101 protein-coding genes, 2 tRNA genes and 1 riboswitch (2 of these 104 running past the window's edge) are annotated in these 115,343 nt (G+C 44.9%); of the genes, 43 read left to right on the top strand and 60 right to left on the bottom strand.

The annotated features are described in order from the left end of the window. The 9 genes from pabC to yceD form a co-directional block, all read right to left on the bottom strand. A protein-coding gene (pabC, locus tag RXX31_RS10355) for an aminodeoxychorismate lyase (protein ID WP_317589179.1) crosses the window boundary here: on the bottom strand, positions 1-120 show its 5' end (the start). Its footprint begins 696 nt before the window's first position; only the first 120 of its 816 coding nucleotides appear in the window; the start codon lies at positions 118-120; its stop codon lies beyond the left edge, outside the window. A gap of 124 nt (positions 121-244) precedes the next feature. Then, positions 245-1,495, bottom strand: a complete 1,251-nt coding sequence (fabF, locus tag RXX31_RS10350; RefSeq protein WP_317589177.1) for a beta-ketoacyl-ACP synthase II — start codon at positions 1,493-1,495, stop codon at positions 245-247. Between the two features lie 93 nt (positions 1,496-1,588). After that, positions 1,589-1,822, bottom strand: coding sequence for an acyl carrier protein (gene acpP / locus RXX31_RS10345; RefSeq protein ID WP_004406112.1), 234 nt, complete (start codon positions 1,820-1,822; stop codon positions 1,589-1,591). Positions 1,823-2,069: 247 nt separating this feature from the next. After that, a complete protein-coding gene (gene fabG / locus RXX31_RS10340; RefSeq protein WP_317589342.1) occupies positions 2,070-2,804 on the bottom strand; it encodes a 3-oxoacyl-ACP reductase FabG in 735 nt (244 codons plus the stop codon). A 39-nt stretch (positions 2,805-2,843) separates the two neighbouring features. Beyond that, entirely contained in the window at positions 2,844-3,767 is a 924-nt protein-coding gene (gene fabD, locus RXX31_RS10335; protein WP_264905297.1) for an ACP S-malonyltransferase, read from the bottom strand. 75 nt (positions 3,768-3,842) lie between these two features. Beyond that, the gene (locus RXX31_RS10330; protein ID WP_317589175.1) at positions 3,843-4,793 is read right to left on the bottom strand and encodes a beta-ketoacyl-ACP synthase III; all 951 of its coding nucleotides are present in this window, start codon (positions 4,791-4,793) and stop codon (positions 3,843-3,845) included. A 5-nt stretch (positions 4,794-4,798) separates the two neighbouring features. Continuing rightward, positions 4,799-5,824, bottom strand: coding sequence for a phosphate acyltransferase PlsX (plsX, locus tag RXX31_RS10325; RefSeq protein WP_317589173.1), 1,026 nt, complete (start codon positions 5,822-5,824; stop codon positions 4,799-4,801). A gap of 10 nt (positions 5,825-5,834) precedes the next feature. Further along, positions 5,835-6,005 carry a 50S ribosomal protein L32 gene (gene rpmF, locus RXX31_RS10320; protein ID WP_021707869.1) on the bottom strand — a complete coding sequence of 57 codons (171 nt, stop codon included), beginning with the start codon at positions 6,003-6,005 and terminating at the stop codon, positions 5,835-5,837. 59 nt (positions 6,006-6,064) lie between these two features. After that, a complete protein-coding gene (gene yceD, locus RXX31_RS10315; protein WP_317589172.1) occupies positions 6,065-6,589 on the bottom strand; it encodes a 23S rRNA accumulation protein YceD in 525 nt (174 codons plus the stop codon). 149 nt (positions 6,590-6,738) lie between these two features. Here yceD and RXX31_RS10310 point away from each other — a divergent pair, with 149 nt between their 5' ends. After that, positions 6,739-7,320, top strand: coding sequence for a nucleoside triphosphate pyrophosphatase (locus RXX31_RS10310; RefSeq protein WP_317589170.1), 582 nt, complete (start codon positions 6,739-6,741; stop codon positions 7,318-7,320). Between the two features lie 213 nt (positions 7,321-7,533). On the opposite strand, the gene rluC is transcribed toward RXX31_RS10310, so the two are convergent. Next, positions 7,534-8,478: a 23S rRNA pseudouridine(955/2504/2580) synthase RluC gene (gene rluC / locus RXX31_RS10305; RefSeq protein WP_317589169.1), complete on the bottom strand. Its 945-nt coding sequence runs from the start codon at positions 8,476-8,478 to the stop codon at positions 7,534-7,536. Positions 8,479-9,117: 639 nt separating this feature from the next. On the opposite strand from rluC, the gene rne reads away from it, so the two are divergent. Both rne and RXX31_RS10295 read left to right on the top strand, forming a co-directional pair. After that, positions 9,118-12,204: a ribonuclease E gene (gene rne, locus RXX31_RS10300; protein WP_317589168.1), complete on the top strand. Its 3,087-nt coding sequence runs from the start codon at positions 9,118-9,120 to the stop codon at positions 12,202-12,204. Between the two features lie 320 nt (positions 12,205-12,524). Next, entirely contained in the window at positions 12,525-14,084 is a 1,560-nt protein-coding gene (locus RXX31_RS10295; protein WP_317589167.1) for a SulP family inorganic anion transporter, read from the top strand. A 71-nt stretch (positions 14,085-14,155) separates the two neighbouring features. Here the strand turns inward: RXX31_RS10295 and RXX31_RS10290 are convergent, their stop codons facing one another. Then, entirely contained in the window at positions 14,156-14,605 is a 450-nt protein-coding gene (locus RXX31_RS10290; RefSeq protein ID WP_317589166.1) for a low molecular weight protein-tyrosine-phosphatase, read from the bottom strand. 122 nt (positions 14,606-14,727) lie between these two features. Between RXX31_RS10290 and cobO the strand changes: the two genes are divergently transcribed. Then, positions 14,728-15,333: a cob(I)yrinic acid a,c-diamide adenosyltransferase gene (cobO, locus tag RXX31_RS10285; RefSeq protein ID WP_317589165.1), complete on the top strand. Its 606-nt coding sequence runs from the start codon at positions 14,728-14,730 to the stop codon at positions 15,331-15,333. Between the two features lie 183 nt (positions 15,334-15,516). Here the strand turns inward: cobO and RXX31_RS10280 are convergent, their stop codons facing one another. From RXX31_RS10280 to apbC, 3 genes are all read right to left on the bottom strand, one after another. Beyond that, a complete protein-coding gene (locus RXX31_RS10280; RefSeq protein WP_317589164.1) occupies positions 15,517-17,592 on the bottom strand; it encodes an AsmA family protein in 2,076 nt (691 codons plus the stop codon). 187 nt (positions 17,593-17,779) lie between these two features. After that, positions 17,780-18,421: a uridine kinase gene (udk, locus tag RXX31_RS10275; RefSeq protein WP_317589162.1), complete on the bottom strand. Its 642-nt coding sequence runs from the start codon at positions 18,419-18,421 to the stop codon at positions 17,780-17,782. Between the two features lie 191 nt (positions 18,422-18,612). Then, complete coding sequence (apbC, locus tag RXX31_RS10270; protein ID WP_317589161.1) at positions 18,613-19,689, bottom strand: iron-sulfur cluster carrier protein ApbC; 1,077 nt, start codon at positions 19,687-19,689, stop codon at positions 18,613-18,615. A gap of 161 nt (positions 19,690-19,850) precedes the next feature. On the opposite strand from apbC, the gene metG reads away from it, so the two are divergent. Further along, positions 19,851-21,926, top strand: a complete 2,076-nt coding sequence (gene metG / locus RXX31_RS10265) for a methionine--tRNA ligase (RefSeq protein WP_317589160.1) — start codon at positions 19,851-19,853, stop codon at positions 21,924-21,926. A 214-nt stretch (positions 21,927-22,140) separates the two neighbouring features. Further along, on the top strand, positions 22,141-22,947 hold the full coding sequence (locus tag RXX31_RS10260; protein WP_317589159.1) for a hypothetical protein: 807 nt from the start codon (positions 22,141-22,143) through the stop codon (positions 22,945-22,947). Between the two features lie 84 nt (positions 22,948-23,031). On the opposite strand, the gene fadR is transcribed toward RXX31_RS10260, so the two are convergent. Beyond that, complete coding sequence (fadR, locus tag RXX31_RS10255) at positions 23,032-23,871, bottom strand: fatty acid metabolism transcriptional regulator FadR (RefSeq protein ID WP_317589158.1); 840 nt, start codon at positions 23,869-23,871, stop codon at positions 23,032-23,034. A gap of 641 nt (positions 23,872-24,512) precedes the next feature. On the opposite strand from fadR, the gene nhaB reads away from it, so the two are divergent. After that, on the top strand, positions 24,513-26,099 hold the full coding sequence (nhaB, locus tag RXX31_RS10250) for a Na(+)/H(+) antiporter NhaB (RefSeq protein ID WP_317589157.1): 1,587 nt from the start codon (positions 24,513-24,515) through the stop codon (positions 26,097-26,099). 118 nt (positions 26,100-26,217) lie between these two features. Next, positions 26,218-26,754: a disulfide bond formation protein DsbB gene (gene dsbB, locus RXX31_RS10245; RefSeq protein WP_317589156.1), complete on the top strand. Its 537-nt coding sequence runs from the start codon at positions 26,218-26,220 to the stop codon at positions 26,752-26,754. 61 nt (positions 26,755-26,815) lie between these two features. On the opposite strand, the gene RXX31_RS10240 is transcribed toward dsbB, so the two are convergent. Beyond that, positions 26,816-27,424, bottom strand: coding sequence for an SEC-C metal-binding domain-containing protein (locus RXX31_RS10240; RefSeq protein WP_317589155.1), 609 nt, complete (start codon positions 27,422-27,424; stop codon positions 26,816-26,818). Between the two features lie 168 nt (positions 27,425-27,592). Between RXX31_RS10240 and dusC the strand changes: the two genes are divergently transcribed. Then, positions 27,593-28,561 carry a tRNA dihydrouridine(16) synthase DusC gene (gene dusC / locus RXX31_RS10235; RefSeq protein WP_317589154.1) on the top strand — a complete coding sequence of 323 codons (969 nt, stop codon included), beginning with the start codon at positions 27,593-27,595 and terminating at the stop codon, positions 28,559-28,561. A gap of 65 nt (positions 28,562-28,626) precedes the next feature. On the opposite strand, the gene malZ is transcribed toward dusC, so the two are convergent. The 5 genes from malZ to yfbV all read right to left on the bottom strand — a co-directional run bounded on the left by malZ (position 28,627) and on the right by yfbV (position 34,322). Then, entirely contained in the window at positions 28,627-30,453 is a 1,827-nt protein-coding gene (malZ, locus tag RXX31_RS10230; protein WP_317589152.1) for a maltodextrin glucosidase, read from the bottom strand. 160 nt (positions 30,454-30,613) lie between these two features. Then, positions 30,614-31,408: an ABC transporter ATP-binding protein gene (locus RXX31_RS10225; protein ID WP_317589151.1), complete on the bottom strand. Its 795-nt coding sequence runs from the start codon at positions 31,406-31,408 to the stop codon at positions 30,614-30,616. Then, positions 31,405-32,340, bottom strand: coding sequence for an ABC transporter permease (locus RXX31_RS10220; RefSeq protein WP_317589149.1), 936 nt, complete (start codon positions 32,338-32,340; stop codon positions 31,405-31,407). The genes RXX31_RS10225 and RXX31_RS10220 overlap by 4 nt, the downstream gene beginning before the upstream one ends. A 187-nt stretch (positions 32,341-32,527) precedes the next feature. Next, positions 32,528-33,493 carry an ABC transporter substrate-binding protein gene (locus RXX31_RS10215; protein ID WP_317589147.1) on the bottom strand — a complete coding sequence of 322 codons (966 nt, stop codon included), beginning with the start codon at positions 33,491-33,493 and terminating at the stop codon, positions 32,528-32,530. A gap of 376 nt (positions 33,494-33,869) precedes the next feature. Next, positions 33,870-34,322 (bottom strand): terminus macrodomain insulation protein YfbV, encoded by a 453-nt coding sequence (gene yfbV / locus RXX31_RS10210; RefSeq protein WP_317589146.1) that lies wholly within the window; start codon positions 34,320-34,322, stop codon positions 33,870-33,872. Positions 34,323-34,667: 345 nt separating this feature from the next. On the opposite strand from yfbV, the gene RXX31_RS10205 reads away from it, so the two are divergent. Together RXX31_RS10205 and pta are read left to right on the top strand one after the other, a co-directional pair. After that, entirely contained in the window at positions 34,668-35,864 is a 1,197-nt protein-coding gene (locus RXX31_RS10205; RefSeq protein ID WP_317589144.1) for an acetate kinase, read from the top strand. Positions 35,865-36,000: 136 nt separating this feature from the next. Continuing rightward, the gene (pta, locus tag RXX31_RS10200) at positions 36,001-38,145 is read left to right on the top strand and encodes a phosphate acetyltransferase (RefSeq protein ID WP_317589143.1); all 2,145 of its coding nucleotides are present in this window, start codon (positions 36,001-36,003) and stop codon (positions 38,143-38,145) included. 89 nt (positions 38,146-38,234) lie between these two features. On the opposite strand, the gene RXX31_RS10195 is transcribed toward pta, so the two are convergent. From RXX31_RS10195 to moaA, 12 genes are all read right to left on the bottom strand, one after another. Further along, positions 38,235-39,512: an MgtC/SapB family protein gene (locus RXX31_RS10195; RefSeq protein ID WP_317589141.1), complete on the bottom strand. Its 1,278-nt coding sequence runs from the start codon at positions 39,510-39,512 to the stop codon at positions 38,235-38,237. Positions 39,513-39,674: 162 nt separating this feature from the next. Continuing rightward, the gene (locus RXX31_RS10190) at positions 39,675-40,625 is read right to left on the bottom strand and encodes a glutathione S-transferase family protein (RefSeq protein ID WP_317589139.1); all 951 of its coding nucleotides are present in this window, start codon (positions 40,623-40,625) and stop codon (positions 39,675-39,677) included. 175 nt (positions 40,626-40,800) lie between these two features. Continuing rightward, entirely contained in the window at positions 40,801-41,793 is a 993-nt protein-coding gene (gene oppF, locus RXX31_RS10185; protein ID WP_317589138.1) for a murein tripeptide/oligopeptide ABC transporter ATP binding protein OppF, read from the bottom strand. Then, positions 41,790-42,761, bottom strand: coding sequence for an ABC transporter ATP-binding protein (locus RXX31_RS10180; protein ID WP_317589137.1), 972 nt, complete (start codon positions 42,759-42,761; stop codon positions 41,790-41,792). Before RXX31_RS10180 ends, oppF begins: the two co-directional genes overlap by 4 nt. 25 nt (positions 42,762-42,786) lie before the next feature. Next, positions 42,787-43,689 carry an oligopeptide ABC transporter permease OppC gene (oppC, locus tag RXX31_RS10175; protein ID WP_020335663.1) on the bottom strand — a complete coding sequence of 301 codons (903 nt, stop codon included), beginning with the start codon at positions 43,687-43,689 and terminating at the stop codon, positions 42,787-42,789. 15 nt (positions 43,690-43,704) lie between these two features. Beyond that, on the bottom strand, positions 43,705-44,625 hold the full coding sequence (oppB, locus tag RXX31_RS10170; RefSeq protein ID WP_317589135.1) for an oligopeptide ABC transporter permease OppB: 921 nt from the start codon (positions 44,623-44,625) through the stop codon (positions 43,705-43,707). 129 nt (positions 44,626-44,754) lie between these two features. Beyond that, the gene (locus tag RXX31_RS10165; RefSeq protein ID WP_317589133.1) at positions 44,755-46,434 is read right to left on the bottom strand and encodes an ABC transporter substrate-binding protein; all 1,680 of its coding nucleotides are present in this window, start codon (positions 46,432-46,434) and stop codon (positions 44,755-44,757) included. Positions 46,435-46,986: 552 nt separating this feature from the next. Further along, a complete protein-coding gene (gene moaE, locus RXX31_RS10160; protein ID WP_317589132.1) occupies positions 46,987-47,442 on the bottom strand; it encodes a molybdopterin synthase catalytic subunit MoaE in 456 nt (151 codons plus the stop codon). A gap of 1 nt (position 47,443) precedes the next feature. Beyond that, entirely contained in the window at positions 47,444-47,701 is a 258-nt protein-coding gene (moaD, locus tag RXX31_RS10155) for a molybdopterin synthase sulfur carrier subunit (protein WP_317589130.1), read from the bottom strand. Beyond that, positions 47,698-48,177: a cyclic pyranopterin monophosphate synthase MoaC gene (gene moaC / locus RXX31_RS10150; RefSeq protein ID WP_014232530.1), complete on the bottom strand. Its 480-nt coding sequence runs from the start codon at positions 48,175-48,177 to the stop codon at positions 47,698-47,700. The genes moaD and moaC overlap by 4 nt, the downstream gene beginning before the upstream one ends. A 27-nt stretch (positions 48,178-48,204) precedes the next feature. After that, positions 48,205-48,717: a molybdenum cofactor biosynthesis protein B gene (gene moaB, locus RXX31_RS10145; protein WP_317589128.1), complete on the bottom strand. Its 513-nt coding sequence runs from the start codon at positions 48,715-48,717 to the stop codon at positions 48,205-48,207. A 103-nt stretch (positions 48,718-48,820) separates the two neighbouring features. Continuing rightward, positions 48,821-49,810 (bottom strand): GTP 3',8-cyclase MoaA, encoded by a 990-nt coding sequence (gene moaA, locus RXX31_RS10140; protein WP_317589127.1) that lies wholly within the window; start codon positions 49,808-49,810, stop codon positions 48,821-48,823. Continuing rightward, a riboswitch (molybdenum cofactor riboswitch) is annotated at positions 49,799-49,936 on the bottom strand. It overlaps the preceding gene by 12 nt. 179 nt (positions 49,937-50,115) lie before the next feature. Between moaA and RXX31_RS10135 the strand changes: the two genes are divergently transcribed. Next, the gene (locus RXX31_RS10135; RefSeq protein WP_317589126.1) at positions 50,116-51,012 is read left to right on the top strand and encodes a YvcK family protein; all 897 of its coding nucleotides are present in this window, start codon (positions 50,116-50,118) and stop codon (positions 51,010-51,012) included. 53 nt (positions 51,013-51,065) lie between these two features. Here RXX31_RS10135 and luxU read toward each other — a convergent pair whose 3' ends face one another. From luxU to RXX31_RS10100, 7 genes are all read right to left on the bottom strand, one after another. Further along, entirely contained in the window at positions 51,066-51,410 is a 345-nt protein-coding gene (gene luxU, locus RXX31_RS10130; protein ID WP_317589124.1) for a quorum-sensing phosphorelay protein LuxU, read from the bottom strand. Beyond that, a complete protein-coding gene (luxO, locus tag RXX31_RS10125) occupies positions 51,407-52,813 on the bottom strand; it encodes a quorum-sensing sigma-54 dependent transcriptional regulator LuxO (protein ID WP_411197974.1) in 1,407 nt (468 codons plus the stop codon). The genes luxU and luxO overlap by 4 nt, the downstream gene beginning before the upstream one ends. A gap of 284 nt (positions 52,814-53,097) precedes the next feature. Then, positions 53,098-55,128 (bottom strand): excinuclease ABC subunit UvrB, encoded by a 2,031-nt coding sequence (gene uvrB, locus RXX31_RS10120; RefSeq protein ID WP_317589122.1) that lies wholly within the window; start codon positions 55,126-55,128, stop codon positions 53,098-53,100. A gap of 698 nt (positions 55,129-55,826) precedes the next feature. After that, on the bottom strand, positions 55,827-56,288 hold the full coding sequence (locus tag RXX31_RS10115; protein WP_317589121.1) for a phage protease: 462 nt from the start codon (positions 56,286-56,288) through the stop codon (positions 55,827-55,829). A gap of 27 nt (positions 56,289-56,315) precedes the next feature. Beyond that, a complete protein-coding gene (locus RXX31_RS10110) occupies positions 56,316-57,221 on the bottom strand; it encodes a hypothetical protein (RefSeq protein ID WP_317589120.1) in 906 nt (301 codons plus the stop codon). Between the two features lie 94 nt (positions 57,222-57,315). Next, positions 57,316-58,023 carry a hypothetical protein gene (locus RXX31_RS10105; RefSeq protein WP_317589119.1) on the bottom strand — a complete coding sequence of 236 codons (708 nt, stop codon included), beginning with the start codon at positions 58,021-58,023 and terminating at the stop codon, positions 57,316-57,318. Positions 58,024-58,885: 862 nt separating this feature from the next. Next, the gene (locus tag RXX31_RS10100; protein WP_317589118.1) at positions 58,886-59,560 is read right to left on the bottom strand and encodes a hypothetical protein; all 675 of its coding nucleotides are present in this window, start codon (positions 59,558-59,560) and stop codon (positions 58,886-58,888) included. A gap of 435 nt (positions 59,561-59,995) precedes the next feature. Between RXX31_RS10100 and RXX31_RS10095 the strand changes: the two genes are divergently transcribed. From RXX31_RS10095 to RXX31_RS10050, 10 genes are all read left to right on the top strand, one after another. Further along, positions 59,996-60,071 (top strand) — tRNA-Asn (locus tag RXX31_RS10095). 457 nt (positions 60,072-60,528) lie between these two features. Beyond that, positions 60,529-61,107 (top strand): electron transport complex subunit RsxA, encoded by a 579-nt coding sequence (rsxA, locus tag RXX31_RS10090; RefSeq protein WP_264905142.1) that lies wholly within the window; start codon positions 60,529-60,531, stop codon positions 61,105-61,107. Positions 61,108-61,110: 3 nt separating this feature from the next. Next, positions 61,111-61,707 carry an electron transport complex subunit RsxB gene (rsxB, locus tag RXX31_RS10085; protein WP_317589117.1) on the top strand — a complete coding sequence of 199 codons (597 nt, stop codon included), beginning with the start codon at positions 61,111-61,113 and terminating at the stop codon, positions 61,705-61,707. 8 nt (positions 61,708-61,715) lie between these two features. Then, positions 61,716-64,214: an electron transport complex subunit RsxC gene (gene rsxC, locus RXX31_RS10080; protein ID WP_317589116.1), complete on the top strand. Its 2,499-nt coding sequence runs from the start codon at positions 61,716-61,718 to the stop codon at positions 64,212-64,214. After that, positions 64,214-65,260, top strand: coding sequence for an electron transport complex subunit RsxD (rsxD, locus tag RXX31_RS10075; protein ID WP_317589115.1), 1,047 nt, complete (start codon positions 64,214-64,216; stop codon positions 65,258-65,260). The genes rsxC and rsxD overlap by 1 nt, the downstream gene beginning before the upstream one ends. A gap of 7 nt (positions 65,261-65,267) precedes the next feature. Then, positions 65,268-65,903 (top strand): electron transport complex subunit RsxG, encoded by a 636-nt coding sequence (rsxG, locus tag RXX31_RS10070; RefSeq protein ID WP_317589114.1) that lies wholly within the window; start codon positions 65,268-65,270, stop codon positions 65,901-65,903. Then, positions 65,900-66,592, top strand: coding sequence for an electron transport complex subunit E (locus tag RXX31_RS10065; protein WP_317589113.1), 693 nt, complete (start codon positions 65,900-65,902; stop codon positions 66,590-66,592). Before rsxG ends, RXX31_RS10065 begins: the two co-directional genes overlap by 4 nt. A gap of 75 nt (positions 66,593-66,667) precedes the next feature. After that, positions 66,668-67,309, top strand: coding sequence for an endonuclease III (nth, locus tag RXX31_RS10060; RefSeq protein WP_317589111.1), 642 nt, complete (start codon positions 66,668-66,670; stop codon positions 67,307-67,309). 32 nt (positions 67,310-67,341) lie between these two features. Next, positions 67,342-67,758, top strand: coding sequence for a lactoylglutathione lyase (gloA, locus tag RXX31_RS10055; RefSeq protein WP_317589109.1), 417 nt, complete (start codon positions 67,342-67,344; stop codon positions 67,756-67,758). A gap of 140 nt (positions 67,759-67,898) precedes the next feature. Beyond that, positions 67,899-68,333 (top strand): DUF2753 domain-containing protein, encoded by a 435-nt coding sequence (locus RXX31_RS10050; RefSeq protein ID WP_317589107.1) that lies wholly within the window; start codon positions 67,899-67,901, stop codon positions 68,331-68,333. A gap of 49 nt (positions 68,334-68,382) precedes the next feature. Here RXX31_RS10050 and motY read toward each other — a convergent pair whose 3' ends face one another. Beyond that, a complete protein-coding gene (gene motY / locus RXX31_RS10045) occupies positions 68,383-69,264 on the bottom strand; it encodes a flagellar protein MotY (protein ID WP_317589105.1) in 882 nt (293 codons plus the stop codon). A gap of 316 nt (positions 69,265-69,580) precedes the next feature. Here motY and rnt point away from each other — a divergent pair, with 316 nt between their 5' ends. Together rnt and RXX31_RS10035 are read left to right on the top strand one after the other, a co-directional pair. Further along, positions 69,581-70,231 carry a ribonuclease T gene (rnt, locus tag RXX31_RS10040; protein ID WP_317589104.1) on the top strand — a complete coding sequence of 217 codons (651 nt, stop codon included), beginning with the start codon at positions 69,581-69,583 and terminating at the stop codon, positions 70,229-70,231. Positions 70,232-70,252: 21 nt separating this feature from the next. Further along, the gene (locus RXX31_RS10035; protein ID WP_317589102.1) at positions 70,253-71,578 is read left to right on the top strand and encodes a Na+/H+ antiporter family protein; all 1,326 of its coding nucleotides are present in this window, start codon (positions 70,253-70,255) and stop codon (positions 71,576-71,578) included. Positions 71,579-71,667: 89 nt separating this feature from the next. On the opposite strand, the gene RXX31_RS10030 is transcribed toward RXX31_RS10035, so the two are convergent. Beyond that, positions 71,668-72,297, bottom strand: a complete 630-nt coding sequence (locus RXX31_RS10030; RefSeq protein WP_317589100.1) for a DsbA family protein — start codon at positions 72,295-72,297, stop codon at positions 71,668-71,670. A gap of 76 nt (positions 72,298-72,373) precedes the next feature. Further along, a complete protein-coding gene (locus RXX31_RS10025; RefSeq protein WP_237316306.1) occupies positions 72,374-72,709 on the bottom strand; it encodes a Grx4 family monothiol glutaredoxin in 336 nt (111 codons plus the stop codon). A gap of 283 nt (positions 72,710-72,992) precedes the next feature. Between RXX31_RS10025 and sodB the strand changes: the two genes are divergently transcribed. The 3 genes from sodB to RXX31_RS10010 all read left to right on the top strand — a co-directional run bounded on the left by sodB (position 72,993) and on the right by RXX31_RS10010 (position 75,100). Next, positions 72,993-73,577, top strand: coding sequence for a superoxide dismutase [Fe] (sodB, locus tag RXX31_RS10020; RefSeq protein WP_014232551.1), 585 nt, complete (start codon positions 72,993-72,995; stop codon positions 73,575-73,577). 154 nt (positions 73,578-73,731) lie between these two features. Continuing rightward, positions 73,732-74,235 carry a VC2046/SO_2500 family protein gene (locus RXX31_RS10015; protein ID WP_317589096.1) on the top strand — a complete coding sequence of 168 codons (504 nt, stop codon included), beginning with the start codon at positions 73,732-73,734 and terminating at the stop codon, positions 74,233-74,235. Between the two features lie 181 nt (positions 74,236-74,416). Continuing rightward, positions 74,417-75,100 carry an SDR family oxidoreductase gene (locus tag RXX31_RS10010; RefSeq protein WP_317589095.1) on the top strand — a complete coding sequence of 228 codons (684 nt, stop codon included), beginning with the start codon at positions 74,417-74,419 and terminating at the stop codon, positions 75,098-75,100. A gap of 160 nt (positions 75,101-75,260) precedes the next feature. On the opposite strand, the gene adhE is transcribed toward RXX31_RS10010, so the two are convergent. Further along, positions 75,261-77,963, bottom strand: coding sequence for a bifunctional acetaldehyde-CoA/alcohol dehydrogenase (gene adhE, locus RXX31_RS10005; protein ID WP_317589093.1), 2,703 nt, complete (start codon positions 77,961-77,963; stop codon positions 75,261-75,263). A gap of 697 nt (positions 77,964-78,660) precedes the next feature. On the opposite strand from adhE, the gene RXX31_RS10000 reads away from it, so the two are divergent. Together RXX31_RS10000 and RXX31_RS09995 are read left to right on the top strand one after the other, a co-directional pair. Next, on the top strand, positions 78,661-79,299 hold the full coding sequence (locus RXX31_RS10000; protein ID WP_317589091.1) for a YchE family NAAT transporter: 639 nt from the start codon (positions 78,661-78,663) through the stop codon (positions 79,297-79,299). A gap of 35 nt (positions 79,300-79,334) precedes the next feature. Then, the gene (locus tag RXX31_RS09995) at positions 79,335-80,207 is read left to right on the top strand and encodes an ion transporter (RefSeq protein ID WP_317589090.1); all 873 of its coding nucleotides are present in this window, start codon (positions 79,335-79,337) and stop codon (positions 80,205-80,207) included. 31 nt (positions 80,208-80,238) lie between these two features. Here RXX31_RS09995 and asd read toward each other — a convergent pair whose 3' ends face one another. After that, positions 80,239-81,354, bottom strand: coding sequence for an aspartate-semialdehyde dehydrogenase (asd, locus tag RXX31_RS09990; protein WP_317589089.1), 1,116 nt, complete (start codon positions 81,352-81,354; stop codon positions 80,239-80,241). A 430-nt stretch (positions 81,355-81,784) separates the two neighbouring features. Here asd and nhaC point away from each other — a divergent pair, with 430 nt between their 5' ends. Continuing rightward, on the top strand, positions 81,785-83,218 hold the full coding sequence (nhaC, locus tag RXX31_RS09985; RefSeq protein WP_317589088.1) for a Na+/H+ antiporter NhaC: 1,434 nt from the start codon (positions 81,785-81,787) through the stop codon (positions 83,216-83,218). 76 nt (positions 83,219-83,294) lie between these two features. Here nhaC and RXX31_RS09980 read toward each other — a convergent pair whose 3' ends face one another. Further along, positions 83,295-84,458, bottom strand: coding sequence for a chemotaxis protein (locus tag RXX31_RS09980; protein ID WP_317589087.1), 1,164 nt, complete (start codon positions 84,456-84,458; stop codon positions 83,295-83,297). A 421-nt stretch (positions 84,459-84,879) separates the two neighbouring features. Further along, positions 84,880-85,878, bottom strand: coding sequence for a nucleoid-associated protein YejK (gene yejK / locus RXX31_RS09975; RefSeq protein ID WP_317589086.1), 999 nt, complete (start codon positions 85,876-85,878; stop codon positions 84,880-84,882). An 85-nt stretch (positions 85,879-85,963) separates the two neighbouring features. On the opposite strand from yejK, the gene RXX31_RS09970 reads away from it, so the two are divergent. After that, the gene (locus RXX31_RS09970) at positions 85,964-86,191 is read left to right on the top strand and encodes a YejL family protein (RefSeq protein WP_317589084.1); all 228 of its coding nucleotides are present in this window, start codon (positions 85,964-85,966) and stop codon (positions 86,189-86,191) included. Between the two features lie 22 nt (positions 86,192-86,213). Next, the gene (locus tag RXX31_RS09965) at positions 86,214-88,022 is read left to right on the top strand and encodes a DUF3413 domain-containing protein (protein ID WP_317589083.1); all 1,809 of its coding nucleotides are present in this window, start codon (positions 86,214-86,216) and stop codon (positions 88,020-88,022) included. Positions 88,023-88,510: 488 nt separating this feature from the next. Here RXX31_RS09965 and RXX31_RS09960 read toward each other — a convergent pair whose 3' ends face one another. The 5 genes from RXX31_RS09960 to RXX31_RS09945 all read right to left on the bottom strand — a co-directional run bounded on the left by RXX31_RS09960 (position 88,511) and on the right by RXX31_RS09945 (position 93,441). Continuing rightward, positions 88,511-89,992 (bottom strand): tripartite tricarboxylate transporter permease, encoded by a 1,482-nt coding sequence (locus RXX31_RS09960; RefSeq protein WP_317589082.1) that lies wholly within the window; start codon positions 89,990-89,992, stop codon positions 88,511-88,513. A gap of 12 nt (positions 89,993-90,004) precedes the next feature. After that, the gene (locus RXX31_RS24820) at positions 90,005-90,460 is read right to left on the bottom strand and encodes a tripartite tricarboxylate transporter TctB family protein (RefSeq protein WP_411197973.1); all 456 of its coding nucleotides are present in this window, start codon (positions 90,458-90,460) and stop codon (positions 90,005-90,007) included. A 54-nt stretch (positions 90,461-90,514) separates the two neighbouring features. Beyond that, on the bottom strand, positions 90,515-91,537 hold the full coding sequence (locus tag RXX31_RS09955) for a tripartite tricarboxylate transporter substrate binding protein (RefSeq protein ID WP_317589081.1): 1,023 nt from the start codon (positions 91,535-91,537) through the stop codon (positions 90,515-90,517). A 215-nt stretch (positions 91,538-91,752) separates the two neighbouring features. Next, a complete protein-coding gene (locus RXX31_RS09950; RefSeq protein ID WP_176293733.1) occupies positions 91,753-92,427 on the bottom strand; it encodes an RraA family protein in 675 nt (224 codons plus the stop codon). Positions 92,428-92,430: 3 nt separating this feature from the next. Next, positions 92,431-93,441, bottom strand: a complete 1,011-nt coding sequence (locus RXX31_RS09945) for a hydroxyacid dehydrogenase (RefSeq protein ID WP_317589079.1) — start codon at positions 93,439-93,441, stop codon at positions 92,431-92,433. Positions 93,442-93,614: 173 nt separating this feature from the next. On the opposite strand from RXX31_RS09945, the gene RXX31_RS09940 reads away from it, so the two are divergent. Both RXX31_RS09940 and RXX31_RS09935 read left to right on the top strand, forming a co-directional pair. Next, on the top strand, positions 93,615-94,544 hold the full coding sequence (locus RXX31_RS09940) for a LysR family transcriptional regulator (protein WP_317589077.1): 930 nt from the start codon (positions 93,615-93,617) through the stop codon (positions 94,542-94,544). A gap of 220 nt (positions 94,545-94,764) precedes the next feature. Continuing rightward, positions 94,765-94,855 (top strand) — tRNA-Ser (locus tag RXX31_RS09935). A gap of 344 nt (positions 94,856-95,199) precedes the next feature. Here the strand turns inward: RXX31_RS09935 and RXX31_RS09930 are convergent. Both RXX31_RS09930 and RXX31_RS09925 read right to left on the bottom strand, forming a co-directional pair. Beyond that, entirely contained in the window at positions 95,200-96,069 is an 870-nt protein-coding gene (locus RXX31_RS09930; RefSeq protein ID WP_317589076.1) for a Fe(3+) dicitrate ABC transporter substrate-binding protein, read from the bottom strand. Next, complete coding sequence (locus RXX31_RS09925) at positions 96,069-98,195, bottom strand: TonB-dependent siderophore receptor (RefSeq protein WP_317589075.1); 2,127 nt, start codon at positions 98,193-98,195, stop codon at positions 96,069-96,071. The genes RXX31_RS09930 and RXX31_RS09925 overlap by 1 nt, the downstream gene beginning before the upstream one ends. Before the next feature lie 335 nt (positions 98,196-98,530). Between RXX31_RS09925 and RXX31_RS09920 the strand changes: the two genes are divergently transcribed. The 3 genes from RXX31_RS09920 to fecE are packed head-to-tail and all read left to right on the top strand — an operon-like array spanning position 98,531 to position 101,261. Beyond that, a complete protein-coding gene (locus RXX31_RS09920; RefSeq protein WP_411197972.1) occupies positions 98,531-99,532 on the top strand; it encodes a FecCD family ABC transporter permease in 1,002 nt (333 codons plus the stop codon). Beyond that, positions 99,529-100,497 carry a FecCD family ABC transporter permease gene (locus tag RXX31_RS09915; protein WP_317589072.1) on the top strand — a complete coding sequence of 323 codons (969 nt, stop codon included), beginning with the start codon at positions 99,529-99,531 and terminating at the stop codon, positions 100,495-100,497. Before RXX31_RS09920 ends, RXX31_RS09915 begins: the two co-directional genes overlap by 4 nt. After that, entirely contained in the window at positions 100,497-101,261 is a 765-nt protein-coding gene (gene fecE, locus RXX31_RS09910; protein WP_317589071.1) for a Fe(3+) dicitrate ABC transporter ATP-binding protein FecE, read from the top strand. Before RXX31_RS09915 ends, fecE begins: the two co-directional genes overlap by 1 nt. Positions 101,262-101,350: 89 nt before the next feature. Here the strand turns inward: fecE and RXX31_RS09905 are convergent, their stop codons facing one another. Then, the gene (locus RXX31_RS09905; RefSeq protein ID WP_317589069.1) at positions 101,351-102,268 is read right to left on the bottom strand and encodes a histone deacetylase; all 918 of its coding nucleotides are present in this window, start codon (positions 102,266-102,268) and stop codon (positions 101,351-101,353) included. Positions 102,269-102,396: 128 nt separating this feature from the next. On the opposite strand from RXX31_RS09905, the gene RXX31_RS09900 reads away from it, so the two are divergent. After that, on the top strand, positions 102,397-103,086 hold the full coding sequence (locus RXX31_RS09900; protein ID WP_317589067.1) for an SDR family oxidoreductase: 690 nt from the start codon (positions 102,397-102,399) through the stop codon (positions 103,084-103,086). A gap of 108 nt (positions 103,087-103,194) precedes the next feature. Here RXX31_RS09900 and RXX31_RS09895 read toward each other — a convergent pair whose 3' ends face one another. From RXX31_RS09895 to RXX31_RS09885, 3 genes are all read right to left on the bottom strand, one after another. Next, a complete protein-coding gene (locus RXX31_RS09895; protein WP_317589065.1) occupies positions 103,195-105,159 on the bottom strand; it encodes a DNA topoisomerase III in 1,965 nt (654 codons plus the stop codon). Between the two features lie 100 nt (positions 105,160-105,259). Then, a complete protein-coding gene (locus RXX31_RS09890; RefSeq protein WP_317589063.1) occupies positions 105,260-105,808 on the bottom strand; it encodes an NAD(P)H nitroreductase in 549 nt (182 codons plus the stop codon). A gap of 186 nt (positions 105,809-105,994) precedes the next feature. Next, positions 105,995-108,007, bottom strand: a complete 2,013-nt coding sequence (locus tag RXX31_RS09885) for an NADPH-dependent 2,4-dienoyl-CoA reductase (protein ID WP_317589061.1) — start codon at positions 108,005-108,007, stop codon at positions 105,995-105,997. 224 nt (positions 108,008-108,231) lie between these two features. Between RXX31_RS09885 and sppA the strand changes: the two genes are divergently transcribed. After that, complete coding sequence (gene sppA / locus RXX31_RS09880) at positions 108,232-110,082, top strand: signal peptide peptidase SppA (protein ID WP_317589060.1); 1,851 nt, start codon at positions 108,232-108,234, stop codon at positions 110,080-110,082. A 114-nt stretch (positions 110,083-110,196) separates the two neighbouring features. Beyond that, positions 110,197-111,210 carry an asparaginase gene (gene ansA, locus RXX31_RS09875; protein ID WP_317589058.1) on the top strand — a complete coding sequence of 338 codons (1,014 nt, stop codon included), beginning with the start codon at positions 110,197-110,199 and terminating at the stop codon, positions 111,208-111,210. A 69-nt stretch (positions 111,211-111,279) separates the two neighbouring features. Here ansA and RXX31_RS09870 read toward each other — a convergent pair whose 3' ends face one another. After that, entirely contained in the window at positions 111,280-111,564 is a 285-nt protein-coding gene (locus RXX31_RS09870) for a YeaC family protein (protein WP_317589057.1), read from the bottom strand. Positions 111,565-111,663: 99 nt separating this feature from the next. On the opposite strand from RXX31_RS09870, the gene RXX31_RS09865 reads away from it, so the two are divergent. Then, complete coding sequence (locus RXX31_RS09865) at positions 111,664-112,485, top strand: DUF2989 domain-containing protein (protein WP_317589056.1); 822 nt, start codon at positions 111,664-111,666, stop codon at positions 112,483-112,485. 107 nt (positions 112,486-112,592) lie between these two features. Here the strand turns inward: RXX31_RS09865 and msrB are convergent, their stop codons facing one another. Next, on the bottom strand, positions 112,593-113,003 hold the full coding sequence (gene msrB, locus RXX31_RS09860; protein ID WP_317589055.1) for a peptide-methionine (R)-S-oxide reductase MsrB: 411 nt from the start codon (positions 113,001-113,003) through the stop codon (positions 112,593-112,595). A gap of 337 nt (positions 113,004-113,340) precedes the next feature. Between msrB and gap the strand changes: the two genes are divergently transcribed. Further along, positions 113,341-114,336, top strand: coding sequence for a type I glyceraldehyde-3-phosphate dehydrogenase (gene gap / locus RXX31_RS09855; protein WP_014232584.1), 996 nt, complete (start codon positions 113,341-113,343; stop codon positions 114,334-114,336). A gap of 145 nt (positions 114,337-114,481) precedes the next feature. Next, a protein-coding gene (locus RXX31_RS09850; protein WP_317589052.1) for a D-hexose-6-phosphate mutarotase crosses the window boundary here: on the top strand, positions 114,482-115,343 show its 5' portion. The gene runs 23 nt beyond the window's last position; 862 of the gene's 885 nt are visible here — the first part of the coding sequence; it begins with the start codon at positions 114,482-114,484; the stop codon falls past the right edge of the window.

The following is a 115,343-nucleotide window of genomic DNA, read 5'->3' as shown; positions in this document are numbered from 1 at the left end:
AGGCCAGAGCACCAACTCTCCCTTCTTAGTCAGGATGGTCGTGAAACAACCGTCTCCATATTGAAAGGAACGATCGCTTAGTGAGACATGTGTTTGTGGAATTCCATTTACCCAAAACATTCGGCTACCTTTAAAATTGCGGCTATCAGATAAAACAAAACGGCTCAATGCTAAGCATCGAGCCGTTAGAATACAAGTTCCATTATCTAAATAATCTTAGACAGTGTTAATCTGAGAACAAATGTTATTCAGCGAACTTTTTGAATACCAAAGAACCGTTTGTGCCACCGAAGCCAAACGAGTTACAGATTGCGTATTCCATGCCATCAACTTTGCGCGCAGTGTGCGGCACAAGGTCGATATCTAAGCCTTCTTCTGGATCATCTAAGTTGATGGTTGGCGGAACAATTTGATCAACCAAAGACATCACCGTGATAATCGCTTCTACAGAGCCTGCAGCACCCAGTAGGTGACCTGTCATAGACTTCGTTGAAGAAACGAGAACTTGCTTAGCGCCCTCTTCACCAAGAGCACGTTTCACACCCTTGATTTCAGCCACATCACCTGCAGGCGTCGAAGTACCATGTGCGTTTACATAACCCACCTGAGTACCTTCGATGTTTGCATCACGCATTGCAGCTTCCATCGCTAGTGCACCACCTGAACCATCTTCACTTGGAGAAGTCATGTGGTAAGCATCGCCCGACATACCAAAACCAACTAGCTCTGCATAGATCTTAGCGCCACGAGCTTTAGCATGTTCGTACTCTTCAAGTACCATGATGCCTGCACCGTCACCAAGAACAAAACCATCACGGCCTTTGTCCCATGGACGAGAAGCTTTTTGAGGCTCGTCGTTGCGAGTAGATAGCGCTTTAGCAGCACCAAAGCCTGCCATACCTAACGGTGTTGACGCTTTTTCAGAACCACCAGCAACCATAGCATCAGCATCGCCATAAGCAATCATGCGAGCCGCATGGCCGATGTTATGTAGACCAGTAGTACATGCTGTAGAGATCGCGATATTTGGACCACGAAGACCGCGCATGATAGATAGGTTACCTGCAACCATGTTTACGATGGTCGAAGGAACAAAAAATGGGCTAACCTTGCGAGGACCTTTTTCTACTAACGCAGTGTGACCTGATTCAATCAGTTCCAGACCCCCAATGCCTGAGCCGATGGCAACACCAACTCGAGCCGCGTTTTCTTCGGTAATTTGTAAGCCAGAGTCATCAATTGCTTGCATACCTGCTGCGACACCGTACTGGATAAACAGATCCATTTTACGAGCATCTTTCTTAGACATGTACTCTGTGCAATCGAAATCCTTCACAAGACCTGCAAAACGAGTTGAGAAATTCGTAGCATCAAAGTGCTCGATATTCACAATACCACTTTGACCTTCTAGCAGGGCTTTCCAAGATGATTCTACTGTGTTGCCTACCGGTGACAACATACCCATGCCAGTGACAACTACACGACGCTTGGACACGATATAATTCTCCGGGAATTGAATATTTCTATGAGAGGATAGAAGAAGTTAGAAAGAACACAGGCGGTCTAGGAGACCGCCTGGGAGAGATAATTACTGAGCGCTGTTTACGTAGTCGATTGCAGCTTGAACAGTAGTGATCTTCTCAGCTTCTTCGTCAGGAATCTCAGTGTCGAATTCCTCTTCTAGAGCCATAACTAGTTCTACAGTGTCTAGAGAATCAGCACCTAGATCGTCAACGAAAGAAGCTTCGTTTTTAACTTCTGCTTCGTCTACACCTAGCTGTTCAACAATGATTTTCTTTACGCGTTCTTCGATGTTGCTCATTTTTTCTTTTCCTTTACAGATTTCGCCTAATGCGATGATTCCGTAGTTTATTCGAACTATTGAAAGTTGCAAGGGGGTCCTTGCTGGTCAAACCACAAAATTAGCGAATTTAACCGAATTTCAATACATTTTTGACTTAAATCATGCACAAATCTTGCGCATCAGCATGACAAGTTCATGACAGTAACGTGCAACTATAAGCCATTCTTCACAATGTAAAATAGCTTATTTTGCCAAAACTGTCGTATTAAACCATGTACATGCCACCATTTACATGCAAAGTTTCACCAGTAATGTACGCTGCTTCAGGTGAAGCAAGGAACGCGACTGCTGATGCAATTTCACGAGGGTCACCCAAACGACCAGCTGGCACGTTCGACAAAGTTGCCGCACGTTGCTCGTCATTTAGTGCCTTAGTCATGTCGGTTTCGATGAAACCAGGAGCAACAGTGTTTACCGTTACACCACGAGAAGCCACTTCACGAGCCATCGATTTCGTGAAACCGATCACACCCGCTTTTGCTGCTGCGTAGTTAGCTTGACCAGCGTTGCCCATAGTACCTACAACCGAACCTACGTTGATGATACGACCCGCACGCTTTTTCATCATGCCACGCAATACCGCTTTAGACATACGGAAAATTGGCGTTAGGTTCGTATCGATGATGTCATTCCACTCATCATCTTTCATACGCATTAGCAGGTTATCACGAGTAATACCTGCATTGTTGACTAGAATATCGATCGCACCAAACTCATCGTTGATGGTTTTTAGTGTCGCTTCGATAGACTCAACGTCAGTAACGTTAAGTGCCAAACCTTTACCGTTTTCACCAAGGTATTCGCTGATAGCGGCAGCGCCACTTTCAGACGTTGCAGTACCAATGACGGTTGCACCACGTTCAACAAGAAGTTCAGCAATCGCACGACCAATGCCACGGCTTGCGCCTGTCACTAGAGCGATCTTACCTTCTAGATTCATCATGTTGTTTTTCCTTTTATTATCGTGTCTAACGCTAAATTACTTAGCCGCTTCTAACGACGCTACGTCGTTAACCGCCGCAGCACTTAGTGTTTTCACGATACGTTTAGTTAGACCTGTCAATACTTTGCCAGGACCAAGCTCAAGAAGATTTTCTACGCCTTGTTCACTCATCAGCTGGACGCTCTCAGTCCAACGCACTGGGCTATGTAGCTGACGAACAAGTGCGTCTTTAATTTTTGCAGGATCCGTTTCAGCTGCCACATCAACGTTGTTGATCACTGGAAGCTGAGGCGCATTAAACTCAATAGATTCTAGAGCAACAGCCAGTTTTTCTGCCGCAGGTTTCATTAGCGCACAGTGAGAAGGCACTGAAACAGGTAGAGGAAGCGCACGCTTAGCACCTGCTTCTTTACACAAAGCACCAGCACGCTCTACTGCGTCTTTGCTACCAGCGATAACAACTTGACCTGGAGAGTTGAAGTTTACCGGAGACACTACTTCGCCTTGAGCCGCTTCTTCACACGCTTTTGCGATCGACTCATCATCTAAGCCAATAATTGCATACATTGCACCAGTGCCTGCAGGTACGGCTTCTTGCATTAGCTGACCGCGCAACTCAACCAGTTTGATTGCTTGTTTAAAGTCAATCACACCTGCACATACAAGTGCTGAATACTCACCCAAGCTGTGGCCTGCAAGATTTGCAGGTTGCTCGAGACCAAGCTCTTGCCATACACGCCAAATAGCCACAGACGACGCTAACAATGCAGGCTGTGTACGGAATGTTTGATTGAGATCTTCAGCAGGGCCATTTTGAACAAGCGCCCATAGATCGTAACCTAGTGCGTCAGATGCTTCTGCAAATGTTTGTTTTACTACGTCATATTGTTCGCCAAGCTCAGCCAGCATACCTACTGCTTGAGAACCTTGGCCTGGAAATACGATAGCAAACTTGCTCATGTTGTTTTCCTTTAAGCAATGTAAAAAGAAATAAGATGCACTGAGTGCATCTTAAATTTTGAATTCTCGTGAAACTTAGAATTTCACCAGAGCAGAGCCCCAAGTGAAACCGCCACCAAATGCCTCTAATAGCAAAGTTTGTCCACGCTTGATACGACCATCACGCACCGCCTCGTCCAACGCTGTTGGAACGGTCGCTGCCGATGTATTACCGTGTCTGTCTAAAGTCAATACGACTTGATCCAGAGACATTGAAAGCTTCTTCGCCGTCGCTGAGATAATTCGGTAGTTCGCTTGGTGCGGTACTAGCCAGTCTAGCTCAGACTTGTGCATGTTGTTGGCTTCAAGTGTGTCTTTAACCAATTTAGACAACTGAGTTACAGCAACTTTGAATACTTCGTTTCCTGCCATGTGAAGCCATTTATCGGCATCTTGGCCACGCACTGGCACTGGTAAGCTCAATAACTCACCAAATTGACCATCCGAGTATATGTGGGTAGAGATGATACCAGGTTCTTCACTAGCACCAACGACAACCGCACCCGCTCCGTCACCGAACAGAATAATGGTCGAACGATCAGTCGGGTCACATGTTTTCGACAAGGCGTCCGCGCCAACCACCAGTACGTTTTTACACATACCTGATTTGATGTGCTGATCCGCGACAGATAGCGCATATACAAAGCCAGAACAAGCAGCGGCTAAGTCAAACGCCGGACAACCTTTAATGCCAAGCTTTCCCTGCACCTGACACGCAGATGAAGGGAAAGTATGGCTACTGCTGGTAGTAGCTACAATGATAAGATCAATGTCGTTCTTATCTATACCTGCCATATCGATAGCGTTTTCAGCTGCGTAGAATGCCATGTCAGCAACAGTTTCATCTTCTGCTGCGATTCGACGCTCTTTAATACCCGTGCGAGCAACAATCCACTCGTCACTTGTATCTACCATTTTCTCTAGATCTGCGTTAGTACGCACCTGAGATGGCAGGTAGCTGCCAGTACCTAAAATTTTGCTATACATGAAGACTAATAATGCCTCTCGAGTAAAACCGCTTCCAAACGATCGCTAATACGGCTTGGTACTTGTCGTTTGACCTCGTGTACTGCCTCTCCAAGTGCATTGACAATTGCAGATACATCAGCGCTTCCATGGCTTTTAATGACAATGCCGCGCAATCCTAGCAAACTTGCGCCGTTATACTGGTCGGGGTTCAGTGTTTTTAGTTCATTAAATAGCCGAGAAAACAACTTTCTAGCAATCCAACCCTTTATCGTAGACGCCATCATACTGGTTTTAATTTTTTCGATAAAAAGTTGTGCTGTTCCCTCGCTGGCCTTTAAGCATACGTTACCAACAAATCCATCACAAACGATGACATCAGCAACATCATGCAATATTTGATTACCTTCAATATAACCAACAAAATTGATTGCGTCGGTTTGAGAAAGCATTTCTGCACAGCGCTTAACGAGATCATTGCCTTTTATTTCTTCTGCACCAATATTGAGAACCGCCACACGAGCAGGATGACCCAAGTGCTGTTCAGCCAACGCGCTACCCATCACAGCAAACTGGAACAAGCTGTCTGCGTCACAAGATACATTCGCACCGAGATCCAACATCCAGGTGCGTTTTCCACTGATGGTCGGTAAGGCTGAAACTAAAGCAGGGCGATCAATACCAGGCAACAATTTGAGAATAAAACGGGAAAGCGCCATCAACGCGCCAGTATTACCACCACTGACACAAGCGTCTGCTTTTTGTACTGAAACAAGATCGATGGCTTTGCGCATCGAACTATTTTGGCTATTTCGTAATGCTAGAGAGGGTTTTTCTGAATTAGAAATCACTTTCTCACTGTGGAGAATAGTCAAACGGGAACTGGTAGAAGTACCGAGTTGAGATAATTGAGACGTGATCAGAGATTGATCACCAATAAGGATCACTTTTAGCTCAGGGAAATGAGACAGTGCCTGCACGGCGGCAGGCACTGTTACGCGAGGACCGAAGTCCCCGCCCATTGCATCAAGTGCAACGGAAATAGTTTGCAAAGGTTCAACCTTACTTGTTGATAACCTTGTTGCCACGGTAGTAACCTTCAGCAGTTACGTTGTGGCGTAGGTGAGTTTCACCAGAAGTCGCGTCTACAGATAGTGCAGCTGTAGTTAGCGCATCGTGTGAACGACGCATACCGCGCTTAGAACGAGTTTTACGGTTTTTTTGTACGGCCATTGACCCTACTCCTATACTATTGGGTTAAAAACCTGAATAAGAATCGGCGACCACACCTATTACTTTTTCAGACTTTTCAAAACGTCGAATGGATTCGGTTTCTTTTCCTCAATTTCTTCAGGAAGCTCACCAAAAACCATATTATTTGAATCAACGCTACAATCCGCTTCATCGTGCATCGCAATTTGAGGTAATGCTAAGATGAACTCGTCTTCAATCAATTGTATAAGGTCTAATTCACCATACTCATTTAGATCTACCAAATCATAAATTTCTGGTGCTTCCTCTTCTGTCTTCTCACCGAGGTAAGGAGTGTAAAGGAATTCAACTTCACACTGATGTGTGAATACCTCATTACAACGCTGACATTCTAATTCGACTTCGATGTTAGCTTTACCAGAGATAACAACGAGTCGCTGTTCATCTATCTCAAATGACAATGAGACTTCTGCGTCGCGTTTTACGCCTTCAGTTGCTTCCGCTAAGCGTTTGAAAAGACTGGTTTGGATGATGCCATCGTAGTCCAATCGTTTTTGTGCCGCCTTCGCCGGATCAACCGTTCGCGGTATTTTTACCTTTTGCATAGGGCGCGAATATTATCTTCCAAATCTAAATTAGTCAAAGAAAAAGGCAAAAAAGTTGTACTTTTTTACGCTTATCATACAGAGCATTAGCCAGAATCATTTTTGATCGATTATCCTATCGGAAATGCTCCTGCAAATTGTAATTCAAAATGAAAAATTACCAACTGGTTTTAGCCTCAACTTCCCCTTTTCGCCGACAACTGCTGGAAAAACTCTCAGTACCGTTTATTTGCGTCTCACCTGACTGTGACGAAACGCCATTAGACAACGAAAAACCGGTCGATCTTGTTATGCGACTCGCGGCAACAAAAGCAACATCCTGTTTAACAGAACAACCAAGCCTAATCGTCGGTAGCGATCAAGTTTGTGTGATTGACGATAAGATCGTCGGGAAACCACTCAATCGTGAAAATGCCATCGAGCAGCTACTTGCGCAAAGTGGAAACGTCATTACTTTTTATACCGGTCTTGCCGTACATAATACTGCGACTAACCATACCGAGGTAGGTTACGATACTTTCGAAGTTCACTTCCGGGATTTAACTCGTGAACAAATAGAACGATATGTAGACAGAGAAGAGCCATTTTACTGCGCAGGCAGTTTCAAAAGTGAAGGAATGGGGATTTGCTTGTTCAAGAAGCTTGTAGGGAAAGACCCGAACACGCTTGTAGGTCTGCCGCTCATTAACCTAATTGACATGTTGCGTGTTCAGGGGCTTGATGTTCTCTAATATAAGGACAAAAGGCTGTACTTAACGTCGTTCTCTTAGTGCGAACGACGTGTTCAAATCAATCAGTCATCCTGAACAGCGACGAACGAGCGTGATTCAGGATCTACTTTCCGATTAAGTTGACGCTGTTGGTGCTGATGTCGGCAACGAGCTCAAAGTGAATAGATTCCTGATGTCGCTTTGGCTCCTCGGAATGACACTGGTGAGTACAAACTATGCTTTTCTCAAGCCAACGAGCACTTTTTCTAACTTAGGTTCCATCTTCGCGTTAATTTCCATCCATTCATCGTTAGAAGGATGCTGGAACTTGATATTAGCCGCATGAAGAAACAATCGATCCAAGCCATACTGTCCGGTATACGCATCAAAACGTCGGTCGCCATAACGATCATCCCAAGCGATCGGGTGCCCAGTGTATTGTGTATGGACACGAATTTGGTGTGTACGCCCGGTAATTGGACTTGCTTGAATCAAAGTGGCTTGTTCGAACTTCTCCAAAATCTTAAAGCGTGTTTCGGATGGCTTACCGTTTGGGTTAACACGAACAATACTGTTTACTTCATTTTTCAGTAGTGGCGCGTTCACGACTTTACAACTGCTCTTCCACTGCCCCATCACCAGTGCGAAGTAAAACTTCTTCACTGTTTTTGCTCGGAACTGTGCTTGCAGGTGACGAAGCGCTGAACGCTTTTTAGCGACAAGCAGAATGCCAGACGTATCACGGTCTATACGATGTACGAGTTCTAAAAATCGCGCTTCTGGGCGCAAAGCACGCAGGGCTTCAATAGCACCAAACTTCAGGCCACTACCACCATGAACCGCCGTTCCTGACGGTTTATTAAGAATGAGCATATGATCATCTTCAAAAATGATCATGTCTTCTAGCTCTGCGACTCGATTAAGTTTCGTGCTCGGCGCGACGTCGTCTTCTTTTTTCTCCATAGTTACAGGAGGAATACGAACCAGATCACCCGCTTTTAATTTGTACTCGGCTTTAATACGCTTTTTATTAACGCGTACCTCTCCCTTGCGCACAATTCTGTAAATCATGCTTTTAGGAATGTCTTTTAATTGGTTGCGCAAAAAGTTATCAATGCGCTGACCTGCCATGTCTTCGTCGATGTCGACAAACTGGACTTTCGTTCTTATTTCGCTCATGCGCGCTATTGTAAACGTAAATACACGTGACTTCACATTATTCTTTCTGCAAAAGAAATACTTGTCAGTGCAAACTGGTCTGAAATCACCCAAGCTTTTGTTTAAATTATTAAAACTCTTTATCAAGTTTTAAGCTTGTTTTGTGTCTTCTTCACTTTACTTGATTCAATTGTTTAGGAAACAGCCAGTTATAAATTACGAAATTTGAATTTTGTGGCAATTTTTCTATCGTTTGTACTAAAGCAGATTGCTGATAGCGACGCGCACTGCTATAGTTCACAGCTGCTAAGGAAGGTTTGGTTACATTTTATTCACTACCATTCATTACTCCTAAGGCAATGTGAGTAGAACGTTGAAAGTCAGGTGCTGCAATCGGCGTAAGACACTTTGAATTCAACACACTTGCCACCCTACTCCTCGCATATTCACGTTGAGTACCTACCGCCCAAATAGCGGGTCACAAGTCTTCGTTTCCGACAGAAACCAGAAGAGATTTGTGATAACTGAAGTGCCCTAGAGCATCCCCTTCCAGCCGGGAGGCTGCAAAATATAAGTCATGGGATCAGGCACCGTGAAAAAGTGAAAAAAAGTGGCAAGTCTACAAGAAAGATATAAAAGAAAAGACAACGAGAATTTTCAATGAAAAGAATGTTAATTAACGCAACTCAAAAAGAAGAGTTGCGTGTCGCTCTGGTTGATGGCCAGCGACTTTTCGATCTTGATATCGAGAGTCCAGGGCATGAATCAAAAAAAGCGAATATCTACAAAGGACGTATCACACGTATTGAACCAAGCTTAGAAGCCGCATTCGTTGATTACGGCGCTGAGCGTCACGGTTTCCTCCCTCTCAAAGAAATTGCCCGCGAATATTTCCCTGAAGGTTACACTTACCAAGGCCGTCCAAGCATTAAAGAAGTGCTGACAGAAGGTCAGGAAGTTATCGTACAAGTGGAAAAAGAGGAACGTGGTAGCAAGGGCGCTGCTCTGACTACTTTCATTTCTCTCGCTGGTAGCTACCTTGTTCTTATGCCTAACAACCCTCGTGCTGGCGGTATTTCTCGCCGTATCGAAGGTGACGAGCGTACTCAACTTAAAGCTGCACTAAGCACATTAGAACTGCCACAAGGCATGGGTCTGATCGTACGTACTGCGGGTGTTGGTAAGAGTGCAGAAGAACTTGAATGGGATTTGAACGTACTACTGAACCATTGGGGTGCGATCAAAGGTGCAGCAGACTCTAACCCTGCTCCATTCCTGATCCACCAGGAAAGTAACGTTATTGTTCGTGCAATCCGTGACTATTTACGTCGTGATATTGGTGAAATCCTCATCGATAGCAACACCATTTATGAGCGTGCAAAAGCGCACATTCAATTGGTTCGCCCTGACTTTATTAACCGTGTTAAGAAATACGACGGCGAAGTGCCACTGTTCAGCCACTACCAAATCGAAAGCCAGATTGAATCGGCTTTCCAACGTGAAGTGCGCCTACCATCTGGTGGTTCTATTGTTATCGACCCAACAGAAGCATTGACTTCTATCGATATCAACTCTGCTCGCGCAACTAAGGGTGGAGATATCGAAGAGACAGCACTGAACACTAACTTAGAAGCAGCCGATGAGATCGCTCGTCAGCTACGTCTACGTGACCTAGGTGGTCTGGTTGTTATCGACTTTATCGATATGACGCCAGTTCGCCACCAACGCGAGGTAGAGAACCGCCTACGTGAAGCCGTTCGCTTAGACCGTGCTCGCGTACAAATTGGCCGTATCTCCCGTTTCGGTCTGCTAGAAATGTCTCGTCAGCGCTTGAGTCCGTCTCTTGCTGAAGCGAGCCACCACATCTGTCCACGTTGTAGTGGTACAGGTGTTGTTCGTGACAACGAATCTCTGGCACTTTCTGTTCTTCGCTTAATCGAAGAAGAAGCACTGAAAGACAATACCGCGCAAGTGCTGGCGGTAGTCCCAGTACCGATCGCCTCTTACCTATTGAACGAAAAACGCCGCTCGGTTAACCACATCGAACGTATTCAAGAAGTGAAAATTACGGTAGTTCCTAACTCTGACATGGAAACACCGCACTTCGAAGTGATTCGTGTCCGTGAAGGCGAAGAGTTTGACCTGATTTCTTACCTACTTCCTAAGAAACTGGAAGCGCTGAAAGAAGCGGAAGGTAAGGAGCCGGTAGAAACAGACATGAAGCCTAAGCGACTAGAAGAACCAGTTCTTAAAGGCTTTGCTGCACCTTCACAATCAGCACCTACTCCAGCTTCTAAGCCAGCACCAGTAGCGGCGAAAAAGCAAGAAAGTGAAGAGGTGAAAAAAGAAGCCACGCCTGGTCTATTTAGCCGTCTGTTTAAAGCACTTAGTAGCTTCTTATTTGGTGGTTCTCAAGAAGTAAAAGAAGAACCAAAACCACAACAAGAAGAGCCAAAACCAAGCCGCGATAATAAGCGTAACAAGCGAGAGCGTAACGATCGTCGTCGTAGCAATCAACGTGATAACCGAGACAATCGCGACAACCGTGATAACCGTCGCCGTCGCAAGCCTCGTGATGAACAAGCTACCGAGCAGAACGAAGCTCAACAGCAGCAACCGACTGGCAATAAGCAGCAAAACCGCAACCAAAAGCGTAAGCCAAAAGCTCAACCAGCAGAAAAAGCGCAAGAGCAAAAAGCGAATGCAAAAGTAGCAGAAAAAGGCCTGCAACTTGCGGCGGAAGCTCGTACAGAAACGAAGCCAGAAGGCAACAAAGCGAAGCCAAATGCGAAAACAGAGAAAGTAAAAGAGCGTCGTCAACGTCGTAAACTAAACAAATCTGTTCGTGTTAAAGAACAACAGGCTGCTGAACAAGCGGAAGAGACACTGGTTAAAGCGCCAGAAGTCGTTGAAGCTCCGGTTGAAAAACCAGTAGTCGAGGCAGCGGAAACTCAGCAAGAAAACAAACAGGCAGAGTCGAAGCAACGCCGCAACCGCCGTTCTCCACGTCATTTGCGTGCAAGTGGTCAGCGCCGTCGTCGCGGTCGTGATCGTCGCCCTAACCCATTCCGCCTGCGTAAGGGTGGTGTTGCCTCTCCAGAGATGGCGATGGGTAAAGTGATGCCACGTTACATTCCAAAACCAGCGCCGAAGAAGGAAGAGCGAGTTAAGGAAGAAGCAGTTGTCCCAGCAGTACCAGCAATGCAAGGTGGTTTTGCTTGTCCTGAGATGGCCATGGGCAAAGTCATTGTCCGCCGTGAACTACCAGTAGTTGCCGAGCCTAAAGCTCAAGAAGCGGTCAAAGATGAAGCTCCAGTTACCGAACAAGTGGTTGTCGAACCAGCTGTTGCTGAACAGGCACCAGTAACGCCGCCAGTCGTTGAAACCGAGAAGGCGTCAGTTGCTGAAGCTGAAGTAGCTACTGAAGCCGCAGCGGAATCTGTAGCATCAGAGCAACCTGCAGAGCCAGTTGTTGAACCTGTAGCCGAGACGACTGAAACGGTAGAAGAGGTGAAATCGCCAGCTCCTGCTGAAACTCAAGAGATTGTCTTAGATGCTGCCGTTAAAGTGGTCACCAAACCAGGCGCTAGTGCACCAATGACGAAAGCACCAGGTCCTCAAGAGCTACGTGAAATCGAAGTAACAGCGGCACCATTTAAAGCGGAACGTTACCAGCCTAAAGGCGCAGGTAGTCAGGTCGCGAAAAACAGTGCTTCTGCGGCGATGACGAAACCAAACTTTAGCTAGTTTGAACGAGTAATCACCTGAAACGTAAAATAAAAGGCTGCCGAGAGGCAGCCTTTTTACTATCTGGTGATATCACATTTAATTGTTCACATTGATATCAACGACTGATCACATTTGTAGGTCAATATACCTGTCATTCTTGAACTTAATCACACTTTTCGGTAGCATTCGCCGACTAAAGTTTTCGACACCGTTCTAATGCCACTCCTTTATTGCTCCGATTTACACTGCTTGAGGGATAACAAACCCATCTCTCAGTGGCTTGTGCAATACGAACATGTGTCGGGATAAACTCATTTCAACGAGAACTTAAAACAAACATGTTCGAATTTCCGCAATTTTCAAAGCACTCTGTGAAAAATGATGTGCTCTCAGGTTTGACCGTTGCATTGGCATTGGTGCCTGAAGCTGTAGCATTCGCATTCGTTGCTGGTGTAGACCCGATGGTTGGTCTTTACGCTGCATTTATCGTTGGCTTGATCACTTCTATCTTCGGTGGTCGTCCAGGCATGATTTCTGGTGCAACTGGTGCGATGGCCGTTGTTATGGTCTCTCTGGTTGCAAGCCACGGCGTACAATACTTATTCGCAGCCATTATGCTGGCAGGTATTCTGCAGGTTGCAGCAGGCCTGTTCAAACTGGGTAAGTTCATCCGTATCGTTCCGCACCCGGTAATGATCGGCTTCGTAAACGGTTTGGCGATTGTTATCTTCCTGGCTCAACTTGGCCAGTTTAAAGCGCCTGACATCAACGGGATGCTCACTTGGCTACCACAAGACCAAATGCTGTTAATGCTTGGTTTGGTTGCACTTACAATGGCAATCATCCACTTCTTACCAAAGATTACCACTGCGGTACCTTCATCATTGGTTGCGATCGTAACGGTTACGGCATTAGTTGTCGGTCTAGATCTTGAAACTCGAACCGTTGTGGACTTCTTGCGTACAATGTCTGGTGATGAAGCAGCAACCCTAGCGGGCTCTCTGCCAACATTCTCTATTCCAATGGTGCCGTTCACGCTGGAAACTCTGCAAATCATCCTACCTTACGCGGTTATTTTGGCTGCAATCGGTCTGATCGAGTCACTACTAACGCTGACAGTATTGGATGAAATGACAAATACACGTGGCCAATCTAACCGTGAGTGTATCGGTCAGGGTATGGCTAACATGACTTGTTCAGTATTTGGTGCGATGGGTGGTTGTGCGATGATCGGTCAATCGATGATCAACGTAAACTCAGGCGGTCGTGGCCGACTTTCGGGTATCGTTGCCGCAGTCGCATTGCTGATGTTCATTCTGTTTGCATCGTCACTGATCGAAATGATTCCGCTCGCGGCACTTGTTGGTGTGATGTTTATGGTTGTAATCGGCACATTCGAATGGGCAACATTTAAACTTGCTCGCCGTGTACCAAAGCAAGACTTCTTCGTTATCATACTGGTAACCGTTGTAACTGTACTTACCGACCTTGCTGTTGCGGTAGCGGTTGGTGTGATTGCCTCGGCACTGATGTTCGCATGGCAGCATGCTAAACACATCTATGCTGACACCTGCATCAATGAAGAAGGCTCAAAAGAATACAAGATTCATGGCCCTATCTTCTTTGGCTCTGCTGCGAACTTCCTAGAACTGTTCAACGCGCACGACGACCCGAAAGATATCATTGTCGACTTTGCAGACTCGCGCGTCACTGACCACTCAGCGATTGAAGCAATTGAGACCCTGGCAGAGCGTTACGCCGCCTTAGGCAAGACACTTCATCTACGCCACTTGAGCCAGGATTGTCGTAAACTTCTCGACAAAGCAGGTAGTCTGGTTGAAATCAATGTCAAAGAAGACCCGAGCTACAAAGTCGCAACCGACCTGTTAGCTGGTTAATAAATAGAAAGATATGATGCAAAGGGATGAGTCTGACTCATCCCTTTTTTATTTTCCCGGCTGCACTGCATTCACACCTTTTTCAAAATGACTTCTGCCGCCTCTTCGATTAAATCCAATACCAACTCAAAACCATCTTCTCCTCCGTAGTAAGGGTCCGGAATTTCTTCATAATTGGAATCAGAGTGACTCAGAAACAGCGAAATTTTATGGCGATGCTCAACAGGGCAACTATCCAAAAGATCGGCAAAGTTGGCTTTATCTGCGGCGAGTATCAAATCAAAGTATTCAAAATCGTCATTTTTTACCTGTCTCGCTCGTATGCCGCTAAAAGAGTAACCTCGTTGCTTTCCTGCCAACATAGCACGCTGGTCCGGTAAGTTACCGGTGTGGTAACCAATTGTCCCTGCAGAGTCAATCTCTACGGCGATACCGAGATCGTTTGCTTTGGCTCTGAGCACCGCTTCCCCTGTCGGAGAGCGACAAATATTTCCCATACAAACAACGAGTATTTTCTTCATTTTATTCCCTGAATTATCGATGGTTTTTCTCAATCACTTGTTGATCTATCATAGCGACTTAATACGACTAACCCAAGTTAACACCCACGTCTTGGTGTAATAAAAGGAATTGAGGTACGAATATGTCTATCGAAGAAAACAAAGAGTCCCGTCACAAGGCTCGCCAACAGAAAGTAAAACAACAGGTAGACGCAAAAATAGCGGCCGCCCAGGAAGAAAAGGGCTTGCTCCTTATTATTACCGGCAATGGTAAAGGCAAATCAACATCTGGCTTTGGTACTATTGCCCGTGCCGTAGGACATGGTTTGAATTGTGCTGTCGCTCAGTTTATTAAAGGGACTTGGGATAACGGTGAACGCAATCTGCTTGAAAAACTAGGTGTTGAGTTTCAGGTTATGGCAACAGGCTTTACCTGGGAGACTCAAAACAAAGCAGCGGATACCGAAGCGGCACAATTGGTCTGGCAAGAGTGTAAGCGCATGCTGCAAGATGAATCACTCGATGTGGTTTTATTTGACGAACTGACTTACATGGTCAGTTACGGTTACATCGAATTAGATGAAGTTGTAGAGGCACTCAATAATCGCCCTAAGATGCAGTCTGTTGTCATAACAGGCCGAGGAGCGCATCGTACACTGATTGAAATGGCCGACACAGTATCTGAAGTGAAAAACGTAAAACACGCTTTCGAATCCGGCGTAAAAGCTTTGAAAGGCGTGGATTGGTAAAAGAAGGTCCTAGGGTGCTAGGTCCTAGGAAAAGATCATTTGGAATACAGACTAGGGATTAAATTTCCTCTTCCTGTAATCTGTATTCCGTCAGCGTAGCGTTCCGTACTCTGTATTTCCCCCCTAGGTCCTAGCTACCTAGGATCTAGGACCTTTTTCCCCTAGAACCTTCATTTACTTAACTTAATTAAAAAGACCTTTGATTAGGCTGTCTACCGCTTCTTTGGTTTTTTCATCTTTGATCTTGTCCGTCAGCTTTTCCACTCCACGGTCAATTTCTTTTTGTGCTTTTTGTTTAAGCACATCATCAAATACCAGTTTGAATTTCGGGTCTGCCCACTTACCAGACACATTAATCGGAATGGTAATGTCTTTCAGCTCATCGATATTCTTACCACCTTGCCCCTCTAACGTGCCAACAATAGAAGTACTGATAGTGAAATCGACGGTTTCGTTCAGGTAATTTGCTTTACCATTACCACGCACTCGAAGCAGTGGTGACTGCGCCTTCATATCATCCGTGGATACCACGCCTTTATTTAGCTTCAATGTGGCCGTCATTGCGCTGAAGTCCGTCTTCTTCACTTCCTTGGTGTTTTCAACTGGCTGACCTTTGAATTTTGCGTAGTTTTCTCGAATTAGCTGTGCCACGTTAATGCCGTGAACAGCACCATCAGCAAAGTTAATCGCCACTGTTCCAACAAGATTCTGTTTGATTCCGGTCGGTGTCAGGCTGCTGCCTTTCACATTGATATCGATATTACCGGTACCTTCCAGCTTATCGTTGTCAGCGATATCCACTAATAACGGTTGTACTTTCACACCTTTAACCGTACCAGCCGAAATGTATGTCGCTGGTGTTTGACGAGCATCCAACTGAGCTTTCGCGTTAATCGTGCCTTGATAAAGTTTCGAGCTGAATGAAGTGAGCTCAGCTACGCCACGGTTGACCGTAAAGCTTGCTTTCACGGCTTCCATTTTCGCGTTTGCCGCTTTGAAGTTGTCTATCGTGATGTCACCTTTAACATCCAGTGTCTTCAGTGCTGACAAATCAGGTTCTACTTCCGGGCCAGTTTGGCTGGTTCCGCTAGTTGATGCCGATTTGTCACCAGATTGTTGGTTGAGGCCCAGGAATTCATCCAAATCAATATTTGGACTATGCAGCGCAAAACGAACTTTCGGGATATCGCTCAAAGTCACATCCGCTTTGCCGTCTAGCTCGATAGCATTTGCTGTGAGCTTCTCCAACACAAAACTCAAGTGGCTTTTGTTCAGATCAAAAGACAAATCAGACAACATATCCACCTTCATTGGTGATTGAGGCAAAGTCTCACCTTCAAAAGTCGATTTAAGTGATAACTTGTCTAATTGTACTTTGCTGATCGCGTTGTCGATACTGAGCTGAGCGGCGCCTTGCATGTCCAACTTCATATCCGCAGCACTGCCTTTCAGGGCATAGCTAAGGTTATTAACGGTATCAAATGCAAAAGTATCCAAAGTGATGTTAGCCGATTCGATATTGTTGCTTGGATCAGCGTAAGTGGCATCAAACTTGATGTTCTTTAGCTCATAACTAGCGAGACCTTTAGCTAATTTAAAGTCCGCCTGACCTTGCGCGGTGAACTTCTGGTCATTCATCTCACCTTTTATACCGAAATCTGCAGTGGTCCAGTTATCAAAAGCAAATTCAGACAGGTTAAGAGAAATATCATACAGCTTGGTGTAACTGTCGGCTTGCTTATCCTGAATCTCTAAAGAACCATTAGATACGGTGACACCAGCAAGGTTGATCTGCCAATCAGAACCTGACTGCTGAGTTTCTGTGCTCTGTTCCGATGCAGCATTATCCGTTTGTTGCGACTGCTGCGCTTTTGTCAGAGCATCAATGTTTTTGCTGCCATCCTGCTTGGTTTCGAGATAAAACTCGGCACCATCAAGTGTGACATTACCGATTTCCAACTGCTTACTGAACAACGGAGTAACAGAGACATCAACACTCACGGTATCCACTTTGAACAGATTTGGCTGACTGAAACCTTGTGGATTTCTTAGTTCCGTACGACCCAGTTCAAGACCAATGGACGGGAAAAATTGCCAGCTAAGATCCCCTTCGATCACTAACTCCAATCCCGTTTGTTTTTGGGCTTGTTCAACGATAAGGGGCTTAAATTGATTAGGGTTTACAAAAATCGTTAAAGCGAGAATCGCCCCAACCACTAGCACAACTGGTATTGCAATAATTAAGAGCAGTTTCTTCATCTGTTTATCCTTGCTCGTGTGTTTTTAAAATCATAATAGTTGATTTGTTCTATCGCTGACAGTTCCATGAAAGCGTTAATTTATCCTTTATTGTAGTGCAACTGATTAATTTAAAAACAAAAAAAGAAGTGACACCTAAGGTGCCACTTCTTTTTACAAAAATAAAGCGATATAGCCGTTTAAAGACTTATGCTTTCAAAAGTCTTGCAATATGAGCTTTAAGTACATCAATCGCGATGCGGTTTTTACCGCCACGAGGAACAATGATATCCGCATATTGCTTAGAAGGTTCAATAAACTGCATGAACATCGGACGTACTGTCTGTTGATATTGCTTGAGTACGGATTCCATTGTGCGGCCTCGCTCTTCAACATCACGCTTAACACGGCGAAGCAGACAGATATCCAGTGGCGTGTCCATAAATACCGTCGCGTGCATTAGGTCGCGTAATCGAGGATCAGTGAGAAGAAGAATGCCTTCTAGAATGATGACTTTTTTCGGCGTCAATGTCGTCGTGTGACTGGTTCTGGTGTGATCAGAATAGCTGTACTCAGGTACTTCTACCGCTTCGCCACGAACCAGCTTTTCAAGGTGCTCGCACAGCAGATCGTGGTCCAACGCACTCGGGTGGTCGTAGTTCGTCTTTACTCGCTCTTCCATGCTTAGGTGGCTTTGGTCGTTATAGTAGCAATCTTCCGTGATGACACCGATTTGATGATCGCCTACTTTCTCGCGCAGCTCGTTGTAAATGGTGCTTGCGATCAGACTTTTTCCAGAAGCAGAAGCGCCAGCAATACCTACAATGACGCAATGATTATTATCAGACATGAATTTGCACCCGATGATGATTTCTAGTGACATAAAAAGATAAACCGCGTGATTATAGGGAGTTCACCTCTTAGTTACTAGCTGGAATTAGAGTTTAGTTGTAAGTTTCTAGCCGCCCGGAGGATTAACCTCCGAGCGCTCGTTAAAAAATGCAACTTTCAACCATAATTCTTAACATAAGTAGTTAAGAATTAGTTCACCATTGTAAAACTGATTGCATCTGGCTTGGCTTTACCATGCCAATACATTGTGCTGCATACCCGGTCTGCGAGCTGTTTATAGTAACCAGCGTGCTCACTATCCGGTCTTCTAGCAACCGTAGGAACCCCGGCGTCAATGTCTTCACGCATCGAGATATGCAATGGGATTTGACCTAACAACGCAATACCAAACTCGCGACACATTTTTTCTGCACCGCCCATGCCAAAGATATGTTCTGTCGCGCCACACTGGCTACAGATGTGATAGCTCATATTCTCAACCACACCAACCACCGGCACATTGACTTTATCGAACATAGCCGCACCTTTACGTGCATCAGCCAATGCCAGGTCTTGTGGTGTCGTCACCAATACCGTTCCTGTTACTGGAATTTGCTGTGACAGCGTAAGTTGTATATCCCCGGTACCCGGTGGCATATCGATAACCAAGTAGTCCAACTCTGGCCAGTCCGTCTCGGTTAACAATTGCGACAACGCTTTCGATGCCATTGGACCACGCCAAATTGCAGCTTCCGACTTGTCCACCAGATAGCCAATAGAATGAGTATAGATCCCATGCGCAAAAATAGGCTCCATCCATTTTGAATCACGCACTTCTGGTTTAGCGTCTTCCTGACCAAGCATCATAGGAACCGAAGGACCATAGATGTCAGCGTCCAACAAGCCCACTTTTGCGCCGGATTGAGCAATCGCCAGAGCCAAGTTTACCGCCGTAGTTGATTTACCTACGCCGCCTTTTGCCGAGCTGACGGCAATGATGTTTTTTACTCCTTTAACATCATTGGACACGTGCGTTTCCAGAGCCTTAACACTCAGGTCAATTTGAAACGGAAAAGCAGGTACAGTGCCAGAACTTTGCTGCTGCTTGATCCAATCGCGTAACGCGGTTTGAAGTTCATTACTTGCGAATGGCAAAGTAATATCGACACCACCTTGAGCAGTGATAGTCACGACTCCGTTAATATCTGACCAATTATCCACCAACTGTGGGTGTTGGAACTGGTTAAACCAATGACAAAAATCTTGTTTTGAAGTGAACTGATGCATACGCCCTCCTTTTGAGTCCCATGCTACCACCGACCTATCGTAATCAGAACCCCAAAAAAACTAAGGCATTCCACAGTTTGACACCTTGGAGTTAGTGAGCTCATGGGGTAGTATTATCCATCAAAAATCTTTATACCTATCAAGAAAAGCGAATATTAAGTATGGCAAACGATCCAAGACCTCTTTCTTCAAGAAAAATGCTGGTAACTTGTGCCCTTCCGTACGCTAACGGTTCGATCCACCTTGGCCATATGCTTGAGCATATCCAAGCGGACATTTGGGTTCGTTACCAACGCCTACGAGGCAACACTGTAAACTTCATCTGTGCTGACGATGCTCACGGCACGCCAATCATGCTTAAAGCGCAACAGATGGGTATTACTCCTGAAGAGATGATTGCCGCCGTTAGCGAAGAGCACCAAAAAGACTTTGCTGGCTTTGATATCAGCTTTGATAACTACCACAGCACGCACTCCGAAGAGAACCGCGAGCTGGCTTCGCACATCTACCTGGAACTGAAGAAAAATGGCTTTATTTCTAGCCGTACTATTTCTCAGCTATTCGACCCAGAGAAAGAGATGTTCCTACCGGACCGTTTCGTAAAAGGTACCTGCCCTAAGTGTAAGTCTGAAGACCAATACGGTGACAACTGTGATAACTGTGGTGAAACTTACAGCCCAACAGAATTGATCAATCCAAAGTCGGCAGTATCTGGCTCGACGCCAGTAATGAAAGACTCTGAGCACTTCTTCTTCGACTTGCCTCAGTTTGAAAGCATGCTAAAAGAGTGGACTCGCTCTGGCTCGCTACAAGCTGAAACTGCGAACAAGATGCAAGAATGGTTCGAATCTGGTCTGCAACAGTGGGACATCTCACGTGATGCGCCATACTTTGGTTTCGAAATCCCTGGTGAGAAGAACAAATTCTTCTACGTATGGCTAGACGCACCTATTGGCTACATGGGCTCTTTCAAAAACCTATGTAACAAACGCGACGACCTAGACTTTGATGAGTACTGGAACAAAGACAGCTCAACAGAACTGTACCACTTCATCGGTAAAGACATTGTTTACTTTCACAGCCTATTCTGGCCAGCAATGCTTGAAGGTTCTGGTTTCCGCAAGCCTAACAACGTATTCGTACACGGTTACGTAACAGTAAACGGCGCGAAAATGTCTAAGTCTAAAGGTACCTTCGTCAAAGCGAGCACTTACCTGGAGCACCTAGACCCAGAATGTCTGCGTTACTACTACGCAGCGAAGCTAAACAGCCGTATCGACGACCTAGACCTTAACCTTGAAGACTTCACTCAGCGCGTAAACGCAGACGTGGTTAACAAGATCGTTAACCTGGCATCTCGTAACGCTGGCTTCATCGCAAAACGTTTTGAAGGCAAGCTGTCTGACAACTTTGCAGAGCCTGAGCTGTACAACGAGTTCGTTGCTGCTGCTGACCGCATCGCTGAGCTTTACGAAACGCGTGAATTTGGTCGTGCGATCCGCGAAATCACTGCGCTAGCGGATAAGGCAAACCAATACGTTGATGAAAAAGCACCGTGGGTTGTAGCAAAAGAAGAAGGCAAAGATCAGGAACTACAAGAAATCTGTTCTGTGGGTATCAACCTGTTCCGCGTACTGATGACTTACCTCAAACCAGTCATGCCTGCACTTGCTGCACGTACTGAAGCGTTCCTAAACCAAGAACTGACTTGGGAAAACATCGCTGCGCCACTAACTGGTCACGAGATCACTAAGTTCAAAGCGCTGTTCAACCGTATTGATCCTAAGAACATCGAAGCGATGATCGAAGCGTCAAAAGAAGATGCAGCAGCAGAAATGGCGGCGAAAGAGAAAGCGGAAGCAGAAAAGAACAAAGCTAGCCAAACTGAGCTAGACAAAGATCCAATCGCTGAAGAAATTGAGTTCGACGCTTTTGCTGCAGTGGATATGCGTATTGCTCGCATCATCTCTTGTGAAGAAGTGCCAAAAGCAAACAAGCTACTTAAATTCCAGTTGGATATCGGTGGTGAAACTCGCCAAGTATTCTCTGGTATTAAATCAGCATACAAACCTGAAGAGCTAGAAGGCAAGTTAACCGTAATGGTCGCTAACCTAAAACCTCGTAAGATGAAGTTTGGTATGTCTGAAGGCATGATCCTGGCAGCTGGCCCTGGCGGTAGTGATCTTTGGATCCTTGAGCCACACGAAGGCGCTCAGCCTGGTATGCGCGTAATGTAATCTAACTAGTACGAGTTAGACTTACTTCACATAATCCCCGCCAAACTGGTGGGGATTTTTTGATCAATTTCACAATCTAGTGCATTTATCGCACCAAAAACGAGCATAGCTACCCATTTAGGTCTAACAGCCCCTGTTTATCTCTAAAGTCGACTCGGAATAAATCTTGCATAACTACCTTAGCTAGGTCTTAAGAACTAACAAGGAGTTAGTCATGTTTGTTTTGATTTCGACATTACTGTCTATAGTAATTCTCGCTGGCATTTACCACCTTTCCTCAAAAAGAGAGCAACAGCATGCGAGTAAATATCAGTTACTAAAACTACTACGTGACGTAGTACACCTACTTCGTCGTCACCGCGCTGCGACACACTACTCTATTCAATTCAAAAAAAATAAAGATAAAGAAATAGAGGAGCTCAATCAGGTTTTGACTCAAAAACTTCTTCAACTGGTGGAATCGTCACGCTTAGAAAATAAACCTATGTATCGAGTCTTACAGATAAAAGTAGGCAAGATGCTGGAAGAATGGCGAGACAACAGTGTCGCTCGAAATCAGATGGAGCATGGTAAGCTGATCCGTCATTGCTTGTTCTTAATGGATGAGGTCACTATCGCTTGGTTAGCGAGCGAGCAAAGAGACGAACTCCATGATGAATACCATATTAGTTGGCAGGCGATCATCGACAACCTTGAAACCCTCACCCAGTTACGTATCTGTATCAGAGATTTTGATGATGAGTCCGATCAAGAGCGCTTAAAGAGCACGGCATCTATCATGCTTCGTAAACTGAATCAATTAGGAGTGATTGCGCCCCTCAGTATAGCGTCGCCTGTCGCTGTCCGTTCGATACAAGCGCTACACGATTATGTTGAGGGTAGAGTGACAGGGCTGACAGAAGAGCAGCTCTACAATATTACCTCAGATTTGTCTTTGACGATTTTTAATACCTATGACCATGTGCTTTCTACTATTGTAGAAACGCTTTACTTACCCTTACCCAGACTCACATTAGCGTAATCGTCACCCGTTCACATTTAGCAATGATAATAAAAAACCGCAGACTTTATCTGCGGCTTTTTTACTCATTAGCAAGTGTCAAACTCAGCTATCATCTTCTGTGAAGTTAGTTGGTAGTTGCTTCTTCATCTCGTTCCAAATCAACGCACTTTCGATACCATAGTGGCGGATAACCACAGGAAGCTGGTCACGCTCAGCATTTTCGCACGTCTCCAGAAGTTGACGGTAGAACTTTAATGCAAGCTCGCGAGAGGCAGGATTAGAGAAATAGTAGCTACCGACTCGGTCATATAACTTCTTCAAGCCATTAAAGATAAGACCATAAATTTGGTTGCCAGAATGGAAGGCTAAGCGTTGAAACAGCATGTAGTCATAGAAGTTAAACGTTTTAGCGATAAGAATCTCTTGTCGCTTAGCTTCGTCTTTTTCGTTCTCTTCTTTAACGTTTTGCAGCACTTTCTCAGCATACGGGGAAGAAGCGATAAACTCATCCCAAGACGTGGCATTCATCAGGGATTCACAAGAGTCAATAACGTTCTTGATAGTGCGCTCAGAGCTTTCTTTATTGACCTTAAACGCGTAACGCATGAAGATTGGACTGATGTTAGTGCGTGCTGCAAGCAAATCTTCTACAATATTCGTCGCATTATCAACATCCAACGTCATCAAAGTATCCAAAATATGCAGACCTGATGTCTCCATGAATTGGTTTACTTTTGTTGGTTTGCCGTGCTGAATTGTCAACCACCCGTCTCGCGCTAGTCGTTGAAGAACTTCTCGCAACGTCGTGCGAGTAACACCGATAAGTTCAGACAGCTCACGCTCAGCAGGTAAAATTGAGCCTGGAGGAAAACGGCCGTTCCAAATGCTCTCGATAATGTACTTTTCTGCAAATCCAGCAGGGCTTTTCGCCTTTATGACCATTCTACGTTTTATCCAATGTTGATTTTTGAGGGTCGATACTACTCATCATACCACTAGTTAACGGTTTGAGAAAACTAACGAACAATATTTGAAACACTCATGACATAGAACAAAAACTCTACAAGGTGTCTCAATAGTGAATCATCAATATCCCTGCTCTAACAAGTAAAACCAACCTTTTACTTTAAAATACCGACCATAATTTCCCGGAAAATAACGAAACTTTGGTCACACTTTTATATTTAAAATATGAAAAATTAATTTGTACTTGCTCTACAATTTTTTCAGTTACATTATTATTTTTCGTACTTCGTCATCATTTAGAATCCCAAAGGGAGTTTTCTAAAACTTTCATGATATAATACCGCGCGTTCGATCGCGTTATTACATTAGAAAAGTTGTTTAAGTCAGAAGCCTTACGCTTCGTTATTGACTATTAATAACGTGAGTGTAGAGTTTGCGATCGAAAATGAGCGGTGCTTAAGTTCAAAGGAAGTCACTTGGCAAGACTACAATAAAACAAAGGATTGTTGTTTTACTAAGTTACTGTTTTAAAAGACTAGACAATAAGTCTAACAAACAGATACTTATGCACTATTTAGTAGTGTCTATTCATAAATTTTATTATAAAGAGATTTATCATGCCGATATCGCTCGGAAACGCTTTTATCAAAAACTTTTTAGGTAAAGCGCCTGATTGGTACAAAGTTGCCATTATAGCCTTCTTAATAATTAACCCTATTATTTTCTTTTTTATCAGTCCATTTGTTGCTGGATGGTTGCTGGTCGCTGAATTTATTTTCACGCTAGCTATGGCGTTAAAATGCTACCCATTACAGCCAGGTGGTTTACTTGCAATAGAAGCTATTGCAATTGGAATGACTAGCCCTTCGCAAGTGAAACATGAGTTGGTAGCGAATATTGAAGTGTTGTTACTTCTTATATTCATGGTTGCCGGCATCTACTTCATGAAACACCTTCTGCTGTTTATTTTTACCAAAATATTACTTGGCATTCGCTCAAAAACGCTTCTTTCACTGGCATTTTGTTTTGCCGCGGCGTTTTTATCCGCGTTTTTGGATGCACTGACCGTTATTGCTGTGGTTATCAGTGTTGCAGTGGGCTTCTACTCGATATACCACAAAGTGGCGTCAGGTAACCCTATCGGTGACCATGATCATACACAAGATGACACCATTACCGAGTTAACTCGTGATGACTTGGAAAACTACCGTGCATTCTTACGTTCATTACTCATGCACGCTGGTGTGGGTACTGCACTAGGTGGTGTGACAACTATGGTTGGTGAACCGCAAAACCTTATCATCGCCGATCAGGCAGGTTGGTTTTTCGGTGAATTCCTAATTCGCATGTCACCCGTTACGTTACCTGTTCTATTCTGTGGCTTGATTACTTGTGCACTGGTAGAAAAGCTAAAAGTCTTTGGTTACGGCTCACAACTGCCAAACAACGTTCGCCAAATTCTCGTCGACTACGACCGCGAAGAGCGTAAAACACGTACAAATCAAGATGTAGCGAAGCTTTGGGTTCAGGGCATTATCGCAGTATGGCTCATTGCCGCTCTTGCATTACACTTGGCAGCAGTTGGTCTGATCGGGCTTTCGGTTATTATTCTGGCAACGTCGTTTACTGGTGTTATTGATGAACATTCAATGGGTAAAGCGTTTGAAGAAGCATTGCCATTTACCGCTTTACTTGCCGTGTTCTTCTCTATCGTAGCCGTAATCATAGACCAACAGCTATTTAAACCAGTGATTGATGCGGTACTCGCTGTAGAAGACAAAGGCACCCAACTTGCTCTGTTCTATGTGGCTAACGGCTTGTTATCCATGGTTTCGGACAACGTGTTTGTCGGTACGGTTTATATTAACGAAGTAAAAACTGCGCTTATCGAGGGTCTGATTACCCGTGAGCAGTTTGATTTACTGGCAGTGGCGATCAATACGGGTACCAACTTACCTTCTGTTGCAACGCCAAACGGACAAGCAGCGTTTCTATTCCTACTAACTTCAGCACTCGCACCGCTAATTCGTCTATCTTATGGTCGAATGGTTATCATGGCATTGCCATACACTGTGGTGTTAGCGATTGTAGGTCTAATAGGGATTATGTTCTTCTTAGAGCCAGCCACCGCATCTTTCTACGATGCTGGTTGGATAACACTACACAATGCTGATTTAACCCCAGCAGTTTCAGGTGGGCACTAAGGCATGTCGACCTTTTGGGGTTAACATGTCCTAATATTTAAGTAGATTAAGAAACTTTTACACGATAAAAAGCTCTGAGTAATCAGAGCTTTTTCTTTTTTCAGACAGGATTGAAACCGTGAATATTTTTAGATCACTAAACCAGTTTTCCAAGGGACGCTTATCTTGGCTGCTTCTTCTCTTGTTTATCATTATTTTTGAAGCATGTGCCCTCTACTTTCAACATGTCATGATGTTGGCCCCGTGTGTCATGTGTATTTACGAGCGAGTGGCGATGTTGGGAATTGGCGGGGCCGCAATAATCGGCTTTATATCACCTAGCAATCCACTGTTCCGCTGGCTAGGTTTGATCACATGGGGTCTTAGCGCTTACAAAGGTTTGCTGCTTGCGCTACAGCACGTCGATTATCAGTTCAACCCATCACCGTTTGCGACCTGTGATGTATTCGTGACTTTCCCGAGCTGGGCTCCACTGAACCAATGGGCGCCTTGGATGTTCGAAGCTTACGGGGATTGTTCGGAGATTGTGTGGCAGTTCTTCACACTGTCGATGCCACAGTGGTTAGTGGTTATTTTTGCGGGCAACCTCGCTGTTCTTGCTCTTATCGTGATTGCGCAATTTTTCCCAGCAAGACGTAAGAATCCGATCCTTTAAAATTAGAGAAGCCGACCAATTGGTCGGCTTTATTTTTGTTGGTGAGTTGGAATAACCTAAGTTATTTACCGCAACACTGCTTGAATTTTTTGCCACTTTCACAAGGACAGGGATCGTTACGGCCAACCTCTTTAAATGGATTCAGGCTTTTCGCTTTGTTCCCTACCATAAGCTCATCCGCACCAAATGCGACTTCACTTACCATCAAATCAAGTTGATCAATCAGGTCACTCAATGCCGGTGGGTTCTCAATACCAGCATCACGCATATGCTGTTGAGTTGCAGCTTCATCGATTGCTAGCATCATAGTCGTTAGTAACGCTTGCAGCATACGCTGTAAACCATCATTAAGCTCAGCGCCTTGCCATTGTTCTTCAATCAGCGGCCAAACAGACATAAATCCTTCTGCGAAATCCGCTAATTGCTCCGAATCTTTATTGGTCAGGGCAAGTACTGAGTATTCGTTACGCAAAGTACGATTGTGCTGCTTATGAATCTGCTCTTCGACCGCTGGTTGAATCGCTTTAAAGTCTGTACCTAACAAAGGCTCTAGCCAAATCTCTGGCGACAAAGGCTTCGTGGTCAGGTTTGCGGCTAACACAGCCCCTTCAATGAACAGTGAAGATTCATCTAACTGAACTTCACCCTTTTCGATCAATGTGTATTGCATGACATCTGGTTTCCCATAAATTTGCCGGCATTATACCCTAGAGCTTTAGTCCGCGTAACCTCGCGATACCCGTTTGATAATATCGGCGCTTCGAGTCTTTTAATGACAAACTAGCTTTACATCGCTACAATCGCCCTCCTTTTATCACCAAACTGTATTAGGCAAACTATGCGAGTTGTATTAGGCCCAATGGAAGGCGTATTAGACCATTTGATGCGCCAAATTTTGACCGAAATAAACGACTATGATCTCTGCGTCACTGAATTCGTTCGAGTGATCGATCAGTTATTGCCGGATCACGTATTCCATCGTTTGTGTCCTGAGTTACTGCAAGGTTCTCAAACCACATCTGGTGTGCCTGTACATGTGCAATTATTGGGTCAAGAGCCCAATTGGATGGCCGAAAATGCTATCAAAGCAGCTGAACTTGGTGCTCGTGGTATCGATATCAACTTTGGTTGCCCTGCAAAAATGGTGAACAAAAGTAAAGGTGGGGCTGCACTTCTTCAACATCCTGAGTTGGTTCACCAGGTAGTAAAAGCGTGCCGCGAAGCAGTCCCTGAAAACATCCCCGTTACTGCTAAAATCCGTCTGGGTTGGGAAAACCCGGAAGACTGCTTTGAGATTGTTGATGCTGTCCAGTCTGCCGGTGCCAATGAGCTAACGGTTCATGCCCGAACCAAGCAAGGCGGATATAAAGCGTCAGAGATCAAATGGGAATACATTACGAAGATCCGCGAACGGTTCTCTATTCCGTTAATCGCCAATGGTGAGATCTGGAACCACGAAGACGGCCAACGCTGTATTGAAACCACAGGTGTTGACTCACTGATGGTTTGTCGAGGCGCGTTTAACATTCCCAACTTAGGCAATATGGTAAAACACAACCACCAGCCGATGTCTTGGCCAGAAGTGGTTGAATTGCTGATTTACTACTCTAAGTTTGAGATGAAAGGCGACAAAGGGTTGTACTACCCGAATCGGGTTAAACAATGGTTCTCTTATTTGCGTCAGGCTTATCCTGAAGCAAAAGATTTATTCCGTGAAATCCGCACATTTAATAAAGCCGCGCCTATCGTTGAGCATATTCAACGATATCAAGAAGAGTTGCTGTCAGGGAACTTACGAGTGGCTTAGGCTGTCACTGCCCCTAAAGCCTCTCTTTACTGATTAAGGCGAATCGATGCAGCAACAAAAAGTTGTCATTCGACTCGCCATAGTCTGCCAGTTTTTCCCTGAATAGTTAAACTAAGATTATTCTGATAATCAATAACTTCATTGCTATCCCATAAGTTATACAAGCTTGTAGGACTCAAGCCTAATTGCCATAGTGGTAGCTCAATGCGGTGCTCTTTACCGCTCATGTTAATTGCAACAACGACCGTTTCTTCTCCCAACTGCCTCGCATACACCAATGTATTATCACGGCAATACAACCATTGAATACTACCGGATTGCAGGCATTTGAATTGTTTACGGATGCTTATCCAGCGACGATAAATACCCAACCATTGAGATTTGCTCACTTCATGCCAAGGGAAACAGCGTCGGTTATCTGGGTCTAACCCGCCTTCCAATCCAACTTCACTGGCGTAATAGATACAAGGGGTTCCGACATAGGTCATTAACAACATTAGAGCGAGGTGCATTTTGTCTTCGCTGCCATGCACGAGCGTGAGAAATCGTGCCGTATCGTGACTATCAAGCTGATTAAGTTGAGACAACTGGTTCGCAAATGGAATCTTCGATCTCGCCTCATCTAACCACTCTTTGAACTCAATAGCATCGATCTGAATCGGGTCATACGTAATGTCTTGATCAGCAATAAATGCTCGTACCGGGTGAGCGAAACCATAATAATTCATTGCCCCATCTTCTTGATCACCTTGTAGCCACTGAGTGGCCTCAAAAAAATGTTCGCCAAGTACATACGCATTAGGATTAACGGACTTCGTTGCTTCACGGAACGCTTCAACGTAGCGAGTGTTGTTTTTCGCTCCTTCTCCTTCCCCGAGCATATGAATCACATCAAAGCGCCAGCCATCCACTGAGTAAGGAGCTTTTAGCCAATGTTTTATCACCGCGTGTTCGCCTTGATAAATGTAATCCCGAACCGCTTTATTTTCGAAGTTCAACACCGGTAAACTGCTGATGCCTTTCCAGCCAATGTAGTGGTTGCTGTCGCCGGCAAAAAAGTAGTAGTTGCGATATTTCGAATCCGGATTGCCGTAGGCGCCATCCCCTTGCATTTTTACATCGAACCAAGGGTGGTGAACTGACGTGTGATTAAACACCGCATCCAACACGATTTTCATCTGCTTAGAACGTATCTTGCTGCACAACTGAGCAAACTGCTCATTACTACCAAACATAGGATCAATGGTGAAGTAGTCGGTAGTATCGTATTTATGGTTACTCGGAGAACAGAAAACCGGGTTGAAATACAAAGCAGTAACGCCGAGATCTTCAAGATAATCCAGCTTCTGCGCAACACCTTGCAAATCTCCACCGAAGAACTCTCTAGCTCCGGTATTTTGATGGTCGCCAACGGTGTCTCCCCATGGCTTAACTATCGCCTCAGGATTATAGTCAGCATAGGCTTGTCGAATCGCTTGCTCATCCCGGCTTGCGGCAAAACGATCGGGGAAGATTTGGTAGAAGACTTGCTTTTGCACCCAGGATGGTGGCTGGTTTTTCACATTCAATTTAAAGTGAAATTCTTTCGGTGGCATCCGCTTTTGCACGCCACGCCCATCCAGCCAAAACTGTTGTGCGCCCTGAACTAGCTTAAACACATAGTGAGTCACGTCTCTGTCTTTATTTTGACAAAACGTTGCTTGCCAGAGTTTCAGTTCCCCACAACTGCCAGCGGGATGCATTGCGGTCAGATACTCCTCGTTGTCTGGCTCGGAACGGACATAGACACAATCAAAGTTGAGATTTTCCGTCTTCAACGTGACGGTTATGGTTTCTTCATCGAAAGAAAGTCCATCCGGTGTCTGACTATGGAAAATGAAAGGAAGGGTCATAGCAAGTAATCCTGTAACGGGCATATGCGATGACTTTACTATAGGATGTGAAAATAAAAATCCTCCTTGTGAAACTGCCAGCTAGCAATATTTCCCAAGGAGGATCACATTTGGTAGGCGTAGCTAAGCATGATTAAAGTTAGCTAACACACTAAACCAACTAATTGAGTAGTAAACTATCGTCAGAAAGTTCTTCACCACGGACTTTAGAGAACATTTCCAGCAAGTCTGGTACTTGCATATTGGCTCTTTGTTCTCCCGCCACGTCCAGAACAATTTCGCCCTGATGAAGCATCACGGTTCTGTCGCCACAAGCCAGGGCATCTTTCATTGAGTGAGTAACCATCATTACGGTCAAGTCAAACTCATCCACGATGCGTTTCGTCAGATCGATAACAAAAGCCGCCATTCGAGGGTCAAGCGCCGCTGTGTGTTCATCCAATAGCAACAACTTACTTTCTGACAAGGTTGCCATCACCAAACTAACCGCTTGTCGTTGACCACCAGACAATAACCCAATGCTATCCCCTAACCTGTCTTCTAGCCCTAAGCCAAGAATACTGATCCGGTCCTGGAATAGCTTGCGGCGTTTAGATGATAGTGCCAGTCCCCAGCCACGTTTTTTGCCACGCATATAGGCCAGCGCCATGTTTTCTTCTATGGTTAATTCGCCACAAGTACCGGCCAATGGGTCCTGAAAAACCCGCGCGCACTGAGTGGCACGCTGAGCCACTGATTGTCTGGTCACATCTTTGCCATCGATAATCACTTGCCCGCCAATCATCGGGGTTTCACCAGTGGTAGCGCCAAGTAACGTCGATTTACCGGCACCGTTAGAGCCTATGACGGTAAGGAACTGATGTTCAGGCACCTCAAGAGAGACCCCTTTTAACGCTCGGTTTTCCAGAATCGTTCCAGGGTTGAACGTCACTTGGATGTTATTGAGTTCAATCATAATGTCTCCCCTGAATCTTTTTTAGATACCGCCTGTTTCGCGTCAGAAACTCGTTGTTTGGCTTTCATACGCTGCTTTAGTTTTGGTGCTATCAATGCGACCGCAACCAATACAGCGGTAACCAAATTGAGATCCGATGCCTGTAGACCAAACATTCCGGAGCTCAAGGCAAAGGCAACCGCAAGACGATATAGTACCGAGCCAACGATAACAGCTAACACCGCCACCCAAATCTTACGGCCAGGAATCAGAGTCTGACCTAAAATCACCGCGGCTAAACCGACCACAATGGTACCGACACCCGATGTGACATCAGCAAAGCTGTTGGTTTGTGCAAACAGTGCGCCCGCAAAACCAACAAAACCATTTGACAATGCCAAACCAAAGAAAGTGTAGAAACCGGTACTGGCACCTTGAGCAGAGACCATTCGAGCATTAACGCCCGTTGCTCTTAAACCAAGGCCAAAGTCACTATTAAGCAGACGAACAACAAATAATGCGGAGAGTAAAACGAGTACGCCCACAACAAGTGGACGAACAAACATTGAATCACCCATTGCTTCAAAAGGCGTCAGGATTGTTTCCTCACCAAGCAACGCCATATTGGGTTTACCCATAATACGGATATTGATTGAAAACGCGGCAATCATGGTGAGAATTGACGCTAAGAGATGCAAAATACCGCAGCGGACAGCAAGGAAAGCGGTCACCCAACCCGTCATACCACCAGCGATAATTGCCATTCCTGTGGCAACCCAAGGGTTAATACCCGCAACGATGGCAGTAGCAGCAACAGCGGCCCCCATCGGGAAACTACCATCGACACTTAAGTCAGGGAAATCAAGTACACGAAACGTGAGGTACACGCCCAAAGCGACCAGCCCATAAATCAAGCCAATCTCAAGCGCGCCAAAAAATGCAAATGCAGACATAAAACGGCTCCTTTCTGCATGTTCAGATCAATATCGGGATCTGAAAGTAAGACTTCTCACTTAAGCCGGGACAAGCTTATTAACCAATGAAATAAACTATTTATTCGCTCAGGGTTCAGCGGGTGATGAGTGATTGAATCACCCGCTGAAAAAGTAATAAGCCTATTTCGCCCCAACAAAAAGTGACTTATTGCATGCTTGTCGCACGTTCTACTACTGAACTAGGCAGTTGGATACCCAGCTTTGAAGCGGCATCTTGGTTGATAACGAGATCTGATCCAGTAGCCACTTTGACATCTAGCTTGCCTGGCTCTTGGCCATCAAGAATGGCAGCAACATAATCAGCGGTTTGAACACCAACTTGGTAGTAGTCAAAACCAAGGCCCGCAATAGCGCCTTTTTCAACATAAGACGTAGCACCACCAAATACTGGCGTCTTAGCCTGATTCGCAGCGACGATCATACCTTCAATCGCACTGGCTACAGTATTGTCTGTCGGTGCGTAAATGATGTCGGATTTTGCAGAAATAGCCTGAGTCGCGGATTGCACGTCGGCACTTTTCAGAGCCGTTGCTTCTACAACTTCAATCCCTTTCGCTGCTGCACTCACTTTCAGAAGTTCGACCAAAGTTACCGCATTGGCTTCACCTGGATTGAAGACAACGCCGATACTTTTCACTTGAGGTAGGATTTCCTGGATAAGCTCAACATGCTGAGCCACTGGCGACAAATCGGAAAGGCCAGTCACGTTCTGTCCCGGCTGTTCCATGGTTTTTACCAGTTTTGCCCCTACTGGGTCGGTTACCGCAGTAAATACCACAGGAATAGAGCGCGTTGCGGATACGAGAGCTTGAGCCGATGGCGTCGCGATACCAACTAAAACATCTGGGCTTTCCCCGACAAATTGACGCGCGATCTGTACCGCAATCGCAGGGTTACCTTGTGCAGTCTTGTAGTCGAACTCCAGGTTTTTCCCTTGTTCGTATCCCTTCTCCTTCAACCCATCTAATAAGCCCTGACGAGTTGCATCTAATGCTGGGTGTTCCACAATTTGTGAGACCGCAACCGTTGCGGTGTTAGCAAGTGAACCAGCAGAAGAAAGAACGGCAGTCGCAGATAGTATCGCGGTGGCGAGTAAACGTTTCGTTTTCATCATAACTCCTTGATGTGTCTTCGTCCTTGTTCCGCAAGCATTAACCAATTGGTGAAAGCTCGCAAACCAAAAATAGGAAGGCGTTTTGTTGTGTTTGTAATAGAAATAATCGTGCACTTCTTGCGCATCTTATTTTTATTATTACTACTAAGTCTCAGTAAAGAAAAGAAACATTTAACAGCAAGACAACATTTGTGATCGCGGAAGAGTAATCTGGCCGGTCAAAAACAGCGTTAAAGAGGAAGATGTTTGCCAGAGTGAAGGAAAAGCGCCAAAAAGCAGTGGATCGAAAGGATGATTGATGAGTTATAAGCACAAAAAATGGAGTGCCTTTCGCCCACTCCACTTTCATTAATTCTCGAAGTTATCCGCTTATTTAGAACCAACGCTCTAGCGAGGATTTATCTAACTGACGAAAAGCACGATTTAGGATTAACGCTAGCTCTTTGTAGCGAGGCTTCGCTTTGATAGGTTCTAATGCAAAACCACTCTCAACGATTTTTTGGTGTAGCTCTCGATACCAGGAAGCCAAAGATGGAGGCAATGTGGTATTTGAACGAGTACCTAACCACCATATGCCCTGTAACGGTAAGCTAATCGCGAACAAGGCAACGATAATAGATTGAGGCAGAGCACTATAGTTGTTAAACGCCATTTGAGTGAGGACGCTGATCGCAGCAACAGCAGGCATGACTTTAATGCCAAATCGTGTGGCTTTTATGATTCTCTGCTCTGGAAATACGGCATTCAGTTCTTTACGAACCGGCCAGATTTCCATGTAATTTTGACCATCTTTCAGGCTATGGACTAATCCGACTTTATTACTCATACCACTCTCTCACTAAAAAATAGTTGAACGTTTCAACTGAAGGTGCAAAAAATTGATGAAAATTAATATTATTTCAAATTTTTTTTGTTATCATTGCCCATTATCGCTATCCTTTGCAGGCCCTCAACCTCATTGTTGCCGTTATTTACAATTTAAGCAACTATGAGGTCACTATCTGCATGGAACGCGTCATCGTGATGAGTGGGTTCATCACTACATCTTCATATGGAATTCGAACAATTTTTGACCAAGATTAGTACGCAGCATTGCTGGTATCGGCTATTCTTGTGATTAATTTTTCATTCTTTAACTGATTTTTATCAGACGAATAACAGGTAGTCATACATGTCTAAGCTAGTTTTAGTTTTAAACTGCGGTAGTTCTTCACTTAAATTTGCCGTGGTTGATGCCGAGAACGGCGACGAGCACTTATCAGGTCTTGCTGAGTGTCTCCACCTTCCTGAAGCTCGAATCAAGTGGAAACTTGAAGGTAAGCACGAAGCTCAACTAGGCGACGGTGCAGCTCACGAAGAAGCACTAGCGTTCATGGTAGAAACTATTCTTGCTTCTAAGCCAGAGCTTTCTGAAAACCTAGCAGCAATCGGTCACCGCGTAGTACACGGTGGCGAGCAGTTCACTCAGTCTGCACTAATCACTGACGACGTACTGAAAGGTATCGAAGACTGTGCAACTCTTGCACCACTTCATAACCCAGCACACATCATCGGTATCAAAGCAGCTCAAAAATCTTTCCCAGCACTGAAGAACGTTGCTGTGTTCGATACTGCATTCCACCAAACAATGCCTGAAGAGTCTTACCTATACGCTCTTCCATACAACCTGTACAAAGAGCACGGCATCCGTCGCTACGGCATGCACGGTACTTCACACCTATTCATCACTCGTGAAGTTGCAGGTCTACTTAACAAACCAGTTGAAGAAGTAAACATCATCAACTGTCACCTAGGTAACGGCGCTTCTGTATGTGCAGTTAAGAACGGTCAATCAGTAGACACTTCTATGGGTCTGACTCCTCTTGAAGGTTTGGTAATGGGTACTCGTTGTGGTGACATCGATCCTGCGATCATCTTCCACCTGCACGACGCACTAGGCTACTCTGTTGAGAAAATCAACACAATGCTAACTAAAGAGTCTGGTCTACTAGGTCTGACTGAAGTAACTTCTGACTGTCGTTTCGTTGAAGACAACTACGGTGAGAAAGAAGAAGCAACGCGTGCAATGGACGTGTTCTGTCACCGTCTAGCTAAATACGTAGCGGGCTACACTGCGTCAATGGACGGTCGTTTAGATGCAATCACTTTCACTGGCGGTATCGGCGAGAACTCTGGTCCTATCCGTGAAATGGTTCTAAACCGTCTAGGTATCTTCGGTATCCAAGTTGACAGTGAAGCAAACCTTAAAGCACGTTTCGGCGGCGAAGGTACTATCACTACAGCGGACAGCCGCATTCCAGCAATGGTAATCTCTACAAACGAAGAGCTTGTTATCGCTGAAGACACTGCACGCCTAGCAGGTCTTTAATGAATACACAGGCTAACCAATTGGTTAGCCTGTTTTTCTTCAAACGAATTTCTTTAGGGGCTTAGTTCCTATTCTTTGAGTTTCATGGAATAAGAGTTGAGCTTTTATCTCCCCCAATAGCAAAGGTACTCTACGAATGTCTCGTACTATTATGCTTATCCCTGCAAGTGCTGGTGTTGGTTTAACTAGCGTAAGCATGGGTGTTCTTCGCGCTATGGAGCGCAAAGGCGTTAAAGTTTCTTTCTACAAACCGATTTGTCAGCCTCGCAGCGGTGGCGATCAGCCAGATCTAACTTCAACTATCGTTGGTCACAACAGCGATATGAAGATCGGCCAACCAATGGCGATGTCTGTTGCTGAAAACCTGATCGGTAACGACAACATGGATGAGCTACTAGAAACCATCGTTGAGCGTTACAATCAAATCAATAAAGATGCAGATGTAACCCTTATCGAAGGTCTGGTACCGACTCGTAAGCATCCATTCGCTAACCAGGTGAATGCGGAAATCGCGGCAACACTTGGTGCTGAAATTGTTCTCGTAGCAACGCCTGGTACGGATAACCCAGCTCAGCTTAAAGAGCGCATCGAAGTTGCATGTTCAAACTTCGGTGGCACTAAGAACAAAAACATCTCTGGCGTTATCATCAACAAGCTAAACGCGCCTGTTGACGAAGCTGGCCGCACTCGCCCTGACCTGTCTGAAATCTTTGACGATGCAGACAAGGCGAAGCAAAATGAATTGAAAGTGATGGAAATCTTCAATACTTCTCCAATTCGTGTACTCGGCTGTGTGCCATGGAGCATTGACCTGATTGCTACACGTGCAATCGATATGGCGAAACACCTTAATGCAGATATCATCAACGAAGGTGACATTAAGACTCGTCGTATCAAGAGCATCACGTTCTGTGCACGTTCTCTGCCAAACATGATTGAGCACTTCAAACCTGGCTCTCTGCTAGTAACGTCGGCAGACCGTCCAGACGTCATCGTTGCGGCGTCTCTAGCAGCAATGAACGGTGTTGATATCGGTGCGGTACTACTAACTGGCGGTTACGACATCCCTAAAGAAATCGAAGGCCTATGTAAGCCTGCATTCGAAACGGGTCTACCGATCTTCAAAGCTCAAGGTAACACTTGGCAGACATCGCTAAATCTACAGAGCTTCAGCATTGAAGTTCCTGCGGACGATAGAGAGCGTATCGAGTTCATCAACGAACACGTTGCAGGTCACATCGATGGCAACTGGATCGAGTCAATGACTGAAGGTACTCAGAAGTCTCGTCGTCTAAGCCCACCAGCATTCCGTTACCAGCTAACAGAATTCGCTCGTAAAGCTGGCAAGCGTATCGTTCTACCTGAAGGTGACGAACCACGTACAGTGAAAGCTGCGGCTATCTGTGCGGATCGCGGCATCGCTGAATGTGTTCTACTTGGTAACCCGGCAGAAATCAAACGCGTTGCAGCTCAGCAAGGCGTGGAGCTTGGTGCAGGCGTTCAGATCATTGATTCTGATGCGATTCGTGAAAACTACGTTGCTCGTTTGGTTGAGCTACGTGGTGCGAAAGGCATGACTGAAGTGGTTGCTCGCGAGAAACTACAAGACTCAGTATTCCTAGGCACAATGATGCTTGAGAACGACGAAGTTGACGGTCTGGTTTCTGGTGCGGTTCATACCACAGCGAACACTATCGTTCCTCCGTTCCAAATCATTAAGACGGCACCTAACGCGTCTATCGTTTCTTCCGTATTTTTCATGCTTCTGCCTGATCAAGTTCTGGTTTACGGTGACTGTGCAATCAACCCTGATCCAACAGCAGAACAGCTTGCTGAAATCGCGATCCAGTCTGCTGACTCAGCAGCAGCGTTCGGTATTGAACCTCGCGTAGCAATGATCTCTTACTCTACTGGTGAATCTGGTAAAGGTGCAGACGTAGACAAAGTACGTGAAGCAACCAAACTGGCTCAAGAGAAACGTCCTGACCTAATCATCGACGGCCCTCTACAGTACGATGCAGCGATCATGGAAAACGTAGCGGCTTCTAAAGCGCCAAACTCTCCAGTAGCAGGTAAAGCAACAGTATTCGTATTCCCAGATCTAAACACGGGTAACACGACTTACAAAGCGGTACAACGTTCAGCAGACCTAGTATCTATCGGTCCAATGCTGCAAGGTATGCGCAAGCCTGTAAACGACTTGTCTCGTGGTGCACTAGTAGACGATATCGTTTACACCATCGCACTGACTGCTATCCAGGCTGATCAAGAGCAAAAGTAATTCTAGCTCAGTCTAACAATGAGCTAGTCTAAACTGGTAAATAGCAAAGCCCTCGATTCGTCGAGGGCTTTTTGTTGCGCACAATATTGTTAATATCCGATAGCGACGAACATCAGCCCACCAACAATTACACACCCGATCATCACAGGGGCAACCCGGTGCCATAGCCTCCTCTCACCTAAAGCCATCACCATGCCCATTTTTACTATCGTATTCACAGATGCGGCGATGATGATACCCAGCGCCGCTGTCGTCACACTCATGTACTGGACGCTTTGACGGCCAAGAGCAAGAGAAATGGCATCCACATCTGTGATCCCTGATACCGCTGCAAGAATCAGAACACCAGCATCGCCAAACCACTCTGAGAGCGCATGTGAGAGCAACATGATCACCGCCAGTATCACCCCAAAAAACAGAGCGGATTGTAGGGCAAGCGGGTTACTTTGCTTGTTCGATTGCTCAATCTTTTCGGTTTGGCTGTTTCTCCATATCCACCAGGCAGGTAAGTAAAGCGCTATCATCATTGCCAGTACAATTGGCCAGAGTATTTTCACCAGTGGCGGGTTAATGACGGACAATACAATCAGTAGTCGTGGAAACATGGTGCCACAACTGATCAAAATACCACTTGCGAGCAGTGGGCTGATTGTAGGTTGTTCGCGTGACAGATGAGAAAATTGCAGAGTCAGTGCCGTCGAAGAGCTTAAACCAGCAAACACGGACGTAAATAAGATCCCCCTCCTCGCCCCTCCAATCTTAATCGCAAAATAGCCGACAAAAGAAATACTGGCGATCAATACGACCATCCACCATATCTCGTAAGGATTTAGCGCGTTCCAAGGACCATACGTTTTATTGGGTAAGAGTGGTAGTAAAACGATAGAGATGAGAAGTAAACTTAGGGCCGCATCCAGTTCGTACTCTTGTAGCTTTTGCAATGCCTCGTGGAGCTCTTTCTTATTATCCAGCACCAGAGCTGTGATCACGGCGGCAGATGCAGCAAGCACCGCTTCACCGGCGACAGCTAGACTGCCTAAAACAAACGTCACCAACAGGCTCACTAAACCCGTAATACTGACATCACCGCTGTTCTTTTGCTTCACAAAAAACGCAATACACGCCAAAATCACCAGGGCGATCAACGCAAAACCGAGAAGCAAAGGCGAATAGTGACTCGCAAGTATCGCAACCAGACCACCAAGCAATCCCACCAAAGAATAAGTACGGATACCTGCGACACGACTGCCTTCGACACTATTCCGCTTAACCCAGCCACGCTGAATGCCAACAATCGCCCCTAAGAGAAGCGCAATAAGCAAATTCCAGATTTGATGCTCACCAGATGCAAACTCGCTGATATCCATACCTCACCTCGTTAAAAGATCGGTTCTATATCATTAGTTTATGCCATGTGCCGGAATTATCTGTGATGCCAAGGGGAATAACCAATAAAAATGCGCCTAAACGCATATACTCTCGGTTAGGAGATGAAAAAGCGCCACATAAGTGACGCTCTTTGAGAAAGACTAATTTGAAAGTTGTTCGCGCCCGTGTGACGACTCTAAATCTAACTCAGGGCCTTTTGGAACAACCTGTGTCGGGTTAATTCCTGTATGGCTGAAGTAATAATGACGTTTGATATGGTAGAAATCAGTTGTCTCTGCCACCCCATCAACTTGATACAACTCTTTTAAGTAGCCTTGGATATTAGAGTAATCCGCAATGCGTTTTTTATTGCATTTAAAGTGACCAACATACACAGCATCAAAACGTATTAGTGTTGTAAACAGACGCCAATCCGCCTCGGTAATCTGATTACCGGTTAAATAACGATGCGTGCCCAGATGTGCATCAATTTTATCAAGCGCAGAAAACAGTGAATCAAAGGCTTCTTCATAAGCTTCCTGAGTCGTTGCAAATCCACAGCGATACACACCATTATTCACATTCGGATAAATAAAATCGTTCCACTCATCGATAGCTGTTTGTAACTGCTCTGGATAGTAATCGTCGTCATTACTCGTTAATTCATTAAATGCTGAGTTGAACATACGGATAATCTCGGAAGATTCATTAGATACAATCGTGTTGGTTTTTTTATCCCATAGGACTGGAACGGTCACACGCCCCGTGTAATCTGGTTTCGCCTGGGTATAAATTTGATGCATACGCGTATGACCAAACAGTGGCTCAGGTAAGCCCATTTGCCAACCTTGACTAAGCATGTCGGGGCACACAACCGTGACATCAATATGTGGCTCTAGCCCTTTGAGTTTTCTGAAAATAAGCGTTCGGTGCGCCCAGGGACAAGCAAGAGAAACATACAAGTGATAACGGCCAGATTCTGGTTGGAAATCTGCATCCGGCTCATTCTTGATCCAATTGCGAAATCCTGCATCTTCGCGGACAAATTTACCACCGCTTGATTTCGTATCGTACCAGACGTCGTGCCAAACACCTTCGACCAATTTACCCATCTTCGCTCTCCTCTCGTTCTATTTTCCTCTATATTAGCGATTCGTAACGAACAGAAAACAGCCGGGCTTCGGACATGACGTTCAAGAAATTTGAATAAGTGCCCAATCGAAGACAATAAAAAAAGCGCGGCCCTAACGAAAGAGCCGCGCTTAAGCCCGTCACAGGCTGAATAACTTATACATGAACGTGTAGACAAGATACCGCGTGAACGTCGTTACCCTGGATTGTCGGTTTGGTCTTTGCACACTCTTCCGTTGCTTGCGGGCAACGAGTGCGGAATACACAACCCGACGGTGGGCTGATTGGTGATGGTAGATCACCTTCCAGCATCTGGATTTTCTTACTGCGCTCAATCTTTGGATCTGGAATTGGTACTGCCGACATCAACGCACGAGTGTATGGGTGTTTCGGGTCAGCAAATAGTGCGTCCGCCTCACCTAGCTCTACCGCATTACCCAGGTACATCACCAGCACACGATCAGAAATGTGTTTTACCACTGACAAGTCGTGCGCGATAAATACCAAAGAAAGACCCAACTCTTTTTGGATTTCTTTAAGTAGGTTCACTACCTGAGCCTGAATTGATACATCCAGTGCAGATACCGGCTCATCACAGATGATCATTTTTGGCTTCAAGATAAGCGCACGTGCAATACCAATACGCTGACACTGACCACCAGAGAATTCATGCGGATAACGGTTGATCACGTTAGGTAGCAGACCCACTTTCGCCATCATCTCTTTAACACGATCTTTCACTTCTTGCTTTGAAAGCTCTGGATAAAAGGTTTCTAGTGGTTCAGCGATGATGTCGCCGACGGTCATACGCGGGTTGAGTGACGCTAAAGGATCCTGGAAAATCATTTGGATCTCTTTGCGCGTTTCACGGCGCTGTACATCTTTCATCTTGGTCAGGTCTTGACCCAACCAAACGACTTCACCGTCAGTGGCTTCTACTAAGCCGATAATTGCGCGTGCAAACGTCGACTTACCACAACCTGACTCCCCTACAACACCTAGCGTCTCGCCTTCGTACAGACGGACATTCACGCCATCGACGGCTTTTAGATTTGAAGGCTTAGTCCAAGGCCATGCCGATTTTGCTGCGATGCTAAAGTGAACTTTAAGATCTTTAACATCTAATAGTAATGATTTATCTGCACTCATTTTTTCCAAGCCTCCCATTCAGAAAAACATGCGCGCTGACGACCATCACCAAATGGTGTCAGGATTGGCGCTTCTTGCTTACAACGGTTCATCACGCGATGGCAACGTTCCTGATAAGGACAGCCAGGTGGTAGACGAAGTAAGTTTGGTGGGTTGCCCGGAATGGTTGGCAGGATCTCACCTTCAGTATCTAAACGAGGAATCGCCTTCAGCAGGCCTTCTGCGTATGGGTGACTAGGATTGTAGAAGATTTCATCAACCGTTCCGTATTCCATTGTACGGCCAGCGTACATCACCAACACTTTGTCACAAGAACCCGCAACAACACCAAGGTCGTGCGTGATCATAATGATTGCAGTATTAAATTCGTCTTTCAGTTCGTTCAGCAGGTCCATGATTTGCGCTTGAACCGTTACGTCCAGTGCCGTAGTTGGTTCATCAGCAATCAGCAGTTTAGGACGACACAGTAGTGCCATTGCGATCATTACACGCTGACGCATACCGCCCGAAAACTCGTGCGGGTACATGGTAATACGCTTACGCGCTTCTGGAATTTTCACCGCTTCCAGCATGCGTACTGACTCTTCGAACGCTTCCGCTTTGCCCATGCCCTTGTGCAGCATTAGCACTTCCATTAACTGGTCACTGACTTTCATGTAAGGGTTCAGTGAGGTCATTGGGTCCTGGAAGATCATCGCGATCTGTTCCGCACGAACTTTGTTCAGTTCTTTTTCAGGCAAGTTTAAGATCTCTTTGCCTTCAAACTTCGCGCTACCTGAGATAATACCGTTCTTAGCCAACAGACCCATAATTGCGAATACGGTCTGTGATTTACCTGAACCAGACTCACCTACAATACCTAAGGTTTCACCTTGGTTCAGTGAGAAGTTCAGATCGTTTACTGCGGTTACAATACCATCTTGAGTGGTAAATTCGACGCGCAGATCTTGGACATCTAGTAAGCTCATCGTTGCTTCCTTAATCTATCTTTAGTTATCTGTCTTTTGGATCCAGCGCGTCGCGCAGGCCGTCACCAACGTAGTTGAAGCAGAACAGAGTCACAACCATGAACGCGGCAGGGAATGCCAATTGCCAGATTGCTACTTCCATTGTCTGTGCACCTTCTTGTAGAAGTGCTCCCCAACTTGTCATTGGTTCCTGAACACCAAGACCAAGGAACGATAAGAATGACTCTGTCAGAATCATGCTTGGAATAAGCAGCGTAGAGTAAACTGCTACGATACCCAATACGTTCGGTACGATATGGCGAGTAATGATCTTCCAGTTACTGACACCACAAACGTGAGCCGCTTCGATGAACTCTTTACTACGTAGGCTGAGCGTTTGGCCACGTACGATACGTGCCATATCCAGCCATGCGATTGCACCGATCGCTACGAAGATAAGAATAATGTTACGGCCGAAGAAGGTTACTAGTACGATAACTAGGAACATAAACGGTACCGCGTATAGGATCTCAAGGATACGCATCATGATACGGTCAACTTTACCGCCAATGAAGCCAGATGCTGCGCCGTAAAGCGTACCAATCAATACTGCTACGAATGCACCCATCACCCCTACCATTAGGGAGATTCGGCCACCGATCAACGTACGAACGTACAAGTCGCGACCTAAGCTGTCAGTACCAAACCAGTGGTCAGCGTTAGGTGCAACGTGCATTGCGTACCAGTCTGTATCATCAAATGCATAAGGTGCGATCATTGGCAGAACAATCACCGCCAACGTCATTAGAGCCAGGATAAATAAACTCACCATTGCTGCTTTGTTACGCATAAAGCGGATACGAGCATCCTGCCAAAGACTGCGACCCTCAATCTCTAAGTTCTCAGAGAATTTTTCAATCGCTTCAAGGTTTTCTTTTTTCGTTAACATAACCAAACTTCCCTGTTAGTAGCGAATTTTCGGGTCAATCATTGCAAGTAGAATATCGACAATCGCGTTGAATAAGATGAATAGGAAACCAATTAAAATGGTTACACCCATTACTAACGAGTAGTCACGGTTGAATGCGGCGTTAACGAACAGTTTACCAATGCCTGGTAGACCAAAGATGGTTTCGATAACAACAGAACCGGTAATGATACCTACGAAAGCAGGACCCATGTAAGAAACGACAGGGAGCAGTGCTGGCTTAAGCGCGTGCTTAAGAATAATGTAACGGTAGCTTAGACCCTTCGCGCGAGCAGTTCGGATAAAGTTACTGTTTAATGTCTCGATCATTGAGCCACGGGTAATACGCGCAAACGTCGCCACGTAAAGCAGTGACATACCAATCACAGGAAGTACGAGGTACTTGAAGCCACCGTCGTTCCATCCACCCGCAGGGAAAATATGCCAGTGAAGGGAGAATAGGTAGATAAGTGCTGGTGCCAATACGAATGATGGCATGACAACGCCTAACATCGCCGTTGACATAATGGTGTAATCGATCCAGGTATTCTGTTTTAACGCGGCTATTGTGCCGACCGTCACCCCCATAATCAGGGTGAAGATAAAGGCAATGAAACCAACTTTTGCCGATACCGGTAACGCAACAGAAATCAGCTCGTTAACCGAGTAATCCAGGTACTTAAATGACGGTCCAAAGTCGCCTTGGACAACGTTAAACAAGTAAGTCGTGTATTGCTCGAATACAGGCTTATCCAGGCCATATTTAGCTTCGATGTTCGCCATAACTTCTGGTGGTAATGGACGCTCTGTCGAGAATGGATTTCCCGGAGCAAAACGCATAAGAAAGAAAGATACGGTGATCAAAACCAACATGGTTGGGATCGCCTCAAATATCCTTTTTGCGATGAATTTAAGCATAAACTCACTCTTTCAGTCTGTGACAGTGTAATTTAAAACCAAATGTCCAAATTTTGGACACAACATAGGCACTACATGCGATTTCTCACATGCAGTGCCTGATTTTTTATAATTCTATCTGATTGAGATTTACTCAGTGATGTATAGGTCTTTAGAGTAGATCTTTTCTTCTGCGTTGTTAGCTGGGAAGCCACCAACTTTAGGAGACAGTAGACGTGATTTCACGTACTGGTAGATAGGTGCAATAGGCATATCCTTCGCCATCAACTTCTCAGCTTCCGCATATAGTGCTTGGCGCTCTTCGTCTGATGTAGAAGCGAATGCTTTGTTCATGATCTCGTCGTACTCTTTGCTATCGTAGTGAATACCACCAGTGGTGTTATTACTCATCATTAGCGTTAGGAATGATGAAGCTTCGTTGTAGTCACCACACCAACCTGCACGAGCCACTTCGAAGTCACCTGCATCTTTAGAAGATAGGTAGGTTTTCCACTCTTGGTTTTCTAGTGTTACGTCAAGACCCAACGTCTTCTTCCACATTGAACCTAGAGCAACCGCAATTTTCTTGTGGTTCTCTGAAGTGTTGTAAAGAAGGTTAAATTTCAGTGGGTTATCTTTACCGTAACCGGCTTCTTCTAGAAGACGTGCAGCTTCTGCATCACGTTCTGCCTGAGTCATCTTGCCGTAAGCTGGCATTTCAGGGTTGAAGCCTGCTGTGATTTCAGGCGTGAGGAAATAAGCTGGCTTTTGACCTTGAGCTAGGATCGCATCCGTTACGATGTTACGGTCAATTGCGTAAGAGATCGCTTTACGAACGCGAACATCATCAAACGGCTCTTTCTTGGTGTTGAACAGGTAGTAGTAGGTACATAGGTTACCCGTTACAGAAACTTCTTCTGGATGTTCTTTTTGCAGACGCTTGAAGTGCTCAGTTGGCAGTTCATTGGTAAAGTCGATTTCACCTGCTAGGAAACGGTTCATTTCCGCTACCTGGTTTTCGATAGGTAGGAAAGTCACTTGATTTAGCGTTGTGTTCTCGTTATCCCAGTATTGCTCGTTACGCTTCAATACCAAGCGCTCGTTTACAACCCAGTTATCAACAACATATGCGCCGTTACCTACAAAGTTCTCTGGCTTGGTCCACTGATCACCGAATTTTTCAACAGTAGCTTGGTGAACTGGCTTAACCGTTGTGTGGCCCATCATCATTACGAAGTACGGTACTGCAGTATCAAGCTCAACAACCAAAGTATGGTCATCAACGGCTTTAACACCCAGTTTGCTCTTGTCTATTTTACCCGCAACAATGTCTTTAGCATTCTTCATCTTGGTGTATTCCATGTACCAAGCGTATGGAGACGCAGTTGCAGGGTCGACGGCACGCTGGAAGCTATAAACGAAATCGCCAGCAGTTACAGGATCGCCGTTAGACCATTTTGCGTCTTTGCGTAGGTGGAAAGTGAATGTTTTGTTGTCTTCCGTTTCCCAAGACTCTGCAACACCAGGGATGGTCTTACCGTTTTCGTCTTGGTTTACAAGGCCTTCAAGTAGGTCGCGAATCACGTGAGATTCAGGAACACCTTGAGATTTGTGAGGGTCGATTGTCGCTACTTCTGTACCATTACCACGCACTAATTCTTGAACCGCAGCCAGTTTTGGTTCTGAAGAATCAGACTTCGCTTCAGGAGCTGGGGCAGGGACTGGCTGAGCAGCTTGCTTCTCTTCTGGCTTATCACCACCACAACCAGCAAGAGCTAGAGAAAGACCAGCGCCAATGAATAAAGCGCGCGTGATTTTATTCTTATACATGCGTAAAACTCCAAATTTTTTTGTTAGCATCCATGACCTCTTTGTAGGTTCACTAGAACGGGCTGTGATTTAGATAGCGCAAAAACTATGTACCAAAAACCTAAAACCCTACAAAGACTGCGGCACACATTAGCAATCATTGAAGTTATTTGCCATAAAAATGTAGTAAAAAGACCGATAATCCTGCATCTGTCGCACATTTCCAGCAAAAAACACTAATTAAAAATACTTGGTCAGCTATATAGAGAGTCAAACATCTCCTCCACAGATTAAAATTTCGATTAATCTACATTTAAACCAATTATTAGCATCATCTACTACCTTTAAGAACAAGGTTAACACTTATGACATATAAAGATTCGCAAACGTTTGCTTATATGTTGTTTACATGATCCAATATTGTGCAGAAAAGTCAGGGAATATAGTCGAGAAATTCGTGCTTGAGGTGGTGGTTAGTTACGCTAAGGATTACGTAAAAAGGGATAAATAAAAAAGCTAAGCACTTGTCATGCTTAGCTTTTTCTTTCCATTATGGGGATAATCAGCGATGCACTACTTTTCCCAGCGTTTTGCCGCTTTGTGATCAGTGTCTCGTGACTCAATCCAGCGACTTTCACTTGTTGTGCGTTCTTTTTTCCAAAATGGTGCTTGGGTTTTTAGATAATCCATAATGAATTCGCAGGCATCAAATGCTGCACCGCGATGAGCACTGGAAACACCAACAAAAACAATTTGATCACCGATATCCAAATCGCCAACACGATGGATAACCCGCACACCAAGCAACGGCCAACGCTCTTCAGCTTGATTACAAATGTCGATAAGGCTCTTTTCTGTCATACCAGGATAATGTTCCAGATGCAGGCCAACAACGTTATCACCTAAGTTCATATCGCGTACTTTACCGATAAATGTCACGACGGCACCAGAAGACGTTCCTTCGGACAAACCTTGGTATTCTTGGTCGACAGAAAAATCTTCAGCTTGTACAGAAACACGAGGATCCATCTTAACCTCCTGTCACTGGCGGGAAGAATGCCACTTCGTCTCCCGCTTTTACTTCAGCATCTAGAGGCACAATCGACTGGTTAACAGCCGCAAGTAGTTTTCCGGGTTCAAGGGCTAAGTCCCACTTACCCTCTTTTTCAGACCCAGCTTTAACTAAATGGGCGCGAACCGCTTCTACCGTTTCAAACTGCCCTTCTAAATCAACACTGTCGACTCCCACCAACTCACGCGTTTGAGCGAAGAAAAGTACTTTAATCATGATTCTGCCTTGAAGTGTCCCGATTTTCCGCCCGTCTTCTCAAGAAGACGAACCTGACCAATGACCATATCTTTTTGCACCGCTTTACACATGTCATAAATAGTCAACGCTGCGACGGAAGCCGCAGTTAACGCTTCCATCTCTACGCCTGTTTTACCTGCAAGTTTACAAACAGACTCGATACGAACCTTGCTTTCCGACTCAATCGCTTCTAACTGAACTTCAACTTTAGACAGTAACAGAGGATGACAAAGTGGAATCAGATCCCAGGTTTTTTTCGCGGCCTGAATACCTGCTATACGTGCGGTAGCAAACACATCACCTTTATGGTGTTGACCAGAGACAATCAACTCAAGTGTTTCTGGTGCCATGTGCACAAATGCTTCTGCTCGAGCTTCGCGAACCGTTTCTGTTTTCGCTGAAACATCGACCATGTTCGCTTCGCCGGACGCATTTATGTGGGTAAATTGGGTCATTGTTGTTCCTTCGCTTGTAAGAAAAGGTTAGACAGATAGGTGTGGCATAAAGTTACAAGGACGGTGACTTGCGTCCATCTGCTGCTTAATTATTTTCGTCCACCCGGTACGGCACGCGCCGGTAGATCCAGGCATAGCAAAAATAACAGTGTGGTTAGCAAAACCAGCAATGGCACGAGACTGGATCGTTGATGTGCCAATCTCTTCATAAGACACCATACGGAATAGTTCACCAAAGCCTTCTACTTCTTTATCAAAAAGCGGCTTAAGTGCCTCTGGCGTACTATCACGAGAAGTAAAACCTGTACCACCTGTGATCATGACGGCCTGGACGTTTTCGTCAGCAATCCATTGAGAAACGATCGCACGAATTTTATACATATCGTCAATCACGATTTGCTTATCAACAACATTATGGCCCGCTTCCTGGGCATGTTCTACAAGGTATCGACCAGAGGTGTCATTGTCTTCAGTACGAGTATCAGAGACCGTTAAAACGGCAATATTTGCAGGTTGAAATTTGCTTTCAGCGTGACCCATTAGTTCACCTATTCTCTAAAGTTAGCTTGGATTCGTTTTTATCGATTCAGGAAATATAATCAAGAAAGCCCACGAGAGCTTTCCCGATAAAATTTTTGTAATGTTAGCCGCCGATGGATGCGAGATGAGGTGTCATCCCGGTGTTGCCATCATGCAAGAAGTGACTGACAGATTTAGTCTGGAGTTGGGCTTGAATGCGCTCGATCAACTCATTTTCTTGTTCATCACCTTGCAAAAGGTCACGTAAGTCAATGCCATGCTCGCCAAACAAACATAGATGCAGCTTACCCATGGCAGAAACTCGGAGCCGGTTACAGCTCTCACAAAAGTCCTTCTCATAAGGCATAATTAACCCAATTTCACCCTTGTAATCCGGGTGAACGAATACCTGAGCAGGGCCATCATTGTGAGAACGGACTTTCAGTAACCATCCATTCGCAATCAGCTGATTACGGATTGCGACACCAGAAACGTGGTGCTTATTAAACAAATCATCCATCTCACCGGTCTGCATCAGTTCAATAAAACGCAATTGAATGGGTTTATCTTTGATCCAGTTGAGGAAAGCAGGCAGCTCTTGATGGTTGAGATCTTTCATCAACACAACGTTGACTTTTACTTGCTCATAGCCGACTTCGAACGCACGCTCGATACCATTCATCACTTCGGTGAACTTATTTTCCCCTGTGATTTGATGGAACATGCGTGGGTCCAGACTATCCACACTCACATTGATGTGCGAGAGACCAGCTTCGCGCCAGTCAGCCACCTGTTTGGCCATGCGATAGCCATTTGTCGTTGTTGCGACTTTCTTAATACCAGGTGTCGTTGCGACAGCATGGATGATGTCAGTAAAGTCTTTACGTAAACTTGGCTCACCACCGGTAATGCGGACTTTTGACGTGCCACAGTCTGCAAACGCGGTGACTACCCGCTTGATTTCAGGTAGAGATAAAAAAGACGAGTTTTTCTTGCCCGAAGGTTTATAACCATCAGGCAGGCAATAGGTACATTTGAAATTACACACGTCAGTAACAGACAGACGTAAGTAATAGAATTTACGATGAAATTTGTCTTCGAATTGTTGCGCCACGGAACACCTTTCCAAACACGGGAGGCATGCTCATTTCCAAACATGCCCTTGTGGCAGTATGCCACTGGCTCAGAACACCTATCCTTAATTGAACTTAGTGTTGTGAGCTCGGAGTTATGGCAACCAGAGAAATAAAACTCTGATAGCTTTGCAGTGTAAAATACTGAATATTTATACTGGAATCCAGACTTGAGGACTAAAAAATATCGTAAGTCACACAATTTACCGCTAAGTGAGTATCGTAAGAACACTCACTACGTTAAATTGTAGCCGTTTTTACGAATTTTATTAGAAGAATGTAACGTATGAATATCTATACGGATAATAAAGTAGTCGCTGTTGGCGGTGGTCACGGCTTAGGTAGAATGTTGGCGGCGCTTCGGGATTTTCGCGGCAATGCGACAGGCATTGTTGCTACCACGGACAATGGCGGCTCCACAGGCCGAATTCGGAATTGTCAGGGGGGCATTGCTTGGGGCGATATGCGCAACTGCATCAACCAGTTGATCACTGAACCCTCTATCAGCTCAATGATGTTCGAATATCGTTTTAAAGGCAGTGGCGAACTTGACGGGCACAATTTGGGTAACTTAATGCTCACAGCACTGGACAACCTTTCGGTTCGTCCATTAGATGCCATCAATCTTATTCGTAATATGCTTAAAGTCGATGTAAATATTCTGCCGATGTCAGAGCATCCATCCGATCTTTCCGCCTTATCAATAGATGGAAAATGGGTCACGGGGGAAACGAATGTTGACCATATGGAAACTGATCTGCGTCGTTTAGACCTTTCTCCTGAAGTGCCCGCAACAAAAGAAGCGGTAGCGGCACTGTCAGAGGCAAATGTCATTGTTTTAGGGCCAGGAAGTTTTCTGACCAGCATCATGCCGCCATTACTATTACCCGAACTGGGCAAAGCGATCGCAAACAACCAAAACGCCAAAGTCATTTTTGTGGCTAATTTAAGTCCTGAATATGGCCCTGCCGGTCGCATGACCATGGAACAAAAACTGGAATGGTGTGAACGCGCACTACAAGGAAGAAAAATTGATGTTGTGCTTGCTGAGCAAGCAGAACAAGAAGTCCTCGATAGATGGAATGTTGTCACGGAGTCACTGGCTTCAAGCAATCGAGACTGGCGTCATGACCGTAACAAACTTAAGCAAGCTATTGAAGCCCAGCTTCTAAACCACCGTTAATCCTATTCAGAAACCGTAAAGCCCTTCACTTTTGATGAGAGGGGCTTTATCAACTATTGGCCCCAGGATCGGTAAACCTCTTGTGTATCGCGCAAAACGTCGATCATGGTGGTGGCATCTTCTCCTTCGACCGCCAACTCTCCTGCTTTCGCTTTCTTATCAATCGATATTGCTAAGTCACACAAACGATCGGCACCAAAACTGGCCGCACTGCTTTTTAACGCATGGCTGATTTCTTTTAAATACGTCAGCTGTTCTGTGCCATCATATTGTGACAAGTTTGTAATATAGGTATCAATTTCGCTTAAAAAAATGTCAAGCAGTACAGGGACATTGTCACTGCCAATCTCCATGGAGAGGCTTTCAATTTTCTTATGGTTCAGAATATTTATGCTCATACTTTCTGCCTCTCTTCCTTGCTGTTCCACGCTTGTAATTTACGGTAAATCGTCGATGGACTCACATCAAGATATCCTGCTGCTCGAGGAATATTCCCGTCGCACGCTTCAATCGCTCTTTCAATCGCTATTTTTTCTGTAATCCACAGTGGCACAATATCCGAAGTCGTCATCTCTTTTGGCTCGGCCAAAGAAGCCAAACTTTTACGCTCTAGAGGTTGATTCAGTGGTGGTGGTAGCATATCCAACGTAATTTCTTTACCGTGGTTCAATACCACTATATTACGAAGCACATTTTGTAACTGACGAACGTTGCCCGGCCACTCATAATTATTAAATCGATCAATGACCTCTTGGGAAAAACGCACAAAGCTTTTCCCCTCTTCATGGGACATGTAACCCAGCAGCGAGTAAGCAATTTCCACAACGTCTTCACCGCGCTCACGCAAAGGTGGAAGATGCAATGGAATAACGTATAAACGGTAGTACAAGTCTTCCCGGAAACGACCTTCCTGAACCTCTTTCCACGGATCACGGTTGGTCGCACAAACAAAGCGCACATCCACACTCTTCATTTTTGATGAGCCGACTTTCTGAAATGTACCGGTCTGGATAAATCGCAGTAACTTGGTCTGTAAATCCAAATCCATTTCACACAGTTCATCAAGAAACAACGTACCACCATCGGCCAACTCCGCAGCACCTTGACGATCGTTAGCCGCCCCCGTAAACGCACCTTTTACATGACCAAACAGCTCACTTTCAATCAGATCTTTGGGGATAGCGGCACAGTTAATCGCGATAAAAGGTTTGTCACCTCGTTTGCTCGCAGCATGGATAGCTTCGGCACACACCTCTTTACCCGTACCACTCTCACCAGTAATAAAAATACTCGCCTTACTGGTCGCTGCTGAGTCAATCGTGCGGTAAACCTGCTGCATGGTTTGGCTACTGCCAATGAAGCCCTGATAATTCTGGTTTCCCGGATTATCGGCTTCATTTTTTAACTTAGTCGCTTTTCGTATCGCGTTATTCACCGTGACACGTAAGCGGTCGGCTTCACACGGCTTAATCAAAAAATCTTGAGAGCCGTGACGCATTGCTTCTACCGCAGTATCGATAGAACCGTGCGCGGTCATAAAGATGATTGGAACGTCTGGATGAGTTTGTTTAACGGCATGTAAAACGTCCATACCCGTCATGTCAGGCAGGCGAAGATCAAGCAGAATAAGGTCTGGAATACGATGTTTAAGGCTTTCGATCGCATCACGCCCCGTACCGACAATATTGATATCGATACCTAATGGCGTGAGGTATGAACGATACAGCGCCGCTACGGAAGCGGTATCTTCGACCATTAATAGATAACGAGACTTTGGATCTTGAGTAGTTTGTTGTTGCATAACCTAGCTAACTTTTTTGTAATCTTTTAAACAATAATCGCATTACGCTTTGCATTTTGCAAATAACAATGCGCAGATTAGGGGTATTTATGAACAATAAAAACCGAGATCAATAAGTTAAGAATTTGGCATAGATCATGCTGGCTTTATCCTGACCCCTCGGGTCACCTAGCCAACTGACGTTGTTAGTGAACGATATGTTCGCAAATAAAGCCAATAGGAACGACTGCCTATTGGCTTCTTTTTTTCTGACTAACTCGCTGAGTCCACGCTTAGCGGTAAACTTAGCTATTCACGATAAACTGTGCACGCAACTTTTCAATTTCATCTCGTTTTTCAGCCGCCAACTCAAACTCAAGATCTTGAGCATGTTGGTACATTGCTGATTCCAGTCGGCTGATTTCCTTTTCCAACTGCTGTGGAGACATCACTTCATAAGACTGAGACGGCTCAGCAACTTTCGACAATGGAACTTGTTTGCCAGAACGCTGACGCTTGGACTTGGTAATATCACCCAACTCCATAATATCTTTGATATTACGTTTCAGCGCTTGCGGTACAATCCCCATCTCTTCGTTGTACGCTTGTTGCTTCTCGCGGCGACGATTGGTTTCATCCATCGCTTTCTTCATCGACTTAGTGATAGAGTCGGCATACAAAATCGCTTTACCTTCGATGTTTCGTGCTGCACGACCGATAGTCTGGATCAACGAACGTTCAGAGCGCAGGAAGCCTTCCTTGTCGGCATCCAAAATGGCCACCAGCGAAACTTCCGGCATATCCAAACCTTCTCGTAAGAGGTTGATACCGACAAGAACGTCAAACTCACCTAAGCGAAGATCCCGAATAATTTCCACACGCTCAACCGTATCAATATCAGAGTGAAGATAACGCACGCGCACATCATGTTCATGCAGGTATTCCGTCAAATCTTCTGCCATCCGTTTGGTTAACGTCGTGACGAGAACTCGTTCATCTTTGGCTGCTCGAATACGAATCTCAGAAAGCAGATCATCGACCTGAGTCGCCACTGGGCGAACTTCCAATTCAGGATCAAGCAACCCGGTAGGACGAACCACTTGATCGGCAATATCGCCATCTGACTTTTCAAGTTCATAATTACCCGGCGTAGCAGAAACAAAAATAGTTTGTGGTGCTAGCGACTCAAACTCTTCAAATTTCAGCGGGCGGTTATCCAACGCTGAAGGTAGGCGGAAACCAAATTCTACCAAGGTTTCTTTACGCGAACGGTCACCTTTATACATCGCACCAATTTGCGGTACGGTTACGTGTGATTCGTCAATAATCAACAGACCATCATGTGGTAAATAATCAAAAAGCGTCGGTGGCGGCTCACCCTCGGAGCGACCACTGAGATAACGAGAGTAGTTCTCGATCCCCGAACAAAACCCGAGTTCATTCATCATTTCAATATCGAACTGGGTACGCTGGCTAATGCGCTGTTCTTCCAAAAGCTTATTGTTGTCCAACAACTGCTTTTTGCGCACTTCGAGTTCCGCTTTAATATTTTCAATCGCCTCCAAAACGCGATCACGCGGTGTAACGTAGTGCGTTTTAGGGTAGATGGTGTAACGCGGCAAATCGCGCTGTTTGACCACGCCGGTAAGGGGATCAAATACACTGATACAGTCGACTTCGTCATCAAACATTTCCACTCGTACCGCATCTTGATCGGATTCAGCAGGAAAGATATCAATCACTTCACCACGAACGCGAAATTGACCTCGTTCGAAGGCCACATCGTTTCGTGAATACTGCAGTTCAGCTAAGCGGCGGAGCATGTCACGCTGGTCGATGACATCACCTCGGCGCAAATGCAACATCATTTGCAGGTAAGATTCAGGATCCCCCAAACCATAAATGGCAGAAACCGATGCGACAATAATTGCGTCTTTACGCTCCAATAATGCTTTCGTCGCGGATAATCGCATCTGTTCAATATGGGCGTTTACAGAAGCGTCTTTTTCGATAAACGTGTCGGTGGTTGGCACATAAGCTTCTGGCTGGTAGTAATCGTAGTAAGAAACGAAATACTCAACCGCATTGTTCGGGAAAAATGACTTCATCTCTCCATAAAGCTGCGCGGCCAGAGTTTTGTTAGGTGCGAGCAAAATTGCAGGGCGTTGCGCTTGAGCGATCACATTCGCTAATGTGAAGGTTTTACCTGAACCTGTCACACCTAACAGTGTCTGGTGGGCTAAACCTGAATCTAAGCCATCAAGTAATTGCTTTATCGCACCAGGTTGATCTCCTGATGGTTGATAACCAGAGACCAGTTCATAAACTTTGCTCATACCGTTCCTTAACTTTACTGCGAACTAACTGTATATATGTACACTTTATATATACCTTAGTAAATGGAATATACGTCTATCGGGGTATTATCTATTATTACTAGGAAATTTCTTCCTTTATCCATATCGCTATAGCCTTACCTAGGACGCTCTGATATAGTACGTCGCCCTAGTCAATGATAGTTCCCAAATATCATTTATCATATTTCCACAAGTTTTCCCCAAAAAGCAGTATAAAGTTCCCTTATCCCTTAAAGTCTAAATTTTATCCACTTTCACTATTTCCTCTGATTCGCTAATAAATACCTGTATTATCTGCGTAATTAGTGCATAATCCTGCTTACAAATGCAGAAAAGATAAACTGTGTTGCATATAAAATAACTTTACTCAGAATTCATCAACACACTTATCCACAATTTTAGTGGATAAGTAACCCTAGCCCTTTACTGGTAAGCCATACAAAAAAGTAAAGAGCCAGCCGTGATATTTTTTCAAAAAAATGTATTTTATTCCTGTTGACAGTCGATTTTGGGGTATCTGTGAGAATTGAAAACTTGATCCACATAAAATGGGTAACCCTAATTTTATAAATCTATACGTTTTTTCATTTATTTTGAACAACCTCTCCCATTCACCACAGCTTATGGTTTAGACCGTGGCTCCCTTAACATTGATATAATTAACTGTCGCTTGATTATCACCGATAGTAGATGACACCCCGTTGGTGGAGAAAGGCATACTCTTTCTCGTCAATCATTGACTGGGCTTTGGATGTCCATTCCGGACGGATGTAGATACCTTGACCTTCACGCCACTCAATATCGGTAGAGGCGGTTAGCCAGGCTGCAGCAGGAGCTTTTTTTCCTGTCTGTTCGACATAAAGGGTTTGGTGGTCATAATCGACCAGAACTTTATCGCGAAGCGCTTTGGTCGCAGCGATAAAAGCTTGTGCACCATCAGCATCTAAATGCCAGTGACCGTCTGCAGTATCACTAGGTCGCCCATCAGGCGCTTTGGACTTGCCAGCAGGCAGCAGCTGATACCAACCATCATCATGCGTTGATAAGTCGGCAGTCAGTATCGCTAACGGCTCATTGCCCTTGTTGGCCGAGAGTACCGCTTGTGCGATTGGGTGAGGTGTAAAGGTATGTGTTTTCATGCCCTCCATAGTGAAGGGCATGCGGGGTTAGTTGTGATTCACGTTGGTGGGTTTAATTTTCTCTATTCCAAGGCACACATTTTTATAAGCATCGATACCAGAATCTTCAGGTTCATCAAAATCAATTTCGTCAACTACAAGCCACTCAGTTTGAAACAAAACACGCATTTTTAGAGAAAGTCTGTAATCAGGATCAAACTTAAATAAAGTATCGACACTCCGAATTATATCCACGAACTCAGATATAAAATTATGTAACTCCAAAGACGAACCATCTCCCCAAGGATCGTTCTCTCCTAACGAGGTGTGAACTTGAAGAGCGGTTTCATAGCGTAAATGAAACCTTTTCAAAATCATTGCTTTTACTTCATTTAAGTTGTAGAGCGCAGATTCATGCTTGTCTTGGTCAAAAAGTAAGGGGACAGACCTTACGAATAAGTTGATGTAGCGATCTAATCTTCGGATTTGCTTTCGGCTAACACTAAAGTTCCTATTCCGGCTATCCGGGTATAATGTCTGATGAAACGTCGTCATGCTCGATGTTATGAAATGTCCATTTTTATTGATTCCATCGACGTACTTGAAAAACTCTTCTCGGTGCTTGTAATAGTTAGAAAAGTCGTTCTGTACGCGAGCTTCTTCAATCTGTCTCTTAGTTTGTTCAGAACGGTGATTAGCCCCGATTAATCCCAGAACTGCTAGATAGAAAGCCAGTATGCTTCCAGGTACTTTCATTGCGTCGAGGAAGAAGAACTTGAGCCCATCGACATTGAGCTTCCAATCTAAAGCTGACGTATCCAACAACGTTACGGCAAGCGTAAAGAAAAAGACGCTACCAAAAATTACACTGACAAACTTTACCAGTCGCAATCCAAAGAATCTTACATCTGGTTGCTCTTCAAATAGCCGCATTGGGTTTTTCTTATCTGCCATTTCCTAGCCTTTGATTCCACTGACACACTCAAGATAATACAACTACGGCGACACACAAAAAGCCGTTTCAAACCCAAAAAACGCCGACTCGCTACTAACTCTCTGACGTCACTTTACCCATATGTAAATCAAGTGACGTATCATATGAGTGATCTTTTATTGTCGCTTTGCTAGTCCGCTGGAATCCGCTTTCAATAAAACTAAAGTCATCTTGATAAGTAAAATCATAGAGGTGAGCATGCAATATTTCTCTTAAAGGGAGAGTTACTGTAAACACATCCTCGTCAAATTCGGAACCTTCATCCCCTAATGATTCAAACAAATCTTGATATGGTGTAACCAACTTAAGCCTCAATTTTTTCTGCGTTCTATAACCACTTAAAATTGGACGGATGTGTATATCGTTGAAATCGAAAACGTTCATGCTCGTTATATATCCAATAAACACTTTTCGGTCTGACATTGTAAATAAAATAGGAAGCCCGAATTCAAGAGACCTGAAAAATAGCTCCGTAAACTCTGAACTTTCCGGATCATTCTCGTAAGAAGTTAAAAGTTCAGAATAGAAATTATCAACTGAGCCTCGGTATATCACTGTGGGCAAAAGTAAAGATAGGCAACCCATAACCATGCTGATATCTAACAGAGCAACATCAGAAGTGCTGGCATTGGTCTGAAGAATGTCATAGAGGATACATTTTGCTAGAGACCAACTGAAACCAGTTAGTTGATAAATCTGCTGGCCAATGAAATAAACAAAAATGGCTAAGAACAGGAGAAGCAACCCTGCACCACTGGACATTAAGAACGTATGATATCCATTACTACGTCTTAATTGGTGGTATTTATAATGAGTGCGGTATAGTAAAAAATATCCAGATAAACATAAAACAAGTACAAGTAGTAAAGATACTGGCCTAACCATAAAACATCCATGTGGTGAAAAGGCGCCTTTCGGCGCCTTCAAAAACTATGCTTCAGCTGCTTCCTTTCTCACAGCTCGTTTGGCAAGCCTAACCTGCCTCTTAACAACTTCACTGGTATTAAAGGACTCCATATCCATCTTGACAGTGTCAGGGCTTACCATTTGGGGTTTGATCTTATATTTTCGATGTTTTGCCTTCTTCTTAGGTGGCATACCCAATAGTAATCTAATCATAGAAACGCTCCATTAAAGACCCATTAATCATGGTCGATCCGTTGACAACATGAACTAACGATTCTTACCAAGATACTAGCAATTCGACCTGTTTATATCAATTTAATACTCACAGATTGTGACAAGTTCCACTCAGAGGTGTTTAAACCCCGTTTAAAATTGTTTATTTGGAATTTAACCGCCATCACATGAGGCATTGCTCCAATTATGCCGTTAACGCGCTTAGAATCGCTTACAGCGCGTTTTATTATTGGAGTAGAAACAGGTTTCAGCTTTGTGGTTTGACAGCTTGGCGCACCATCGAAGCTTACTTGATAACGAAAACACTGGTCGAGTTTAACCAGTGACCAGTCTGGTAATGCACAATCTTAAATAGGGCTTTACTATCAGTATGTTCATCTACGAACATTTCTGGCTGAACCATTTTAAATTTCCCCTCTTTCTCTTTAAATATAGGGAATTAAGAAACAATTAAAGTACCCCCCCCTCGTTCGAGGGCTAGATACTAGTCTGGAAAGTTCCTGACAAGTCTATATGTGATCTTGGTATTGTCTGCTTCTAAAACATCTATCACAGCACCTTTATATCCAATTTGATTCGATTCGCCTAAGTCATACTCGGCTTCATTATTAAAAGCAGGCCTTGCCCTGCTATTAGAAAACTCGCGATAACTAATGTTAATTTTATTACCTACTTTTCCACTGTATATCAAAGTTTGCTGAAAACTATCGTGGAACTCAGACACTTTTTTAGTAATAGAAAATTTTCCGTAAGCATCATCAACACAAGATTTCGCGCCAAAAATAGTCACAAAACAGACCTCATTTTGTTGGTTGTTCTCTACGGCAATACCTTGAATGGGGTCAGCTAAAGCCGCTTTGATAACACCAACAGGTGAGAAGAACTGTTGTTTGTGGTCATATCCAAGCTGATTGTAATCACCTTGAGGTATGTCATACGCTAGGCTTTTGATCATGTTTGTTACACGCAACACGCTCATTTCAGCAAGAGTCCCCTTACTAACCAAATGGTCACCCACATATGCGGTTCTTACCTCACCGACAGGAGGATAATCAATCTTAGTGACGGCATTCGCCTGTGAACCATTGTATTGAACCGAAGTACAACCACTCAATAACGCGAATGACAACCCAACGAAAAGCATTTTCTTATTAAACATAAATGTCCTTTATTATTAGTCCCACTGACCAAACCATCATATACGTTCTTAGTTGCATTTAAAATGAAAGCTATCTCATAATAAAACCATTTGGAGAGTGGGTTAGATTTTTCTTTTAGTAAATATTTGAGACGCTTTAAATTAGCTCTTAATTCGGTAAAGTTAAGGAGTTGTGGTAACAGATTCCTTCTATTTAGAACTTATATTCTTTATCAATTTGAGCTTTTTCTCATTTTTTGCGCTAACTAGAAAAATTTCAGCCGATTTTTTAATTTCTAGTGGATTTTGTTTTTTCGAGCTGATAGGATTCTCAGCCGTTGAAAGACGTGGCCTTCCGACTTATTTAGGCCAAATCCTATCTATTCCTTATGTTTTTCATATTAGATGGTAGGTTACAGGGTCGGTAAGATTTGCCCCGCTTTCAAGCAAAGCAATTCCCCCTTAGTTCAGTTGGTAGAACGGCGGACTGTTAATCCGTATGTCGCAGGTTCGAGTCCCGCAGGGGGAGCCAAATTCAAGAAAAAAGCTCAGTGATATACTGAGCTTTTTTCGTTTAAGACTGCGACAAGTTTGTTCCAAACTTTTGTCTCAGAGCTGACCGCCCGCGTCGAGTCCCGATAGGGGGAGCCAAATTCAAGAAAAAGCCGTGTCGAAAGGCGCGGCTTTTTCGTTTCTAAGCTGCGACTTACTTGTTCCTGGTAAATGTCTCAGACCGAAGTGTCGGAGTACTGAGCCGACAGCATCGAGTCCCGCAACGATGAGTTAAAGTTTCCCTATCAATAAAGATCCAGTCGTAATTTGGCTTACAAATCATTCACCAAACCTCTCATTCAGATAAAAATTCATCTATCTGAATCACATAGACGGCTATTTTTCCGCCGTGTATATAAAACCACATCGTTCACTGGTTGTTATTGGTGTCACAAAACACGATAATATTGGGATCGGATTTTAAGAACGTAAAAACTATGACCGAATATGTTTTGTTGTTAGTCGGCACTGTGCTGGTAAACAACTTTGTACTGGTAAAATTTTTGGGCCTCTGTCCGTTTATGGGCGTGTCCAAAAAACTGGAAACAGCAATAGGTATGGGCTTAGCAACCACTTTCGTGCTAACCCTCGCGTCTGTGTGTTCGTATTTAGTAGAAAGCTACATCCTCAGCCCATTAGGTATCGAATATCTAAGAACCATGAGTTTTATCTTGGTTATCGCTGTTGTGGTTCAGTTCACAGAGATGGTTGTGCACAAAACCAGCCCGACACTCTATCGCCTACTCGGCATCTTCTTACCGCTCATTACCACGAACTGTGCGGTACTTGGTGTTGCGCTGCTCAATATCAATGAGAACCATAACTTCATCGAATCTATCATTTATGGCTTTGGTGCAGCAGTTGGTTTTTCGCTGGTATTAATTCTATTTGCCTCTATGCGTGAGCGAATTGCTGCCGCAGATGTACCGCTTCCTTTTAAAGGAGCATCCATTGCGATGATCACTGCTGGCTTAATGTCGCTTGCCTTTATGGGCTTTACTGGCTTGGTGAAGTAAACGATGAGTACGATTCTAATTGCGATCATCGCACTCGCTGTACTAGCTGCGATTTTCGGAGCCATCCTTGGATTTGCTTCTATTCGCTTCAAAGTTGAGGCGGATCCTATCGTCGATCAGATCGATTCTATTTTGCCGCAAACTCAGTGTGGCCAATGTGGCTATCCAGGCTGTCGCCCTTATGCTGAAGCGATTGCCAATGGTGACCATATCAACAAATGTCCTCCTGGCGGTCAGGCAACGATAGAAAAGCTAGCCGATCTCATGGGCGTAGAGCCAGAAGAGTCGGCACACGATCTTGAGAATAAAGTCCCTACGGTCGCGTTCATTCATGAAGACATGTGCATTGGCTGTACCAAATGCATTCAGGCTTGTCCTGTCGATGCTATTGTTGGTGGCACCAAGGCCCTTCATACCGTTATCAAAGAAGAATGTACTGGTTGTGACTTGTGTGTTGCACCATGTCCGACTGACTGTATAGAAATGATTCCTGTGGCAACCACCACAGACAGCTGGAAGTGGCAACTTAATACCATTCCAGTCGTGGATATTACGGATGCTGCCCAAGACGCAGCGAACGTGAAAGATTCAATTAATTAAGGTTTCGTATGTTGTCTTTGATTGAACAAATTCGTACTGGGTCGCTTTGGGATTTCCCAGGCGGTGTGCATCCGGCAGAAAATAAAAAACAATCCAATAAAGCAGAATTACTCCGCGCAGCGATTCCGGCAGAGATCATCCTGCCCTTGAAACAGCATATTGGTAAAGCAGGTAATCTACTTGTTGCCGAAGGTCAAAACGTACTAAAAGGCCAGCCTTTAACACACTCCGAATCGGGTTTCACGGTGCCTGTTCATGCGCCAACATCAGGTAAGATCACCGCGATCGAGCCTAGAACGGTCGCTCACCCATCAGGGCTAAGTGAACTGTGCGCCGTTATTACGCCTGACGGTAAAGATACTTGGTGTGAGAAAACACCGGTTACTGATTACACTCAAGAATCTGCAGATTCGTTAATCGACGTTATCCGTCTTGCGGGTATTTCGGGTATGGGTGGCGCAGGCTTCCCAACTGCGAAGAAGCTCCAATCTGGTGTAGCCCGAACGGAAATTCTGATTGTAAATGCCGCTGAGTGTGAGCCGTACATTACCTCCGACGACAAACTCATGCAGGAACATGCCGATGAGCTGATCCAGGGCATTGAGATTGTCGAACATATGCTCAAGCCAAAACTGACGATCATTGGTATTGAAGATAACAAACCAGCAGCCATTAAGGCACTGGAGAATGCCGCATTAAACAAAGATATTGTTATCCGCGTCATCCCGACCAAATACCCCTCAGGTGGCGAGAAGCAGCTGATCAAAATTCTAACCAATAAAGAAGTGCCTACTGGCGCGATCCCGGCAGATATTGGCATTCTGGTTCAAAACGTAGGCTCTTTATATTCAATCAAACGTGCCGTCATTGATGGCGAGCCAATGATTGAACGAATTGTCACTCTGACAGGAAAAACCTTCAAGAAGCCTCGCAACGTATGGGCACTTTTAGGAACACCAGTTCAGGCGCTGCTGGATGAATTTGGCTACAAGGCTGACAAAAAGCTCCAACGTTTGATCATGGGCGGCCCAATGATGGGCTTTACCCTGCCTCACTCTCACGTGCCAATTACCAAAACGGCTAACTGTATTCTTGCGCCAACTCGCTTTGAGATTTCAGCCAGTCAGTATGAGATGGAATGTATTCGCTGTGGTCAATGTGCTGAAGCTTGCCCTGCATCACTGCTTCCTCAACAACTGCTTTGGCATTCCAAAGCGGAAGAATATGAAAAGCTTGAAGAGTTAAACCTCAAAGACTGTATTGAGTGTGGTGCTTGTGCATTTGTTTGCCCAAGTGAAATTCCACTGGTGCAATACTATCGCCAGGCTAAAGCCGAAATTCGCACCCGAGCGCAAGAAGCAGAAGCGGCTGAGCGAGCAAAACTGCGCTTTGAAGAGAAAAAAGCGCGTATGGAACGCGAAAAAGCAGAGCGAGAAAACCGCTTTAAGAAAGCAGCCGATGAACGTCGCAAAGATATGAAATCTAAAGGTGGCGACGATGCGATAGCCGCTGCGATTGCTCGTGTGAAAGCACAAAAAACTGACGCAGAAGAGAAAGCAGAACCCGCCGTGAAACCAGCGGTTGCTGCTGCAATAGCAAAAGCGAAAGCCAAACAAGCCGCTGCTGCAGAAGCAGGCGCTTCAGAGCCAGACAATACCGAGATGGCCAAACTACGTGAAGAACGTAAGCGTCAGGCTCGTGAACGTAAGGCAGAAAAAGAGCAGAGCGGCGATTCAAGCGATAAAACAGCTGACAAAAAATCAGCGGTTGCCGCTGCGATTGCTCGCGCCAAGGCGAAAAAGGCACAGCAAGAGGAAAGCACACCTTCAGCTGAGCCTGAAGACAAAAAAGCGGCCGTAGCTGCTGCTATCGCTCGTGCGAAAGCACGCAAAGCTCAGCAAGAATCAGAAGCAAAACCGGCTGAGGATAAAGCGCCAACTGAACAAGCAGACGATCCGAAAAAAGCCGCCGTGGCTGCCGCCATTGCTCGTGCAAAAGCACGCAAAGCACAGCAAGAATCAGAAGCAAAGCCTGCTGAAGATGAAGTGCCGACCGAGCAAGCAGACGATCCGAAAAAAGCCGCCGTGGCTGCCGCTATTGCTCGTGCGAAAGCTCGTAAAGCTCAGCAAGAATCAGAAGCAAAACCTGCTGAAGATGATGCATCGGCAGAGAAAGCAGAAGATCCGAAGAAAGCCGCTGTCGCTGCTGCCATTGCCCGTGCGAAAGCTCGTAAAGCTCAGCAAGAATCAGAATCAAATCCCGCTGAAGATGAAGCGCCAGCTGAACAAACCGACGATCCGAAGAAAGCCGCTGTCGCTGCTGCCATAGCTCGCGCGAAAGCACGCAAAGCTCAGCAGGAAGCAGAATCAAAACCTGCTGAAGATGAAGCGCCAGCTGAACAAACTGACGATCCGAAGAAAGCCGCTGTCGCGGCGGCCATTGCTCGCGCCAAAGCACGCAAAGCTCAGCAAGAAGCAGATAAAAATAATACCGAGGAGAACGAGTAATGTCGTTTTTTATAGCCAGCTCACCGCATACCCACAGTCGTCGTAGCACGCCTGATTTGATGAAATGGGTGGCACTGTGTGCGATCCCTGGTTTAGCGGCTCAAACTTACTTTTTTGGCTGGGGAACACTGATCCAGCTTATTTTTGCCATTGCTGTTGCGATATCTCTGGAAGCATTAGTGATGATCGCCCGCAAGCGATCTCCAATTCGAGCACTTCGCGATAACAGTGCCATTGTTACCGCTTGGCTGCTGGCAGTTGCCATTCCGCCTTGGTCTCCTTGGTGGCTGACTGTGATCGGCTTAGTGTTTGCTATTGTCATAGCCAAACATCTCTATGGCGGCCTTGGGCAAAATCTGTTTAACCCTGCGATGGTGGCTTATGTTGTGCTGCTCATTTCATTCCCGGTTCAAATGACAAGCTGGAGCGTGCCGACATCTCTTATTCCGGATCACGTCAATTTCGCTGATGTGCTATCTCTTATCTTTACTGGATTTGATAACGATGGTCTATCACTTCAGCAAGTACGAGCTGGTGTCGACGGCATAACCATGGCAACCCCACTCGATGCCTTTAAAACTGGCCTGCATACGGGTGCAACACCAGCTGAAATTCTGTCACAGCCTATTTTTTCCGGTTTGGCGGGGATTGGCTGGCAGTGGGTCAATGTTGCTTACTTTGTTGGCGGCTTGGTGATGATCAAAAAGCGTATTATTCAGTGGTATATCCCTGCTGGTTTCCTGGCGAGCCTGACCTTGTTTAGCCTGGTGTTCGCGCTGATCACTCCTGGAGAAACGGCATCACCAATATTCCACTTATTATCAGGTGCGACCATGCTGGGCGCTTTCTTCATCGCAACGGATCCAGTCTCGGCTTCGACTACGGTAAAAGGTCGCCTAATATTTGGCGCTCTAATTGGCGCACTCGTCTTTATTATTCGTAGTTGGGGTGGCTTCCCTGATGGTGTCGCATTCGCCGTTCTGCTGGCTAACATGTGCGTGCCACTGATTGATTACTACACCAAACCTAGAACTTACGGTCACTGAGGAAAACATGTTAACCGCAATTAGAAAAAATGGTCTGACACTCGCTATCTTTGCTTGTGCCACAACAGGTCTGGTGGCATTGACTCAGTACTTAACCGAAGATCAAATCAAACAACAAGAACGCAAACAGTTGTTGTCAGTGCTTAATCAGGTCATTCCTGAGGCCATGCATGACAACGCGTTAACCCAAGCGTGTACGATGGTTAGTTCCCCAGAGCTTGGCACACTGCACGCAATGCCCGCTTATATAGCGACTAAAAATGGCGAACCAACCGCGATCGCGATTGAATCTATCGCACCAGATGGCTACAACGGTGAGATCAAAGTCATCACAGGTATTGATAACCAAGGCAAGGTTCTGGGTACTCGCGTACTTAGTCATCAAGAAACGCCGGGGTTAGGCGATAAAGTCGACCTACGAGTGACAGATTGGATCCTGAGCTTCACTGGAAAAGAAGTCACGGAAGCAAACTGGAATACTTGGCGAGTTCGTAAAGACGGTGGTGATTTTGATCAGTTTACTGGCGCGACGATTACGCCAAGAGCGGTAGTCAAAGTGGTGAGAAACACCGTAAACTATGTCAATAACACCCGTAATGAGATTCTCAGTCAGCCCCTAGACTGCACAGGAGGCAACCAATGAGTGACAACAAACTGCTGATGAAAAACGGCATGTGGAACAACAACCCAGCATTAGTTCAGCTGCTTGGTCTTTGTCCTCTTTTAGCTGTATCTTCAACGATCACAAACGCACTTGGCCTCGGCATTGCTACCCTATTGGTGCTGGTTGGCTCAAACGTGACGGTTGCTCTTATCCGTGACTACGTGCCAAAAGAGGTCCGCATTCCGATCTTCGTTATGATCATTGCGTCACTGGTCACCTGTGTACAGCTGTTGATGAATGCTTACGCATACGGTTTGTACCTTTCTCTCGGTATCTTTATCCCGCTGATCGTAACCAACTGTATCATTATTGGCCGGGCTGAAGCCTACGCATCAAAAAACGATGTCCTCCCTTCGGCTTTAGACGGCTTATGGATGGGCTTAGGCATGACCAGCGTATTAGTAGTATTAGGCGCAATGCGTGAGCTCATTGGTAACGGTACGTTATTTGACAGTGCAGATTTACTATTGGGTGACTGGGCGGCTTCGCTTCGAATTGAAATATTCCACGTCGATAGCAGCTTCCTTCTGGCTCTGCTGCCACCAGGCGCTTTCATTGGTGTGGGCTTACTGATCGCACTGAAAAATATCATCGACAGTTCGATTCAGGCGCGACAGCCAAAAGAAGAAAAACCAACCATTGAGCGTGCCCGCGTCACTAATGCTTAGAAGCATAATAAAATAAGGCTCTACCATTTGTAGGGCCTTTTTCATAAACCGCCAAGACGGTATTGGAAGTCAGCAATGAACAAAGTCAAAAGAATTGAAATTTTACAACGATTAAGGGAAAACAATCCAAACCCTCAGACCGAGCTAAACTGGAATTCTCCCTTTGAACTGCTTATCGCTGTATTGCTCTCAGCACAGGCGACAGATGTGAGCGTAAACAAAGCCACTGACAAGCTGTTCCCTGTAGCAAATACGCCACAGAGCATGTTTGATTTGGGTGTCGATGGCTTAAAGGAGTACATCAAGACCATTGGCCTGTTTAATTCGAAAGCAGAAAACACCATTAAAACCTGTAAGATCTTGCTGGAAAAGCACAATGGTGAAGTTCCGGAAGATCGTGCAGCACTTGAGGCTCTGCCAGGCGTAGGAAGAAAAACGGCAAACGTTGTGCTCAACACCGCTTTTGGCTGGCCCACCATTGCCGTCGATACGCATATTTATCGTGTCTCTAATCGCACGAAATTTGCGATGGGCAAAACGGTCGATGATGTCGAGCACAAACTATTAAAAGTGGTGCCTAAAGAGTTTAAACTCGATGTTCACCACTGGCTCATTCTTCATGGACGCTATACTTGTTTGGCGAGAAAGCCACGCTGCGGTAGCTGCATCATTGAAGATTTGTGCGAATATAAAGAGAAAGTATACCCAGATAGTTAACACTATTTGAAAATGAAAGCTAGGAGTTAAAAATGTCAAACGGTCGAATTCTTCACACCATGCTACGCGTGGGTGATCTAGACAAATCCATCCAATTTTACACTGACGTTATGGGTATGAAGTTGCTTCGTACCAACGAAAACAAAGACTACGAGTACACACTTGCCTTCCTAGGCTTCGGCGATGAGTCAGAAGGTGCGGTTATTGAGCTGACTTACAACTGGGGTACAACCGAGTATGACCTAGGCAATGCTTATGGCCATATCGCAATCGGTGTGGATGATATCTACGCAACCTGCGACGCTATCAAAGCAGTAGGTGGAAACGTAACGCGTGAACCAGGTCCTGTTAAGGGTGGTACGACTCACATCGCTTTCGTAAAAGATCCAGATGGCTACATGATCGAGCTGATCCAAAACAAACAAGCAACGGCAGGTCTGGAAGGCTAATACGTCTCTAGTTAACGGTTGTTGAAAGCATGAACAAAAGGCAGGTGTGAGACCTGCCTTTTATTTATAAACAAAAAACTTTACTTGATAATAATTATCGTTTAGATTTAATTCCAACATCGATATGTGGGATAACGATAATGATCAGTGAATGGGAAAAACACACACTTCTGGCCGATACTGCCCTTCAATTAGATGACCCTATACGTAGTATTCTTCATTACCAGCAAGCGCTTAGATTAAGCGAAGATATCAGTGACTGTGTGGAGATTGAAGCAGACGAACGCCTGTTAATCTCCGTCATCTCTTGTCACAACCTGGCGCAGTTCTGGCGATGGGCAGGTGACACAGAATATGAACTCCGATACCTTCAACTGGCGTCTGAAAAAGTCCTGACGCTCATTCCTCAATGCCCAAATAAAGAGTGTGCCAGCTTTATTGAATCCATCGGTTGCTGTACAAAAGCACTGATTGATTTTATGAAACGTCACCCTAATCCGATGATTGCCAAGCAAGTTGAAAAAATCGATACCGCAACCAACTGTGAAATCATCGCCAAGTTCCGCCTGAATTAGCAACAACCCACAAAGTCAGTTTATGACTTTGATATTTGAACCGCGAACACTAAACTTGTGTTCGCCCCAGAGAAATGACAACGCGACGGTTTTTATCTTTGCCAATGGGTGAGCGATTGTCTGCGATAGGTCGACGCTTTCCATAACCTTGCACTTGAATGCGGTCTTCTGGCATCCCCAACGATTTGAAATAACTGCTTAGTGATTCTGCACGCCGTTCCGACAAGCTCTGACTGGCACTTTTGCCATCGGTCGAATCGGTATAGGTCGCGACCAGAACCAAATCAACGTCTTGGTTGTAACGAATATAATCTGCGATCTGCGCCAATCTTTTCTTCGATGCTTTAGTCAACTGATCGCCCTGACGCTGGTAGTGTAAGATTGTAAAGGCAATGTCTTCAAAGCTGTACTTCAGTAAATTGGCGATGCAGTCGCTGAAAGTGTTGTATTTACTTTGAAACAGTACCGACGATAGAGCGACTTCAATTCTTTGGTCACCGCTCACCCAGTCCTGATAACTAAACGTCGGATATCGCCCTTTCTCGAGTTCAGACAAAATCCCCCATGCAGTTTGACCACCAACATAGCCATCAAATTGTTGAAAAAATTTGAGGTTGGTAATTCGATCAGCATGCTCACCCGGGCGCCAGGGCGGTGGCATAGAAATCAGACTCACGCTACGCGTCTCGCCCATAGGGCGTCGCATCTTTAACTCAAAATCTAAATTGATTTTTTTACTCGCATGTGACGAAAACACCGCATCACCGAAGCTTGGGATAGGATGCACAAGTTGACATTCTAGTGGTGTGTTAACAACCATCTGCCATTGAGACTGCTGTGGAGTTGCAACATAGCGCTTACTCAACTCCGCATAACTGTTAGCGCTAAGCAATGAAGATATCACACCGCTGGTTATCAGCCATTTATTCATCGGGTACTTTCTCTTAAATGGCAGTCTTTTGCCGCCAATTTGCATCTATTCAAAACCAAGACTTGCAATGCAATATTCCCGCCAACAACATCGCTAAGCCTATTTTATTAGCCTTTACGGCGGAGATGATCGTAAGTATTCGTACGCAAAGCAAAACATAAAATCAGCACTTCGATAGTTAACATCAGCATATTTCGCGTCAAAGTGGCTTATCGACTAACTAAAAAGCAGAATTGCATTTTTATCCGAGATTGCGGTTTTTCTCATCGGAAGAATCTGTAATAATGCCGCCCTCGTCACACAAAAATAAGCCAACATGACAATAGAAAATGAAGCTCTAACCCTGAAAAAACGTTTTCGAGGTTATTTCCCGGTGGTTGTTGACGTTGAGACTGCGGGTTTCAATGCTCAAACTGATGCACTTTTAGAAATATGCGCCGTTACCCTTCGTATGGATGACGACGGCGTCTTGCATCCGGCCTCGACGATTCATTTTCACGTTGAGCCGTTTGAAGGTGCGAACTTGGAGAAAGAAGCATTAGAATTCAATGGTATCCGTGACCCATTTAGTCCGTTACGCGGTGCTGTGTCTGAACAAGAAGCGCTAAAAGAAATTTATAAGCTCATCCGTAAAGAGCAAAAAGCCGCAGACTGTTCACGAGCGATTATGGTCGCACATAATGCCGCTTTCGACCTAGGTTTTGTGAATGCAGCGAACGAACGTTGCAAACTAAAACGAGTCCCTTTCCATCCGTTTGCCACTTTTGACACTGCGACACTAAGTGGTCTTGCTTATGGCCAAACCGTTCTGGCAAAAGCATGTAAAACGGCGGGTATGGAGTTCGACAACCGTGAAGCGCATTCAGCACTTTACGATACACAAAAAACTGCAGAGTTATTCTGTGGCATTGTTAACAAATGGAAGGCCCTTGGCGGTTGGCCGCTTGTTGACGACAACAATAAGTAAACACAATATATTGGAAAAAGTATGAATCCTGTTGTTATTTCTGTTTGCGTCATGCTCGTATTAGCGTTGATGCGGGTAAACGTGGTGGTCGCCCTCACGTTTAGTGCGATTGTGGGTGGTCTTGTCGCTGGCATGAGCCTAGGCGATACCGTTGCAGCTTTTGAAAGCGGCCTGGGTGGTGGTGCAACTATTGCTTTGAGCTATGCGATGCTCGGTACATTTGCCGTTGCGATATCTAAATCAGGTATCACCGACCTGTTGGCTAAAGACGTTATTAAGCGTATTAATGGTAAAGAAAGCTCTGCCTCGACGACCGGTCTAAAATACGCGGTGTTAGTGGCATTGATCCTTGTCACCATGTCTTCTCAGAACGTTATCCCTGTTCATATCGCCTTTATTCCAATTTTGATTCCACCTCTTTTGGGCGTATTTGCGAAGCTTAAATTGGATCGCCGTTTGATTGCATGTGTGTTGACTTTCGGTCTGATCACACCATACATGGTTCTGCCTGTTGGTTTTGGCGGCATCTTCTTAAACAACATCCTATTGAAGAACTTGCATGACAACGGTCTGGAAAACGTGGTTGCTAGTCAGGTCCCAACGGCAATGTTGCTTCCTGGTTTAGGCATGTTGTTTGGCTTATTCATTGCGATTTTTGTCAGCTACCGTAAGCCTCGTATCTATGAAGAAACCGAGTTAACCGTTGTTCATGAAACCAATCATGTAATCAACAAACAGCATATCCTTGTGGCTGCAATCGGTATCGTTGCCGCATTGAGTGTTCAGCTGTACACAGGCTCAATGATCATTGGTGCACTGGCTGGTTTTATGGTCTTTACCTTTGGTGGCGTGATTGCGTGGAAAGAAACCCAAGACGTATTCACTAAAGGCGTACACATGATGGCAATGATTGGCTTCATCATGATCGCAGCAGCTGGTTTTGCCGCAGTAATGAAACAAACCGGCGGTGTAGAAACCTTGGTTCAATCACTTTCAACCAGCATTGGCGACAATAAACCACTTGCTGCGCTGCTTATGCTTGTTGTGGGCTTGCTGGTCACTATGGGGATTGGCTCATCGTTCTCAACAATTCCAATTATCGCGACCATTTATGTACCACTTTCATTGGCGTTTGGTTTCTCACCAATGGCAACGATTGCACTTGTTGGTACCGCAGCGGCACTGGGTGACGCAGGTTCTCCAGCTTCTGACTCTACATTAGGTCCGACATCGGGTCTGAACGCTGATGGTCAGCACGAACACATTTGGGAAACCGTAGTACCGACCTTTATTCACTACAACATCCCACTGATCATCTTCGGCTGGATTGCTGCAATGGTACTTTAGTTCCCGTGATCCATAAGAAGTATTGATACTCTTACCTTAGTTACGAAAAAACCGCTCATTGAGCGGTTTTTGTTGTTTAAGCGATTGCATTATTCAGCTGGCATATTCTCGATGATGCGCTCACGAATTACCTTCAACGTGGTTTCGGTCGATAGGTAATCCACTTCGATCGGGAAATAAGCATCATTGATTTGCAGAACCAAGCTCGGGTACGAATTTACACCCAGGCTTCTGGCTAAACTCAGTTGATCCTGGAATACACCCTCTAAAAACGCGCCATCCATATCGTTCTTAAACTGCTGTACGTTTAAGCCAATCTCTCTGGCTAATTGTAGATGCGTCGCCTCTTCATGAGGTGGCAGCGCTCGCAGGTAATATGCGTGCTGAATCGCCTCCAGCATCTGTTCATAGCTGTCTTGGAAGCCCGCAGCAATAACCGCTCGGCAAGACTGGTAAGTACTTCTTACTGGCGTACACAATTTCCAAAAGTCGTAGTTGAACTTAGTTCCTAGCTGACGCTCAATCTGTTGCCAAATACCTTCAAGCTTTTGTTGCATCTCTGGTGGCATTGGTAAATTTGTATCTGGTGCAAGCCCACCCACCACATACTCAAATTGAATCACACCTGGCAGTTGCTGCTTCAGTTTATCGATGGTTGGTTTGTATCCCCAACACCAACTGCACATAGGATCATGCACGTAGTAAAGCTTTATGTTCATTCCACTACCTTAAAAAAGAAAAAAGGAGCCAGTGCGGCTCCCTCGTATTCTATCGCTAAATGTGAGTATTTACGAATTACTCAGCTTCGCCTTCAGCGCGTGCTGCAGCTTCTTTGATTAGCGGCTGAAGTTCACCTTTCTGGTACATTTCCAGAATGATATCACAACCACCAATTAGCTCACCTTCAATCCATAGTTGTGGGAACGTTGGCCATTGTGCGTATTTTGGTAGCTCTGCACGGATGTCTGGGTTTTGTAGAATGTCTACGTAAGCGAACTTCTCACCACATGCCATAAGAGCTTGTGACGCTTGAGAAGAGAAACCACAGCTTGGCAGTTTCGGTGAGCCTTTCATGTACAGCAAGATAGAGTTTTCAGAAATCTGCTGTTTGATTTTGTCGATAGTTTCCATCGCTTCCTCATTCCTAGGTTTTAACTTTGTTTATCTGCCACATTCTACTCAATAACAGCAGAATAAAAACCATATAATTAATATGGTTTAAGCTAAGCTTGTTTAATGATGCAAAATTCATCACTTCGTCACAGCTAACATCTTAAAATATTTTCATATCGGGGTTTTAATAAAGTAAAAACTTGCTAAAATACCTAGCAAGTCAGTCGTATCGACTCAGAACGAATAAAAACACTGGAAGCAATCGAAAGGTTACCCTTTCATATCAATGGAGAATCGAGTAATGGCATTTGAACTACCAGCTCTTCCTTACGCGAAAGACGCACTAGAACCACACATCTCAGCAGAGACTCTAGATTACCACCACGGTAAGCACCACAACACTTACGTAGTTAAGCTAAACGGTCTTATCCCTGGCACTGAGTTCGAAGGCAAAACACTAGAAGAGATCATCAAGACTTCTACTGGTGGCGTATTCAACAACGCTGCTCAAATCTGGAACCACACGTTCTACTGGCACTGTCTAGCTCCAAACGCGGGCGGCGAACCAACTGGCGCAGTTGCTGACGCAATCAACGCAGCGTTCGGTTCTTTCGAAGAATTCAAAGCGAAGTTCACTGACGCAGCAATCAACAACTTCGGTTCTTCATGGACTTGGCTAGTTAAGAAGGCTGACGGTTCTCTAGACATCGTTAACACTTCTAACGCAGCAACTCCTCTAACAGAAGAAGGTGTAACTCCACTTCTAACTGTTGACCTATGGGAACACGCTTACTACATCGATTACCGCAATGTACGTCCTGATTACATGAACGGCTTCTGGGCTCTTGTAAACTGGGATTTCGTAGCAGAGAACCTAGCGAAGTAATTAACTTCCCCCTAGTTCAATTTAGTCTGATTCAAAAGCTCGCCAATACCGCGAGCTTTTTTATTGCCTCACTTTAAAAAACGCATTTAATCTCTTCTTTTTTCTAAAGTTCTTTCTTGCTAGGCCGCTATAAAAGCATCTCAAGAGGAACATCATGCAAATTCATACTCTAGACAAAGCAGCAATTATTAACGAGCTTCAATTTGGTAGCGGTATTAGTCATGCCGTTCATGAAGGTCGACGTTCAGATTTTGCTCTTATCTTGTCTATGTTCTCTAACGATGTTCGTGACGTCGTTCCTGTTGAAGAAGTTAAAGAGGTGAAAACAAGTGATGAGATCCTACGTCAGCAGTTTTTCCTCTCTCAACCGCAAACTTTACGATCCGACAGCAGTAGTTATGAACTTGCTGCCGTGCAAGCTAAACAGTTTCACGGTGCTGGATTGCCTTCCGCGAAGCTTAGTCATTACCTCAAACCAGATGCTCTAACCTACCTACCGGAAGACACTTTTAACCTTCCCGAAGAGGTCTATCACAATCTGTCAGGGCATGAACGACGCCGTTTAGGCAAAAGAAATCAGTCACTTGTGTCTGATGCTGGATTGTATAATCAGCTTGTCACCGCTCAGCGCCAATACCAGATCCAAGCTCAGGCTTAGTGTTCAAGTTTTCACCTGGTGGTTACACTTGTAACACATACGAAATGTGACGACTTACTAATTACTACACAATAGTCTTCCCTCTAAAGCGTTAGTTTGAAGCCTTTCACACTGAGATGTTTGAATTTAACCCATGCTGGTAGCACAGACCACTGGTTTATATGGAGCAGTGAAGGTGTTTATGGATATCAAAGAATCAATCATACTTGTCACAGCAGCAGGTTCAGTCATAGGCCGAACGTGTTCCAGCCATTTTGCTCATCTCGGTGCCACGTTGATTCTCTGTGATCAAAACGCTAGCACCTTAGAGGCCAGTTACGAACAAATTAGTGCGTTTACCGATAAAGTGTTCGCCATCCAAGTATGCAGTGACGATACAACGTCTATCAATTTATTGTTTGACCAGATTGAGTCTGAACTTGGCGCAACGCCCGATGTGGTGGTCAATTGCTGGACCAGTTCCCCGATGCCAAGCTTAATGGCACCAGAACCAATGAGTACTTACATCGATCACCTTTCTTCTGCTGCTCGTTTTCTTTATACCTACGGACAGGTTGCCGCAGAACGCTTCCGTAGACGCAATAAGAAAGGAGTTATCGTGAATGTGGTTTCCCATGATAACCATGAAGATCTGACAGGTGTAGAAAGTATGGCGGCGTTGGTGTCCGGGTTTACCTATAGTTGGGCAAAAGAACTAACCCCATTCAATATCAGAGTTGGAGGTGTTATCCCGTCAATCACTCATACCAAAGAAGATTTGGACGAGATCCATTGGGCGGAAATCCAGGACGAGCTGGTTCGCAATACCGAATATATTGTCGCCAATGAGTACTTTAGTGGCAGAGTCGTTTCGACCGAGGTTTAAAACGTAGCGTCTATCCAAAAGTGGATTACCTCCCCCTCCCTCGTTTCAAAACAGGATAAGATTAGAGGATAAAAAAAGCCCCAGTCATATGACTGGGGCTTTAACTTTTTCCCGATTAAGGTTTCGTGCTAGCGAAAACCTTGTTCAAAACAACGCTTACTTACGCGTCAGCTTTTTCTTTTTTAGCTTTTGGCGCAGCTTTTGCTGCTTCTTGGTCTGCTTTCTTCTTGATTACAGTCGTACCTTCGAAAGTTTCACCTTCAACGAAAGCTTTACCGTAGTAAGAAGCAGTCAGAACTTCTTTCAGCTCGCTGATTAGTGGGTAGCGAGGGTTCGCACCAGTACATTGGTCATCGAACGCTTCAACTGCTAGCTCATCTAGTTTCGCGAAGAAGTCAGCTTCAGCAACACCCGCTGCCTGGATAGACATTGGGATGTCTAGGTTAGCTTTTAGCTCATCCATCCATGCTAGTAGACGTTCAATCTTCTGAGCAGTGCGGTCACCAGCTTGGCTTAGGCCTAGGTGGTCAGCAACTTCAGCGTAACGACGACGTGCTTGTGGACGGTCGTATTGAGAGAACGCAGTTTGTTTAGTTGGGTTATCGTTCGCGTTGTAACGTACAACGTTAGAGATAAGCAGTGCGTTAGCCAAACCGTGTGGTACGTGGAACTCAGCACCTAGTTTGTGCGCCATTGAGTGACAAACACCTAGGAATGCGTTCGCAAATGCTACACCAGCGATAGTTGCTGCGTTGTGTACTTTCTCACGAGCGATTGGGTCGTTAGCACCGTTCGCGTAGCTTGATGGTAGGTACTCTTTTAGCATCTTAAGTGCTTGTAGAGCTTGACCATCTGAGTATTCGTTCGCAAGAACAGATACGTAAGCTTCTAGTGCGTGAGTTACGGCATCGTAACCACCGAATGCGGTTAGAGACTTAGGCATGTTCATTACTAGGTTCGCATCAACGATAGCCATGTTAGGCGTTAGCTCGTAGTCCGCTAGTGGGTATTTAGCACCAGTCTGGTCGTCAGTAACAACGGCGAATGGTGTAACTTCTGAACCAGTACCTGAAGTAGTAGTGATACATACAAGCTCAGCTTTTTGACCCATTTTAGGGAACTTGTAGATACGTTTACGGATGTCCATAAAGCGCATTGCAAGTTCTTCGAAGTGTGTTTCTGGGTGCTCGTACATTACCCACATGATCTTCGCCGCATCCATTGGTGAACCACCACCTAGCGCTAGAATCACGTCTGGTTGGTAGCTAGCCATTTGAGCTGCACCTTTCTCTACAACAGATAGCGTTGGGTCAGCTTCAACGTCGAAGAACGTTTGAACTTCCATGCCTTGTGCTTTCAGTAGTTTCACTACGTCATCTGCGTAACCGTTGTTGAATAGGAAACGGTCAGTTACAAGGAATGCGCGTTTTTTACCTTCTAGGTCGCCAAGCGCGATTGGAAGGCTACCACGACGGAAGTAGATTGACTTAGGTAGTTTGTGCCACAACATGTTTTCAGCTCGCTTCGCAACAGTTTTCTTGTTGATTAGGTGTTTAGGACCTACGTTCTCAGAGATAGAGTTACCACCCCATGAACCACAACCTAGCGTTAGAGAAGGAGCAACGTTGAAGTTGTACAAGTCACCGATACCACCGTGAGTAGTCGGGATGTTGATTAGGATACGAGCCGTCTTCATCTTGTCACCGAAGTAACGGATACGGTCTGCGTTAACGTCTTGGTTAGTGTATAGACCAGAAGTGTGGCCGATACCGCCGATTTCAACCATTGTTACCGCTTGAGCAACCGCGTCTTCAAAGTTGTCAGCACGGAATAGACCTAGCGTTGGAGACAGTTTCTCGTGAGCAAATGCGTCGTCGTAAGATACTTTACCTAGACCTTCACCTACTAGAACTTTAGTGTCCGCAGGCACTTTAACGCCTGCCATTTCAGCGATAGCAGCCGCTGGTTGGCCAACGATTTTCGCGTTTAGTGCACCATCGATAAGCAGCACTTTACGAACTTTTTCCGCTTCCGCTTTGTTTAGTACGTATGCTTTGTGAGTCGCGAAACGCTCTTTCACTTCGTCGTAAACTTCGTCAACCACGATAGCTGCCTGCTCAGAAGCACACACTACGCCGTTATCGAATGTTTTAGACATAAGGATAGAAGCCACTGCACGTTTGATGTCAGCCGTTTCGTCGATAACAACAGGAACGTTACCTGCACCAACACCGATAGCTGGTTTACCTGAAGAGTAAGCCGCTTTAACCATGCCTGGACCACCAGTTGCAAGGATAAGTGCGATGTCATCGTGCTTCATAAGAGCGTTAGAAAGCTCAACTGAAGGCTGGTCGATCCAACCGATGATGTCTTTTGGCGCACCCGCTGCTACTGCTGCATCCAGAACAAGTTTCGCTGCATCGTTAGTGGAGTTTTTCGCACGTGGGTGTGGCGAGAAGATGATACCGTTACGAGTCTTCAGAGAGATTAGAGATTTGAAGATCGCAGTCGAAGTTGGGTTAGTGGTTGGTACGATACCGCAGATGATACCTACAGGCTCAGCGATAGTCATAGTACCTAGGTTGTCATCCTCTTCCAGGATGCCACAGGTTTGTTCGTCTTTGTATTTGTTGTAGATAAACTCAGAAGCGAAATGGTTCTTGATTACTTTATCTTCAACAATACCCATACCAGATTCTTCAACCGCTTGCTGCGCTAGAGGGATACGAGCTTGGTTAGCTGCAAGAGAAGCGGCACGGAAGATTTTGTCTACTTGCTCTTGAGAGTAAGTAGCGAACTCTTCTTGCGCTTTCTTAACGCGGGCAACCATTGCATCTAGTTCAGCCATATTAGTTACAGGCATAGGGATTCTCCTAAAATTAACAAATATTAAAAACTTTTTAGTAAGGCTATTGTTTATCTCTTCTTGCTGCTTATCAGCCACTTAACAAACGACTTAGTAAATTGCTTTCATGGCTGAGTATAATGTTTCAAAGAATGAAAATAATTGACTTGGATCAGTTCTCATCCTCGAAATACCACCAAAGTGTAGTATAAGTGACAAGCCCAACTGTAAGCAATTGAAAATAAACAAATTTACACCTTACAAACCATAGAACAAAAAAGCAGCAAACAGACAAAGAAATGAAATTAACTACACTACACTGTAAAAAAGTTTCATTTTTAGACATAAAAATTACATGTAAGCCTAATTTAATGTGCTACTAATAGTATATCGAATTGCTTCACCCCTCTGCAATCAACCTTTGTTTTAATCAAAAATGCACCAATGTGAATGTTTGTGTAAAACACAACTGTTAAACAATAGCACTCTACGCAACATTTGATTTCCAGATTAGATACAGATTTTTAAAAAATTAGTTTTTCTCACAAATAGTATGGGAAATGCGTTAGTTTTTTTCATTTCTACTCGGTGATGTTTTCACTTACATTTAGCGCCCAATGTCATATCGTCTGAATAGAGCGTCTTTATCTTCAGACGATTGGGATACCCTACTCTCTCCATTTTTCACTTATGTGAATGTTTATGAGAATGCACTATGCAAACTTTCGAGCTCGCTATTTTCTTACAGTTTTTTCTAGGTCTGGTTGCTGCCGTTAACCCTGTTGGCATCATGCCCGTGTTCGTATCACTTACGGGTCATATGACACCAGAAGAAAAGAGCAAAACAGCCACAACCGCAAACATTGCCGTTGCGATTATCCTTTGTATCTCGCTCCTGGCTGGTCAACTGCTATTAGATATGTTCAGTATTTCTCTGGATTCGTTTCGCGTTGCAGGTGGGTTACTACTGTTAAGCATCGCGTTCTCGATGATGAGCGGTAAATTGGGTGAGGATAAACAAAATAAACAAGAGAAGTCGGAATACGTAAGTCGTGAACAAATCGGGGTTGTCCCTCTGGCTATGCCTCTGATGGCAGGACCCGGCGCAATCAGCTCAACCATCGTTTACGGAGCTCGTTACCCTACTATGCTGGATACTGTCGGTATTAGTATTACGATCGGTGTGTTTTGTTTCTGTTCATGGTTGTTGTTTCGATCAGCTCCGTTGATTGTTCGATTCTTGGGGCAAACAGGAATCAACGTGATCACCCGTATTATGGGCTTGATCCTTGGTGCACTGGGTATTGAGTTCATCGCCAATGGACTACGTAATTTATTTCCCGGATTAGCCTGACTTTCCATAAGCTTGTATGATGGAGCGATTCAACCATGGATCGCTTTGTCATGAAGAATCACTCTCTGAAAAATACGCTTTACGTTACTATTTTTGGTACACATACCAAAGCAGGCCGTACTTTTGATATCGCATTAATTATTGCGATCTTAAGCTCTCTAGTTGTGCTGATACTCGATTCTATCCCTGCAGTTCAGGCTATATGGGCAAAGGAGCTAAAGGTCCTGGAGTACACCTTTACCGGCCTCTTTACGATTGAGTACCTGCTTCGCCTGTATTGCTCACCGAAACCCGCCGCTTATGCAAAAAGCTTCTACGGGGTGGTCGATTTACTGGCGATCTTGCCAACCTATTTAGTCCTGTTCTTTCCTTCGGCCTCATTTATGGGCGTAATCAGAGCACTTCGTGTGTTACGGATATTCCGAATTTTAAAGCTCGTTCGTTATCTGCAAGACTCTAATGTTCTTCTTCGCTCATTGCTCATGGCTCGCAGAAAAATATTCATATTCTTCAGTGCGGTAGCTATTCTCGTAACCATATTTGGGTCACTGATTTTTATCGTTGAGGGGCCTGAAAACGGGTTTACTAGTATTCCGAAAAGCATTTACTGGGCCATTGTGACCATTACTACAGTGGGATATGGCGATTTGATCCCACAGACCAACTTAGGTAAAGCGCTCGCTTCTATCACAATGTTACTGGGTTATTCGATACTAGCGGTACCGACAGGGATTTTTACCGCCGAGCTGCATCAAGAAATGCAATCGCACAAAGAATTGGTCAAATGCCCTAACTGTTCACAAGCGGGTCATGACCCAGATGCCATCTACTGTAAACATTGTGGCAGTGAATTAGCGGATCCTGACAAACGCGTGGTGCAGGGCGAAGGCAAAAAAAAGAGCTCCTAAAAAGGAGCTCTTGATATGATAAATTGAAAACTTATGCTTTCTCTTGAAGGATAATTCTCAGAGTACGACGTAACGGCTCTGCTGCACCCCAAAGTAATTGGTCACCAACGGTAAATGCGTTCAGGAAGTCATCGCCCATCGCCATCTTACGCAGACGGCCAACTGGTACAGACATTGTGCCAGTCACTTTCGCTGGTGATAGCTCTTGTGCCGTAATGTCACGTTCGTTAGGGATCACTTTCACCCAATCGTTGTGAGTCGCGATGATCTCTTCGATTTCATCCATTGGTACATTTTGCTTCAGCTTGATAGTCAACGCTTGTGAGTGACAACGCATCGCACCGATACGTACACAAGTACCATCGATAGGAACCGGTGAGCTTTGAGAACCAAGGATCTTGTTCGCTTCAGCGCCCGCTTTCCACTCTTCTTTGCTCTGACCGTTATCGCGTTTTACATCGATCCACGGGATAAGTGAGCCAGCTAGTGGTACACCAAACTTATCCGTTGGGAAAGAAGCACTACGCATTGTATCTGCAACTTTCTTATCAATATCAAGGATTGAGCTTGCAGGGTTAGCAAGTTCTGAGCTTACTGAATCGTTGATAACACCCATTTGCGAGATCAATTCACGCATGTTCTGTGCACCTGCGCCAGAAGCCGCTTGGTATGTCATCGCGCTTGTCCACTCAACCAAGCCTTTCTCGAACAGACCACCAAGGCCCATTAACATCAAGCTTACTGTACAGTTACCACCAACAAACGTGTTAGTGCCACCGTGGATACCTTGCTGGATTTGCTGCAGGTTAACAGGATCCAGTGTGATGATTGAATCTTCTGCCATACGTAGCGTAGATGCAGCATCGATCCAATAACCTTTCCAACCAGCTTGACGAAGTGCTGGGTAAACTTTCTCGGTGTAACCACCACCTTGACACGTAATTACCGCATCAAGTTGTTTTAAACTTTCAATATCAAACGCGTCTTGCAGTAAGCCTGCGTCTTTTCCTAAGTTAGGAGCAGGAATACCAATTTGAGAAGTACTGTAGAATACTGGTTCGATTAGATCGAAGTCTTTTTCTTCAACCATGCGCTGCATTAGGACTGAACCTACCATACCGCGCCAACCAACTAAACCAACTCTCATCGCCTTAACTCTCCATGTATTAAAAACCTCCCCCATAGTTCAATTTTCGCAGAGAAATCTCAACCCCTATTTTGTAAATAAGCTCAATTTTTAATGTTTTCTTCCGAAAAATCGTACTAAAAGTGATTTTTACGCGTTTGAAGTTGGTTAAATTACAATTTGCAAGTAGGAAAAGTTATTTAATAACCAGATTGGTCTTACCACTCGCCAATTTGTAACAATTGAAGCACATATTTTTCACACCACACAACATTTAACACCATTTTATTTAAATCAAACTAGAAAATAACTTCACATGCAAACGTTTAACCCGCACAAGATCAACATAAAAGACCAAAAGTTCGAAATATAGTTTTCGTTACTGTATGTTATGCCGCTATTACAACAAGGAGCGCCTTCTTTTACTGCTCCACGATATACAGAGGCACGTATGAAGCAAGTTACAACACGCCTTCCTAACCTGATACAAGTATTTGTCTCGTTGGGCTTATTCCTTCTTTTGGCATTTTCGTTCACTGCTAAACTCGATCTTCCAATCCAACTGGCACTGTACATTGGCTGGTTCATTATCATGCTATTGGGTATAAAACTGGGCCATCAGTATAAAGACCTTGAAAAAGCAGCATTAAATGGTATTTCCAACGGCCTTGGTGCGGTCTTAATCCTCCTCGCGGTAGGCGCGCTGGTAGGTACCTGGATATCAGGTGGTATCGTTCCGACCATTATTTACTATGGCCTAAAAGCGATTCATCCATCTATCTTTTTGCTTGCGACAATGATCATCTGTTCATTAACCGCATTAGCAACGGGTACATCTTGGGGCGCAGCAGGTACCGCAGGTATTGCGATGATGGGAATTGGTCAAGGCCTGGGCGTTCCAGCGCCAATTACTGCGGGTGCTGTACTCTCTGGCTGTTACTTCGGTGATAAAATGTCACCGCTATCAGATTCAGTGATCCTTGCGTCTTCTATGTCTAACGTGGAAGTGATGGAACACATTAAAGGTATGTTACCTATTGCTCTGATCAGCTACATCATCACTGGCATTATGTTCACAGCATTTGGCTTCCACTATGCAGGTCAAGTTGATATGACCCAGGTAGACTCTGTGATCCAAGCGATGGAGCAGCAATTCTACATCACACCTTATTCTTTTGTGCCTGTCGTAATCGTGCTTGGCTTACTGGCGATGCGTATGCCTTCTTTCCCTGTTATCAGCTTTGGCTCTTTATTAGGAATCATCTGGGCCGTCATGATCCAGGATGTTGATTTCCTGACTGCATTCAATACGGCATGGGCACCATTTGCGATTTCATCTGGTGTTGATTTCATTGACTCTATCCTAAACCGAGGCGGTATGTCGTCTATGCTAGGCTCCGTTGCCGTGATCGTATTTGGTCTGGGCTTTGGTGGTTTGCTGGATAAAGTCGGCGTGTTAGAAACCATTGCGAAGCTTTTTGAAAAGCGTGTCCAAAGCTCTGGTTCATTGGCAACCAGCACCATTGGTACTGCGTTTATGGGGAACGTATTTGGTTCCGCGATGTACGTGTCTCTTATCTTGACGCCAAAAATCTGTGCTAAAAACTACGACCGTTTAGGCTATAAGCGTAAGAATCTATCTCGTAACGCTGAGTTTGGCGGCACCTTAACCTCGGGTATGGTTCCTTGGAGTGATAACGGTATCTATATGGCAAGTATCCTGGGTGTTGCTACCCTGTCTTACGCGCCTTTCATGTGGCTTAGCTTTGTCTGTATTATCGTGACCATCATCAGCTCTTATATGGGTTGGTTTGTTGACAAGTGCGAACCAGTGGCAGAATCTTCCCAGCAGGAAGAAGCCGAACCACAACAACAAACCGCCTAATTTACTGATATTAAACATAAAAAAGAGCGCTAAGGCGCTCTTTTTATTTATGCTTAATTCTGGTAATTCAGTCGAACTAACTTTGTTTTACCTTTGCTTTAACGGATGCCCGCTTGCCCAGCACATAACCAAGCCCAAGCGGAGCAAAGAAGATCGCGATAATAAAGAGAATAAAGTAGACAATGGTGCTTTTCACCAGCTCAATCAACTTTGTCATTGCCAGATCGACAACCTGTTGAGAGACACGATCCATGTCTTGTGCGAACTTTTCGCGCTCATGAGTAATAATCAACGCGATTTCCTGACGCTCTCTTGCCACCATGTCTTCTAGCGCCTGACGCTCTTCACCTAACTGTGATAAGCGCGCTTCGGTTTTCATATCGATATCATCAACCAGTGGCTGAAGTTCAACCGCCATTTGCTCAGCTAAATAGCGCATGTATTCCGGATTGTTATCGATAAAGTCTCTCATCGAGTCGGCGGTTACTTGTAGACTGCTTAGCGCTGCGTTGACTTTTTCGATGCTGGCAGAACTGTTTAATGCCAGTAATTGTGCTTTCCAGGTCATGATTTTTGGTGTTTGTTTAGAGGCCAAACTCAAACGATCTGACACATCCCCCAGCGCTTCAGGCATTGTTCCTAAAGTAGTCACCGCTTCTTCTTCACTGATCTGATTAAATTCTAGCCACGCTCGATAAGCTGGCGTTCTGATCATGCTTAAGTCAGCAAAAGGATGCTGCTTAACGAAATCAGCCACAAAGCGTTTTGTACTGTCATACACTTCTTTTTTCAATATAGATTGCGCGAGCTGATCGACTTCATTCGCCAAATGCCCAGAGACGTTTTTGGCTTCATTCGTCGCAAACAGATTACTGCCCGCGCCCGATGCATAAAACTCGTCAACTTGATGGGCAAAAACCCAGGTATCAATCAGCCCAGCCATTGGTGTGACCTGAAAAGCGGCAGCCTGCAAGCCTTCTTCCGCATTTATCTTCCACAACAGGATGTAAGACTGGTTAATCTGGTCATTGGGATCATACTTAGCTTCCAACGCGTCAGCGGCTTGCTCTACCTGAGCAAAAAATTGCAACGCATATTCTCGCGTCAATATACGCATATTGAGTTCTTGCTTGGTAAGGGGAACGGTTTGACTATCGATTTTCACTTCTAAAAGTGAGCATCCAGAAAGCGTTATTGCCACCCACATAACCATCATTGAAAAAATTCGATGAGCAGACATGGAATTACCTTTAGTAAATTGGTGTAGAACAGGAATCAAAGCGAACTGAAAGGACAGTTCCGCCTCTGAATACCTCAACCTCTGACGCTTTAAGTCAGAGTAATATCAATCTGTTAGCGTTTTTTATATATTTTCATTTTTGAGAATGCGTAAACGAATAAAACCAAACACAAGCACAGGCCCTGTATTTAATGGCGGCAACTCGTCACTCTAACATATTCCCATTAATAACAAGGATATATCATTATCTCTCAATATACAGGATTCCGCGAGTAACACAGGCGTAAGCTTAAGGAAAAATGCCATACAATCGCCGGCTCTTGCCACCTTCTTTAGGTTTAGCGCATTAACTTTATCCGTCGCACATAAAAAAGAGAGCCAGGGGCTCTCTTGATTTGAATTTGGTAATACGCGTTTAGACTTAGCTACGACTCAACTGGTCTTTTAAGTTTGGTGGCGTTCCTTTGATGGTTAGTGTATCAGTCTCTGGATCATAAAAAATACGCTCACCCAGTAGTAAGCTGTCAAAGCTGATATTCAAACCACCGCCCGCACCAACGTACTTGGTCAGTTTACGAACCGTTGCACGATCACCGGGGAATGACTCTTCAAGCTCATAGCCCTGCTCTTTAGTAAAGTCGATAAAGCTTGTACCATCCTGACTTGGTGGCAATTCGCCAGAAAGCTCAGAGACTTGTACTTCGTCGCCAGATTTAATCTGTTCATTACAGTAGTCGTAAACTTGCTTCTTGTACTCGTTCACTTCCTGCTTTTCTAATTTTGAATCAGCACAAAAATCATCAACGGCTTGCATCAATACCAAGTTTTGTTGCTTCGTATCTAATCCAATGTCCGCTTGAAGAAAATCAAGGAAGAAGTCTGCCACTTTGCGCCCTACTCGCCCTTTGATGTACGACAGATAGCGGTTTGACTCTTTGTCGGTTTCATAACTCGATAAATCAATACGTGCCGCGATATCCATTTTAGTAATATCTAGATAGTCGGTCGCACTGATGTCCAGACCTTCGGTCACTTTTAGGCTTTGATTCATTGGCAAAATACCAATAAACAGATAGTCCGTCGCAAGGCTTTGATACTCAGCAAAAACTAAAATACCTTCATCCGCAAAAGGGTATTTAATCAACTCTTCTTTCAGTCGATTTGCACTAATCTGTGAGAAATCATAAAAATCTCGCTCACCTTTGCGCATTTCTTGAAGCCAAAATTGAAATTCGCTGTCTGACTGGAAAGACCCAAAACCTTTACCAGCTTTAGAATGGAACACTCGATGAAGTTCAGCGACGAGGTTTTCAGTCGATGCATCATTTTCTAGTGATGCTGGACGAAAGTTAACAACCAGTTCGTCCTGATCGTTTTTGCATAATTGATGCAGAATAACGTTTGAAAGATGAAGGCTCATAGTGATTTTATCTTGCTACAAGGTTTTAGTTGATGGGCATTGTAGGTTATCATAAGCCGCTTTTACTATCATTATTAGAGTCTTTATGCCGATTACATCTAAATATACTGACGAACAAGTAGAGAACATTCTTGCGGAAGTCGCATTAGTTCTTGAAAAACATGCAGCTTCACCTGAGTTAACACTAATGATTGCAGGAAATATCGCAACCAATGTCTTAAATCAACGAGTTGCCGCTTCACAACGTCAAGCGATTGCTGAAAAATTTGCTCAGGCACTGATGTCTTCATTAGAAACACCAAAAACACATTAATCACGGATAATTAGACACATACATGGTAGACAGCGGAAACTCATACGGCGAACGCGTATCCCGACTAGTAGGTTGGGGACATTGGTTTGCATTCTTCAACATTGTTGCGTCAATGTTGATAGGCACACGCTATATTACTCAATCGCCTTGGCCCGAGACCTTACTCGGTCAGTTTTATCTGGCAGTTTCTTGGGTTGGTCATTTTGGCTTTCTGGTTTTCGCTCTTTACTTACTGGTTCTATTCCCGTTGACCTTTGTCCTGCCATCTCGGAAGCTATTCCGCTTGGTGGCAGTGATATTCGCTACAATCGGTCAAACGATTTTGTTGATCGATACTCAAGCGTATCAGTCGATCAACTTACACCTAACCCCCGTAGTGTGGGAGCTTTTATTTAGCGATGATAAAAGCGTTCTGAGCTCAGACCTGCAACACTTATTTGTTGTGATGCCATTCATTTTTCTGATTCAGCTCGCGCTTTCAGAATGGGTGTGGCGAAAACAACGCAAACTCTCTCATAAACACGTGGGTCGCCCTCTGGCTATCCTATTCTTCTTGAGTTTTATCACCAGCCACTTGGTCTACATTTGGGCGGATGCATATTTCTACAACCCAATCACCAGTCAACGAGCTAACTTCCCGTTGTCCTATCCAATGACAGCGAAAAGCTTTATGGAAAAACACGGCTTATTGGACCGTGAAGAGTACCTAAAACGCTTGGCTGAAAACCAAGGCAATGTAGAACTGGTTAATTATCCGCTTGAGAAACTTGAGTTCAACCGCCGTGTGAACAAGCTCAATGTTCTGATGATCAGCGTGAATAATTTAAGAGCGGATGCACTCAATGAACAAGAGATGCCCAATCTTTATGAGTTTGCGCAGGAAAATCAGAATTTCCGTAACCACTACAGCTCGAGCAATGACACCTATGGTGCCTTCGGCTTATTCTATGGCTTGCCAACCAGTTACGCTTCAAGCATTCAGGCCCAAGGTTCATCACCAGTCATGCTTGATGTGCTTAAAGAGCAGGGATACAGCTTTGGTTTATTCAGTGGCAATGGCTTTGAAGATGACCTGTATCCAGAGATCATCTTTAGGAACTTAAACCTGGCAGAGCAGCTCGAAGAAAAACAAACACATTCCGACAAACAATCCATCTCCGACTGGAATACATGGTTAGTCGAGAATGCAAAACAACCTTGGTTTAGCTATATCGAAGTCACAGCCGTAGATAATTTTGAATCGATTCCTTCAAATACAGATGAAGAAATGCCAGCAAGTGAACGATTCAAAAAGGCGTACGAGTTTGCGGTTAAATCTGCAGATAACACCGTTGCCAGCATTATTGATGAGTTAAAAGAAACGAACTTATTGAGTAACACCGTGGTTATTATCACTTCAAATCACGGCAGTGAATTCAATGAAACCAACACCAATAGCTGGGGTGCGAACAGCAACTACAGCCGTTATCAGCTGCAGGTGCCAATGGTGATTCATTGGCCAGGCAGACTGGCAGGTAATTTTACTCATAGCACCAGCCACTTGGATCTTTCGGTAACGTTGCTACAAGACATGCTGGGGGTTTCATCGAACCCTTATGATTACAGTAGTGGCCGCAACTTATTCGATGAAAGTCGCCGACGTTGGATATTAGCCGGGGATTCTAAAGAATTAGCGTTAATAACCAATACGCAAACTACCGTGATCGATAAGTTTGGTAACTATAAGTTGTATGACAACGACTACAAGCGCCTGCGTGATGATAGCCCTAAAATGTCAGTGCTCATGCAGGGTTTAACGGAGTTACAGCGGTTTTATACCAAAGAAAACTAAGCAAGTAATATCCAATCAGCTTGTCCCTATACCCCAGCCCCCAAAAGAGAGTGTTGCTTTCCTTTGGGGTTTTTTAATCTTCTCGTAATAGCATCATTCTATTCCTAGTTACTCACCTACTCACTGCGCATTTAACGTTCTTTTAAATCTGACCTAAGTACAAAACAGTGAAGAATCAGAACATAAGGTGTGCCGGAAAATACCACATCGAAGTAGCAGCAGATTAAACCTCTGATACTCCCCTAAAAACAAAAGGAGCGTTAAAGGCAAAGGATTTCTAGGGTAAGTAATTAAGAACCGATCTGATTCGATAGCATGGATTAATTGAAGTTAAGTTTAAAATTCGTTCTAGCAGGTGGGGAGATAAAGCCAAGCAATGTTCTCTAGCGTAAATTTATCTGACAAAGCGCTCCTAATGCAATACGCATAAAAAAGAGTGAATGATATGGATCATTCACTCTTTTTAGCACTAGTAGTTACAAGTTTCGTTATTTACGAATGGCTTTCTTCAATGTAGGTCCTACCGCTACCGCAACAGTCAGGCCGACCAAAACCAAGCTAGTCGTATTTTCGAATAATACACGCCAATCACCGCCGCCTATAAGTAGCGCAAGCCTCAAGTTCTCTTCTGCGAACCCTCCAAGGATGAGACCTAGCACCACAGGAGGTAGAGGGAACTTAAACTTATCCATCACATAGCCGATTAAGCCAAATCCCAACATTAGATACACATCAAACATGCGCTCATTTATCGAATATACGCCGATAAACATCAATACCATGATGATAGAACCCAGAACCGGTCTTGGTAACTTAAGTAGTTTTGCAAAGCTATTCGTTGCGAGAGTGCCACCTAAGAATATCAACAATATCGCACCAAAAAGGAACTGCCACATGAAGCCGAACACGATATCTGGGTTATCTCTGAATAGCATAGGTCCTGGCTGTAGCCCGTGGACCAATAAACCACCCAACATAACAGCAGCAACTGCGGTACCCGGTATGCCTAAAGTCAGTGCAGGAATCAGCGCTGAAGCAGTGTCAGCGTTATTTGCTGTTTCAGAAGCCGCGATCCCTTCTGGCTCACCATTGCCCCAAGTTTCTGGTGTTTTACTTGCGCGCTTCGCTTCGTTGTATGACATGAACGCCGCCATGGAGCCACCTGCTCCAGGCAAAATGCCGATACAAATACCAATGAATGAAGAACGTAGCCAAGTCGCCCAAAACCTGAACATTTTTGGTAAAGAACGTAGTAAAGATTCTGTTTGTAGTGACTTGTTTAAGCCTTTTGTTTCTAGAGGCGTTTCCAACAAGTCAATCACTGGTGGCAATGCATATAGGCCAACCAATAAGATAACAATATTTATCCCATCAACCAGTTCGAGGTAACCAAAGGTGAATCGATCTTCACCAGAAATTGGGTCAACACCAACCATCGAAACGAGAACACCAAAGCACGCTGCTATTAAGCCTTTAAGCGGATCTTCTCCCAATAGGAAAATGATGCTACACAAACCGAAGACAGCGACCCAGAATACCTCTGAAGGACCAAATAGGAGTGTCACTTTCGCCAGAGGTGGTGCCAAAAGCATCAGAGCTAATGCGCTTGCAATCCCCCCTAGCGAAGAAGAAATAACCGCCACTTGCAACGCGAAGCCGCCCTTCCCTTTTTGCGCCATCGGATAGCCGTCAAAACTAGTCGCCACGGCTGCAGGTGTGCCTGGGATTCTCAAAAGAACCGCAGGAATCGCACCGCCATACATTGCGCCGTTATAAATACCAGCCATTAGTCCCAAAGCCACCAAAGGATCTAAGCCGAATGTAAAAGGAACTAATACGGAGATAGCCATCGTTGCACTTAACCCTGGCATCGCACCTACCGCAATGCCCGCAAGTACGCCAATCGTGATGGCAAAAAAGTTACTCATCGACGCAACATTGGATAAGGCAGAGAGTAAATCAAGATACATAGTTATTCATCCTTAAATTATCCAACCGGTCGGAAATTCCTTCGACATAGCGAAACTAAATACTAAATAGATTAACGATACGAAGATAACTGTTGATATAGCTAAAACTTTTACGTTCTTGCAGCCAAAGAAATAAGATATTAAAGGTACGAATACGATTATTGTTGGATAAAATCCAATAGCATCGATGCATGCGACTAGAATAACCATTGCTAATAGTGAAGAAAAAACTCGTATCGGTGATTTTAATACCGCCTTATGTTTATATTCCCCACAATATGCTTGCTTTGCTATCTTGAATAAAGAAAACAATGATAAACATACCAAAAGTACCAACATTAGTTTGGACAACATGCCCGACTCAGCACTAATCTCAATTGCTGGGACAAATAGAAATAATGCTGAAAAAACAATCAAAAAATATACTAATGATATTGGTTTAAGTAATACTTCCCTTACACTACTCATATATACCTCAGTTCTAAAATGAAATAATGTGGGTTTAAAAACCCACATGTTGTTTTATTTCCAAGGTGTTTTTTCCCAAACATCTTTCGCTAATTTATAAGTCTCATTGTTTAGAGACTCAAAATCTTCGCCGATAGATACTGAGACAGGGTTTGCTGTTGATTTCATTTTCGCTAGAAATTCAGGATCCTTAGCAAGGTTTTCAAAAGCAACGAGTAGTTTATTTTTAACTTCTTCAGGTAATCCTTCTGGGGCAACAAATCCACGCATTGAGCCATTAACCATATCAACGCCTTGCTCTTTAAACGTTGCTACAGAAGAATCAAACTCGGATCTTTCCTGATCAGAAATACCAATAATATTAAGTTCATCTTTAAATTCTGTGACTTCAGAGATGTTAAGCACTGCCGCTTTCACATGTCCGCCCAAGACGGCTGTACGCGCAGCTGAAGAACCTTTGAATGGAATAATATTAAATTTAGTGTCGGTTAAACCTTCAAATTTAATTAGGCCCAAATGATCATCTCCACCTAGGCTTGACATGCCGATAGCCAAAGGACGTGAAGACTCTTTTACGTCGCTAATAAATTTTTGCAGATCGTCGATACCACTTCTTTTTGAGGTAACAATGACGTTAGGGTCATTGACGATATTAGCTAGGTAAGTGAAACTCTCTGCACTGTATTTTGCTTCGCGATCTAATGTACGCGCCATCATACCAGGCAAATTATATGTTCCAATGGTGTAGCCGTCTGGATCTGAGTGTGCGACCTCGGTAATACCGATCTGACCACTTGCTCCTGGCATGTTTTTTACGACAACCGTAGCGTCATCACCAAGATATTTCTCTAGGTATGGGACAACGTTACGAGCCATAACGTCAGTACCACCACCAGCAGAAAAACCCACAATTAAAGTAATTGGCTTTTCAGGATAATTTGCCATTGCAAATGTAGAGGTAAGGCAGCAGGTAACTGTTAATGCAGATTTCAGTATCGAATTAAACATCCATTTCTCCGTCTTGTTATATTTGAATAGTTTCTTATTCAATTGATTGGAGATACGACTTTTACTCATGCTCTTTAAACGCAGGAAGAGCAAGATATAATCTAAGCGTATTCAAGGCATATGGGTACTCATTACCCACGATGCATAAAATCAATAATTAGAATAGGAAACATTTTCCTTATTTATATATTCACGTTAAGTATTTTTAACTGTGAATTCACGTCATTTTTAAAATTAAATTCTTAATTTATTATTAATAATTATATTTTCTTGAAAGTGATTGCCTATACTTCAAGACAACCTTTCTCTTTTAATGCTTTATCAACCCAAGTTCGATCGTTCAAACCTTCGCTGATCGCTTTCATTTGCTTAACTTCTTTGTCTTGCTTGACGAGAGTACTTTCAAGTATCCATTCAGCATCATCCAGTGGTACGGCTAAAACACCATCTGAATCACCAATAATGATATCTCCTGGATTAATGTGCATACCATCAATACTAATTGGAACGTTAATTTCTCCCGGTCCGTCTTTAAATGGTCCTCTGTGAGTCACACCAGCTGCAAAAGTCGGCAAGTTGATTTCTCGGAATGCGTCCAGGTCTCGAATGGCACCGTTTATAACGAATCCAACCACACCTTTTTTAATCGCATAAGCAAGCATCAACTCGCCCATTAACGCATTCGTGACTTCGCCACCACCATCAACAACAATGACATCACCTGGTACCGCCATATCAATTGCTTTGTGAAGCATTAAGTTGTCTCCAGGGCGGCTTCTTACCGTTATTGCCGATCCTATCAACTGACCAGAGGTGTGCATAGGGCGAAGAGTGGGACCAGCCGCAAATAAACGATTCATAGAATCGGATACGTTCGCGACAGGTAGCTCTTTATATGCATTCAATAACTCATCAGATGCTTTACGTGTCCGAGCATTTATTTTAAATCCTAATGTCATTCTCTATTCTCCAATCTTTACGAATTTGTCTGCGCTGGCCATCAACTTGTGATTGATTACGCGATAGGTAGGTAGTTTTTCATCTGCAATGATTGAAATAATGCCTTGTGCAGCACTTTCACTCACACGTGTACTTCCTTCATTAGTAACTCCGGCAATGTGCGGCGTTACCACAATATTTCTTTCTTGGAAAAAAGGGTGATCAGGAGAAGGTGGCTCTACTGAGAAAGTATCTAGCCCGGCTCCAGCAAGATGACCAGATTGAATCGCCTCTAATAATGCTTCTTCATCTATCAATCCACCACGCGCCGTATTCACGATGAAGCTGCCTGATGGCATCTTATTAATGGTATCTTTATTGATGATGTGACGAGTTTCTGGAGTTAAAGGTGAGTGCAGACTCAAAATGTTACTTTTAGATAACAATTCATCCAAAGTCTCACAGCGCTCAACGCCAAACTTCTCAAATACAGATTCGTCTGCGTATGGATCATAGCCGAATAGGCTCAAACCTAAACCTTTCGCAATTCTCGCGGTTTCTTGGGCAATCGATCCCATACCGAGTAGGCCTAGACATTTCGTTGCAACTTCGTAGCCGAAAAACCCAGGTTTTTCCCAAAGCCCACTGCGTAACCCTTTGTCCAACGGTTGAATTTGCTTAATTACCGTTAACATTAGCGCGATAGTATGCTCTGCAACTGAAACCGAATTTGCACCAGAAGCGACAACAACCGGGATACTATGTTCAGCCGCTGCTTGAATATCGATGTTATCAACGCCGACACCATGTTTAGCAATCACTTTAAGGTGGGGAATGCCTGCATCAATGATCGCTGGCGTGATCTTTCCCATGCGAGAAATAATCCCTACCGCTTGAGTATTCTTAACTAAGTCTATCAGCTCTTTTTCTTCGCTATATGGCGCGGTATGCACCAACTTAAATCCCTTATTATTTAACATCTCGACAGCTGAGCTTGCTAAATCAGGACCTGTAACAATTATTGTTTTTTCCATATTTTATTGTCTTTGTTGTAGTGGTATCAGCAGTACACGAAGGTTTAAGAAACAAATTTGGTGATACATGAATCATTTCTCTACCTTCTCAACCTTGAAACGTAGACTACAAAACAAAAAAATCTTATGGTAGCAAAAAAAATTTAACGTTTACTAAAAGAAAGGTTTACATAATGGACACAAGACAGCTCAAAACCTTAGTATCAATATGGAAGCATGGTACTTTCGCAAAAGCTGCCAATGATGTCTGCTTAACCCCAGCTGCCGTCGGTCAGCAAATCGCGGCTCTGGAACAAGAGCTCGATATCATATTATTTGACCGAACCAGCCGCCCTCCCAAACTCACTCCACAGGGCATGCAAACGGTAGAAATGGCAAGCCAAATACTAAGGTTGGAAGAAGATACAAAACTATCGTTAAAAGGAGATCTGGTTTCAGGCACCTTTGTCATCGGGGCTGTGCGCTCTAGTGCTCTAAATTTGCTGCCTTCAGCGATGGTAGAAATGAACAAAGGTTATCCAAACCTTAAAACCAGCTTAATAGTGGGCCTTTCCAAAGATCTCGTCTCTGACGTGGCTTCAGGACAGTTGGATGCTGCTATTGTTGCTGAACATATCAAAATACCGCCAAACCTAAAGTGGAGCCCCTTTATCAATGAACCGCTTTGGTTAATCTCCTCTCATGAGATAAGCGGTATGACATTACGAGAAATTCTTTCACAATTTCCATTCATCCGCTTTAACAGCAATGTCCCGCTTGCAAACCTGATTAATACCGAATTATCCAGAATGGAAATCTCAACCCTCGACGTCGCCGAAGTCGATAACATTGAATCGATCATCACTTGTGTGCATCACGGTCTTGGTGTTTCAGTCGTCCCTCAAATGTCTATCAGGCCTGAAATGTCTAACATTTACCGAGTCCCTTTTGGCGCCCCCCAGATTAAACGACAAATAGGTATAGTGGAGCGACAATCAAGTCCAAGGAAAGCGGTGATTGAAACTTTACACGATGTGTTAACAGCGAAAATTCGTTCAACTCATGAACGTTTGAACGTTATCCATAACACCAAGTGGGAAGCGCTTTCGGTAACGGATTCCTAGCCCTGAATACCCGTATTAACGCAGAGCTTCATCGAGTTTCACCGCTTGTATACCAAAAGCAATTAATACTATTTTTATGCGCTTGACGATAAAAGACTCTCAAAGAGGAGCTTTTTGTTTACTAAAACAACAAAAAACCCAAAATTGCGCGTTAAACATCCAAACAGATAAATTTAGGGTTTACAACATTTTCAAAGCCTTATATTATTCGCGTCAACACGGAGAGATGGCTGAGTGGTTGAAAGCACCGGTCTTGAAAACCGGCATACGTTAATAGCGTATCTAGGGTTCAAATCCCTATCTCTCCGCCACATTTAGAAAGCCTGCAAAGAAATTTGCAGGCTTTCGTCGTTTTAGCCAATGGGAAAATTTAACGGGATTTCTAAATCCCTAGTTGAACGCAACCCCGGCACTCAGCCACATTTAGTAAAAGGGCCGCTAAGAAATTAGTAATACCAATTGCTTAACGATTTTTCTCTGGGTCATTCCAGCGAGCCCTAGCGAGACTAGTAATCTAGTATTAGCGCACTGAGCAGTTATGAAATAACTTTAATCAAAAGTGCTTGGAAACGAGATCCTGAATCACGCTCCTTCGTCGCTGTTCAAGATGACGGGAGACTTAAACATGCTCCAGGCCCCCGCTTCTGCCTCCCTGCTAGCTCAAATCCTTTTCCATTATTGTATCCAGCTCTTTGGCAATCGACTCCGCTGCAAGTATGCCTCGGTTAAGAGACCAAAGCTCAGGTGAGACTTGCACCGCTTGTCCGGTTTTATTGAATTTTAACAGTTTAAACAGCGGGCTTTTCTGCCAGTTATCCAACACCGTATCGCCTGCCCTTTTGCTGTAGAAAAGCCAATCTGGGTTCAGTTTCAGTAAAACCTCAAGGTTTGCCTCCATCAGATGGCTCTGCTTGAGATCAGGAAGCGCGGGTTGGAGGCCTAAGTAACTTAATAGACTTCCTGTGTATGACAGTGGTCCATGCATCCACATACCTCTTTCATTGACGTTGGCAAACTGCACCGTTCCGTTGGTTTTAAACTTACCTTTGTAGGACGCCATAAGTTCACGATGCTTAGCCAGGCGCGCTCTCATTTCACGTTCTTTTCCCACCGCTTTGCCAATGGCTAAGGCAGACTCCAGGCCTTCTTGATACGTCTCACCTCGGCTCTTAAGTAGAATGGTCGGAGCGATTTGAGATAAATCATGCAGACTGATTTTATGGCGATAAGTGTCGGCAATAATCAAATCGGGCTTAAGCTGAGCGATGACTTCCAAGTTTGGCTGGGAACGCATGCCGACAGATGTCCAGGGGTCGATGAGTTCTCTCACCTGTGGAATAATTCTGTTCGGATCTTTGTCATCAGCCACGCCAATCGGTGAAACCCCAATAACAGCCAAAGCATCAACAAAAGAGTACTCCAGCACGACAATTCTTTTAGGTACTGAGTCTGTAAGTGTTGGCTCGGCTTGTACCGTGCAAGCGCACAGTACAAGCAAACTAGTTAATAAGCGTAGGAGTGCCATTAGAATTTACCTGACACACTCAAAGTAACGTTACGTGGATCGCCTAGATACAATCTATGGCTGTCCGTTCCGCCTACGTAATACTCTTCATCAAGCAAGTTAGCTACGTTCAGCGATAGACGGTAGTCTTTTGCTTCGTAGTGGACACCAACATCAACGGTCACATAAGCAGGAAGCTCAACTCGGTCAGACAGGTCTTCACTGGTGTAACGCGCACCTTCATAGTTGGCACCAAGAGTTGTACCCACTACGCCACCCGCAACTTGGTAAGGAAAGTTATATTTCGTCCAGAAATACGCATCATGATAAGCCGTCATAGGTGTGCGGCTTCCCTGAATACTAGCGTCTGGGTTTTCTGAAATTTCAGAGTCTACATAAGCGTACCCCAGCTTAACCTGCCAGTTCTCTAGCGGTTTCATCAGCAGCTCGGTTTCCAGACCTTTGCTGCGCACTTCGCCAAGAAGTTCATAATCGCCGCTGCTGTTTTTCTCTACAACGTTGGATTTTTCGATATCGAAATAGGCGACGGTTAAGTTACTGTTGTTGCTCAACAGATCGGTTTTCACCCCGACTTCGTATTGACGCCCTTCCTCTGGGTCAAAAGCATCATCGTTAACGTTTTTCTTTTCAACACTATTCGGATTGAAGCTTTCGCCGTAACTGGTGTACAGAGAGGTCCCATCGACTATTTTATACACGATGCCAGCCTGAGAAACGAAGGCATCAGTAGACTGAGTATCATCCGTCGACTTGCTGACATAATCAAAATCGACGTCTTGACGCATGTAGCGTAACCCACCCATGACGGTCCATTTTTCATTCAGGTACACCGTATCCTGAAGGTATAAACCGTAGTTTGTGTAATCCGTGATGCGGTGATCCATTTTATACGCGCTTTGATCTCGTCCGGTTATGTCTTGCGGATTTGTAAATTCTACCGTTGACGTCGCATACGTCTCACGCAGGAAGTCTCGCTTCTCTAGACCGATATTTCCGCCAAAAAGGAGCTGATGTTCAACGTCACCTGTCCAAAGACTACCGGTACTGTGAACATCGACGAAGTGATATTCACGCTTATTCACTTGATCTCGGTCGCGTACTTTAACCAAACTGTTCGAATCAACCACATCTCTGGTTTCATGAAGATCACGCGTGTCCTCATGCCACACACTACGCCAATCAACGGTGAGGTCGAAGCCATTGTTCAGCATCGTGTTATAGCTGGCAAACGCAACCAAACCTTCGTCTTCATCGGTATCATCAGACGACTGGTAGTGCGTATCAATGGACGCGACCTGATCGATATCGTTGTTTAGCGCCACCAGCCCGTTGTCCGCAACACGATGCTCTGACTGAAGCTCCAAACCAAAAGTGAGTTCGGTTAATTCTGATGGACGATGAGTCAGTGTCGGGAATAAGTAGTAATTCTGTTGGTCAACATCATCACGGTATGAATCTGCGTTTTCACCACTGATAATCAGGCGATACATCCAGGTTTTGCTTGCATTTAGAGGCCCGGTTGCGTCAATTGTCCCGGTAAATCCGTTATCTTCGCCGAAATCGCTCACGCCAGTCGCATATGTTGTCGCCGACACATCATAGTTAAATGAGGCGGTATCCTGAGGCTTCTTAGTAATGATATTGACCATACCACCCGGCTGGATTTGACCATACATGATAGAAGCCGGACCTTTTAGCACTTCTACTCTCTCGACGTTGGCTGTCGTTGGCGATCCAAATCGAGAAGCCAGACCCGGTAATCCATTGACTTGAATAGTATTAAGATCTGCTGGCATACCACGCAGAGTAAAACCGTCGGCATCGACATTAGAACGGGTTAAGCCTGTGGTATAGCCATAGGCATCATCCAATGTCGTTGCTCGGATATCCTGCAAGAACTGTTGGTTTATGATATTAACCGTTTGTGGGGTGTCTAACGGGTCGATATCCGTTTTTGTTGCGGTCGTGACTCTTGGGTTCAGGTAAGAGTTTTGTTGTCCGACAACGACAATGGTCTCGTCTACCAAACTCTCCTCTGGAGTAATGTCCTCTCCGGCAACGGCATAGGAACTCAGTCCCATCGTAATAAATAAACTTTTGGTGATGGTGTTTGCAGCGAATCTCATAAAACAACTCAATTAGAAATAAATTTAATTGCACATAAATGCATTATTATTTTGTTTCAAATGTACACATTTAGATACAAAATCAAGATCGGACATAATAATTATTATCATTATCAATACAAGTTAAAATTCACTCACCGTCGTTTTTTCTGTTAATAAACCTATATCTAACGCTTGGAATGGTTCTTCGATTAGAAAATACGCTGTGGCAAACGGTAGCTATTTAACTGACTTAACGCAATTGATTGTGATTCTCATAATGGTTACACTGACTCAACTTTTCTTCCTTATGGCTTCAATCAAGGTTTTAGCCTGAGAGTTTTACCTAGTAATCGATGCGAATTTTCACTTCCACTCTTTATCTCTGGATGCCTTTGACTTTGTTATCAGCAGTTGGGGCCTGTTACTCTCTTACCGCTTGGTCTAGCTTTCCGTTAAAGATCGCTCATATCTACCAGTATCTGTTTGACTTTGATCCGCTCAGCATGGAGCAACAAATCATTGCCTCGATTCGTATGCCACGAGTACTAGCAGGGTTGCTGATTGGCGCGAACCTCGCGGTTGCCGGGTTGATGATGCAAGGACTCACAAGAAACCCTCTCGCATCACCTTCAATCTTAGGAATCAATGCAGGTGCGGCCTGTTTAATGGCACTGGCAAGTATCGGCGTTCCCTTTTTAGAAACAATGCCAAGTGTTTTAGTCGCCGCTGTGGGTGGCGTGATCAGTGGTGGCGTCGTATTAACGCTCGGTGGCTTTTTTGCTGCAAGACCTCACCCTCTCAAGCTTGTCCTTGCTGGTATTGCGGTCAATGCGCTGCTTATCGGTGTGACCAGAGCAGCGGTAATATTGGCCGATGATAAAGCCTATTCGATCATCAACTGGTTAGCCGGCTCCCTTTCTTCCGTCGAGTGGCAGCAATGGAACACATTGTGGCCAACCAGTTTATTAGGGTTAGTGATTGCTTTATTTGTAGCCAGACAGCTCAACCTGCTTGCGCTTGGTTCTGACGTTGCGACTAGCCTGGGAATTAATATTAGGCTCACCAGAGCATTGACTTATTTCGCCGTTGTATTGCTCACCGCCTCCAGTGTTGCGGTTGCGGGGCCAATCGGCTTTGTGGGCATGCTCGTTCCTCATATTGCCAAAAGGTTCGTCGGCAACAACTTTATTACCCTCATCCCAGCAAGTGCATTACTTGGGGCAGCATTGATTGTATGGGCAGATACTTTGTCGCGTGCGATTGCTTTTCCGGCGGAAACTCCGGTTGGTGTGATTACAGCACTGATTGGAACGCCTTGTTTTGTGTTTTTAGCCATGCAAAGTAAATCTTCATGAACAATGTAAAACTCACCCTGCTCTCTTCCTCACTGTTATTTATCGCAATTTTGAGTTTGGTTGTTGGTGCATCTGAAATCTCGATAAAACAGGTCTCATACACCCTACTCCGTGGTGGGGAATTTGACTTCATTATCAATCAATACCGGTTACCGCGTATTTTCCTCGCTATCGGCGTTGGTGCGGGGCTCGGCCTATCAGGTATGTTGGTGCAAGGTGTGATCCGAAATCCACTCGCTTCACCTGATTTGATGGGAATAAGTGCGGGCGCTGGCTTAGCGGCGACCACCTTATTAGTCATGTTTCCACAGGCGCCCACACATTACTTGCCACTGGCCGCATTAACAGGAGGTTTTGCTGCCGCCGGTTTGATTCTCCTCATTGGTTACAAGGTACAGCCAAGCGCCGCAAGACTTGCGTTAATCGGTATCGCGATCAGTGCGTTTCTTTCCAGCTTTATTGATTTTTTGATGGTGGTACATCCGATAGAAATCAACACCGCGATGGTGTGGTTGACGGGAAGTTTATGGGGAAGAAACTGGGAGCAAGTGCCTTTTATATCGATAGCGCTCGCAGTCATGGTTCCGTTTTCCTGCTGGTTAGCCTGGCGCCTGGATGTAATGGGGCTGGGAGAAGACAGCGCAACCTCACTTGGGATTAAACCGAAACGCATTAAATTACTTTCACTGATTAGTGCCGTCATTCTTGCCAGTGTCAGCGTGTCGGTATGCGGCACGATCAGCTTTGTCGGACTATTAGCCCCGCACTTAGCAAGAATGCTTTTTGGTCACAATCATAAATTACTTGTACCCGGTGCAGCCTTACTTGGTGCCTTAATGGTGCTGATATCCGATACCTTAGCGAGGGGCATACACCCTCCTTTGGAACTTCCAGCTGGTGTTTTAACTTCGTTAATTGGTGCACCTTACTTCATTTTCTTATTGCAACGTTACAAGGGGTGGTGATGATAGCTGCAAATAATTTAAAAGTTTCTTATGGTGACAAGGTGATTATTGAGGCGCTCAATCTCACACTACCAAAAGGCAAAATTACTGCGCTAATCGGTCCAAATGGATGTGGTAAGTCAACGCTATTAAAAACGCTAGCCCGAATTAATCTGCCCACTAGCGGTGAGGTTCTGCTGAATGAAAAAGCATTGAAATCATACCGTGACAAGCACCTGGCTCAAGAGATGTCGTTATTACCTCAGGTATTAGAAACGCCAGAGGGGGTAACGGTAAAACGCTTGGTTGAATACGGCCGCTCACCCTACCTTTCTCACTGGGGGAAGCTGGGAGAGCATGACAAGAAGATGGTCGCAAATGCTATGCGAGAAACTGGCGTAGAAGACCTCGCTGAACAAACGGTTGAATCATTATCCGGCGGCCAAAGACAAAGAGCCTGGATCGCCATGATTCTGGCGCAGGATACCAACATCGTCATGCTGGATGAGCCGACCACCTACCTGGATCTGTCTCATCAGATTGAGCTGATGAAAATTATGCGTGAGATGAACAACAAAGGAAAAACAGTGATCGTGGTATTACACGATTTAAATCAGGCATGTCGCTACTGTGATCACTTAGTCGTACTCAAAAAAGGTCAGCTGATTGCTCAAGGCTCGCCTGATGATGTTTTCACTGAAACCCTGCTGAAGGATGTGTTCTCTCTTGATGCGCGAGTCATTCAGGACCCTGTCGCCAATACGCCTATGTGCATCGCACACTAAGAACCCTGATACAGGAAAACTGGCTTGATTTGTCTCTTAGCCTGATGACTCATCCCCATCAGGCCAAGCGATACGACGGGCTCAAACCGTTAGCTATAAACTTCTAAACTCGCCTGAATCAAATTCATGTGGATCGGCACAAGGTCTTGATGGTTAGTGCGGTAACCGCCACCAACGACTGCTGCAACGGGAATACCTCGCTCTTTCATCAGCTGCATTAAGAAGCGATCGCGCGCTAATATACCTTGGGTAGTGACGTCAAAGTAACCAAGCTCATCGTCAGTGTGTATATCAACCCCAGCATCATAAATCACCAAATCAGGACGATGTAGATTCAGCGCCATTTCGACCACTTCTTTAAACGCCATCAAGAACGTCTCGTCATCGGTTCCCCTTACCAGAGGGACATCCAGGTCAGACTCCGGTTTTCTAGCCGGGAAGTTTTTATCACAGTGGAAAGAGAGCGTCACAATATCCGGCTCATCCTGGCAGAGCGTTGCCGTACCATCACCGTGGTGAACATCGCTATCAATGACCAGGACTTTATCAACGTCATCATGATCCAGCATATGCTTTGCCGCAATCACCAAATCGTTAAACAGACAGAAACCACTGCCGAAGTCTCTGTGAGCATGATGATATCCACCACTCAAATGCAAAGCCACGCCGTGTTCCAACGCTTTCTCCGCCGTCAAAACCGTGCCAGCCGCAGAAGTGAGTGTTCTGGTGATCAGTGCCTCACTCCAGGGAAACCCGATACGGCGCATTTTAGCCGCCGGCATCGAACCACTAACCAATAAATCCACATATTCAGCCTCATGCACTCTCTTAATCTCTGCTACAGAAAGCGCCGTAGGCTCGAAAAACTGAACTCGCGATTGGCTGTTTTCATTCTCTAGCTTTTCTTGCACTGCTTCATAAAGATATTGATACTTCATGATCGGATAGCGGTGCCCTTCAGGCAAAGCAAGTTTTGAATATATCGGGTGATAAATAAGTGGCAGCATGGAAGGTTCTTTTTAACAATTGTAGCGAAATAGTACCAAGTTCAACCATTGAATAAAATGCCATTTCACTGCTACGGTTTGAAGAGCTAAAACAATAACTCGATAACAAATAGGGATAAGGGAATCAGATGAGTTCTACCGTCTTTATTACTGGTGCAAATCGCGGTATCGGCCTGAGTTTAACTAAGCTCTATCTCGACAATGGCTGGCAAGTACATGCGACTACTCGGAACTTAGCGAACAGCGACGAATTAGTCAGTTTAAGCGACCAGCACTTCTCTTTAACGCTTCATGAACTAGATGTCACCAACTACAAGCAGGTAGAGCAACTCGCGAAGAACCTGCCTGCTATCGACCTATTAATAAACAACGCGGGTTACTACGGTCCTAAAGGTTATGGGTTTGGAAATACCGATGTGGATGAGTGGCATAAAGTTCTTGAAATCAACACCATTGCACCACTCAAATTAGTCGAAACATTCTACCCATTGCTGCAACAGGGCCAAATGAAGAAAATCGCCTGCATCTCTTCTAAAGTCGGCAGCATGACCGAGAATACCTCAGGTGGTGGTTACATCTACCGCTCTTCCAAAGCTGCACTTAACTCGGTCGTAAAAAGTCTAAGCAACGACTTATCCGACCAAGGGTTCACCGTTCTAGCCCTTCATCCCGGCTGGGTTCGCACAGACATGGGCGGGCCAAATGCATTAATTGACGCTGAATTCTCGGCTGCTGGGCTTGCTAACGTGATTGAACAAAGCACACAGAAGAATTCAGGCCAATTTATTAATTACGATGGTACCGAACTACCCTGGTAGGCGTGTCCTGACTCAAGATGATGTCAAAGGCTCGATTGAGAAGAATGGCAACTTGTTTGAGTAGTAAAGTTTAAGACTAAAGCGGCAAGTTTCAGTGCCGCTTTGTTTTTAAGATGACTTACGTTTTGGTGCGCCAGATTTAGAGGCATTGCCCTTCGAATAGCTGCGTTTCTTACGCTTAAAGGCCGGACGCTCGACTTTAGGTAAGTGACGTAAAGACTCGGGAATCGGCCCTGACTTAACCTGCCCCATCAGGCCATCTATTCTTTGCTCCAACGATTGCATAAACGGCTGATAGGCTTGATTTTTCTCGGCCATTCCTTGTAACTGGAACTCCCAGTGTGCCGTCATATCCGGATAAGTAGCATCTTGCGGCAGCGCATGAACCAAACCTCGGCCAGCTGGTGAGCTTAAAATCGATTTACCTTGACGAGTCAAAAGCTGACGCTTGAAGAGTGTATCGAGAATGCCAGCACGCGTAGCTTCGGTTCCGAGGCCATCCGTCTCACGTAGGATCTTCTTCAATTCTTTATCTGCAACATAGCGGGCTATACCCGTCATCGCCTGCAACAGGGTCGCTTCGGTGAAGTGTTTTGGCGGCTCAGTCTTGCGATCATTTATTTCCCCTTCCCGGCAAGTGAGCACCGAGCCTTCTGCCAAAGGTGGCACGGCATCAATCCCGTCGTCTTCTTTATCGGTTTTACCCATTAAGGCTTTCCAGCCCGGAGAAACAAGCTGACGACCTTTGGCAATAAAAGTGCCTCCAGCAATATCAAATACCAGCTTCGCTTCGGCGTAAATGGCCGCTGGATAAAACTGCATCAGATATTGACGGGCAATGAGTTGATACACCTTCATCTCATTGCCAGATAACGCATTCACATTAGCTTGCTTAGGCGTAGGAATGATCGCGTGGTGAGCATCCACTTTTTTGTCGTTCCATGCTTTCGATTTGATCGACAAATCCGCGCCCTGAACCGCGCTTTGTAGCTCTTTGGCGTTGTTAGCAATTGCAGACGTCACAGAGCCCGCTTGTGCGTAGTGCTCCATCGGCAGGTAACGACAATCCGAACGTGGGTAAGTGATCAGCTTATGCTTTTCATACAATGCCTGACAGGTATCCAAAACTTGCTGGGCACTCATGCCATAACGTTTTGCCGCATCAATCTGCAATGCAGACAAAGAATAAGGTAAAGGGGCAGATTGCTTGGTTTGTTTTTGCTCAGACTCTTTCACCGTGGCGGGTTGGTTCTTAATGCGAGCAGCAACATTCTCCACCAGCTTTCGGTTGAGAACTCGCCCTTCCTCATCTTGCCAAGGTTTACACGCTTCGCTTGGTTTCCACCTCGCACGAATATCAAATGCGCCGTTTTGATCTTGATATGGGATTAACGCATGTAGGGTGAAATAATCTTTAGGGATAAAGTTTTCAATTTCTTCATCGCGACGTACCACCAACCCAAGCACTGGCGTTTGCACTCGCCCGACCGATAATACACCTTGATAGCCGGCTTTCTGCCCTAGCAAGGTGTAGGCGCGAGACATATTCATGCCATAGAGCCAATCCGCTCTGGAGCGAGCCAGCGCAGAAACAGAAAGCGGGATAAAGTCACGGTTGCTGCGCATTGAACTCAAAGCTCGTTTTACTGCTGGTAAGTTCAAATCTGAAATCAGCAAACGTTGCGTCGCTTGCTTCTTAGTTTTAGACAGTTTGCAGTAATCGAGCACTTCATCCACCAAGAGTTGACCTTCACGGTCTGGGTCTCCTGCATGAATGACTTCCGTCGCTTCTTTTAACAATTTACGAATCACCGTCAATTGCTTACTGGCAGTTTTTCGTGGCCTTAGCTGCCACTGCTCCGGCACAATCGGCAAATCTGCTATGTTCCATTTTTTGTAGCGTTCGTCATAAGCATCTGGCTCCACTTGTTCCAGCAAGTGTCCAATACACCAGGTCACTACATCTCCATTCCCACAGCGAATAAAGCCTTGGTCTTTCTTTTGAGGGTTCGGTAGTGCGGCAGCGATCGCGCGGCCTAAACTTGGTTTTTCAGCAATAAACAGACGAGACATAAGCTTTGGGAAGTAATAATAATTAGGGCCACATTATCGAATGTGACCCTAATAAATCAAGAAAAACTGTATAGATAGACAGTAAGAATGTGGTTCGCGTTTATTGAAACTCAACAAACTTCGTCAAGTCACGCTCTGGCACTTTCATTGGCGTGCTAGCTGGCGTACCCAAGTAAAGGAAACCAACGATTTCATCTTCACCTTCCAGGCCAAACGCTTTATGTACTTCAGGGTGGAACATCCATGGACCTGAACGCCAGAAGCCCTGGAAGCCCTGCGCAACTGCGGCCATTTGCATCGCTTGAACAGCACAGCCTGCTGACAGGTACTGTTCCAGTGCAGGCACTTTTTCATGCGGCGTCACTTTTGCGATCACAGTGATTACCATCGGAGCACGGAATGGAGCATTTTTCAGCTTCTCAACCACTGCTTCTTCACTGTTGTCTGCTAACGCTGCTTTAACCAAAATATCAGACAGTTTATTCAGACCTGTACCTTGCGAAATCACAAAGCGCCAAGGTGTTAAACCAGCATGGTCAGGCGCACGTAGCCCAGCGCGAATGATATTTTCCAGCGCTTTACCTTCTGGCGCAGGTGCGGATAACTTGCCGACAGAACGGCGGTTAAGCAAGAGATCGAGAGCTTCCATGAACTGGTCCTTATTGAATCTAACTTGTATTTTATCTGCTGATCACTTTAGCACAATCTAGCCTACTGAATAACAACCTGTTTTTTGGGGACTATACCTAACCCTCAAAATGCGTATTTCAGTCGGCTAGAAACGAAAAAAGCCGCGCACAACGCGCAGCTTTTCATACTTATTCGTGAATGCCTTTTATAGCTTCACTGCGAGCTTCACACCCTGACGGATTGCTCTTACGGCATCCAGCTCACCAGCGTGGTCTGCACCACCAATAATGTGTAGCTTCTCTCCTAGATGAGACCACTTATCTTCAAATGGGCGAACCGATTCCTGACCTGCACAGATAACGACTTTATCTGCATTCAGCACTTGTGATTTACCATCAACCTGAATGTGTAATCCACGATCATCGATTTTTTGGTAAGAAACGCCACCCAGAAGATGGACACCACGTTTTTCCAGGGTACGTTTATGGATCCAGCCCGTTGTTTTACCCGGACCTTTACCGACTTGCCCTTGACGACGTTGTAATACCCATACCTCTTTATCACTTACCGAGTCAGGGAAAGGGTACAAACCTCCTGGCTGAGAAATCTCTTTATCAATGCCCCACTCGTGTAGCCAGTCATCCAATGTATGCTCGACGGGCTCTGTGATCATGGTCGCGACATCGACACCAATACCACCAGCACCAACGATTGCGACTTTTTCACCAACAGGTGTCTTTTCACGAATCAAGGTCTGGTAATCCACGACTTTTTCCGGGTTATCAATACCTTCAATGGCCACTTTACGCGGCTCTACACCAGAGGCCATCACAACCTCATCGTACTCAGTGAGCAAGTCGAAGTTCGCTTCAGTAGAAAGATGCAAGTTGACCCCTGTCTCATCAAGACGGTTGGCAAAGTAGCGAATGGTTTCACGGAATTCTTCTTTACCCGGAATCTGCATCGCCAGGCGGAATTGTCCACCAATACGATCATTCTTCTCGAACAAGTCCACTTTATGGCCACGCTCTGCCAATGTTGTCGCACACGCAAGGCCAGCAGGACCTGCCCCTATGACGGCAATGTTCTTTTTCTTCTGCGCAGGCGCAACAACGATTTCCGTTTCATAACACGCTAATGGGTTAACCAAACAGCTCGCTCGCTTACCCTTAAATACGTTGTCCAGACAGGCTTGGTTACAGCCAATGCAGGTATTGATGAACTGCGCCTTCTCCTGCTCTGCTTTGGCCACAAAATACGGGTCTGCCAAAAACGGGCGAGCCATAGAGACCATATCAGCATGGCCAGACGAAAGAATACGCTCTGCTTCTTCTGGGGTATTAATACGGTTACAGGTGATGATAGGTACAGAAACATGCGGCTTCACTTTCTCGGTTACCCAAGTAAACGCGCCACGCGGAACTTGGGTCGCGATAGTCGGAACGCGCGCTTCGTGCCAACCAATACCGGTGTTGATGATGGTGACACCCGATTCTTCAAGTGCTTTTGCCAGCTCAATGACATCTTCAAACGTACTGCCTTGTTCGACGAGATCCAGCATAGAGAGACGGAAAATAATGATGAACTTATCACCCACCGCTTCACGTACCGCTTTAACGATCTCCAGTGGGAAGCGCATACGTTTTTTATAGCTGCCGCCCCAATCGTCGTAACGCATGTTGGTACGTTTACACAGGAACTGGTTAATCAAGTAACCTTCTGAACCCATCAGCTCTACACCATCATAGCCAGCGATCTGAGCCAGCTCGGCACTTTTAGCAAAATCTTCGATCGTGCTCTTGATTTGACGCTCGCTCATTTCACTTGGAGCAAACTTAGAAATTGGCGCTTTGATACCCGATGCACTTTGCGCTAGAGGGTGCATGGCATAACGCCCAGCATGAAGAATTTGCAGCGCAATTTTGCTGCCGTGTTTGTGAACGGCTTCAGTGACAATTTTATGCGCCTCTGCATGTTTAGGCTTACTGAACTCTGCGCTCAGAGGGTGGAGTCGACCACGAAGGTTTGGAGAGAAACCTCCTGTTACAATCAGACCAACGCCACCTTTCGCGCGTTCTTCATAAAACGCAGCCAGCTTTTGCAAGCCTTCCTTGTCTTCTTCTAAGCCGGTATGCATTGATCCCATCAGAACTCTGTTACGTAATTGAGTGAAACCGAGATCCAATGGTTTTAATAGGTTTGGGTATAGTGCAGACATTACTAAACATCCATTTTTATTATCTTGTGGAATGACATTACGTTCTGCCAACCAAAAAATCAAACAGGTGTTTACATTTTTGTAACACCGATCAATCTAGCGTTAAAATATGCCAATTGTTGAAGGAGCGTGATAAGCTAAAAACACGTTATCTTTTGAGATCTTAGAGATAACAACCCATAATTTGTAAAATTACGAATTGATTATCTCGTGATGGAGACATGATGAAAAAACTCTTCAAATTTATTGGTCTGATATTTAAAGGAATATGGAAAGGCATCACCTTTGTCAGGCTTGCTTTAGCAAACCTTCTGTTCCTTCTGATGCTTGCCGTCTTTTACTTTGCGTTTACCTACACCGGAGAAGGTCGACCAGTCATAGAGAAAGAGTCTGCACTGGTGATGAATCTATCTGGTCCCATCGTCGAACAAAGACGCTACTCCAACCCGATGGACTCCTTTACGGGTTCACTACTTGGTAAAGAGATACCAAAAGAAAACGTATTGTTTGATATCGTTGATACCATCCGCTATGCCAAAGATGACCCTAAAATTACCGGTTTAGTTTTGTCTCTGCGTGAGATGCCAGAAACAAACTTAACTAAGTTGCGCTATATCGCAAAAGCGCTGAACAAGTTCAAAACATCTGGTAAGCCGATTTACGCTGTCAGCGATTTCTACAATCAAAGTCAATATTACCTTGCGAGCTACGCCGACAAAGTGTACCTGGGGCCAGACGGCGGAGTCCTGATTAAAGGCTACAGCGCTTACTCGATGTACTATAAATCGCTGTTAGAAAAATTAGATGTGTCGACGCATGTGTTCCGTGTTGGTACTTATAAGTCGGCGATAGAACCATTTACGCGTGATGACATGTCCGATGCTGCGGAAGAGTCAGCAACACGCTGGATCACTCAGCTTTGGAGTGCCTATGTCGATGACGTCGCAACCAACCGTAAAATTGATGCCAAGGTTCTCAATCCAACCATGGACGAATTGTTAGCAGAAATGCGCTCGGTTAATGGCGATATTGCAAAACTGTCGCTTAAACTGGGTTTGGTGGATAAATTGGCTACTCGCCAGGACATTCGTACCTTGTTTGCCAAAGAGTTTGGTAGCGACGGTAAAGACAGCTATAACGCGATCAGCTATTACGACTATCAAGCGACAATGCACCCTGACTACAGTTCATCAGAGGATGACATAGCGGTAGTTGTTGCAAGTGGCGCAATAATGGATGGCCAGCAACCGAGAGGCACTGTCGGCGGTGATACGGTAGCGAGCCTTCTTCGTCAGGCACGTAACGATAAGAAAGTTAAAGCGGTTGTTCTTCGTGTAAACAGCCCGGGCGGTAGCGCCTTTGCGTCGGAAGTGATTCGTAACGAAGTCTCCGCATTAAAGCAAGCGGGTAAACCTGTTGTGGTGTCCATGTCGAGCTTAGCGGCTTCAGGCGGTTACTGGATTTCAATGAGTGCAGATAAAATTGTTGCTCAGCCAACCACACTGACGGGTTCTATCGGTATTTTCAGTGTGATTACGACCTTTGAAAAAGGTTTCAACAAGCTTGGTATCCATACTGACGGCGTTGGTACGTCGCCATTCTCCGGTGACGGGCTTTCAACCGGTCTGTCAGAAGGCGCATCGCAAGCTATCCAAATGTCAATTGAACACGGCTACCAGCGCTTTATTTCTTTGGTTGGTGATAACCGAGGGATGCCTGTTGAAGAAGTAGATAACGTGGCTCAGGGCCGCGTGTGGACAGGTCAGGATGCGATGTCGTATGGCTTGGTAGACCAAATGGGTGACTTTGACGATGCGGTCGATTTAGCAGCGAAACTGGCTAACATCACGGACTACAACCTGTACTGGGTTGAAGAACCACTTTCACCAGCGGAGATATTCCTCGACGAATTCATGAATAACGTCAAAGTTTCCCTTGGTATTGATGTCACAAGCATGTTACCGCAGAGCTTACAACCAGTGGCTGAGCAGCTGAAACAAGATGCGAGCGTGCTACAGAGCTTTAATGACCCAAGAGGTCAGTACGCCTTCTGTTTGAACTGCCAAGTGCAGTAGCGCTTGCTTAACTAGTCAAAAAAGGGGCATATCTTAGTGAGATGCCCCTTTTTATTACCCATCAATTCGTTATAATCCGCGCACTGCTCCCCCTACATGAAAGTAAATAGAACGATGACTAGAAAACACATCTATATCGCTTATACCGGTGGCACCATCGGTATGCAAAAGTCCGATCACGGTTATGTGCCTGTCGCTGGTTTTATGGAGAAACAACTAGCAGCGATGCCAGAGTTCCATCGTCCAGAAATGCCGGAGTACACCATCCACGAATACGATCCGCTGATCGATTCATCAGACATGACTCCTGCCGACTGGCAGCAAATTGCAGATGATATTCGTGATAACTACGAAAAGTATGACGGTTTCGTTATTCTGCATGGTACAGACACCATGGCTTATACTGCGTCTGCACTCTCTTTCATGCTGGAAAACCTTGGCAAGCCGGTGATAGTGACAGGTTCTCAAATTCCATTGGCCGAGCTGCGCTCTGATGGCCAGGCAAACCTGCTAAACGCACTGCATATCGCGGCTAACTTCCCGATTAATGAAGTAACGCTGTTCTTTAACAACCAGTTGATGCGTGGTAACCGCAGCACCAAATCGCATGCAGACGGTTTCAATGCCTTCACTTCACCGAACCTTCCTCCTCTATTGGAAGCCGGTATCAACATTCAGATAAGCAATAACGTGACGGTTGGCGCTCAGCCTGAAGGCGAATTTAAGGTACACAATATTACGCCACAGCCAATTGGTGTGATCACCATGTACCCAGGCATTTCTCATGAAGTGATTCGTAATACTTTGCGTCAACCTGTGAATGCGATGATCCTACTCACGTTCGGCGTGGGTAATGCGCCACAGAACCCAGAATTGCTTGGTCATTTAAAAGAAGCGTCGGAGCGTGGTGTTATCGTGGTGAACTTAACCCAATGTCTGGCAGGTAAAGTGAACATGGGTGGTTATGCGACCGGTTGTGCTCTGGCTGATGCTGGCGTGATTAGCGGCTTTGACATGACGCCTGAAGCGGCACTAGCCAAATTGCATTATCTTCTGAGCCAAAACCTGTCTTACGAAGAAGTAAAAGACAAAATGCAGCAAGTATTACGTGGTGAAATGAGCCTGTAAGTACTGCTCTTCCCCCCTATAATTGACAAAGCCCAATCATTGCATTGGGCTTTTCGCATTTTGAACATATCAATCGATGTTTGGATTCACTCGGACGATATCGCCCTCATCGCCGCTGAATTGCTTTTTCAATTCCTGCTTAGATTTAAAACTGATTTCACCACCCGCAGCAACGGTCATATGTTGTGCATCGGTGTTGTGTTTTGATTGATACAACATCACAGCTTGCATACATGAATCTCGCTGCTCACTAGAAAGTGTTGTACCCTCTGGCCATCTTCCCGTTTCTACTGCATATACCAAGCGATCGTAAACCTCTGGCGTGATCGCTTTTAATAATTGTTCTGTGTCCATAATGTACCTTCTTATTACATTCTGTTGAGAACATAGCGGGTTAAAGAACGGAGTCAAGCGCACTAAAATGAATTGGTGTAACGGATCACAGGCAAAACCATGAAAACAACATACTGGTTGCTGGCTAGTCTCGCCCCTTTGACAATCACAGGTTGCTTCGAACGTAATGTCAGCACTGAGCAACTGTGTGAAAACACCCCAGAACTACGCTGCGAAAACCTCAACATGGGTGACGGACAATGCCGTATCCCACGCACCAACTTAATCTGGCATCGCTACGAGCAATTCAAGCACCCAAGCGAAGAAAAGCAAATAGAAGAATATCGCATCATCGCCGAATACAGAAAGTGCTTGGAGTTAGCTTCTCAAATATCTCCGATAGACCAAAGCGAGCTAAAAGCGCAACGCTTTAATGCATTGGTACACAGTATTGACCAACTTGAACGTGTCGTTGACGAATTGAAAGCATCAAAAAAACCAGAAACGTTGTACTTTCTTTGGTCTCAAACTGGCGATACTCAGGCACAGCGCCAGTTTTTACAAATGGAAGGGTCATCCAAGTTAAACACGGCAGAAATGCAATACGCCCTAGCGACGTTCTATGCCAATAGAGACACAGATAAAACACTCACCTTGCTGAATAATGCATTACGTTTGTCGAACGAGGACAACCTCAATCCTGCCATACTCAAATCACTGGCTAGTATTCATCAAGGTTTAGGGGAGAAAAAACGCGCCTATTTATGGGCGATGGTAGCCAAAAGGTTTAATGTGCCAATCGCGGACGAAGAGCAGCTAAAGCGTATGTTCGATTTCAATGATCCAGACCAAAATCAAAAGCTGGACGACCTGGCAAAATCGATTGCGAACAACATTGAACAGGGAGGTTACTCTCCCGATTTAATTCCCGCGAATATTTAAAAAACTCCCGTAAGCTCGGGAGTTTTTCTTCATTCAAGTTGCCAGCCTTTTTATGTTCACCTATACAGTTCTGAAAGGATGAAACACTCTTAACGGCAATTTTGTCACTAATCTTCAGATTTGTTGAAAATTAACGACACTGAATTAACACAGTAACGTTCGCCAGTAGTTTGCGGTCCGTCTTCAAAAACGTGCCCCAAATGGCTATCACATGTCGCACAGCGAATTTCAGTACGTACCATTCCGTGACTTAGATCATCTAAATAGCGTACCGCATGGTCGTTAATCGGAGCATCGAAACTCGGCCAGCCACATCCTGAATCGTACTTGTTGTCAGACACAAAAAGAGGGGCATTACAGCAAGTGCAACTATATATACCCGTTTCCTTATTATGCAATAACTTACCACTGAACGGTGGCTCTGTTCCCTGCTCTCGGCAAACACGAAACTCTTCATCAGATAGACGCTCGCGCCAATATTCATCGGACTTCGTCACTTTTCCTCCGCTTTGTTCCACTAATTTTAGATCCTTATTTCCTGTTTTTAACAATGACTTTTTTAGCAAAAAACTTGATTCTCGTAACAGTTGTAGCACATACTTTCTCACCAGGACACCATGTGTAATTAATTTGATACGAGCACTCATCTCGCAGGTTATATTACGCCAACTGAGCTAGAGTAAAAGCAGTAAAAAGTTTAAAAAACGAACATTTGCAAAGAATTGTTAAAAAAAGCGTCGCTTTTTTTTGACTTTAAACAAGTTAAGTCCGATTATCTGTTGCAGATGTTTACTGGATTCTGTAATTTTACTACCAGTTATCTTTAATCAGAAATTAAGTTGTGGAGCAACTATAATGACTATCAAAGTAGGTATTAACGGTTTTGGCCGTATCGGCCGTTTCGTTTTCCGTGCAGCGCAAGAGCGTAACGACATCGAAGTTGTAGGTATTAACGACCTTATCGACGTAGATTACATGGCATACATGCTTAAGTACGACTCAACTCACGGCCGTTTCAACGGTACTGTTGAAGTTGAAGGCGGTAACCTAATCGTTAACGGCAAAACTGTACGTGTAACTGCAGAGCGCAACCCTGAAGACCTTAAGTGGGACGAAATCGGTGTTGACGTTGTAGCTGAAGCAACTGGTCTTTTCCTAACAGACGAGACAGCACGTAAGCACATCACTGCTGGCGCGAAAAAAGTTGTACTAACTGGTCCTTCAAAAGACGCAACTCCAATGTTCGTTAACGGCGTAAACTTCGACACTTACGCTGGTCAAGACATCGTTTCTAACGCTTCTTGTACTACTAACTGTCTAGCACCTATCGCTAAAGTTCTTAACGACAAGTTCGGTATCGAATCTGGTCTTATGACTACAGTTCACGCTACAACAGCTACTCAAAAAACTGTTGACGGCCCTTCTGCTAAAGACTGGCGCGGTGGTCGTGGTGCTTCTCAGAACATCATCCCATCTTCAACTGGTGCAGCTAAAGCTGTAGGCGTTGTACTTCCAGAAGTAAACGGCAAACTAACTGGTATGGCTTTCCGCGTACCAACTGCTAACGTTTCTGTAGTTGACCTAACAGTTAACCTAGTAAACGGCGCATCTTACGAAGCTATCTGTGCAGCAATGAAGGAAGCTTCTGAAGGCGAACTAAAAGGCGTTCTAGGCTACACTGAAGATGCAGTAGTATCTCAAGACTTCATCGGTGAAGTTTGCACTTCAGTATTCGATGCTAAAGCTGGTATCGCACTAACTGACAAATTCGTTAAAGTTGTATCTTGGTACGACAACGAAATCGGTTACTCAAACAAAGTTCTAGACCTAATCGCACACATCTCTAAGTAATTAGAAATAGTGATTAGCTCTTAACTGAGTTGAAAAGAGGCGGCTTTATAGTCGCCTTTTTTGTATCTGAAATTTGAGGGAAATATTTGAGTGTGACGCGTTTGCGAATTACAGCCTCACTTTCCCAGCGATAGGAAATCATCAGATGGATTTAAACACCCTTCCTGCCCTAACCGTACTTTCAGACAATGTCACCGTAGTAGAAGTTGATCAGGTAAAAGTTGTTCGCATCATTCATGATAAAGCAACAGCTGGCATCGCTTTACACGGCGGTCATGTTGTGTCCTATAAACCAGAAGGTCAAGAAGACTTAATCTGGATGAGTGAAAAAGCCGTATTCGATGGCAAAGCTGCTTTGCGTGGTGGTATTCCAGTATGCTGGCCGTGGTTTGGTCGTATTACTGCACCAGCTCATGGTTTTGCCCGCACTACCGAATGGGAGCTGATGGAACACCGCGAAAGTGAACATGGTGTCATCGTTGAACTGGCTCTGTTCCCAAGCGAAGAAACACACCAAGTCTGGCCTCATCTGTTTGAAGCTCGCCTTTTGGTTGAAGTTGGCGACGAGCTGAAAGTGACGCTGAAAGTACTGAATATCGATGATGAAGCCTGGACCTTCTCTGGAGCGCTGCATACGTACCTTAACGTCGGTGATGTTTTACAAGCCCAAACCTCAGGTATGGGCAGCGAATACATCGACAGCCTAAAAGGCGGAGAAGTATGTCAAGGTGGTGGAGTTCTGCAACTGACCGACACCATCGACCGTGTATACACACAGCCTGAAGCTCAGATCTTAGTCTCAGACCCAGTACTTGAACGTACTCTAAGTGTAGAGAACCATGGCCACAACTCGGCAGTGTTATGGAATCCGTGGGCAGAAGGCGCCCAATCAATGGCGGATATGGCCGACAATGGTTATCAGACCATGCTATGTGTCGAGTCTGCCCTGCATGCTTCCAACCTTGATCAAGGCAAAACCTTGCAGCCAGGTGAAGGCTACGAACTGG

Origin of the sequence: Vibrio sp. EA2, from assembly GCF_033042495.1 — a bacterium.
Classification (GTDB): Bacteria; Pseudomonadota; Gammaproteobacteria; order Enterobacterales; family Vibrionaceae; genus Vibrio.
The sequence above is the reverse complement of the archived record's forward strand: the minus strand, read 5'-3'. Positions and strand labels throughout refer to the sequence as shown.

What these genes read in the sequence shown, in the direction of transcription:
- fadR (WP_317589158.1), bottom strand. Translation starts at nt 23,871, where the DNA reads ATGGTCATAAAGGCGAAAAGCCCTGCTGGATTTGCAGAAAAGTACATT.
- RXX31_RS09900 (WP_317589067.1), top strand. Translation starts at nt 102,397, where the DNA reads ATGAGTTCTACCGTCTTTATTACTGGTGCAAATCGCGGTATCGGCCTG.
- sodB (WP_014232551.1), top strand. Translation starts at nt 72,993, where the DNA reads ATGGCATTTGAACTACCAGCTCTTCCTTACGCGAAAGACGCACTAGAA.
- moaD (WP_317589130.1), bottom strand. Translation starts at nt 47,701, where the DNA reads ATGATTAAAGTACTTTTCTTCGCTCAAACGCGTGAGTTGGTGGGAGTC.
- RXX31_RS09960 (WP_317589082.1), bottom strand. Translation starts at nt 89,992, where the DNA reads ATGTATCTTGATTTACTCTCTGCCTTATCCAATGTTGCGTCGATGAGT.
- RXX31_RS09945 (WP_317589079.1), bottom strand. Translation starts at nt 93,441, where the DNA reads ATGGAAAAAACAATAATTGTTACAGGTCCTGATTTAGCAAGCTCAGCT.
- yfbV (WP_317589146.1), bottom strand. Translation starts at nt 34,322, where the DNA reads ATGAGTAATAAAGTCGGATTAGTCCATAGCCTGAAAGATGGTCAAAAT.
- RXX31_RS10010 (WP_317589095.1), top strand. Translation starts at nt 74,417, where the DNA reads ATGGATATCAAAGAATCAATCATACTTGTCACAGCAGCAGGTTCAGTC.
- RXX31_RS10100 (WP_317589118.1), bottom strand. Translation starts at nt 59,560, where the DNA reads ATGTTTAATAAGAAAATGCTTTTCGTTGGGTTGTCATTCGCGTTATTG.
- RXX31_RS10000 (WP_317589091.1), top strand. Translation starts at nt 78,661, where the DNA reads ATGCAAACTTTCGAGCTCGCTATTTTCTTACAGTTTTTTCTAGGTCTG.
- dusC (WP_317589154.1), top strand. Translation starts at nt 27,593, where the DNA reads ATGCGAGTTGTATTAGGCCCAATGGAAGGCGTATTAGACCATTTGATG.
- RXX31_RS09925 (WP_317589075.1), bottom strand. Translation starts at nt 98,195, where the DNA reads ATGAGATTCGCTGCAAACACCATCACCAAAAGTTTATTTATTACGATG.
- RXX31_RS09870 (WP_317589057.1), bottom strand. Translation starts at nt 111,564, where the DNA reads ATGGACACAGAACAATTATTAAAAGCGATCACGCCAGAGGTTTACGAT.
- RXX31_RS09915 (WP_317589072.1), top strand. Translation starts at nt 99,529, where the DNA reads ATGAACAATGTAAAACTCACCCTGCTCTCTTCCTCACTGTTATTTATC.
- rluC (WP_317589169.1), bottom strand. Translation starts at nt 8,478, where the DNA reads ATGAGCGAAATAAGAACGAAAGTCCAGTTTGTCGACATCGACGAAGAC.
- RXX31_RS09940 (WP_317589077.1), top strand. Translation starts at nt 93,615, where the DNA reads ATGGACACAAGACAGCTCAAAACCTTAGTATCAATATGGAAGCATGGT.
- RXX31_RS10180 (WP_317589137.1), bottom strand. Translation starts at nt 42,761, where the DNA reads ATGAGCTTACTAGATGTCCAAGATCTGCGCGTCGAATTTACCACTCAA.
- nhaC (WP_317589088.1), top strand. Translation starts at nt 81,785, where the DNA reads ATGAAGCAAGTTACAACACGCCTTCCTAACCTGATACAAGTATTTGTC.
- RXX31_RS09950 (WP_176293733.1), bottom strand. Translation starts at nt 92,427, where the DNA reads ATGACATTAGGATTTAAAATAAATGCTCGGACACGTAAAGCATCTGAT.
- rsxD (WP_317589115.1), top strand. Translation starts at nt 64,214, where the DNA reads ATGTCGTTTTTTATAGCCAGCTCACCGCATACCCACAGTCGTCGTAGC.
- rsxB (WP_317589117.1), top strand. Translation starts at nt 61,111, where the DNA reads ATGAGTACGATTCTAATTGCGATCATCGCACTCGCTGTACTAGCTGCG.
- RXX31_RS10295 (WP_317589167.1), top strand. Translation starts at nt 12,525, where the DNA reads ATGTTCGAATTTCCGCAATTTTCAAAGCACTCTGTGAAAAATGATGTG.
- RXX31_RS24820 (WP_411197973.1), bottom strand. Translation starts at nt 90,460, where the DNA reads ATGAGTAGTGTAAGGGAAGTATTACTTAAACCAATATCATTAGTATAT.
- moaE (WP_317589132.1), bottom strand. Translation starts at nt 47,442, where the DNA reads ATGGATCCTCGTGTTTCTGTACAAGCTGAAGATTTTTCTGTCGACCAA.
- RXX31_RS09980 (WP_317589087.1), bottom strand. Translation starts at nt 84,458, where the DNA reads ATGTCTGCTCATCGAATTTTTTCAATGATGGTTATGTGGGTGGCAATA.
- RXX31_RS09965 (WP_317589083.1), top strand. Translation starts at nt 86,214, where the DNA reads ATGGTAGACAGCGGAAACTCATACGGCGAACGCGTATCCCGACTAGTA.
- RXX31_RS10310 (WP_317589170.1), top strand. Translation starts at nt 6,739, where the DNA reads ATGAAAAATTACCAACTGGTTTTAGCCTCAACTTCCCCTTTTCGCCGA.
- rne (WP_317589168.1), top strand. Translation starts at nt 9,118, where the DNA reads ATGAAAAGAATGTTAATTAACGCAACTCAAAAAGAAGAGTTGCGTGTC.
- RXX31_RS09995 (WP_317589090.1), top strand. Translation starts at nt 79,335, where the DNA reads ATGGATCGCTTTGTCATGAAGAATCACTCTCTGAAAAATACGCTTTAC.
- RXX31_RS10165 (WP_317589133.1), bottom strand. Translation starts at nt 46,434, where the DNA reads ATGTATAAGAATAAAATCACGCGCGCTTTATTCATTGGCGCTGGTCTT.
- uvrB (WP_317589122.1), bottom strand. Translation starts at nt 55,128, where the DNA reads ATGAGCAAAGTTTATGAACTGGTCTCTGGTTATCAACCATCAGGAGAT.
- fabG (WP_317589342.1), bottom strand. Translation starts at nt 2,804, where the DNA reads ATGAATCTAGAAGGTAAGATCGCTCTAGTGACAGGCGCAAGCCGTGGC.
- RXX31_RS10030 (WP_317589100.1), bottom strand. Translation starts at nt 72,297, where the DNA reads ATGAACATAAAGCTTTACTACGTGCATGATCCTATGTGCAGTTGGTGT.
- RXX31_RS10050 (WP_317589107.1), top strand. Translation starts at nt 67,899, where the DNA reads ATGATCAGTGAATGGGAAAAACACACACTTCTGGCCGATACTGCCCTT.
- RXX31_RS10035 (WP_317589102.1), top strand. Translation starts at nt 70,253, where the DNA reads ATGAATCCTGTTGTTATTTCTGTTTGCGTCATGCTCGTATTAGCGTTG.
- yejK (WP_317589086.1), bottom strand. Translation starts at nt 85,878, where the DNA reads ATGAGCCTTCATCTTTCAAACGTTATTCTGCATCAATTATGCAAAAAC.
- rsxG (WP_317589114.1), top strand. Translation starts at nt 65,268, where the DNA reads ATGTTAACCGCAATTAGAAAAAATGGTCTGACACTCGCTATCTTTGCT.
- RXX31_RS10290 (WP_317589166.1), bottom strand. Translation starts at nt 14,605, where the DNA reads ATGAAGAAAATACTCGTTGTTTGTATGGGAAATATTTGTCGCTCTCCG.
- pta (WP_317589143.1), top strand. Translation starts at nt 36,001, where the DNA reads ATGTCTCGTACTATTATGCTTATCCCTGCAAGTGCTGGTGTTGGTTTA.
- gap (WP_014232584.1), top strand. Translation starts at nt 113,341, where the DNA reads ATGACTATCAAAGTAGGTATTAACGGTTTTGGCCGTATCGGCCGTTTC.
- RXX31_RS10220 (WP_317589149.1), bottom strand. Translation starts at nt 32,340, where the DNA reads ATGTCTGCATTTGCATTTTTTGGCGCGCTTGAGATTGGCTTGATTTAT.
- RXX31_RS10280 (WP_317589164.1), bottom strand. Translation starts at nt 17,592, where the DNA reads ATGAAGAAACTGCTCTTAATTATTGCAATACCAGTTGTGCTAGTGGTT.
- udk (WP_317589162.1), bottom strand. Translation starts at nt 18,421, where the DNA reads ATGTCTGATAATAATCATTGCGTCATTGTAGGTATTGCTGGCGCTTCT.
- metG (WP_317589160.1), top strand. Translation starts at nt 19,851, where the DNA reads ATGGCAAACGATCCAAGACCTCTTTCTTCAAGAAAAATGCTGGTAACT.
- RXX31_RS10240 (WP_317589155.1), bottom strand. Translation starts at nt 27,424, where the DNA reads ATGCAATACACATTGATCGAAAAGGGTGAAGTTCAGTTAGATGAATCT.
- oppB (WP_317589135.1), bottom strand. Translation starts at nt 44,625, where the DNA reads ATGCTTAAATTCATCGCAAAAAGGATATTTGAGGCGATCCCAACCATG.
- ansA (WP_317589058.1), top strand. Translation starts at nt 110,197, where the DNA reads ATGACTAGAAAACACATCTATATCGCTTATACCGGTGGCACCATCGGT.
- RXX31_RS10065 (WP_317589113.1), top strand. Translation starts at nt 65,900, where the DNA reads ATGAGTGACAACAAACTGCTGATGAAAAACGGCATGTGGAACAACAAC.
- yceD (WP_317589172.1), bottom strand. Translation starts at nt 6,589, where the DNA reads ATGCAAAAGGTAAAAATACCGCGAACGGTTGATCCGGCGAAGGCGGCA.
- rnt (WP_317589104.1), top strand. Translation starts at nt 69,581, where the DNA reads ATGACAATAGAAAATGAAGCTCTAACCCTGAAAAAACGTTTTCGAGGT.
- RXX31_RS10135 (WP_317589126.1), top strand. Translation starts at nt 50,116, where the DNA reads ATGAATATCTATACGGATAATAAAGTAGTCGCTGTTGGCGGTGGTCAC.
- RXX31_RS10190 (WP_317589139.1), bottom strand. Translation starts at nt 40,625, where the DNA reads ATGGGTAAATTGGTCGAAGGTGTTTGGCACGACGTCTGGTACGATACG.
- RXX31_RS10110 (WP_317589120.1), bottom strand. Translation starts at nt 57,221, where the DNA reads ATGGCAGATAAGAAAAACCCAATGCGGCTATTTGAAGAGCAACCAGAT.
- RXX31_RS09955 (WP_317589081.1), bottom strand. Translation starts at nt 91,537, where the DNA reads ATGAGTAAAAGTCGTATCTCCAATCAATTGAATAAGAAACTATTCAAA.
- fabD (WP_264905297.1), bottom strand. Translation starts at nt 3,767, where the DNA reads ATGAGCAAGTTTGCTATCGTATTTCCAGGCCAAGGTTCTCAAGCAGTA.
- RXX31_RS09895 (WP_317589065.1), bottom strand. Translation starts at nt 105,159, where the DNA reads ATGTCTCGTCTGTTTATTGCTGAAAAACCAAGTTTAGGCCGCGCGATC.
- asd (WP_317589089.1), bottom strand. Translation starts at nt 81,354, where the DNA reads ATGAGAGTTGGTTTAGTTGGTTGGCGCGGTATGGTAGGTTCAGTCCTA.
- RXX31_RS10330 (WP_317589175.1), bottom strand. Translation starts at nt 4,793, where the DNA reads ATGTATAGCAAAATTTTAGGTACTGGCAGCTACCTGCCATCTCAGGTG.
- RXX31_RS10215 (WP_317589147.1), bottom strand. Translation starts at nt 33,493, where the DNA reads ATGAAAACGAAACGTTTACTCGCCACCGCGATACTATCTGCGACTGCC.
- luxO (WP_411197974.1), bottom strand. Translation starts at nt 52,813, where the DNA reads ATGCAACAACAAACTACTCAAGATCCAAAGTCTCGTTATCTATTAATG.
- rsxC (WP_317589116.1), top strand. Translation starts at nt 61,716, where the DNA reads ATGTTGTCTTTGATTGAACAAATTCGTACTGGGTCGCTTTGGGATTTC.
- malZ (WP_317589152.1), bottom strand. Translation starts at nt 30,453, where the DNA reads ATGACCCTTCCTTTCATTTTCCATAGTCAGACACCGGATGGACTTTCT.
- RXX31_RS09930 (WP_317589076.1), bottom strand. Translation starts at nt 96,069, where the DNA reads ATGGCACTCCTACGCTTATTAACTAGTTTGCTTGTACTGTGCGCTTGC.
- RXX31_RS09865 (WP_317589056.1), top strand. Translation starts at nt 111,664, where the DNA reads ATGAAAACAACATACTGGTTGCTGGCTAGTCTCGCCCCTTTGACAATC.
- RXX31_RS10015 (WP_317589096.1), top strand. Translation starts at nt 73,732, where the DNA reads ATGCAAATTCATACTCTAGACAAAGCAGCAATTATTAACGAGCTTCAA.
- moaC (WP_014232530.1), bottom strand. Translation starts at nt 48,177, where the DNA reads ATGACCCAATTTACCCACATAAATGCGTCCGGCGAAGCGAACATGGTC.
- rpmF (WP_021707869.1), bottom strand. Translation starts at nt 6,005, where the DNA reads ATGGCCGTACAAAAAAACCGTAAAACTCGTTCTAAGCGCGGTATGCGT.
- fecE (WP_317589071.1), top strand. Translation starts at nt 100,497, where the DNA reads ATGATAGCTGCAAATAATTTAAAAGTTTCTTATGGTGACAAGGTGATT.
- RXX31_RS10260 (WP_317589159.1), top strand. Translation starts at nt 22,141, where the DNA reads ATGTTTGTTTTGATTTCGACATTACTGTCTATAGTAATTCTCGCTGGC.
- acpP (WP_004406112.1), bottom strand. Translation starts at nt 1,822, where the DNA reads ATGAGCAACATCGAAGAACGCGTAAAGAAAATCATTGTTGAACAGCTA.
- RXX31_RS09970 (WP_317589084.1), top strand. Translation starts at nt 85,964, where the DNA reads ATGCCGATTACATCTAAATATACTGACGAACAAGTAGAGAACATTCTT.
- adhE (WP_317589093.1), bottom strand. Translation starts at nt 77,963, where the DNA reads ATGCCTGTAACTAATATGGCTGAACTAGATGCAATGGTTGCCCGCGTT.
- gloA (WP_317589109.1), top strand. Translation starts at nt 67,342, where the DNA reads ATGTCAAACGGTCGAATTCTTCACACCATGCTACGCGTGGGTGATCTA.
- RXX31_RS09885 (WP_317589061.1), bottom strand. Translation starts at nt 108,007, where the DNA reads ATGTCTGCACTATACCCAAACCTATTAAAACCATTGGATCTCGGTTTC.
- oppF (WP_317589138.1), bottom strand. Translation starts at nt 41,793, where the DNA reads ATGAGTGCAGATAAATCATTACTATTAGATGTTAAAGATCTTAAAGTT.
- RXX31_RS09890 (WP_317589063.1), bottom strand. Translation starts at nt 105,808, where the DNA reads ATGGAAGCTCTCGATCTCTTGCTTAACCGCCGTTCTGTCGGCAAGTTA.
- RXX31_RS10115 (WP_317589121.1), bottom strand. Translation starts at nt 56,288, where the DNA reads ATGAAAACACATACCTTTACACCTCACCCAATCGCACAAGCGGTACTC.
- nhaB (WP_317589157.1), top strand. Translation starts at nt 24,513, where the DNA reads ATGCCGATATCGCTCGGAAACGCTTTTATCAAAAACTTTTTAGGTAAA.
- sppA (WP_317589060.1), top strand. Translation starts at nt 108,232, where the DNA reads ATGAAAAAACTCTTCAAATTTATTGGTCTGATATTTAAAGGAATATGG.
- RXX31_RS10225 (WP_317589151.1), bottom strand. Translation starts at nt 31,408, where the DNA reads ATGATTGAACTCAATAACATCCAAGTGACGTTCAACCCTGGAACGATT.
- rsxA (WP_264905142.1), top strand. Translation starts at nt 60,529, where the DNA reads ATGACCGAATATGTTTTGTTGTTAGTCGGCACTGTGCTGGTAAACAAC.
- RXX31_RS10205 (WP_317589144.1), top strand. Translation starts at nt 34,668, where the DNA reads ATGTCTAAGCTAGTTTTAGTTTTAAACTGCGGTAGTTCTTCACTTAAA.
- motY (WP_317589105.1), bottom strand. Translation starts at nt 69,264, where the DNA reads ATGAATAAATGGCTGATAACCAGCGGTGTGATATCTTCATTGCTTAGC.
- RXX31_RS09905 (WP_317589069.1), bottom strand. Translation starts at nt 102,268, where the DNA reads ATGCTGCCACTTATTTATCACCCGATATATTCAAAACTTGCTTTGCCT.
- RXX31_RS10025 (WP_237316306.1), bottom strand. Translation starts at nt 72,709, where the DNA reads ATGGAAACTATCGACAAAATCAAACAGCAGATTTCTGAAAACTCTATC.
- RXX31_RS09920 (WP_411197972.1), top strand. Translation starts at nt 98,531, where the DNA reads ATGCGAATTTTCACTTCCACTCTTTATCTCTGGATGCCTTTGACTTTG.
- RXX31_RS10195 (WP_317589141.1), bottom strand. Translation starts at nt 39,512, where the DNA reads ATGGATATCAGCGAGTTTGCATCTGGTGAGCATCAAATCTGGAATTTG.
- nth (WP_317589111.1), top strand. Translation starts at nt 66,668, where the DNA reads ATGAACAAAGTCAAAAGAATTGAAATTTTACAACGATTAAGGGAAAAC.
- oppC (WP_020335663.1), bottom strand. Translation starts at nt 43,689, where the DNA reads ATGTTAACGAAAAAAGAAAACCTTGAAGCGATTGAAAAATTCTCTGAG.
- RXX31_RS10105 (WP_317589119.1), bottom strand. Translation starts at nt 58,023, where the DNA reads ATGTCCAGTGGTGCAGGGTTGCTTCTCCTGTTCTTAGCCATTTTTGTT.
- apbC (WP_317589161.1), bottom strand. Translation starts at nt 19,689, where the DNA reads ATGCATCAGTTCACTTCAAAACAAGATTTTTGTCATTGGTTTAACCAG.
- cobO (WP_317589165.1), top strand. Translation starts at nt 14,728, where the DNA reads ATGTCTATCGAAGAAAACAAAGAGTCCCGTCACAAGGCTCGCCAACAG.
- luxU (WP_317589124.1), bottom strand. Translation starts at nt 51,410, where the DNA reads ATGAGCATAAATATTCTGAACCATAAGAAAATTGAAAGCCTCTCCATG.
- moaB (WP_317589128.1), bottom strand. Translation starts at nt 48,717, where the DNA reads ATGGGTCACGCTGAAAGCAAATTTCAACCTGCAAATATTGCCGTTTTA.